106 protein-coding genes, 4 tRNA genes and 4 pseudogenes (2 of these 114 only partly in view) are annotated in these 110,131 nt (G+C 72.6%); 71 read left to right on the top strand and 43 right to left on the bottom strand.

What is annotated here, in order from left to right:
• A protein-coding gene (locus tag C7M71_RS18230; RefSeq protein WP_111490338.1) for a UTP--glucose-1-phosphate uridylyltransferase crosses the window boundary here: on the bottom strand, nt 1-841 show its 5' portion. The gene continues 71 nt to the left of window position 1, outside the view; only the first 841 of its 912 coding nucleotides appear in the window; the start codon lies at nt 839-841; the stop codon falls past the left edge of the window.
• 95 nt (nt 842-936) lie between these two features.
• Nucleotides 937-1,632, bottom strand: a complete 696-nt coding sequence (locus tag C7M71_RS18235) for a class I SAM-dependent methyltransferase (protein ID WP_111490310.1) — start codon at nt 1,630-1,632, stop codon at nt 937-939.
• Nucleotides 1,633-1,761: 129 nt separating this feature from the next.
• On the opposite strand from C7M71_RS18235, the gene C7M71_RS18240 reads away from it, so the two are divergent.
• Nucleotides 1,762-2,319 carry a transposase gene (locus C7M71_RS18240; protein ID WP_456107179.1) on the top strand — a complete coding sequence of 186 codons (558 nt, stop codon included), beginning with the start codon at nt 1,762-1,764 and terminating at the stop codon, nt 2,317-2,319.
• Here the strand turns inward: C7M71_RS18240 and C7M71_RS33245 are convergent.
• The 3 genes from C7M71_RS33245 to C7M71_RS18250 form a co-directional block, all read right to left on the bottom strand.
• The gene (locus C7M71_RS33245; RefSeq protein WP_407675914.1) at nt 2,228-2,656 is read right to left on the bottom strand and encodes a DUF6907 domain-containing protein; all 429 of its coding nucleotides are present in this window, start codon (nt 2,654-2,656) and stop codon (nt 2,228-2,230) included. The two genes, C7M71_RS18240 and C7M71_RS33245, sit on opposite strands and share 92 nt — an antisense overlap.
• Nucleotides 2,657-2,693: 37 nt before the next feature.
• Nucleotides 2,694-3,281 (bottom strand): hypothetical protein, encoded by a 588-nt coding sequence (locus C7M71_RS18245; protein ID WP_111490312.1) that lies wholly within the window; start codon nt 3,279-3,281, stop codon nt 2,694-2,696.
• A gap of 177 nt (nt 3,282-3,458) precedes the next feature.
• A complete protein-coding gene (locus C7M71_RS18250) occupies nt 3,459-3,971 on the bottom strand; it encodes an ATP-binding protein (protein ID WP_229758790.1) in 513 nt (170 codons plus the stop codon).
• Between the two features lie 368 nt (nt 3,972-4,339).
• Here C7M71_RS18250 and C7M71_RS18255 point away from each other — a divergent pair, with 368 nt between their 5' ends.
• On the top strand, nt 4,340-5,083 hold the full coding sequence (locus C7M71_RS18255; protein WP_229758791.1) for an SDR family NAD(P)-dependent oxidoreductase: 744 nt from the start codon (nt 4,340-4,342) through the stop codon (nt 5,081-5,083).
• 8 nt (nt 5,084-5,091) lie between these two features.
• On the opposite strand, the gene C7M71_RS18260 is transcribed toward C7M71_RS18255, so the two are convergent.
• Nucleotides 5,092-6,483 carry a hypothetical protein gene (locus C7M71_RS18260; protein ID WP_175607704.1) on the bottom strand — a complete coding sequence of 464 codons (1,392 nt, stop codon included), beginning with the start codon at nt 6,481-6,483 and terminating at the stop codon, nt 5,092-5,094.
• Nucleotides 6,484-6,602: 119 nt separating this feature from the next.
• Between C7M71_RS18260 and C7M71_RS18265 the strand changes: the two genes are divergently transcribed.
• The 9 genes from C7M71_RS18265 to C7M71_RS30745 all read left to right on the top strand — a co-directional run bounded on the left by C7M71_RS18265 (nt 6,603) and on the right by C7M71_RS30745 (nt 14,027).
• The gene (locus C7M71_RS18265) at nt 6,603-8,216 is read left to right on the top strand and encodes a radical SAM protein (RefSeq protein WP_229758792.1); all 1,614 of its coding nucleotides are present in this window, start codon (nt 6,603-6,605) and stop codon (nt 8,214-8,216) included.
• Nucleotides 8,200-8,910 carry a maleate cis-trans isomerase family protein gene (locus C7M71_RS18270; protein ID WP_111490316.1) on the top strand — a complete coding sequence of 237 codons (711 nt, stop codon included), beginning with the start codon at nt 8,200-8,202 and terminating at the stop codon, nt 8,908-8,910. Before C7M71_RS18265 ends, C7M71_RS18270 begins: the two co-directional genes overlap by 17 nt.
• Complete coding sequence (locus C7M71_RS18275; protein WP_111490317.1) at nt 8,907-9,752, top strand: HhH-GDP family DNA glycosylase; 846 nt, start codon at nt 8,907-8,909, stop codon at nt 9,750-9,752. Before C7M71_RS18270 ends, C7M71_RS18275 begins: the two co-directional genes overlap by 4 nt.
• Nucleotides 9,749-10,567 (top strand): PfkB family carbohydrate kinase, encoded by an 819-nt coding sequence (locus C7M71_RS18280; protein ID WP_111490318.1) that lies wholly within the window; start codon nt 9,749-9,751, stop codon nt 10,565-10,567. The genes C7M71_RS18275 and C7M71_RS18280 overlap by 4 nt, the downstream gene beginning before the upstream one ends.
• Nucleotides 10,568-10,591: 24 nt before the next feature.
• Nucleotides 10,592-11,539, top strand: coding sequence for a nucleoside 2-deoxyribosyltransferase (locus C7M71_RS18285; protein WP_111490319.1), 948 nt, complete (start codon nt 10,592-10,594; stop codon nt 11,537-11,539).
• A complete protein-coding gene (locus C7M71_RS18290; protein WP_111490320.1) occupies nt 11,524-12,036 on the top strand; it encodes a nucleoside/nucleotide kinase family protein in 513 nt (170 codons plus the stop codon). Before C7M71_RS18285 ends, C7M71_RS18290 begins: the two co-directional genes overlap by 16 nt.
• Nucleotides 12,037-12,116: 80 nt before the next feature.
• Entirely contained in the window at nt 12,117-12,422 is a 306-nt protein-coding gene (locus tag C7M71_RS18295) for a MazG-like family protein (protein ID WP_111490321.1), read from the top strand.
• A 442-nt stretch (nt 12,423-12,864) separates the two neighbouring features.
• Nucleotides 12,865-13,596: a hypothetical protein gene (locus tag C7M71_RS18300; protein ID WP_162824298.1), complete on the top strand. Its 732-nt coding sequence runs from the start codon at nt 12,865-12,867 to the stop codon at nt 13,594-13,596.
• A gap of 342 nt (nt 13,597-13,938) precedes the next feature.
• A tRNA-Arg gene (locus C7M71_RS30745) sits at nt 13,939-14,027 on the top strand.
• On the opposite strand, the pseudogene C7M71_RS18305 reads toward C7M71_RS30745, so the two are convergent.
• The 8 genes and pseudogenes from C7M71_RS18305 to C7M71_RS18340 all read right to left on the bottom strand — a co-directional run.
• Nucleotides 13,989-14,324, bottom strand: a pseudogene (locus C7M71_RS18305) (tyrosine-type recombinase/integrase); the annotation flags it as partial. The gene C7M71_RS30745 and the pseudogene C7M71_RS18305 overlap by 39 nt on opposite strands.
• A gap of 131 nt (nt 14,325-14,455) precedes the next feature.
• Nucleotides 14,456-15,037, bottom strand: a complete 582-nt coding sequence (locus tag C7M71_RS18310) for an alkaline shock response membrane anchor protein AmaP (RefSeq protein ID WP_111490323.1) — start codon at nt 15,035-15,037, stop codon at nt 14,456-14,458.
• A complete protein-coding gene (locus C7M71_RS18315) occupies nt 15,034-15,570 on the bottom strand; it encodes a DUF6286 domain-containing protein (protein WP_111490324.1) in 537 nt (178 codons plus the stop codon). Before C7M71_RS18315 ends, C7M71_RS18310 begins: the two co-directional genes overlap by 4 nt.
• Nucleotides 15,567-16,052 carry an Asp23/Gls24 family envelope stress response protein gene (locus tag C7M71_RS18320; protein WP_111490325.1) on the bottom strand — a complete coding sequence of 162 codons (486 nt, stop codon included), beginning with the start codon at nt 16,050-16,052 and terminating at the stop codon, nt 15,567-15,569. Before C7M71_RS18320 ends, C7M71_RS18315 begins: the two co-directional genes overlap by 4 nt.
• Entirely contained in the window at nt 16,049-16,252 is a 204-nt protein-coding gene (locus C7M71_RS18325) for a hypothetical protein (protein WP_111490326.1), read from the bottom strand. The genes C7M71_RS18320 and C7M71_RS18325 overlap by 4 nt, the downstream gene beginning before the upstream one ends.
• 22 nt (nt 16,253-16,274) lie before the next feature.
• Nucleotides 16,275-16,652, bottom strand: coding sequence for a hypothetical protein (locus C7M71_RS18330; protein ID WP_111490327.1), 378 nt, complete (start codon nt 16,650-16,652; stop codon nt 16,275-16,277).
• On the bottom strand, nt 16,642-17,154 hold the full coding sequence (locus C7M71_RS18335; protein WP_322975174.1) for an Asp23/Gls24 family envelope stress response protein: 513 nt from the start codon (nt 17,152-17,154) through the stop codon (nt 16,642-16,644). The genes C7M71_RS18330 and C7M71_RS18335 overlap by 11 nt, the downstream gene beginning before the upstream one ends.
• A gap of 350 nt (nt 17,155-17,504) precedes the next feature.
• On the bottom strand, nt 17,505-17,807 hold the full coding sequence (locus tag C7M71_RS18340) for a hypothetical protein (protein WP_111490328.1): 303 nt from the start codon (nt 17,805-17,807) through the stop codon (nt 17,505-17,507).
• A gap of 132 nt (nt 17,808-17,939) precedes the next feature.
• On the opposite strand from C7M71_RS18340, the gene rpmF reads away from it, so the two are divergent.
• Both rpmF and C7M71_RS18350 read left to right on the top strand, forming a co-directional pair.
• Nucleotides 17,940-18,110: a 50S ribosomal protein L32 gene (gene rpmF / locus C7M71_RS18345; RefSeq protein ID WP_111490329.1), complete on the top strand. Its 171-nt coding sequence runs from the start codon at nt 17,940-17,942 to the stop codon at nt 18,108-18,110.
• A 7-nt stretch (nt 18,111-18,117) separates the two neighbouring features.
• Entirely contained in the window at nt 18,118-19,311 is a 1,194-nt protein-coding gene (locus tag C7M71_RS18350; RefSeq protein WP_111490330.1) for a GTP-binding protein, read from the top strand.
• Between the two features lie 3 nt (nt 19,312-19,314).
• Here C7M71_RS18350 and C7M71_RS18355 read toward each other — a convergent pair whose 3' ends face one another.
• Nucleotides 19,315-20,745: a DHA2 family efflux MFS transporter permease subunit gene (locus C7M71_RS18355; RefSeq protein ID WP_111490331.1), complete on the bottom strand. Its 1,431-nt coding sequence runs from the start codon at nt 20,743-20,745 to the stop codon at nt 19,315-19,317.
• A 112-nt stretch (nt 20,746-20,857) separates the two neighbouring features.
• On the opposite strand from C7M71_RS18355, the gene C7M71_RS18360 reads away from it, so the two are divergent.
• Both C7M71_RS18360 and C7M71_RS18365 read left to right on the top strand, forming a co-directional pair.
• Nucleotides 20,858-21,334 (top strand): MarR family winged helix-turn-helix transcriptional regulator, encoded by a 477-nt coding sequence (locus C7M71_RS18360; protein ID WP_111490332.1) that lies wholly within the window; start codon nt 20,858-20,860, stop codon nt 21,332-21,334.
• Nucleotides 21,331-22,584, top strand: a complete 1,254-nt coding sequence (locus C7M71_RS18365; RefSeq protein WP_111490333.1) for an FAD-binding protein — start codon at nt 21,331-21,333, stop codon at nt 22,582-22,584. Before C7M71_RS18360 ends, C7M71_RS18365 begins: the two co-directional genes overlap by 4 nt.
• Before the next feature lie 12 nt (nt 22,585-22,596).
• Here the strand turns inward: C7M71_RS18365 and C7M71_RS18370 are convergent, their stop codons facing one another.
• Nucleotides 22,597-23,775 (bottom strand): damage-control phosphatase ARMT1 family protein, encoded by a 1,179-nt coding sequence (locus C7M71_RS18370; RefSeq protein WP_111490334.1) that lies wholly within the window; start codon nt 23,773-23,775, stop codon nt 22,597-22,599.
• A gap of 125 nt (nt 23,776-23,900) precedes the next feature.
• Between C7M71_RS18370 and lpdA the strand changes: the two genes are divergently transcribed.
• The 4 genes from lpdA (at nt 23,901) to C7M71_RS18390 (ending at nt 28,400) form a co-directional block, all read left to right on the top strand.
• Entirely contained in the window at nt 23,901-25,301 is a 1,401-nt protein-coding gene (lpdA, locus tag C7M71_RS18375; RefSeq protein ID WP_111490335.1) for a dihydrolipoyl dehydrogenase, read from the top strand.
• Nucleotides 25,302-25,515: 214 nt separating this feature from the next.
• Nucleotides 25,516-25,719 (top strand): cold-shock protein, encoded by a 204-nt coding sequence (locus C7M71_RS18380; RefSeq protein ID WP_111490336.1) that lies wholly within the window; start codon nt 25,516-25,518, stop codon nt 25,717-25,719.
• 250 nt (nt 25,720-25,969) lie between these two features.
• Nucleotides 25,970-27,475, top strand: a complete 1,506-nt coding sequence (locus C7M71_RS18385) for a DEAD/DEAH box helicase (protein WP_114914706.1) — start codon at nt 25,970-25,972, stop codon at nt 27,473-27,475.
• A 34-nt stretch (nt 27,476-27,509) separates the two neighbouring features.
• Entirely contained in the window at nt 27,510-28,400 is an 891-nt protein-coding gene (locus C7M71_RS18390; protein WP_111490468.1) for a GNAT family N-acetyltransferase, read from the top strand.
• 45 nt (nt 28,401-28,445) lie between these two features.
• On the opposite strand, the gene C7M71_RS18395 is transcribed toward C7M71_RS18390, so the two are convergent.
• On the bottom strand, nt 28,446-29,429 hold the full coding sequence (locus C7M71_RS18395) for a CapA family protein (RefSeq protein WP_111490467.1): 984 nt from the start codon (nt 29,427-29,429) through the stop codon (nt 28,446-28,448).
• 203 nt (nt 29,430-29,632) lie between these two features.
• On the opposite strand from C7M71_RS18395, the gene C7M71_RS18400 reads away from it, so the two are divergent.
• Nucleotides 29,633-29,908: an acylphosphatase gene (locus tag C7M71_RS18400; protein ID WP_111490466.1), complete on the top strand. Its 276-nt coding sequence runs from the start codon at nt 29,633-29,635 to the stop codon at nt 29,906-29,908.
• Nucleotides 29,909-29,957: 49 nt separating this feature from the next.
• On the opposite strand, the gene C7M71_RS18405 is transcribed toward C7M71_RS18400, so the two are convergent.
• Nucleotides 29,958-30,818, bottom strand: coding sequence for an Fpg/Nei family DNA glycosylase (locus tag C7M71_RS18405; RefSeq protein WP_111490465.1), 861 nt, complete (start codon nt 30,816-30,818; stop codon nt 29,958-29,960).
• 112 nt (nt 30,819-30,930) lie between these two features.
• On the opposite strand from C7M71_RS18405, the gene C7M71_RS18410 reads away from it, so the two are divergent.
• Nucleotides 30,931-31,236: a DUF1876 domain-containing protein gene (locus C7M71_RS18410; RefSeq protein ID WP_111490464.1), complete on the top strand. Its 306-nt coding sequence runs from the start codon at nt 30,931-30,933 to the stop codon at nt 31,234-31,236.
• Between the two features lie 26 nt (nt 31,237-31,262).
• Here C7M71_RS18410 and C7M71_RS18415 read toward each other — a convergent pair whose 3' ends face one another.
• Nucleotides 31,263-31,673 (bottom strand): organic hydroperoxide resistance protein, encoded by a 411-nt coding sequence (locus tag C7M71_RS18415; RefSeq protein ID WP_111490463.1) that lies wholly within the window; start codon nt 31,671-31,673, stop codon nt 31,263-31,265.
• A 108-nt stretch (nt 31,674-31,781) separates the two neighbouring features.
• On the opposite strand from C7M71_RS18415, the gene C7M71_RS18420 reads away from it, so the two are divergent.
• On the top strand, nt 31,782-32,279 hold the full coding sequence (locus C7M71_RS18420) for a MarR family winged helix-turn-helix transcriptional regulator (RefSeq protein WP_111490462.1): 498 nt from the start codon (nt 31,782-31,784) through the stop codon (nt 32,277-32,279).
• 31 nt (nt 32,280-32,310) lie between these two features.
• Here C7M71_RS18420 and C7M71_RS18425 read toward each other — a convergent pair whose 3' ends face one another.
• Entirely contained in the window at nt 32,311-33,516 is a 1,206-nt protein-coding gene (locus C7M71_RS18425) for a thiolase family protein (protein WP_111490461.1), read from the bottom strand.
• Between the two features lie 26 nt (nt 33,517-33,542).
• Nucleotides 33,543-34,700, bottom strand: coding sequence for an acyl-CoA dehydrogenase family protein (locus C7M71_RS18430; RefSeq protein WP_111490460.1), 1,158 nt, complete (start codon nt 34,698-34,700; stop codon nt 33,543-33,545).
• A 136-nt stretch (nt 34,701-34,836) separates the two neighbouring features.
• Here C7M71_RS18430 and C7M71_RS18435 point away from each other — a divergent pair, with 136 nt between their 5' ends.
• The 7 genes from C7M71_RS18435 to C7M71_RS18465 all read left to right on the top strand — a co-directional run bounded on the left by C7M71_RS18435 (nt 34,837) and on the right by C7M71_RS18465 (nt 40,761).
• The gene (locus C7M71_RS18435; protein WP_111490459.1) at nt 34,837-35,463 is read left to right on the top strand and encodes a TetR/AcrR family transcriptional regulator; all 627 of its coding nucleotides are present in this window, start codon (nt 34,837-34,839) and stop codon (nt 35,461-35,463) included.
• A 42-nt stretch (nt 35,464-35,505) separates the two neighbouring features.
• A complete protein-coding gene (locus C7M71_RS18440) occupies nt 35,506-35,973 on the top strand; it encodes a universal stress protein (protein WP_229758793.1) in 468 nt (155 codons plus the stop codon).
• A 141-nt stretch (nt 35,974-36,114) separates the two neighbouring features.
• On the top strand, nt 36,115-37,248 hold the full coding sequence (locus C7M71_RS18445; RefSeq protein ID WP_111490457.1) for a lipid II:glycine glycyltransferase FemX: 1,134 nt from the start codon (nt 36,115-36,117) through the stop codon (nt 37,246-37,248).
• Nucleotides 37,249-37,296: 48 nt separating this feature from the next.
• Nucleotides 37,297-38,328: an alanine racemase gene (locus C7M71_RS18450; RefSeq protein ID WP_111490456.1), complete on the top strand. Its 1,032-nt coding sequence runs from the start codon at nt 37,297-37,299 to the stop codon at nt 38,326-38,328.
• 126 nt (nt 38,329-38,454) lie between these two features.
• The gene (locus C7M71_RS18455; RefSeq protein WP_111490455.1) at nt 38,455-39,108 is read left to right on the top strand and encodes a class II aldolase/adducin family protein; all 654 of its coding nucleotides are present in this window, start codon (nt 38,455-38,457) and stop codon (nt 39,106-39,108) included.
• Nucleotides 39,109-39,405: 297 nt separating this feature from the next.
• On the top strand, nt 39,406-40,377 hold the full coding sequence (locus C7M71_RS18460) for a sigma-70 family RNA polymerase sigma factor (protein WP_111490454.1): 972 nt from the start codon (nt 39,406-39,408) through the stop codon (nt 40,375-40,377).
• 186 nt (nt 40,378-40,563) lie between these two features.
• The gene (locus C7M71_RS18465) at nt 40,564-40,761 is read left to right on the top strand and encodes a hypothetical protein (RefSeq protein ID WP_111490453.1); all 198 of its coding nucleotides are present in this window, start codon (nt 40,564-40,566) and stop codon (nt 40,759-40,761) included.
• Nucleotides 40,762-40,775: 14 nt separating this feature from the next.
• Here C7M71_RS18465 and C7M71_RS18470 read toward each other — a convergent pair whose 3' ends face one another.
• The 6 genes from C7M71_RS18470 to C7M71_RS18495 form a co-directional block, all read right to left on the bottom strand.
• Complete coding sequence (locus C7M71_RS18470) at nt 40,776-41,120, bottom strand: hypothetical protein (protein ID WP_111490452.1); 345 nt, start codon at nt 41,118-41,120, stop codon at nt 40,776-40,778.
• A 226-nt stretch (nt 41,121-41,346) separates the two neighbouring features.
• Nucleotides 41,347-42,216, bottom strand: a complete 870-nt coding sequence (locus tag C7M71_RS18475) for an S-methyl-5'-thioadenosine phosphorylase (protein WP_111490451.1) — start codon at nt 42,214-42,216, stop codon at nt 41,347-41,349.
• A gap of 81 nt (nt 42,217-42,297) precedes the next feature.
• Nucleotides 42,298-42,663, bottom strand: a complete 366-nt coding sequence (locus C7M71_RS18480; RefSeq protein ID WP_111490450.1) for an FmdB family zinc ribbon protein — start codon at nt 42,661-42,663, stop codon at nt 42,298-42,300.
• A 67-nt stretch (nt 42,664-42,730) separates the two neighbouring features.
• Nucleotides 42,731-44,020, bottom strand: a complete 1,290-nt coding sequence (locus tag C7M71_RS18485) for an MFS transporter (protein ID WP_229758794.1) — start codon at nt 44,018-44,020, stop codon at nt 42,731-42,733.
• A gap of 322 nt (nt 44,021-44,342) precedes the next feature.
• A complete protein-coding gene (locus C7M71_RS18490) occupies nt 44,343-45,641 on the bottom strand; it encodes an alanine racemase (RefSeq protein ID WP_111490449.1) in 1,299 nt (432 codons plus the stop codon).
• A 211-nt stretch (nt 45,642-45,852) separates the two neighbouring features.
• On the bottom strand, nt 45,853-47,340 hold the full coding sequence (locus tag C7M71_RS18495; RefSeq protein WP_111490448.1) for a potassium/proton antiporter: 1,488 nt from the start codon (nt 47,338-47,340) through the stop codon (nt 45,853-45,855).
• 231 nt (nt 47,341-47,571) lie between these two features.
• Here C7M71_RS18495 and C7M71_RS18500 point away from each other — a divergent pair, with 231 nt between their 5' ends.
• Nucleotides 47,572-50,355, top strand: a complete 2,784-nt coding sequence (locus tag C7M71_RS18500) for a penicillin acylase family protein (RefSeq protein WP_111490447.1) — start codon at nt 47,572-47,574, stop codon at nt 50,353-50,355.
• A gap of 43 nt (nt 50,356-50,398) precedes the next feature.
• Here C7M71_RS18500 and C7M71_RS18505 read toward each other — a convergent pair whose 3' ends face one another.
• Entirely contained in the window at nt 50,399-50,983 is a 585-nt protein-coding gene (locus C7M71_RS18505; protein ID WP_111490446.1) for a 5-formyltetrahydrofolate cyclo-ligase, read from the bottom strand.
• Between the two features lie 166 nt (nt 50,984-51,149).
• Between C7M71_RS18505 and C7M71_RS18510 the strand changes: the two genes are divergently transcribed.
• The 15 genes and pseudogenes from C7M71_RS18510 (at nt 51,150) to C7M71_RS18580 (ending at nt 65,784) form a co-directional block, all read left to right on the top strand.
• On the top strand, nt 51,150-51,932 hold the full coding sequence (locus C7M71_RS18510; RefSeq protein ID WP_111490445.1) for a GGDEF domain-containing protein: 783 nt from the start codon (nt 51,150-51,152) through the stop codon (nt 51,930-51,932).
• Between the two features lie 10 nt (nt 51,933-51,942).
• A complete protein-coding gene (locus tag C7M71_RS18515) occupies nt 51,943-52,872 on the top strand; it encodes a UTP--glucose-1-phosphate uridylyltransferase (RefSeq protein ID WP_111490444.1) in 930 nt (309 codons plus the stop codon).
• 93 nt (nt 52,873-52,965) lie between these two features.
• Nucleotides 52,966-54,396, top strand: coding sequence for a molybdotransferase-like divisome protein Glp (glp, locus tag C7M71_RS18520; RefSeq protein ID WP_111490443.1), 1,431 nt, complete (start codon nt 52,966-52,968; stop codon nt 54,394-54,396).
• 122 nt (nt 54,397-54,518) lie between these two features.
• Entirely contained in the window at nt 54,519-54,956 is a 438-nt protein-coding gene (gene moaC / locus C7M71_RS18525) for a cyclic pyranopterin monophosphate synthase MoaC (protein ID WP_111490469.1), read from the top strand.
• Complete coding sequence (locus C7M71_RS18530) at nt 54,953-55,531, top strand: MogA/MoaB family molybdenum cofactor biosynthesis protein (RefSeq protein ID WP_229758795.1); 579 nt, start codon at nt 54,953-54,955, stop codon at nt 55,529-55,531. Before moaC ends, C7M71_RS18530 begins: the two co-directional genes overlap by 4 nt.
• Nucleotides 55,528-56,151, top strand: a complete 624-nt coding sequence (locus tag C7M71_RS18535) for a GNAT family N-acetyltransferase (protein ID WP_111490441.1) — start codon at nt 55,528-55,530, stop codon at nt 56,149-56,151. Before C7M71_RS18530 ends, C7M71_RS18535 begins: the two co-directional genes overlap by 4 nt.
• Nucleotides 56,152-56,301: 150 nt before the next feature.
• Entirely contained in the window at nt 56,302-57,420 is a 1,119-nt protein-coding gene (gene sepX / locus C7M71_RS18540) for a divisome protein SepX/GlpR (protein ID WP_114914427.1), read from the top strand.
• Nucleotides 57,421-57,501: 81 nt separating this feature from the next.
• Nucleotides 57,502-57,575 (top strand) — tRNA-Ala (locus tag C7M71_RS18545).
• Nucleotides 57,576-57,806: 231 nt separating this feature from the next.
• Nucleotides 57,807-58,076, top strand: coding sequence for a hypothetical protein (locus tag C7M71_RS18550; protein ID WP_111495066.1), 270 nt, complete (start codon nt 57,807-57,809; stop codon nt 58,074-58,076).
• A gap of 124 nt (nt 58,077-58,200) precedes the next feature.
• Nucleotides 58,201-58,779, top strand: a complete 579-nt coding sequence (locus C7M71_RS18555; RefSeq protein WP_111495064.1) for a GNAT family N-acetyltransferase — start codon at nt 58,201-58,203, stop codon at nt 58,777-58,779.
• Nucleotides 58,780-58,841: 62 nt separating this feature from the next.
• Nucleotides 58,842-60,371, top strand: coding sequence for an ABC transporter substrate-binding protein (locus tag C7M71_RS18560; protein WP_111495062.1), 1,530 nt, complete (start codon nt 58,842-58,844; stop codon nt 60,369-60,371).
• 16 nt (nt 60,372-60,387) lie between these two features.
• Nucleotides 60,388-62,192 (top strand): annotated as a pseudogene (locus C7M71_RS18565) (ABC transporter permease subunit).
• Complete coding sequence (locus C7M71_RS18570; RefSeq protein WP_111495549.1) at nt 62,189-63,445, top strand: MFS transporter; 1,257 nt, start codon at nt 62,189-62,191, stop codon at nt 63,443-63,445. The pseudogene C7M71_RS18565 and the gene C7M71_RS18570 overlap by 4 nt, the downstream one beginning before the upstream one ends.
• 277 nt (nt 63,446-63,722) lie before the next feature.
• A complete protein-coding gene (locus tag C7M71_RS18575; protein WP_114914428.1) occupies nt 63,723-64,088 on the top strand; it encodes a hypothetical protein in 366 nt (121 codons plus the stop codon).
• Nucleotides 64,089-64,248: 160 nt separating this feature from the next.
• Entirely contained in the window at nt 64,249-65,784 is a 1,536-nt protein-coding gene (locus C7M71_RS18580) for a SulP family inorganic anion transporter (RefSeq protein WP_111494721.1), read from the top strand.
• A gap of 60 nt (nt 65,785-65,844) precedes the next feature.
• Here the strand turns inward: C7M71_RS18580 and C7M71_RS18585 are convergent, their stop codons facing one another.
• The 6 genes and pseudogenes from C7M71_RS18585 to C7M71_RS32940 form a co-directional block, all read right to left on the bottom strand.
• Nucleotides 65,845-66,699 (bottom strand): class II glutamine amidotransferase, encoded by an 855-nt coding sequence (locus C7M71_RS18585; RefSeq protein WP_111494719.1) that lies wholly within the window; start codon nt 66,697-66,699, stop codon nt 65,845-65,847.
• A 169-nt stretch (nt 66,700-66,868) separates the two neighbouring features.
• The gene (locus tag C7M71_RS18590) at nt 66,869-67,705 is read right to left on the bottom strand and encodes a peptidase (protein ID WP_111494717.1); all 837 of its coding nucleotides are present in this window, start codon (nt 67,703-67,705) and stop codon (nt 66,869-66,871) included.
• Nucleotides 67,706-67,707: 2 nt separating this feature from the next.
• Nucleotides 67,708-69,000: a VWA domain-containing protein gene (locus C7M71_RS18595; protein ID WP_111494715.1), complete on the bottom strand. Its 1,293-nt coding sequence runs from the start codon at nt 68,998-69,000 to the stop codon at nt 67,708-67,710.
• A 348-nt stretch (nt 69,001-69,348) separates the two neighbouring features.
• Nucleotides 69,349-69,552: pseudogene (locus C7M71_RS33360) on the bottom strand (DUF2786 domain-containing protein); the annotation flags it as partial.
• Nucleotides 69,459-69,827, bottom strand: coding sequence for a DUF2786 domain-containing protein (locus tag C7M71_RS32935; RefSeq protein ID WP_322975176.1), 369 nt, complete (start codon nt 69,825-69,827; stop codon nt 69,459-69,461). The gene C7M71_RS32935 and the pseudogene C7M71_RS33360, both read right to left, overlap by 94 nt.
• Nucleotides 69,755-70,357, bottom strand: coding sequence for a hypothetical protein (locus C7M71_RS32940; protein WP_322975177.1), 603 nt, complete (start codon nt 70,355-70,357; stop codon nt 69,755-69,757). Before C7M71_RS32940 ends, C7M71_RS32935 begins: the two co-directional genes overlap by 73 nt.
• Before the next feature lie 201 nt (nt 70,358-70,558).
• On the opposite strand from C7M71_RS32940, the gene C7M71_RS18610 reads away from it, so the two are divergent.
• From C7M71_RS18610 to C7M71_RS18620, 3 genes are read left to right on the top strand one after another with little or no spacing between them, the layout of a single operon-like run.
• The gene (locus tag C7M71_RS18610; RefSeq protein WP_111492278.1) at nt 70,559-71,062 is read left to right on the top strand and encodes a DUF1269 domain-containing protein; all 504 of its coding nucleotides are present in this window, start codon (nt 70,559-70,561) and stop codon (nt 71,060-71,062) included.
• Between the two features lie 37 nt (nt 71,063-71,099).
• On the top strand, nt 71,100-72,404 hold the full coding sequence (locus C7M71_RS18615; protein ID WP_111492279.1) for an FtsW/RodA/SpoVE family cell cycle protein: 1,305 nt from the start codon (nt 71,100-71,102) through the stop codon (nt 72,402-72,404).
• The gene (locus tag C7M71_RS18620) at nt 72,401-73,873 is read left to right on the top strand and encodes a penicillin-binding transpeptidase domain-containing protein (protein WP_229758796.1); all 1,473 of its coding nucleotides are present in this window, start codon (nt 72,401-72,403) and stop codon (nt 73,871-73,873) included. The genes C7M71_RS18615 and C7M71_RS18620 overlap by 4 nt, the downstream gene beginning before the upstream one ends.
• A gap of 1 nt (nt 73,874) precedes the next feature.
• Here C7M71_RS18620 and C7M71_RS18625 read toward each other — a convergent pair whose 3' ends face one another.
• Complete coding sequence (locus tag C7M71_RS18625) at nt 73,875-75,410, bottom strand: DUF2079 domain-containing protein (protein WP_111492280.1); 1,536 nt, start codon at nt 75,408-75,410, stop codon at nt 73,875-73,877.
• A gap of 97 nt (nt 75,411-75,507) precedes the next feature.
• On the opposite strand from C7M71_RS18625, the gene C7M71_RS18630 reads away from it, so the two are divergent.
• From C7M71_RS18630 to C7M71_RS18645, 4 genes are all read left to right on the top strand, one after another.
• On the top strand, nt 75,508-76,830 hold the full coding sequence (locus C7M71_RS18630; protein ID WP_111492281.1) for a sensor histidine kinase: 1,323 nt from the start codon (nt 75,508-75,510) through the stop codon (nt 76,828-76,830).
• 29 nt (nt 76,831-76,859) lie between these two features.
• Complete coding sequence (locus C7M71_RS18635; RefSeq protein WP_265737665.1) at nt 76,860-77,543, top strand: response regulator; 684 nt, start codon at nt 76,860-76,862, stop codon at nt 77,541-77,543.
• A 77-nt stretch (nt 77,544-77,620) separates the two neighbouring features.
• Nucleotides 77,621-78,970 carry a glycosyltransferase 87 family protein gene (locus C7M71_RS18640; protein ID WP_111492283.1) on the top strand — a complete coding sequence of 450 codons (1,350 nt, stop codon included), beginning with the start codon at nt 77,621-77,623 and terminating at the stop codon, nt 78,968-78,970.
• A gap of 153 nt (nt 78,971-79,123) precedes the next feature.
• The gene (locus C7M71_RS18645; RefSeq protein ID WP_111492287.1) at nt 79,124-80,719 is read left to right on the top strand and encodes a N,N-dimethylformamidase beta subunit family domain-containing protein; all 1,596 of its coding nucleotides are present in this window, start codon (nt 79,124-79,126) and stop codon (nt 80,717-80,719) included.
• A 17-nt stretch (nt 80,720-80,736) separates the two neighbouring features.
• Here the strand turns inward: C7M71_RS18645 and C7M71_RS18650 are convergent, their stop codons facing one another.
• Nucleotides 80,737-82,407, bottom strand: a complete 1,671-nt coding sequence (locus tag C7M71_RS18650) for a penicillin-binding transpeptidase domain-containing protein (protein ID WP_111492284.1) — start codon at nt 82,405-82,407, stop codon at nt 80,737-80,739.
• A 114-nt stretch (nt 82,408-82,521) separates the two neighbouring features.
• Nucleotides 82,522-84,357: a dolichyl-phosphate-mannose--protein mannosyltransferase gene (locus C7M71_RS18655; RefSeq protein ID WP_407675989.1), complete on the bottom strand. Its 1,836-nt coding sequence runs from the start codon at nt 84,355-84,357 to the stop codon at nt 82,522-82,524.
• Nucleotides 84,358-84,565: 208 nt separating this feature from the next.
• Between C7M71_RS18655 and rsmI the strand changes: the two genes are divergently transcribed.
• From rsmI to mycP, 10 genes are all read left to right on the top strand, one after another.
• Nucleotides 84,566-85,462 (top strand): 16S rRNA (cytidine(1402)-2'-O)-methyltransferase, encoded by an 897-nt coding sequence (rsmI, locus tag C7M71_RS18660; RefSeq protein WP_111492077.1) that lies wholly within the window; start codon nt 84,566-84,568, stop codon nt 85,460-85,462.
• Between the two features lie 334 nt (nt 85,463-85,796).
• Nucleotides 85,797-86,285, top strand: a complete 489-nt coding sequence (locus tag C7M71_RS18665; protein WP_111492076.1) for a hypothetical protein — start codon at nt 85,797-85,799, stop codon at nt 86,283-86,285.
• A gap of 122 nt (nt 86,286-86,407) precedes the next feature.
• Complete coding sequence (gene metG, locus C7M71_RS18670; RefSeq protein ID WP_111492075.1) at nt 86,408-88,015, top strand: methionine--tRNA ligase; 1,608 nt, start codon at nt 86,408-86,410, stop codon at nt 88,013-88,015.
• 59 nt (nt 88,016-88,074) lie between these two features.
• Nucleotides 88,075-88,941 (top strand): TatD family hydrolase, encoded by an 867-nt coding sequence (locus C7M71_RS18675; protein WP_111492074.1) that lies wholly within the window; start codon nt 88,075-88,077, stop codon nt 88,939-88,941.
• Nucleotides 88,942-89,102: 161 nt separating this feature from the next.
• Nucleotides 89,103-89,945, top strand: a complete 843-nt coding sequence (gene rsmA, locus C7M71_RS18680; protein WP_229759154.1) for a 16S rRNA (adenine(1518)-N(6)/adenine(1519)-N(6))-dimethyltransferase RsmA — start codon at nt 89,103-89,105, stop codon at nt 89,943-89,945.
• Between the two features lie 27 nt (nt 89,946-89,972).
• On the top strand, nt 89,973-90,917 hold the full coding sequence (locus tag C7M71_RS18685; protein WP_111492072.1) for a 4-(cytidine 5'-diphospho)-2-C-methyl-D-erythritol kinase: 945 nt from the start codon (nt 89,973-89,975) through the stop codon (nt 90,915-90,917).
• A gap of 166 nt (nt 90,918-91,083) precedes the next feature.
• Complete coding sequence (locus tag C7M71_RS18690) at nt 91,084-92,880, top strand: ABC-F family ATP-binding cassette domain-containing protein (RefSeq protein ID WP_111492071.1); 1,797 nt, start codon at nt 91,084-91,086, stop codon at nt 92,878-92,880.
• 202 nt (nt 92,881-93,082) lie between these two features.
• A complete protein-coding gene (locus C7M71_RS18695) occupies nt 93,083-93,553 on the top strand; it encodes a hypothetical protein (RefSeq protein WP_111492070.1) in 471 nt (156 codons plus the stop codon).
• A gap of 116 nt (nt 93,554-93,669) precedes the next feature.
• Nucleotides 93,670-95,298 (top strand): WXG100 family type VII secretion target, encoded by a 1,629-nt coding sequence (locus C7M71_RS31075; RefSeq protein ID WP_175607705.1) that lies wholly within the window; start codon nt 93,670-93,672, stop codon nt 95,296-95,298.
• Nucleotides 95,299-95,384: 86 nt separating this feature from the next.
• Complete coding sequence (gene mycP / locus C7M71_RS18705) at nt 95,385-96,830, top strand: type VII secretion-associated serine protease mycosin (protein WP_111492069.1); 1,446 nt, start codon at nt 95,385-95,387, stop codon at nt 96,828-96,830.
• A 7-nt stretch (nt 96,831-96,837) separates the two neighbouring features.
• Here mycP and C7M71_RS18710 read toward each other — a convergent pair whose 3' ends face one another.
• Nucleotides 96,838-97,857, bottom strand: a complete 1,020-nt coding sequence (locus tag C7M71_RS18710; protein WP_175607706.1) for an MASE1 domain-containing protein — start codon at nt 97,855-97,857, stop codon at nt 96,838-96,840.
• Nucleotides 97,858-98,014: 157 nt separating this feature from the next.
• On the bottom strand, nt 98,015-98,845 hold the full coding sequence (locus tag C7M71_RS18715) for a PP2C family protein-serine/threonine phosphatase (protein ID WP_111492068.1): 831 nt from the start codon (nt 98,843-98,845) through the stop codon (nt 98,015-98,017).
• 151 nt (nt 98,846-98,996) lie between these two features.
• Here C7M71_RS18715 and C7M71_RS18720 point away from each other — a divergent pair.
• Nucleotides 98,997-99,069 (top strand) — tRNA-Thr (locus C7M71_RS18720).
• A gap of 66 nt (nt 99,070-99,135) precedes the next feature.
• Here C7M71_RS18720 and C7M71_RS18725 read toward each other — a convergent pair.
• Nucleotides 99,136-99,879, bottom strand: a complete 744-nt coding sequence (locus C7M71_RS18725) for a nucleoside/nucleotide kinase family protein (RefSeq protein WP_265737666.1) — start codon at nt 99,877-99,879, stop codon at nt 99,136-99,138.
• Between the two features lie 112 nt (nt 99,880-99,991).
• On the opposite strand from C7M71_RS18725, the gene galT reads away from it, so the two are divergent.
• From galT to C7M71_RS18750, 5 genes and pseudogenes are all read left to right on the top strand, one after another.
• On the top strand, nt 99,992-101,167 hold the full coding sequence (gene galT, locus C7M71_RS18730) for a galactose-1-phosphate uridylyltransferase (RefSeq protein ID WP_111495138.1): 1,176 nt from the start codon (nt 99,992-99,994) through the stop codon (nt 101,165-101,167).
• On the top strand, nt 101,164-102,141 hold the full coding sequence (galE, locus tag C7M71_RS18735; protein WP_111495140.1) for a UDP-glucose 4-epimerase GalE: 978 nt from the start codon (nt 101,164-101,166) through the stop codon (nt 102,139-102,141). The genes galT and galE overlap by 4 nt, the downstream gene beginning before the upstream one ends.
• Before the next feature lie 5 nt (nt 102,142-102,146).
• Complete coding sequence (galK, locus tag C7M71_RS18740) at nt 102,147-103,322, top strand: galactokinase (protein WP_407675990.1); 1,176 nt, start codon at nt 102,147-102,149, stop codon at nt 103,320-103,322.
• 695 nt (nt 103,323-104,017) lie between these two features.
• Nucleotides 104,018-104,200: pseudogene (locus C7M71_RS18745) on the top strand (LuxR C-terminal-related transcriptional regulator); the annotation flags it as partial.
• 40 nt (nt 104,201-104,240) lie between these two features.
• Entirely contained in the window at nt 104,241-105,752 is a 1,512-nt protein-coding gene (locus C7M71_RS18750) for a polysaccharide biosynthesis protein (protein ID WP_111490437.1), read from the top strand.
• Nucleotides 105,753-105,754: 2 nt separating this feature from the next.
• On the opposite strand, the gene C7M71_RS18755 is transcribed toward C7M71_RS18750, so the two are convergent.
• Nucleotides 105,755-106,252: a MarR family winged helix-turn-helix transcriptional regulator gene (locus tag C7M71_RS18755; RefSeq protein ID WP_111490436.1), complete on the bottom strand. Its 498-nt coding sequence runs from the start codon at nt 106,250-106,252 to the stop codon at nt 105,755-105,757.
• 102 nt (nt 106,253-106,354) lie between these two features.
• On the opposite strand from C7M71_RS18755, the gene C7M71_RS18760 reads away from it, so the two are divergent.
• Nucleotides 106,355-107,155, top strand: a complete 801-nt coding sequence (locus C7M71_RS18760) for a trans-aconitate 2-methyltransferase (protein ID WP_111490435.1) — start codon at nt 106,355-106,357, stop codon at nt 107,153-107,155.
• On the opposite strand, the gene C7M71_RS18765 is transcribed toward C7M71_RS18760, so the two are convergent.
• A complete protein-coding gene (locus C7M71_RS18765; protein WP_229759156.1) occupies nt 107,152-107,754 on the bottom strand; it encodes a TetR/AcrR family transcriptional regulator in 603 nt (200 codons plus the stop codon). The genes C7M71_RS18760 and C7M71_RS18765 overlap by 4 nt on opposite strands.
• Before the next feature lie 131 nt (nt 107,755-107,885).
• Entirely contained in the window at nt 107,886-108,839 is a 954-nt protein-coding gene (locus C7M71_RS18770; RefSeq protein WP_407675915.1) for an acyl-CoA desaturase, read from the bottom strand.
• Between the two features lie 218 nt (nt 108,840-109,057).
• Between C7M71_RS18770 and C7M71_RS18775 the strand changes: the two genes are divergently transcribed.
• Together C7M71_RS18775 and glmU are read left to right on the top strand one after the other, a co-directional pair.
• Nucleotides 109,058-109,130 (top strand) — tRNA-Gln (locus tag C7M71_RS18775).
• Between the two features lie 130 nt (nt 109,131-109,260).
• Nucleotides 109,261-110,131: the 5' portion of a bifunctional UDP-N-acetylglucosamine diphosphorylase/glucosamine-1-phosphate N-acetyltransferase GlmU gene (gene glmU / locus C7M71_RS18780; RefSeq protein WP_111490432.1), read on the top strand. The gene runs 632 nt beyond the window's last position; the window shows 871 of its 1,503 coding nt (coding positions 1-871); its start codon is at nt 109,261-109,263; its stop codon lies off the right edge, out of view.

Genomic DNA, 110,131 nt, shown 5'->3' on the forward strand with positions numbered 1-110,131 from the left:
GGGTCAGTGCGTGGGCGAACTGGGCGACCAGGTAGTCCGCGGGGTTGCCGGTGTCGTACCAGCGGCCTTGGATGACCTGGCCATACACGGCGCGGCTGCCCGCGTAGGCGTTGATGGCGTCGGTGAGGTAGACTTCGCCGGTGCGGTGCTCGTACCAGCGGCGGGTCTGCTCGCGCAGCTCGTCGATGATGCCCGGCGTGATCACGTAGCCGCCGATCGCGGCGAACGCACTGGGCGCGTCCTCGGGCTTCGGCTTCTCGACCAGGCCGGTGATCCGCAGCAGGCCGTCGTCCAGGTCCTCCTTGACCACCGGCACCCCGTACCGGTGGGAGTCGGCCGGGTTCATCGGCAGCAGCGCGAGCACCGGGCAACTGGTCGCCTCGTACGCCTTGATGAGCTGCTGGGCGCGGGGGACCTCGGCGACGAACACATCGTCGGGCCACAGCACCAGCATCGGCTCGTCGCCGGCGTTGCGGGCAGCGTTCAGGACCGGGGTGCCGTTGCCGTACGGGCCATGCTGGTCGAGGTAGGTGATGTGCCCGTGCCGGGCCAGCTCGGCGACCTCGTCCACCGCGTCCGCGTACGCCTGCTTGCCGTCGGCGCGCAGGTGCTCCACCAGTGCCGGGTTCGGACGGAAATGGTCCTGGATCAGGCTCTTGCCGCCCGAGACGACGATGGTGATGTCCGTGATGCCGGAGGCGACCAGCTCGCGCACGGTGTGCTCGATGACCGGTTTGTCACCGACCGGCAGCATCTCCTTGGGGGTCGCCTTGGTCAGCGGCAGCAGCCGCGAGCCCAGTCCGGCAGCGGGGATCACTGCCCTGCGGATCGTCCTGGCCATCAGGTCCCTCTCGGTGCAGCGGCAGGCCGCACCGGCCGGCACGGCACGGCACGACGCTACCAACGCCTGCGGCGGTGCCCGCGCTGGTCCTCAGGTCAGCTGCACAGGAACGAGCCGGTGTACTTCGTCACCGCGAAGTACCCGGTCGCGTCGATCGCCTGCTGGACCTGGGCGCGGACGCGGTCCCGCAGCTCGCGGAAGAAGTCCTCGTCCAAGCGGTCGTCGGGCTCGGAGGAGGCGCAGCAGTGGTTGTGGCCGACCTCGTAGAACCGCATGAACGGGCCCGGGTCGGTGAACCGCAGCTGGTCCTGCCAGGCGGCGGTGCGCACCTGCGCGAAGTGCGTCTGGAGAGTGGGGGCGCCGTTGGCCAGCGACAGTCGGCCCTTCGGGGTGGCCCTGAACAGGTCCTTGGGGGCACCCATCTGCATCAGCGCGGCGAAGTGGACCTCGTACATCTCCAGCATGCTGTCGGTGCGGTCGGTGGTGAGCTGGAAGATCCCGCCGGGGCGGAGTACCCGGCGGACCTCGGCGAAGCACCGGTTCAGGTCCGGCACGTAGTGGATCATGTAGTTGGCCATGACGCGGTCGAATGCCGCGTCGCCGAGCATGGACAGGTCGTCCGCGCTGCCCTCAATCCACCGGCAGGGTGTGGCGGTGCCGTGCAGGCGCTGCTGGGCTGCGGACAGGACGGCCGGCGCGATGTCCAGGCCGGTGATGCTGCCGTCGGACAGGTGCGGGCGCAGGTGCTCCAAGACGAAGCCGTTGCCGTAGCCCAGGTCGGGGAGTGTCATGAATTAGGTGTGTTCCTCCCCCGAAGGAGTCACCTGATGAGTACGACGACGGATCACCTGATCGAGATGGTGGGCGGCGTGTCGCTTGCCCGGATCTATAAGGGCGTCGAGGGTGCCGACGTGAAGTCGATGCCGGTGTCGCCGAACGGCCTGTCGGCCGAGTTGCTCGAGGAGCTGTCCGCACTGGCGGCCGAGAAGGCCGCCGGTGGCGGGCTGCGGCTGATGGGCGAGGGCGGGATCCTGCCCGAGCTGGCCCAGCACCTGATGCAGGCCGCGTTGGAAGCCGAGATGGACCAGCACCTGGCCGCCGAGGCGGGCCGGGTGGGCGGGCGCGGGTCCCGGTCCGGCGGCAACATGCGCAACGGCTACCGGCCGAAGAAGGTGATGACCGAGGTCGGCACGGTGACGGTGCAGGTGCCCCGGGACCGGCTGGGCACCTTCAGCCCCAGGCTGCTGCCCAGGCACGCCCGCCGCACCGGTGCACTGGACGAGCTGGTGCTGTCCTTGACCGCGAAGGGCCTGACTTCGGGCGAGATCGTCGCGCACCTGGCCGAGGTGTACGGGATGACGACGACGAAGGAGACCGTCTCCACGATCACCGACAAGGTCCTGGAGGCCATGACGGAATGGCGCACCCGTCCCCTGGATCCGGGGCGGTTCCCATCGGTGGATGCGACACCCGAGTAGGAAGTTCACCCGGATGCCGAAGTACGCACCGAACCGCGGCGTAGGGGTGGCAGTCGATGCTGGCCCACAGGATCTCGGCGTCCTGGGCGGGGGCGGAGCCGAGGACGACCTTGGCGGGCTGGCCGGGGAAGGTGGTGCGGTGGCTGATGTCGGCGAGGCGGGTGCCGAGGAGTTCCAGCGGGATGCCGCTCTCGCTGGGGTCCTCGTCCGCCCAGGCCGGGAGGTGCCCGGTGAGGGTGTGGCCACCGGTGGTGGTCAGGGTCCAGGTCGGGTCCTCGCGGCCGGGGGCCGGGGGCACGCCGGGGCGGGTGACGGTCGCGGTGGCGGTGCTGGTCATAGTGGTGTCTCCTTGTCGTAGGCCGGTCCGGTCCGCGTTACGCGGCCGGGTCGTCGGGGTCGATGACGGTGAAGTCGGTCAGGGTCAGCAGGAGTTGGGTGGCGCGGACCCAGGGCAGGTGCGGGTCGCCGAGGCGGAACTGTCCGGCGTTCACGGTGACGGGCATGGGCCGGGCGGGGGCGTAGAGCGCGCCGGTGACGCCGTACGGGAGGAACGCCCGTACCCGCAGGGCGGTGAACGCCGGCCGCAGGTGGGGGCAGGCCGTGGTGGAGCGGATCGCGCACGGCCGGCACACCGGCGGGTGAGCGGTCCGCTCATCCCCCGGCCGCAGTTCACTGGGGTCTGCGTCGATGAGCCACAGAACCCCGCTGGGGCTACGGTCGGCGGGCCCGCCGCAGATCTGGCAGCGCAGTTCGGCCATGCACAGCCGCTGCCGCAGCGTGTGCACCTTCCCGAACTCAGGGGTCCCCTTCCCCGGCTGCGACGGCACCCGCGTCCACAACACTCCCTCCCCGTCCCGGTCGAACGACCGCTCGTCGGCGTATCCGATCCCCCGCCCGCCCTTCCGCACCACCATCGGCATCAGCGCATCCCGCTCCCCACTCCACCGCACGACGAACGGCACGAGGTCCCGTAGTTGAACGGTTGCCCGAGTACTGCTGCTGCGGGCCGCCGGGCGCTCCGCTGCGCGGTTTTGGGCATGCTGCTTCGTGCTCATGGCATCCCTTTCTCAAGGGAGTTGATCCGGAAATGGGGAGGTGATCCCGGCGTTGCTTCGTCCGTGCCGCGAAGGGCAACGCCCTCAGAGGTCCGGTCGGACCTGGGCGTCACGGGTAGGGCGAACTGCTCGCGCCGGCTGAAGAAGACGCGGGGAGTCCGAGCTGATGTCCGCGCGGCCGTGCGTGACGAGAACAAGCGGCACTTCCGCCCATACGACCTTGCCGGGCAGTCCGCAGACGGGGTAACTGCCCCACCGACGACTCATGGCGGCGACGATGAAGAGCCCCCGTCCGCCGGTAGCGTCGACGCCGACCTGTTTCAGGATCGGCGGCCGGGAATCCCGGTCCCAGACCGACGCCCTGATGGCACCGTTGGTGATCTCCAGCGCCAGTTCGAAGGTCTGCGTGGTGTTGTGCTCCGAGTACGGGGGGCTCTCCTCCTGCCCCATGTTCAGACATCGGACGGCGTTGGTCGTCAGCTCCGAGACGAGGAGCTTCACGGTCTCGATGCTGTCCGGGTGTACGCCCCAGCGGGACAGAACATCGGCAGTGTGGAGCCTGGCAAGCCCCACGGCGTTGCGGGTGCCGACCAGCATGAGTCTGTCGCGCGGGGGTGGTGCCTGGGACACGGTGGGCCTCCCGGGTGGGGTGCGGTCGCCGGCTCTCGCTCGATTCGTGTGGGGCCGCCGGAACCCCGGTCTCGACGATCGGGGGCAGACGGGGATCGGGGTTGGGCCGTCTCCGGTCCGAAGAGCTGACGCCGATTGAGCGTCGGCTGTACGGCTGTCCCCGAGGCCGGGTGAGTCCCAAGCGAACCGCCACGGCGGCGGGATGAGAAGGATGCACGGAGGATGGGTCCGAGCACGCGGGTTGGCACGGTTGGTTGGAGGTTGCGCGGATGGTGGACGCAGGGCGTGGGACGCAGTCGAGTCGGCATGCCGGGAGGTTCTCGGGGCGCCGCATCGTGGTCACGGGCGGCTCCAGAGGGCTGGGGAAAGAGGTCGTCCGCCTGCTGCTCGCGGAGGGAGCCCGTGTCGCGGCCTGCGCGCGTGGGGAGGAGTCGCTGGACGAGTTGCGGCGTTCGCTCGACGCGCATGACGAGGTGTTCACCCGGCCGCTGGATGTCGCCGAGCCGGAGCTGCTTGAGCAGTTCGTGGACTCGGCCGCTGAAGCGTTCGGCGGCCTTGACGGCGTCGTCGCCTGCGCGGGCGGCGCCCGGGGCCGTGGCATCACCGAAGCCACAGCTCAGGACTGGGCGGCGACTTGGGCGTTGAACGCAGGCCACTTCGCTCGGCTCACGGCCTCCGCCACCCCGTACCTGGAGGCCGCCGGTGGCGGTTCGGTCGTCGTGGTCTCGTCGATCTCAGGCTGGAAACCCGGCCCGCAGGCGCAGTACGGAGCAGCCAAGGCGGCACAGCTTCACATGGTGTCCTCGCTGGCCCGCGAACTGGGCCCCCGTGGGGTCCGCGTGAACGCGGTCAGCCCGGGGTCCATGCTGATCCCGGGAAAGCGGTGGGACCGGATGCGACAGGAAGACTTTGCCGCCTTCCAGAAGTTCACCGAGGAGTTTCCGGGGCGGGAGCTGGTGCTTCCGGAGGAGGTCGCCGACGTGATCGCCTTCCTGCTCTCCGAGCAGTCCCGCGCCGTGACAGGAGCGAACATCCCGGTGGACAGAGGCCAGAACGCCCCTACGCCAGACGGATACTGACGGACCTTTCAGGCGGCCGACGCACCGAGTACGGGACGGGCCTTCCGCTCGAAGTCACGCACGACCGCCTCGCTCCGGCGCGGGAGAAGGCGCGCGCGGAAGTCCCGCAGGGCCTGCACGCTTCGCTCGCTGTGCACTCCTCCGAGCAGTTCCAGGGCGCTGCCGGCCGTGCCGACCGCCTCGTCCAGGCGATTCTGCTGGAGAAGCGCGGTGGCCAGTACCGAGCGGCTGATCGCCTGGCGCCTGCGTCTGTCGCTGTTGGCCTCGACGGAAGCCGTCGCGAGGCGTTCGGCTTCGGCCGCCTCCTCAAGGTCACGATGGACCAGGGCGGCCTCGGCCTCCAGATAGTGGTGGTCGAGGAAGCGGACCCAGGGGGACTCCTCGGCAGGTCCCCGGCTCCGGTCCAGTGCGCCGCCGGCCGCGAGGAGCGAGGTCGTCGCCTGCCGAGAGGCGCCGAGCACGGCGTGTCCGCGTGCGGCCATGGTGTGCAGGCGCATGAGTCCCAGTGGACTGCCCGCCGACCTGGCGGTGGCGATACCGGCGCGGGCCAGGGCGACGCCTTCCGCAGGGTTGCCGAGGCTGGTCGCGAGGTGGGACATGCCCGCCAGGATCTGGCCGCCGAGCACCCGGTCCCCGCCTTCGGCACACAGCCGGAGCGCCTGGATCACGTACCGCTCCGCGAGGCCGTAGTCGGCCGAGTCGTACGAACACCAGCCTGCTGTGGCGGCCAGCTTGGCGGCGTAGATGTGGAGGGTCCGGCGCTGGTTCGAGGGGAGCGTCCGCTGCTGGAGCATGGGGGCGAGCTGGGTGCTCAGGTAGTGGACGATGCTCGCTCTGACTTCTCGGCCGCCGAAGCGGTTGTCCATCAGGTCGAACATGTCGATCACGGCCTTGACCTGATCAACGGGTCCGCCTTCTGTGACGGCGGCGAGATGGGGCGCCTGCTCGTCTTCAAGGAGCCACAGGAGCCATTGGCGCTGGGGGTCCACGAGAGCGCTCGCGACGAACGGGACTGTCCCGAGCAGACTGCGTCGGGAGATGTCCGTGGAGCCCAGCTCCGCAAGCGTATGCAGCGTTTCACCCACGTCTTCACGGTACGTCAGAGCGCGGGCGGCCACCGGCCCCCGGGCCTGCTGCGGGAAACCGAGGTCAACCGGTGAGACGGGGCGACCTAAGAATCCGCTGATGGCCTCGGCGACGAACTGCGGCGACTTCCCTTTGGGAGTCATGCCCTGAATCCAACGGGTGACCGATGCCTTGTCGTAGCGCGTCACCTCGCCTTGCAGGGAGCCGAGTTCGTTGACCTTGCGCGCCAGGGCCGCGTTCGAGCAACCGGCTTGCTCGATGAGGGCCGCCAGTGCGGCGTTGCCCTCTCCAGCCCCCGTCGCACCAACGCTCATGCGTAGATGATGCCTCGCCGATCACCCTGTGTTCCAGGATTTCCATACCCAGGAGTCAAAGAACAACCTCCGTACAACCGAACAACCCCTTCGCTCCCTCCTCCGTAGCCGAGTCGGCGATGAGACTGGAAGCGCTGCGGGTTGTCGACCGTTCAGCGCGGACGCTGCCGGAACGTCACCGATGCCCCGACTCCGACTCCGAAGGGAGAAACATGCAGCCTTTGGTCATCCTGGACTGCTTCACCGTCGAGCCCAGCGGTCTCGGCGTGCCGCCCTACCTGTCGACCTACGTGAGGAACGCCTGGTCGGCGTTGCGCCGGGCTCGGCCCGAGGCAGAGGTGCGGTACGTGACCATCGACGACGTGCGGTGGTGCCTGGCCGGGGGCACGTCCGCCGTCGAGCCTCCGCAGAGCGATCCGCTCACGTACTCGACAACGATCAACCGTAGCAACGCCGTTCAGCTCCTGCGGGACGCCGAGATCGTTGTCGTGGTCGCGGGCGACGCCGTACCGTCGGTCCATCTCCACGCGGTGAACGGGTCGTTGCCGGAGATCGCCCGCGCGCTCGCGTGTGCGCGAGGACGCCGGTTCCTGCTGGGGCCGCTGTCCACGTACGCCCTGGCAGCGCCGTCCGAGTACGCCGGGCTGTTCGACGCCGTCCACACCCATACCGTGACGTCCGGGGACATCCTGCTGGGCAGCCGCCGCCCGGCGGACTACGGGCGGATGCGGCGCGACCGGGACTCGTTCACCGGCCTGGTCGACCAGATGCCCTGGCGGCCGATCGCCGAGCTGGAGCTGTACCGCGGGTGCACGCGCCGGAAGTTCTGCGACTTCTGCAACGAACCCGCGAAGAGTCCGCTCGTCGCCTTCCGCGAGGTGGACGACGTCGTCGCCGAAGTCACCGAGCTCTACGCGGCCGGGGTCCGCAACTTCCGCCTCGGGCAGCAGACCTGTTTCTTCTCCTACCGCAACCGTGACGAGGAGGCGATCCGAGCCCTGCTGAGCGGCATCCGCGAGCGCTGCCCCGACCTCGAAGTGCTCCACATCGACAACGCGGACCCTCTGGCCGTCGCCTCGCCTGTGGGGCGACGCATCGCCAAGCTGGTCGCGGAACACTGCACCGAGGGCAACTGCGCGCCCATGGGGATCGAAAGCTTCGACCCGGCCGTCATCGAACGGAACACCCTCACCTGCACGCCCGAAATCCTCATGCGGGCGGTCGAGCACGTGAACGAGGCCGGTGCCGCCCGTGGCCCCGGCGGTCTGCCGACGCTCCTGCCGGGCCTGAACCTGGTCTACGGCCTTCCCGGAGAGACCCACCGTACCCACGCGGCCAACCTCCAGGGCCTGACCGCGATCCTGGACGCCGGCCTGCTGTGCCACCGCACCAACGTCCGCCTGGCGCGGGCGTTCCCCGGCACGCCGCTGGCCGCCCTCGGCGAGCTGGAGCCGCTGCCGTCCGCCGAGCACTTCGCCACCTGGAAGGCCGACATCGACCACATCTGGGACCAGCCGATGAAGGAACGGGTGTATCCCACCGGCCTACGGGTGCCGGGCCTGCACTCGTACTTCATCGGGCAGGGCGGCACCTGGTGGCGACGGCTCGGCTCGTACTCCATCCAGATCGTCGAACCCGAAGCGGCCGTGCCGCTCGGAACCACCGCCGACCTCGTGGTCACCGGACACGCTCCGCGAATGATCTACGGGGAGCGCCATGCAGCCGCTGCCTGACGGATCGCTCGCCACCCTGGCGGCTCTGGACGCGGCAGCCGACCGGGCCGTCAGGGTCGGGCTGCTGCTTCCCTGGGCGAACGTGGCGGTCGAGACCGAGCTGCCACGCCTCGGTCTGCGCAACACGGCCTTCCACCACGCCCGACTGGTTCCCGCGTCCCGGACGACAGCCGTCGACGAGTCGTTCTGGCACGGACTGCGGGCGGCGTCGGCGCAGGCGCTGGACTCGCTGTCCCACGTCGAGTTGGACGCGGTGGTCCTCGCGTGCACGTCGGCCGGGTTCACCGGCGGACCGTCCTTGCCCACCGGTGTGTCCACGGCGTTCGACGCGGTGATCGGCGGCCTGGCCGCAGGGGGTCTGGCCCGGGTGGTGCTCGCCACCCCGTATCCGGCGGCGGTCACCGAGGCGGAGGCCGGCGCGTTCGGTGAGGCGGGCATCGACGTCCTGGGGCACGCGAGCCTCGGACTGGACGACGGGTACCCGAAGGTCACATCCGACCGCATCATGGCGCTGGTGGACCGGCTCCCGAAGCAGGCCGTCGAGGCCGCCGAGGCGGTGGTGCTGTCCTGCACCGGGTGGCACACCCTCCAGGCAGTTGCCGAGTTGGAGGGCCGCCTCCGGGTGCCCGTCCTCTCGTCCAACCTCGCCATGGCGCTCCTGGCCGCCCGCCTCAGTGCTGGAGTCACGACATGACCGCCCACCGTACGGCTGCGAAGCCGCTGGAGATCCGCCGGGTGCACCGGCTCGTCGCCCGCGTGGCCGGCCTGCCGGACGTCCGGGCCGAGGTCGAGGCCAACCACGACGAGAACCGCTGGTGGCCGATGTCGATCGCCGACCCCGGCGTGCGCATGCTCGCCGCGGGCTGGTCCACCCGGGTCTCCTACCGGATGGTCGAGACCTACGCACGGGTGATCCGATCGGCGAACGCCCAGGGATTCGACACGCTGGTCGCCGCGACGGAGGCCGAACTCGCCGAGCTGGTACGCCCTCTCGGCCTGGCACGGACCCGGATCGACTACCTGCGCTCCCTCGCCGAACTGCTCCAGAGCTGGAACAAGGAGGGCATCGACCCTGCCTCGCCGTCCACCGACGGCGACGAGCTGATCGTCGAGTTCGCCGAGCGCGTGCGCGGAGCCTCGTACAAGGTCGCCCAGTGCGCGCTGCTCACCGCTCGCGGCTACCACTGCGGGATCATCCCGGTGGACTCCGGCATGGTCACCAAACTGGCTCCTGCCCTGGGCATCGACCTGCCCTCCGGAGCAGTGGCCCACGAGCGCATGCGCCACGTCCTGGAGGCCGCCGTCCACGCTCGCGCGGCCGACTTCCGCTCCCTGGCCGCCGAGCACGGGTACCAGGTGACCATTCCGGAGGAAGCGCAGCCCACCTGGTGGGTGCACCTCGTCCTGATCTACTTCAAGCGCCTGTACCTCAACGGGCCGTCCCCGCGGCTCTGCCGCAACCGGCCGCTGTGCACCAAAGTCGTCGGCTGCGCTCACCGCAGCCGCCCCGCGCGGCCGTCGGGTGGGAAGGCGTGACGCGTCTCGACGTGATCGGCAACGTCAGCAGGGACGTGACCCGCTACCCGGACCACCGCGGAGGTGCGCGTCTCGGCGGCGCCGCGCTGCTGGTGGCGCTGGCGGCAGCCAGGGCTGGACGCCCGGCCGCACCGGTCTGCGTGCTCGGCGGCGACCTGGCCCACCTGCCGCAGGCACCCGGGTTCGACAGGATCGACTGGTCGGCGCACGGTCCGGCCGAGGGCCCGTCCACCCGCTTCGACCTGGAGTACGACCTTCGGGGCGAACTGGTCGCCGTCCGTAGCGACTACGGCGTCGCCGACCGGCTCACGCAGCATGCCCTGGCCCACGTGAACCGACATCCGGGCAGCCAGTACCACGTCTGCTGCCGCCGCCCTCTGGATACGGGAGCGGTCCTCAACAGGCTCGTGCACCACGGGGCTGCCTTCAGCGTCGACTTCTTCCTGCCGAGCGCGGAGGACATGATCCGGGCCGCCACCCCTTGGCTCAGCCGAGCCGGCACGGTGTTCGTCAACGCGGCCGAGTACCGGCTGCTGCGGTCGATCACCGATACGGCGGCGCTGCCGCACATCGTGGTGACCGACGGCCCTCGCGCGGCGCGGGTGTGGGCCTTCGGCCAGCAGGTCGCCTCGGTGGTTCCTCCGCCACGTCCGCCACGCGAGGTGTCGGGGGCCGGTGACACCTTGGCCGGCACCTTCCTCGCCCACCGGTCGCAAGGTGCCCCACCCGCCCGCGCGCTCGCCGAAGCAGTAGCGGCAGCTGCTTGTTACGTGGCAGCACCGTCCCTTCCGATCCCGGCGCCGCGCCGCGCCTGACCACCTGCCTGGGGGCTCGTCCCGGTGTCCATCTACATAGCCCATCGACTCTTCGCCGCACACGACCGCGCCCTCGCCGCCGACCTCGCCGAGCGGCTGACCGGGAAGGTCGGCGCTGACCGCGTCTTCCTGCCCTTCTGCGACACCGACGAGGAGGACCTGGTCGCCGAGGTCAAAGGCCGCCGCCTCTTCGAGCTGGACCGTGACCGCCTCGGCCGTCTCGACGCGATGGTCGCGCTCCTGCACGGGCCGAGCCTGGACGACGGCGTGTGCATGGAGATCGGATACGCCACCGCCAACGGCATCCCGGTCGTCGTGCTCACCACCGACTTCCAGACCTACTCGCTGACCGGACGGGACATTCTGCTCGACTTCCCCGACCCCCTCATCCAGGCGGTGGCCACCCATGTCATCCGAGTACCCCGCCTCGGGCCGGCGCCTGCGGCACGTCACCGGGGTTTCTCCCGGTACGCGGCATTCCGGTCCCGGAACCTGGCCCAGGGCGACAGCGCACTCGACGCGGCAGTCGAGGTACTGCCGGACCTGTCGGCTTCCGGTTCACAGCCGACAACCCCCGCTGAGCCCGGGCCCGTCCACGTCGAGGGATCACCGTACGCGGCGTGGGGACACGACCATCTCGCCAAAGCCTGCGTGGATGCCGGATACAAAGTGACCCTGCCCCAGCGGTTCACGGCCGCCGACCCCATCGCCGGAGCCTTGGCGGACCTGACCGCGGCACGCACGGCGTCCCGGCTCCTGGCCGACGTGTCCGGTCCGGAGACCCCGCCCGGAACCGCCCTGCTGATCGGCGCCGCCCTCGCGTCCGGTGTGCGGATCGCCGCGTACCAACCACGCCCGACGTACACCCATGCCGTCGGCCGGGAGCCCAACTGGCGGAACCTCATGATCCAGTACGCCGCCGATGCCCACCTCGACGAACCGAAGGCGGTGCGGGCATGGCTGGCGGCGTGACTCTGGACGAGATGGCCGGCGCCCACGACACGCTCGTCCTCGAAGATCCCGACGGGGTCGGCAAGAGCACACTGGCCGAACGCCTCTCGGCCCGGCACGGCTTCCAGGTCGTCCACTCACAGCAGACGCCCGATCACCTCGACCTGGCCGACCGGTACCGGACCATCCTCGACGGCGCCGGCCGTATCCTCTTCGACCGATGCTTCGTCAGCGAGCTGGTCTACGGGCCCTTGTACCGCGGCAGATCACGCATCACCTGGAGCCAGGCGATCGACCTGGCAGAAAGCGTGATCGCCCGCACGGGCCTCATCGTCCACCTGACCGCTCCCCCGGCCGTCATCCGACAGCGCCTCATCGCCCGCGACGGCGAAGCGGTGCGACTGGAGGAGATCTCCGCGCTGGTGACCGGCTACCAGCGGGTCTTCTCCTCACTCGCGGACTACACGAAGGTGCTCACCATCGACACCACGACCCTCGAACTCCCGCCAGCAGGGTGACGGCGGCCGAAGCCGGCCCGCCGGGACCACTTCCGCCGCTAGGCTGCGGCAGCACCCGCTGAACCGCCGCCGGAGAAGTCATGGACATCACAACCGCCCAGAAGCTCGCCTGGGAGAACAAGAACCTCAAGGGGTTCAACACCACGGACACAGCCCTGGAGTTCGGGCTCCTGACCGCAGAGGTCGGCGAAGCCTTCACCGCCTGGCGAAAGGGCCTGCCCGACCTCGGCGAGGAACTGGCCGACGTGCTGCTCTACCTCGTGGCCCTGGCCGAGATGAACGGCGTCGACCTCGACTCCGAAGTCGCCCGGAAGATCGAGAAGAACACCCGGCGCACCTACGAACGCAACGAACACGGAACGCCCATCAGGACAAGCGCCGAGTAACCCCTGCCGTCGCGGCACTCCGTGAGAGCTGCAACCAGGAGGACCGGCTCACTCCCTGGGTTCAAGTGGTCCTCGCAACTGCCCAGTTCGGGGATGGCTCAGGACTGTGAGACCCGCAGGAGATCCAGCGCTACCAGCTCGCTCTTCCCACACGCAACATCTCCCGCAACGGGCTCGGACTCCAGGACTCAATCCGCCTGACCCTCCACGAGTTTCTCGCCCGTCCGGTCGATGACGACAAGTCTCTCTATGACGCCCTGCGGTGGCTGCTGTTCCGTCGCTGGACGAACGTCCCGGACGCCCGCCGCACGCTTCGCCACTGCCCGAACGAGAGTGTCAATAGGTGTACCCGGGAAGATATCGCGCTCACCCCCAGACACCCCCCTACCGTTCCGAGTGCCCGAACTGCGGCGGCCCCATCTACCTGGCCGACATCCTGCGCATGCACGAACTTGTTGACGACGAGCAAGGTGCCAGTCGAATCACCTCCTACCTACTCTCCGCGCTTGAGACCCTTGCCCTGGTCCACGTGATCCACGCGCTCTGGGAGATGAAGCCGATCCTGCTGCGGGAGTTCTTGTTCATCAAGGACGGCCCGCTCGCTCTCTTCGGTCAGGTCTTCACGCTGGCCGACCCCCTGCGCGACCTGGCGAACTTTCTTGCCTCGTACCGTGATCCATCCGACCCGAGCAAGGTCCTGCCGCTCCTCAACGTGGTGGGCCTCGAGAAGAGCGGCTCCTTCGTCGAGCACGCAGTGCACATCGAGAAGAGTCTCGACAAGGCGCTCGCGGAGGCCAAGACCGAGGGAGACTTCGCCGGTGTGGTTCTTCCCCTGTCAAACGAGTACATCTACGAGTACGTCGTTCCCGGCGATCCTGGGGGCACGATCACGTACGGACAGAACACGTACTGGGGCGGCAAGATGATCTTCAAGGCGAAGGACGGCAGCACCTACGTGGCAACCGTCCCGACCCTGGGCGGACATAAGTCCGACCCGAAGATCGACGACTACATCAACCTCACCGACGTACTGGCTGCCGTCTCGGGACTCCGCTGCTCCATGTACGACAACGCGCTGATCCCAGTAGCGCTGGCGAACCGGCTCGTGTCGCTCTCCGAGGTCCCGAGCAGTCGCATCCTGGAGTCCTTCGCTCGCGGCACAATCCGCAGATAGCTGGTACTGGTCATGAGCGAGCACCCGACCAGCCTTCATCATGCTTACTCCCCTCAAATTCCAACGAGGAATCCACCACTGCGTTGCCCCGCTGGGCACGGTCGATATGCGCGGGGACGATGAGGTACAGAAACACCGTCAAGGCGACTGGGCCACGTAGCCCAACAGCTGTTCAATATGGAAGCGCAGGCAGTCGCGGACTCCGGTGGAGCAGGAGCAGGTCGCTGCGGACGGGGTGGAATTCCGCCCGCAGGCGTGAGCATTGCGTGAGCGGACGGCGCCGGACAGGGCGCCCCGCGCCGGACCACGCGACCTGCTGCGTGGCGCTGGCCAGCACGGTCAGCACCACGCGGCAGGGTCAGGCACCCCTGATCATGATTCCCGTCGCTCTCCTAAAGCGGGTGTCGCAGGTTCGAATCCTGCCTGGGGCACAGGTAAAAGCACAGGTCAGAGGCCCTTCTGTCGAGACGGCGGGGGGGCCTCTGACGTTGCAGCACACATTCAGCACACATCAGGCCGCGGCGGCCACGCTGCGCGTCGAGGCGGTCGGGCACCTCGTCCAGTCGGTCGGGCCAGAGGTGACCGTACGTGTCCAGCGTGAGCGTGGCGGTCTTGTGGCCGAGCATGGTCTGGACGACCTTGACGGCCGCGCCGCTGGCAATCGCCAACGAGGCGGCCGTGTGCCGGAGTTTGTGAGGTGTGACTCCCAGATCGCCGAGTCCAGCCGCGACGACCGCTGCCTTGGAGGGTCAGTGATGAAGTGGCAGAACGCCCGCACCGCCTCGGAGTACGAGAGGCCCAAGTGTGCCGGGGCGTCGAAGCCTCTGCGGCGGCGCGGCGGCCCGGTGCGGGCCGGGTCTCAGCGGAGGTGGCGGGGGGTGCGGCGGCGGGTGCCCGCGTGGATCCGGATGCGCGCGGGCAGTTGGTCCTGTCCGAGCGCCTGCCGAAGGTGGGCCAGTGCCTCCCGCTCGATCCGGGCACGCACCTGGCCGAGGTGGGCGTCTGCCGTGACGCCGACGTGCAGGGTCAGCGCGGGGTAGCGAGTGCTCCGGGTGAGCCGGGCGTGCGCCCGTCGGACTCCCCGGTAGGACTCGACCTCGTCCTCCAGCGCATCGGTGACCGCAGTGGCGCTGACCCGTGTGGCGCCTCGGCGGTCGTCGGGTTCGACCGTAACCCTGCGGACCACTTCCGGGCGGAGCAGCGCCAGCAGCCAGCCCAGGCCGGCCAGCGCCACCAGGGCGGCGGCCACACCGGCCGCCAGCCAGAACCAACCCGAGGTGGCCACGTAGTCTTCTGTGCCGGGAGCGAGCAGTGCCGTGTCCGGGCCGCCCGCGCCGAACAGCCCGGTGCCCCGCAGCAGGGCGAGCACTCCTCCGGCGAGCAGTACCAGGCCGACCACGGCGAGCCCGACGCGGCTGACGCGGCCGAGTTGCCCGCTCATGACCGGCCCGTTCTGGCGCGCACCCGGGCGGTGACCTTGTACTCATGCTCGGTGCGGATCGCGGCGAGCCGTTCGGCGACCACCGTACGGACGACCTCGGGCAGGTCCTGGGGGTCGCGCAGTGGTGTGCTCGCGTGGACCTGGACTCGGCGGCCACGCAGCCGCACCCGGTTCCGGTCGATCCCGTCGATGCGCCCGACCTCGTCGGCCACGGCGCGGCGCAGGCTCTGCCGGGTGGTGGCGGCATCGACGTGCTCGTCACCGGTGCGCAGGGGGACCATCCCGCGCCTGCCCCGGTCGGCGGAGCTCCAGAGCAGGAGCAGACCGGCGAGGGCGAAAGCCGCGGCGACCGCCAGGATGGGGATGTCGCCCCAGCGGCTCGCGCGCAGGCGGCCGGCGATCGACTGCTGCGGCCAGACCAGCGGGGCGTGTCCCGCCGCCACGGCGACCACGTCGATCAGCACGGTCAGGCCGGCCGCAGCCAGCACGAGGGCCAGTAGGAGGCACAGGAGCCTGGTGCGGGTGCTCGTCACCGTACCCTCCGTCGGTAGGCGGCCGGCCCGGGCAGATCGGCGACCTCGATGTCCACCTGGGCGACGTGCAGGCCGGTCAGGTCTTCGACCCGGTTGATGATGTGGGCCCGCAACCGGCGTGCGATCTCACGGACCGGGGCAGGCCAGGGCAGCGACACGGTGACCGCGACGGCGGCGGTCTGCCCGTCGACCCAGGCGGCCACCTTCGCGGCCTGCCGGATCTCCTCCTGCCCCGGCGGCACCGGGGGCAGCCGATGGCCCATGGCGTCGGTGCGGGCTGCGTCCCGGACCGCCTTGGCGGTGATCTTCTCCACGACCCGGTCGGCGATGACGGTGCGCCCTCGGTCGTAGGCCGCCGGAGGCTGCTGGGGCTGCTTCGGCTCCTGAAACTCCTGAAACTCCTGAAACTCCTGGGGCTCCTGGACGGCCGTTGCGCCCGTGGCATCGGCAGCGGGGACGCCGGGGTGCTGGGCGTTGTTCATACCCGCGTCCGGGATCGGCGGGTGCTGGCACGGTAGGCATCGCGGTAGGCGTGCGGGTCGAATCCGCCTTCGATGACCCAGCCGACCAGCAGGCCGACCAGGCCGAGGACGAGGACGACGATGAAGGCGACGACGCCGCCGAACGCGCCGGCGAAGCCCAAGGCCACACCGAAGCCCAGGCCGAGAGCAGTGGGGGTCACAGCACACCTCACACGTCAGGAATCATTCGTGGGCAGGGTTCAAAGTCGGCCGGCGCGCGCCGAGCACCGCCGGATCGGTCTCCGTGGCAAGGTCCTCGACCACCACGTCCACCTCGGCTCCCGGGATGACGTCGGCCAGGGCGTCCCGTACCTCTGCGCCGATCTCCGCCATGGTGGGCCCGTAGCGGCCCACGACATGCACGCGCACGGCTTCTCCCGCGATCTCCACGCCGTCCACCCGCCGACCGGCCAGGCAGGCGGCAGAGGCTCCGAACGGCCCGGCCGTCAGCCGGTACACCGAGGGGCAGCCCCGGACGGCGGCGGCGATCAGGTCCGGGTCGCGGAAGAGCGCTGGTGCGCGGGGCGAACCGGGTACGGGTGGTTCCGGGTCACTGCACACGGGGGCCCGAGCTCTTCGTGCCCGTGTCCGTGTCGTCGTCGTCCAGGTGGATGTCGTCGACGGCGATGTTCACCTCGGCGACCTCCAGCCCGGTCATACGCTCGATCGCCTCGGTCACATTGCGTCGGACCGCAGCCGCGAGTTCGGCGATCGAGACGCCGTAGTCGCACACGATGTCGACGTCCACCGCCGCCTGCGTCTCGCCGACCTCGACCGAGACACCCTGCGCGACATTCGGCCCACGGGAGCTGGTGATGCGCTCGCGGACCGCTCCGATCGCCCGGGTGCCGCCGGTGCCCAGGTCGTACACCCCGGCCACCTCACGGGTGGCGATACCGGCGATCTTCTGGACCACGGCGTCCGCGATGGTGGTCCGGCCCCGGTCGGTGACCAGTTCTGCGCGTCCCGTCCCGGGCCTGGACGGAGCCCGGGCCGCAGATGCCGATGTGCCGACCCCAGCGTCAGAAGAAAACGTGCTCATCAGCATGAACCTTCCATACATATGGGATTCTTTATCCCTTCTGTACCTACCCCCCTCGTCGCAGGTAAACAGACAGCCCCGCGTGGGTACCGGTTCGCCTCCGCCTGCTCCCGGGGCCGGATGAGCGGCGTGCAGCACGGGTCCGTGGGTTGCGTTGACAACTCAGTTGTCAGAGGGAAACCGCCTCGTGGGCGGGTCTGCGTTCGTCGTCGCAGACCGGTCGTCGTTGCCTGGTGATCCAGGCGGTGGGGTCGGCCGCGCGGGCAGGGGCTCGCTACTGCTGCGTCTGGCCGAAGAGGATGTCATCGCTCCCCGGCGCGGCCGTGACCGTCCGGCAGGTTGGCCGGTCGGTGGCGATTCCCCGGGGTGGGTCAGTGGTCGTCCCAGTGGTCGTTGTGGGCGGCGTGGCGGTGGCCGTCGTGGAGGTAGTCGGTGTGGTCGTCGTGGGGGACGGCGACGTGGCCGCAGTTTGCGCCGTGGCGGTGGTCGTGGCTCTGGTGGGTGGAGTGGCCGGTGGCGCCGCATTCGTCGACGTGGTCGCCGTGGGCGCGGTGGACATGGCCGTCGTGCGCGTAGTCGGTGTGGTCGCCGTGCGGGAAGGCGACGTGGCCGCAGCCTTCGCCGTGGGTGTGTGGGTGGTCGGTGTGGGTGCGGTGGTCGGCGGAGACGGACATGGTGAGTCCTTTCTGTCGGCTTTGCGCTCCTTTATGAGTCTGGCACTGCCGGGTGGATGGCGCAGTGGAGGTTGTGAAATGGGATTCGTTTTCATGTAGCCTCGTCTCCCCGACCCATGGAGGAGCGAGCTCATGGCCGTGCCCAAGAGGAAGACGTCCCGCAGCAACACCCGGCACCGCCGGGCGCAGTGGAAGGCCACCCCGCCCGACCTGGTGCCGATCACCGTCGACGGCGCCGTGTACCTGGTGCCGCGCAGGCTGGTGAAGGCGTATCAGCGCGGCCTGCTGCGCCCGGAGGGCTGACCCCGCCATGGCGCAGCAACACCGCCTCCCCGTCACCGTGCTGTCCGGCTTTCTCGGCTCCGGCAAGACCACGCTCCTCAACCATCTGCTGAGCAACCGCGAGGGGCTGCGCGTCGCGGTCGTCGTCAATGACATGAGCGAGGTCAACATCGACGCGGCGCTGGTGCGGGGCGGCGGCGCCGCGCTGTCGCGTACCGAGGAGCGCCTGGTCGAGATGACCAACGGGTGCATCTGCTGCACGCTCCGCGACGACCTGCTGGAGGAGGTCGACCGGCTGGCCCGGGAGGGCCGGTTCGACTATCTGCTCATCGAGTCCAGCGGCATCTCGGAGCCGATGCCGGTCGCCGCCACCTTTGCCTTCGCCCGGGACGACGGCGCGACCCTGGGGGACGTGGCCCGGCTGGACACCATGGTCACCGTGGTCGACGCGGCCAACTTCCTGCCGGAGCTGGAGGGCGGGGACGGCCTTGCCGAACGGGGGCTGGACCAGTACGAGGACGATGAGCGCACCGTCAGCGACCTGCTGATGGACCAGGTCGAGTTCGCCGATGTGATCGTGCTCAACAAGCTCGACCTGGTCGGCGACGAGCACGCCGCCACCCTGCGGGCGGCGCTCACCCGCCTCAACCCGGCGGCGCGGATCGTTCCCGCCCGGTACGGCCGGGTGGACCCGGCGGATGTCCTGGGCACCGGGCGGTTCGACCTGGAACGGGCCCAGCAGGCCCCCGGCTGGGTCATGGAACTCAACGGCGACCATATGCCGGAGACCGAGGAGTACGGGATCTCCAGCACGGTCTTCCGCGCCGGCCGGCCGTTCCATCCGGGTCGGCTCTGGGCGTTTGTCACCGAGGGGCTGGACAGCGGGGGGTATGGGACCGTGCTGCGGTCCAAGGGCTTCTTCCGGCTCGCGGGGCGGCCGGTGCCGGGGCTCTGGTCGCAGGCGGGTGCCGTCGCCCGGTTCGAGCCGTCGGGTGCCTGGGAGGCGGAGCCCGCGCAGATGCAGACGCAGGCGTGGATGCAGGAGCTGGTCTTCATCGGCACCGGGTTGCGGCCTGGGCCTCTGCATGCGGCCCTTGCGGCTTGTCTGCTCGGCGACGGTGAGGCCGTGCCGGGTGAGGATCCGTTTCCGGTGTGGCAGGTGGCGGGGTCGGGGGAGGTGTGTGACCACGAGCAGGGGGCGGTGGCCGGGGCGGCCGGGTGAGGGTCAGTTGTAGGTGGAGGTGTTGCGGGCATCCGCGGAGGGGTGGGGCGCTGGCCCCGGGTCGGGGCGGTTCGGGCGGATGGTGAGGGCGAAGAGGGCGGAGGCCAGGGCGATTGCGGCGAGCACCAGGTAGATGGTGCGGTACGCGGAGAGCGGCGGGGCGGCGTCGGCGGTGGTGCTCAGGGTGACCAGCAGGGTGGCCACCAGAGCGGGGGCGGTCGCCATGGAGAGCTGGCGGACGACGCTGCTCAGGGTGGACGCCTGGCCCATGTCGGACGGGGGCACGGTGCTGAACGACGCCACCGTGGTGGGCATGAAGACCGCGCCCATGCCCAGGCCCAGCAGGAACATGTAGAGCCGGAAGGTCCAGAGGCTGGTGTGCAGGTCGCAGGTGGACATCAGGGCCAGTACGACGGCGACGCAGAAGAGCCCGGCGGCGATGATCGGCCGGGGGCCGACCTTCCCGTACAGCCGGGCCACCAGCTGCACGGTGAGCAGTACGCCGATCGCCTCGGTGAAGGTGCTGGTGCCCGACTCCAGGGCGGTCGCGCCCTGGGCCTCCTGGAGGAAGAGCGGGGCCAGGTACATGGCCCCCATGAACGGCACCAGGCCGACCAGGTTGACCACATTGGCGCCCCGGAACAGCGGGTCGCGGAAGAGGCGCAGCCGCAGGATCGGTTCGGCACGGCGGAGTTCGACCACGACGGTCGCGACCAGCAGCAGTGTGCCGCCGACCAGCGAGCCGGTGATCACCGGGCTTCCCCAGCCCTGCCGGGCGCCGTCGCAGACCCCGTACATCAGCAGTGACATGGCGCCGGCCGAGAGCAGCAGCCCGGTGAGGTCGAACCGGCCGGGGGACTCCTCGCGCGGGTTGTCGAGGAAGAGCAGGCCGAAGAGGACGGCCGCCGCCCCGAAGGGCAGGTTGACGTAGAAGACCCACCGCCAGGAGAAGCTGTCCACCAGGAAACCGCCCAGCATCGGGGCGACCGAGGGGGCGATCTGCTGCGGCAGGGTCATCACCCGGGAGGCGTTGACGCGCTCCTCCGGGGTGAAGGTGCGGAACAGCATGGCACCGATGACCGGGGTGAGCAGACCGCCGGCCAGGCCCTGGAGGCCGCGGAAGACGACGAGCTGGCCGAGGCTGCCGGCCAGTCCGCAGAGCGCCGAGGCGAGGGTGAAGAGGGCCATGGCGATCAGCAGCACCGGCTTGCCGCCGAAGCGGTCGCCGAGCCAGCCGGAGATCGGGATGGTCATGCCGACGCAGACCGGGTACACCACGACGACGCCGTCGATCCCGGCTGCGGTCATATGGAACTGATGGGCGATCGACGGCAGCGCCACGGTGGTGATGGCGCCGTCCATGACGACGAGGAAGAGGGTGGCGACAAACATGACCGGGACGGCCAGACGCTGGCTGAGCCGGTAGCGGGGCATGGTCTCTGCACTCCAGGGGTCAGTCGGGATATGCTGAGGATACTCACTATGAGTGGGCACACCACAAGCCCGGAGGGGCCGAAACCGGCCGCACGGGGAGCGAGGGAGCGGCATGCAGCCAAGGGGCGGACCGGGCAGCAGCGACATCCTGATCGATGAACTCTTCAAGACGACCACCCGGCTGCGCACCTTCGTCGACGGTCGGCTGAGCGCGCACGGGATGTCCGTCTCCCGGCTGCGGGCGCTGCGGACGCTGGCGACCTCCCCCGAGCCGATGCGGATGCGGGACCTCAGCGATGTGCTCCGGATCGCCGCCCGCACCGTGACCGGCATGGTCGACGCGCTGGAGCGGGAGGGCCTGGTGGAGCGGCTGCCGCACCCCACCGACCGCAGGGCCTACCTGCTCACCCTCACCGACCTCGGACGGGCCCGGCACGCCGAGGCCGAGGAGGTCGACCGGGAGGCGCTGGCCGCCGCGACCAGCGGCCTGAGCGAGCAGGACCGCGCCCGGCTGCGGGAGCTGCTGGCAGTGCTGCGGACCTCCATGCGCGCGGTGCCCGCCGGAGCGGAGTGCGAGGGGGACCGATGAGGAACTGGGCCGGAAATGTCACCTTCGGCGCGGAACGCGTCCACACCCCCTCCTCGCTGGACGAGCTGAGCGAACTGGTCGCCGCCGGATCGGCGGTGCGGGCGCTGGGCACCGGCCACTCCTTCAACACCATCGCGGACACCCGGGGCACGCTGGTCTCGGTGGCCGGGCTGCCCAGGGTCCTGGAGATCGACGGCGAGGCCGGTACGGTCACCGTGAGCGCGGGCCTCCGCTTCGGGGACTTCACCACCGCGCTGCACCGGGCGGGCCTCGCCCTGCACAACCTCGGCTCGCTGCCGCACATCTCCGTCGCCGGTGCCTGCGCCACCGGCACCCACGGCTCGGGGAACGGCAACGGCAACCTCGCCTCCGCCGTACGGGCCCTGGAGCTGGTCACGGCGGACGGCTCGGTGGTGCGGCTGCGGCGCGGCGACCCGGGGTTCGACGGCGCGGTGGTCTCGCTGGGCGCCCTGGGAGTGGTCACCCGGCTGACCCTGGACGCGGTGCCCGCCTATGACATCCAGCAGTCGGTGTACGAGGGGATGGCGCACGACCGGCTGCGCGACCGGTTCGACGAGGTGATGGCGGCGGCGTACAGCGTCAGCGTCTTCACCGACTGGCGGGCCGACCGGGTCACCCGGATATGGCTGAAACGGCGGGTCGGCGCCGACGGTCCGCAGACCGCGCCGCCGCAGTGGCTGGGGGCGACCCTGGCGGACGGGCCCCGGCACCCCGTGCCCGGTGTGCCGCCGGAGTACTGCACCGACCAGTCGGGCCGACCGGGGCCCTGGCACGCCCGGCTGCCGCACTTCCGGCTGGAGTTCACGCCCAGCAACGGCGACGAGTTGCAGAGCGAGTACTTCGTCGCACGCGGGGACGCCGTCGCCGCCTTCGACGCCCTGGACCGGGTCCGGGAGCGGATCGCGCCCGCCGTGCAGATCGGCGAGATCCGCACCGTCGCCGCCGACGGCCTCTGGCTGAGCCCCGCCCACGGGCGCGAGGCGGTGGCCTTCCACTTCACCTGGGTCCCCGACGAGGAAGCCGTGGCACCGGCACTCCGGGCCGTGGAGGAGGCGCTGGCACCGTTCGACGCCAGGCCGCACTGGGGGAAGGTCTTCCGCACCGACCCGGAGACCCTGCGCGGGCTGTACGGGCGGTATGCCGACTTCGAGCGGCTGGCGGGGGAGTACGACCCGGCGGGAAAGTTCCGCAACGACTGGATGCGGCGCTACTTCCGCACCGGGCGCTGAGGCCGTTCTCGGTCAGGCCCGGACCTGGATGACCGCGTGGCGCCCACTGGTGCGCCACCCCGGGCCGGTGGCGTCCAGCCGGGCGGCGGTGGCGGCGTCGAGCCCGGCGGCCACGTCGGACTTCAGGGTGCGCAGGGCCGCCACCGGCGCCGGGAAGTGGGCGGTGAGGTCGGCGAACGGGGTGGTGGCGGGCCAGTGGCGGTCGCCGACCAGGCGGCGGTAGTTGAGGTCGCCCTTGACCACCGCCATGGCCGCCGACGAGAGCTCGGCCCGCAGGTCGCCCGGCATGGCGTCGAAAGGCAGCGGCGCACAGAGGAAGGGATGGGTCCTGATCTCCAGCGCCCCGCTGGTCAGCGCCTCCCGGAGCCGTTGGCCGACCGCCCCGGCGGCGCCGGGGGCGTGCAGCAGCCGCTCGGCGGCGGCGACCGCGTCGGCGGTGGTGGCGTCGGAGACGTAGTACGGCTGCGGCTTGACATAGAGGTGGGCCGAGGAGGCACGGCCGGTGGACAGCAGCCGGTCGATCAGTACCAGGTCGGGCAGCAGCTCCCGCCCGGCGTTGTCGGCGATCAGGGCGAGCCTGCCCGGCGGGCCGCTCCGCAGGGCGGCCCAGAAGCGGGCGCCGTCGTCGCAGAGCAGCCCCGTACGGGGGTCGCCGCTCGCCGGGCCGCCGGTGAGGCGGAAGGAGAGGTCGGCGCGGTTGCCCCAGAGCGCGGAGCGCAGCAGGGCGTCGTCCTGCTGCGCGTCGGTGAGGGTACCGAGGCCGTCCAGCGCCGCCAGTTCCTCGTCCACCGCCGGGCTGCCCAGCTCGGCGGCCTTGACCGGGCCGAACGGGTCGACGCCCTGCCAGGGGCCGGGCCCGAACCAGCCGACGGCCGCCAGCAGCCGCCGGTAGAAGTAGCTCTCCGCCCAGAGGAACGGCGCGTCGGTCCAGCGCAGGCCGAGTTGGTCGCCCAGGCCCCAGGCATCCCAGGCCGCGGCGTCGCGGGCGCCGTCCTCCAGCGGCCCGATCACCCCGCCGGTGCTCTCCGCCAGCAGCCGCTCGACCGCCCGCCGCTGCTCCGGCCCGTACGGGAGGCCGTCCAGGACCTGCCGCAGCAGCACCGGATGCCGCTCATGGAAGACCCGCCAGGGGAACGAGCCCGGCTCGCCGCCCGTGATCACCGGCGCTGCCGGCTCCGACTGGGAAGGCATGGGGGGACTCCTCACCGCTGGACTGCACCCGGGCCGCTCGGTGCATCGTGCCCCATCCCCCCACCGCGCCGCAGCCTGCCGAATGCGCCGGGCGGGAGCGGGCCGTTGCTTCTAGGGTGGCGTGCATGAGCGGACACTTCGACGTCGTCGTCCTCGGTGCCGGTCCCGGCGGGTACACCGCCGCCGTCCGCTGCGCCCAACTGGGGCTCAGCGTGGCGGTGGTGGAGGAGCGCTACTGGGGCGGGGTCTGCCTCAACGTGGGCTGCATCCCGTCGAAGGCGCTGCTGCGCAACGCCGAGCTGGCCCACATCGTCACCCGGGAGGCCAAGACCTTCGGCATCCGGGTGGAGGGGCAGGTGACCTTCGACTACGGCGAGGCGTTCGCCCGCAGCCGCCGGGTGGCGGACGGCCGGGTCAGGGGCGTCCACTACCTGATGAAGAAGAACGGCATCACCGAGGTCCATGGCACCGGCCGTTTCACCGACGCCCACACCCTCCGGGTGACCGGCGCCGACGGCGCGGCGCAGACCGTCACCTTCGACCACTGCATCCTCGCCACCGGGGCGTCCACCAGGCTGCTGCCGGGCACCTCGCTCAGCGAGCGGGTGGTGACCTACGAGGAGCAGATCCTCAGCGACCGGCTGCCCGAGTCCATCGTGATCGCCGGGGCCGGGGCGATCGGCGTCGAGTTCGCCTATGTGCTGCACAACTACGGGGTGCGGGTGACCCTGGTGGAGTACCTGGACCGGGTGGTGCCGCTGGAGGACGAGGAGGTCTCGGCCGAGCTGGCCCGGCGCTACCGCAAGCTGGGCATCGATGTGCTGACCTCCACCCGGGTCGAGTCGATCGACGACTCCGGGGAGAAGGTGCGGGTCCATGTCTCCACCGGCGGGCAGCGGCAGACCCTGGAGGCGGACCGGGTGCTCCAGGCCATCGGCTTCCAGCCGAGGGTCACCGGCTACGGCCTGGAGGACGTCGGCGTACAGGTCGGCGAGCGCGGCGCCGTCGAGATCGACGCCCGCTGCCGCACCAGCGTGCCGCACATCTTCGCCATCGGCGATGTGACGGCGAAGCTGATGCTGGCGCACGCCGCCGAGGCGATGGGGATCGTGGCGGCGGAGACCATCGCCGGCGCCGAGACCATGGAGCTGGACTATGTGATGATCCCGCGCGCCACCTACTGCCAGCCGCAGGTCGCCAGCTTCGGCTGGACCGAGGCGCAGGCCCGCGAGCTGGGCTATGACGTCCGGGTGCAGAAGTTCCCCTTCACGGCCAACGGCAAGGCGCACGGCCTCGGCGACCCGGTGGGCTTTGTGAAGATCATCAGCGATGGCCGGTACGGGGAGCTGCTCGGCGCCCACCTGGTCGGCCCGGAGGTCACCGAGCTGCTGCCGGAGCTCACCCTGGCCCAGCAGTGGGACCTGACCGTGCACGAGGTCGCCCGCAACGTCCACGCCCATCCGACGCTCGGCGAGGCGGTCAAGGAAGCGGTCCACGGGCTGGCCGGACACATGATCAACATGTAGCCGGGTGCGTGGCGTCCACCCGTGGTCGGCCGCTCCGTGCTACTGTCGATACCAGTTGCAGTTGTGGTTCCCATGAACTTGTGTGTGCGCCTGCTGGTTGTGACCATCGGGCGCACTTTTGTTTTCCGGTGCTTCTTTCCGGTGGGTAAATCATCGCGGCGACGCAGGCCCCGTACCGTGCGGGCCCTGAGAATTGCCCCCTGAAGGAGAGAACATGGCTACTGGCACCGTGAAGTGGTTCAACGGCGAAAAGGGCTTCGGTTTCATCGAGCAGGACGGTGGCGGCGCTGACGTCTTCGCCCACTACTCGAACATCAACGCCCAGGGCTTCCGTGAGCTGCAGGAGGGCCAGAAGGTCCAGTTCGACGTCACCCAGGGCCAGAAGGGCCCGCAGGCGGAGAACATCACCATCATCTGAATCTGAGGCGCGCGGCACTGCCGCGCCCGCGCGGGCCCCGTACAAGCGTGCGGGGCCCGCGGCCGTCGCACCGCAGGGGCAGACCCGCCGGCGGTGCCGAAGCACCGTGCACGGACGACCCCGTGCGGCTTCTCCCCATCTCCGGCTCGCTCCAGTCGATCTCCGCAGGCCGTTTGCCGCGGAGCCTCCTCGAGACGCGCCGTATCGAGGAAGGTTCCCTGTGGACCGCAACGTCACTTCCCGCCCTGGCATGTCCCGCTCCGGTACCTCCGGCTCGGCCGCGTCCCGTACCGCCGCGTCCCGTACCGCCGCGTCCAGCACCGCCGCATCCAGCCCCGCCGCGTCCAGCCCTGCCGCGTCCCGCACCGGCAGCGCCGCTCCGGCCCTTCCGCCGGTGGCCTCCTTCGCCGACCTGGACATGCCCCGGGCGCTGCTCACCACCCTGACCCGGGAAGGCGTCACCGCGCCCTTCCCCATCCAGGCGGCGGCCCTGCCGAACGCGCTGGCCGGCCGTGACGTCCTCGGCCGGGGCCGCACCGGATCGGGCAAGACCCTCACCTTCGGCCTGGCCCTGCTGGCCCGCATCGCCGGGCAGCGCGCCGAGCCCGGCCGCCCGCTGGCCCTGGTCCTGGTCCCCACCCGGGAACTCGCCCAGCAGGTCACCGACGCCCTCGCCCCCTACACGCAGGCGGTACGGCTGCGGGCGGCGACCGTGGTCGGCGGACTCTCCATCTCCCGCCAGGCCCAGACGCTGCGCCGAGGCGCCGAACTGGTGGTGGCCACCCCCGGGCGGCTGAAGGACCTGATCGAGCGCGGCGACTGCCGGCTGGACCAGGTGGGCATCACCGTGCTGGACGAGGCCGACCAGATGGCCGACATGGGCTTCCTGCCGCAGGTCACCCAGCTGCTGGCGCAGGTGCGGCCGGACGGGCAGCGGATGCTCTTCTCCGCCACCCTGGACCGCGATGTGGACCGCCTGGTGCGCCGCTTCCTCACCGACCCGGTGACCCATTCGGTCGACCCGTCCGCTGCGGCGGTCTCCACGATGGAGCACCATGTGCTGCACATCGCGGACACCGACAAGCGGGCCGCCACCGCCCGGATCGCCGCCCGCGACGGTCGGGTGATCATGTTCCTGGACACCAAGCGCGGCGCGGACCGCCTGGTGCGCGACCTGCTCGCCTCCGGAGTCCGCGCGGCGGCGCTGCACGGCGGCAAGTCCCAGCCGCAGCGCAACCGCACTCTGGAGCAGTTCCGCGACGGGCATGTCACCGCGCTGATCGCCACCAATGTGGCCGCGCGCGGCATCCACATCGACGGCCTTGACCTGGTCGTCAACGTCGACCCCCCGGCCGACCACAAGGACTATCTGCACCGAGGCGGCCGCACCGCCCGGGCCGGCGAGTCCGGCACCGTGGTCACCCTGGTGCTGCCCAGCCAGCGCCGCGACATGAAGCGGCTGATGGCCACGGCCGGCATCACCCCGCACACCGCACGCGTCCACTCCGCCGACCCCGAGCTGGCCCGCCTCACCGGCGCCCGCACCCCCAGCGGGGTGCCCGTCACCATCGCGGCCCCGGCCCCCGAGGCGCCCCGGCGCCGTCCCTCCGGGGAGCGCGGCCGCAGGCCGGGCCGGGCCCGTGGCCCGTTCCGGGGCTCCTCCGCCGGTGCCCAGGGACGGCGCGGCGGTGCGGGCGCGGGCGAGTCCGGCGCGACCGACCGGGCCCCGGCCGTCCGCACCCGCCGCGCCCGCTGATCCGCGCCCGCCGCGCCCGCTGAGAGGCAGCCCCATGGCCCAGCCCGTTCCCGAGCCCGTTCCCGAGCACGCACCCCGGCCGACCGTACGGCCCTGCACCGCCGAGGACCACGGGGCGGTGCTGGCCCTGGTCGACGCCGACCGGCTCCCCGGCCAGCCGGTCTGCACGGCGGAGATGCTGCACGCCGCGCTCTCCCGCACCGCCGTGCTGGAGACCGGCTGGTGGTCCGAGATCGAGCCGCCCCGCACCGATGTGCTGCTCGGGGCCGAGGGGCAGGTCACCGGGGTGGTCTGCTGGAGCGTACGGCCCAGGGACGGCGCCGGGATCGTGCTCTGGCTGCACGGGCGGGAACACCCCGGCACGGTCCGCCACCTGGTGGACCACGCGCTGGCGTCGCTCGGCGAGCACCGGCCCGCCCATGCCTTCGCCTCCGCCTCGCCGCTGACCCTGGGGCTGCCCGCCCTGCCCGTCACCCACCGCCCGGCCACCGACCGGGCACTGCGCGACGCCGGGTTCGGGCCGGCGGCCTCCTGGCGCTATATGCGCCACACCCGCAGCGGCAGCGCACCCGCCGAGGCGTACCCGCTCGCCGAGGTGATCAGCCAGGGCGAGGCCGGCTGGCGGCTGAAGGTCCGCTCGCACGACGGCCCGCCGGCCGCCGAGGCGACGGTTGACGCCCCGGTGGACGGGATCGGCGCCGTCCGGTGGATCGGCGTGGAGGCGGCCCACCGCGACAACGGCCTCGGGAGCACCCTGCTCCAGCAGGCCCTGCGCACCCTGTACGGGAACGGCGCCCGGGAGGTCATCCTGTACGTGGACGACCAGCCCGTCGGCGGCGTGGACGACCGCACCGCCGCCAACCGCCTCTACGACGCGGCGGGCTTCACCGAGATCGACCGGCTGCTCTCCTACGTGCGGCCCTGAACCGGCGGCGCCCGGGCCCGGCTTGTGTCCGGGCCCGGGTGCTGGTCAGCTCCAGTCCACCACCAGCCGGTCCCCCCGCGTCGCCGTGCTGGTCCCGAACTCCGAGCAGGCGCAGGCGAACCGCTCGCAGACCCACTCCCAGGCCTCCCCGTGCGCGGCGGAGGTGCGGCCGGGCTCCAGCAGCAGCGGCAGCGCCTCCAGCCGGACCGGGCGGCAGCGGCCCCCGGGCGGGGCGTCCAGGGTGGCCAGGAAGAGCAGCCCCAGGTCGTTGCGGAGGGCGGGGTGCACGGCGTAGTCGTCGATGAAGTCGCCCATGTCGTGCAGGATGCTGTGGGCCACCCCGTGGAAGACATGCGCCGAGTGGCCGGAGACCAGGGTGGCGCCCGCGTCCAGCAGCGCGCAGGCGGCGCGCCGCACATGCGGGGGCGGGCGGGCGGTCATATTGGGCCCCCAGTGCGGGGTGACCAGTACCGCGTCGGCCGCTGCGGACGCCCGTACCACCAGTTCCTCCAGCCAGCCGGGAGCGCCCCCGTGGAGGTCGGCCCAGGCCGTGCCGGGGCGGTCCGGGGTGGCCGCGAAGTCCTCCGGGTGGTCGGCGACCCCCAGCACCGCCAGCCGTGTCCCGGCCGCCTCCAGCACCTGGAACGCGCGGGCCGCTCCCACCTCGGGCCCGGCGCCGACCGCGCGGACCCCGACCTCGCCGAGCCGGGCCAGGGTGTCGGCGAGGGCGTCGAAGCCGTAGTCCAGCGCATGGTTGTTCGCCAGCGTCACGCAGTCCACGCCCAGCTCGGCCAGCACCTCGGCCGCACACGGCGGGGCCCGGAAGAAGAACCGCTTCCCCGGCTGCGGCCAGCGTTCGCCGCGCTCCGAGATGCAGCACTCCAGGTTGAGTACGAAGAGGTCGGCATCGGCCAGGGCGGCGCGCACCTCCTCGGCGAACAGCTCCCGGCCGCGCCCCCCGGCGGCCAGCCGGGCCGCGACGCCGCGCCCGAGCATGGTGTCGCCCGCCAGCGCCACGGTGACGGTCATCGCCGGTCACCCCGTCCTGCTCGTCGTGCTCGTCATGCTTGTTGTCCCTGCGTCCCCTTTCGAGGATGTGACCTGCGAGGGCCGTCGCCAAGCCGCGCCGCTCCGGCCGTGGGCGGGGCGGCGTGGGATCTTGGGGGTCGGGATACGTTGTCGGTTCCGGGGCCCGGTCGGGCGCCGGTCGCGCAGCCGAGGTGACGCAGCGAATGATCCGCAGGCATGTCAGGGTGTCCGGGAGTGTGCAGGGGGTCTGCTACCGCGACGGCTGCCGCAGGACGGCCACCGAGCAGGGTGTCGCCGGATGGGTGCGCAACCTCCCCGACGGCAGTGTGGAGGCCGTCTTCGAAGGGCGGCCCGACGCGGTGGAGCGCCTGGTCGGCTGGGCGCACCACGGCCCGCCCGCCGCCCGGGTGGAGCGGGTCGAGGTGTCCCCCGAGGAGCCGGAGGGCCTGATCGGCTTCGCGGTACTGCCCATGCCCTGACGGGCGGGCTGCTTGGGCGGGCTGCTCGGGCGGTCGGCTGGAGCGGCGGTTACTTGAGCAGCCGCGAGAGCCGGCGGTCGGCCAGCACCCGGCCCCGGGTCTGGCAGGTGGGGCAGTACTGCAACGACGACTCGGCGAAGACCACCTGGCGGACGGTGTCGCCGCAGACCGGACAGGGCTCGCCCGCCCGGCCGTGCACCCGCAGGCCCGCCTTCTTCTCCGCCTTGAGCTCCCCGGCGGCCAGCCCCCGGGCCCGCTCCAGGGCGTCCCGCAGCACCGAGCGCAGCGCCTCGTACAGCCGGTCCAGCTGCTCGTCGTCGAGCTTCGCGGCGATGGCGTACGGGGACAGCCGGGCCGTGTGCAGCACCTCGTCGGAGTAGGCGTTGCCCACGCCGGCGAGCAGCGACTGGTCGGTGAGCAGCCCCTTGAGGCGGACGCCGCGCCCGGCCGCGACCGCCGCCAGGTCGTCCCGGGAGAAGCCGTCGGCCAGCGGGTCGGGACCGAGCCGGGCGATGCCGGGGACCTCGGCCGGGTCGCGTACGACATAGGCGGCCAGCCGCTTGGTGGTGCCCTGCTCGGTCACCTGCCAGCCCGAGCCGTCGTCCAGCAGCAGCCGCAGGGCGAGCGGCCCCCGACCCGGCTTCGGCGGCGTGGCCGGCATGGACTCCTGCCGGCGGATCCACCCCGCCCGCGCCAGGTGGAGGACCAGGTGGAGGCCGTCCGCGTCGAGGTCCAGGAACTTGCCGTGCCGGGTGACATCGGTGACGGTGCGGCCGTGCAGCGCCGTCGGCGGCGGGTCGAAGGTCTTGAGCGCCTGGAAGGCGGCGACCTCCACCCGGGCCACGGCGCGGCCCGCCGACCGCTCGCGGAGGTGGTCGGCGAGCGCCTGGACTTCGGGCGACTCCGGCATGCCTCCCATGATGCATCGGCCATGATGCCCCGGCCACGACGCTCCGGCCAGGGTGGTGCGTAGGCCGGGTGCGGCGCACCCTGGAAGGGGGCAGTGCGCGGAGGTGATTGCGATGCGGACGGAGACGCGGACCCGGTCGAGGAGCGAGACTCAGCCGGTCGTCGGTTGGCATGTGGAGATGGAGTTCAGCGAACACGCTGACCGGACCAAGGCGGCGGCCCTGCTGAGACTCCAGGACGGAAGCGAGATCAGGGCGCATGGGCATGCGACCCGCCACCCCGACGACCCGGTGCAGCAGCGGGTCGGCGAGGAGGTGGCCGCGGCGCGGGCGCTGAACGACCTGGCCCGGCAACTGCTGGCCAAGGCGGGCGGGGAGATCGAGGAGGTCACCCACCTGCGGGCCTACCTGGCCATGTGAGCCAGGCAGGGCGCCCGGGCCGGTCGTCACTCCACCACGAGCTCGACCGGGATGTTGCCGCGGGTGGCGTTGGAGTAGGGGCAGACCTCGTGGGCCCGCTTCACCAGCAGCTCGCCGGTCTCGCCGTGCAGTGCGTCCGGCAGCTCCACCCGCAGCACGACGGCGAGCCCGAAGCCCTCGCCGACCTTGCCGATGGAGACCTCGGCGGTCACCGAGGCGTCCTTGGTGTCGACCTTGGCCTGCCGGCCGACCAGGGCCAGCGCGCTGGCGAAGCAGGCCGCGTAGCCGGCGGCGAAGAGCTGCTCGGGGTTGGTGCCCTGCCCGTTGCCGCCGAGCCCCTCGGGCATGGCCAGCGGCAGGTCCAGCTGCCCGTCGGAGCTCACGGCCCTTCCCTCGCGGCCGTTGGCGGTGGCGACAGCGGTGTAGAGCGCGTCCATGGGGACCATCCCTTTCGTCGGGCGGGGTGTGCGTGCAGGGACAACTGAAGCACACAACTCAGTTGTGCACAACTGAAAAGTGCCCAATCGATGGTTATCCTGGACGGCATGAGGACCACCCCAGAGGAAGCCCTGCGGCTGGAGAACCAGGTCTGCTTCGCCCTGCACGCGGCCAACCGCGCCTTCGGCAGCGTCTACCGGGTGCTCCTCAGGGACACCGGGCTGACCTACCCGCAGTACCTGGTGATGCTGGTGCTCTGGGAGCACGGCGAGACCACCGTCAAGGGGCTCGGCGAGGCCCTGCGGCTGGACTCCGGGACCCTCTCGCCGCTGCTCAAGCGGCTGGAGGCAGCCGGTTTGGTGGAGCGCCGCCGCAGCCCGCAGGACGAGCGCTCCGTCTCCGTCAACCTCACCCCTGCCGGGGCGGAGCTGCGGCACCGGGCCTGCGAGGTGCCGCTGCGGATCGCCGCCTCCACCGGCCTGACCCTGGAGGGGATGGCCGAGCTCCGCACCCGCCTCAACGCCCTCACCCACGCACTGGACGCGGCGGTCGAGACCGCAGCCGCCGATGATGCCGCCGCCGACGAGGAGCCCGGGGCCGTCTGAGCACTGCCTCGGGCTCGGCGCGGGCCCCCGGTCAGAGCAGTTCGAGCACGGTGGCGTTGGCCATGCCGCCGCCCTCGCACATGGTCTGGAGGCCGTAGCGGATGCCGTTGTCCCGCATGTGGTGCACCAGGGTGGTCATCAGCCGGGCGCCGGAACCGCCCAGCGGGTGGCCCAGCGCGATGGCGCCGCCGTTCGGGTTGAGCAGCGCAGGGTCGGCCCCGGTCTCCTTCAGCCACGCCAGGGTGACCGAGGCGAACGCCTCGTTGACCTCGAAGGCGCCGAAGTCGCCCAGCGACAGCCCGGACCGCTTGAGCACCTTGGCGGTGGCCGGGATCGGGCCCTTGAGCATGGTGACCGGGTCGGCGCCGACCACGGTCGCGGTGTGCACCCGGGCGATCGGGGTCCAGCCGTGGCGGGCGGCGATCTCGCCGGTGGTGACCAGCAGCGCCGCCGAGCCGTCCGAGATCTGCGAGGCATTGCCTGCGGAGACCACCCCGTCCGCCCGGAACGGCGTCTTCAGCGCCGCCAACTGCTCGGCGGTGGAGCCGCGCCGCACGCCCTCGTCGGTGGTGAAGAGCCGCTCGCCGTCTGCGCCCCCCACGCCCTCCGCGCCGTCCCCGCCGTCCTTACCGTCCGCGCCGGTCACCGGGACCGGCGTGATCTGCCCCTGGAAGCGCCCCTCGTCGATCGCCCGAGCCGCCTTGGCGTGCGAGTCCAGCGCATAGCGGTCCAGCTCGCCCCGGGTCAGCCCGTACTCGGCGGCGATCATCTCCGCGCCGACGCCCTGGTTGAACTCGATGCCGCCGTAGCGGGCGCGGGCCAGCGGCCCGTACGGCTCGCCCAGACCGCCGCCCCAGGAGGAGCCCATCGGCACCCGGGTCATCGACTCCACGCCGCCGGCCACCGCGATGTCGTACTGGCCGGAGACCACCCCGGCGGCGGCCTGGTGCACCGCCTGCTGGGAGGAGCCGCACTGCCGGTCGACGGTGACCGCGGGCACCTCCTCCGGCCAGCCGGCCGCCAGCACCGCATAGCGGCCGATGCAGGCGGTCTGCTCGCCGACCTGGGAGACGCAGCCCCAGACCACGTCGTCCACCAGCGCCGGGTCCAGGCCGGTGCGCTCGGCCAGGGCGCGCAGGACATGGGCGGAGAGGTCGGCCGGGTGGATCCCGGCCAGGGCTCCGCCTCGGCGGCCGACGGGGGAGCGTACGGCGTCGACGATGACTGCGTCACGCATGGGGTGGCCTCTTCCTCTCCGAAGCCCTACAGGCCGAGGGACTTGGCGATGACGGTCTTCATGACCTCGCTGGTGCCGCCGTAGATGCGGGTGACCCGGGCGTCCGTGTAGAGCCGTGCGATGGGGTATTCCAGGATGTACCCGTACCCGCCGTGCAGCTGGAGGCACTTGTCGATCACCCGGGCGGAGACCTCGGTGCAGAACAGTTTCAGCTTGGCGGCGTCGGCCGGGGTCAGCTCGCCGGTCTCGTGCAGCTCCAGGCCGCGGTCCACCATCGCCTGGGCGGCCTCGACCTCGGCGGCGCACTCGGCGAGCACGAACTTGGTGTTCTGGAACTCGGCCACACTGCGGCCGAAGACCTTGCGGTCCTTGACGTACTGCACGGCGAAGCCGATCGCGGCGGAGGCGGAGGCATAGCCGCCGACCGCGATGGCCAGGCGCTCCTGGACCAGGTTGCGGGTGAGGTAGGAGAAGGCCCTGCCCTCCTCGCCCAGCAGGTTCTCCACCGGCACCGCGACGTCGGTGAAGGACAGCTCGGCGGTGTCGGAGGAGCGCAGGCCGATCTTCTCCAGCTTGCGGCCCACCGTGTAGCCGGGTGAGCGGGTGTCCACGCAGAGGATCGACAGTCCGGCCCGGCGGTCCTCCGGGGTGGCCGGGGAGGTGCGGCAGACCACCAGCATCAGGTCGGCCTGGACACCGCCGGTGATGAAGGTCTTGGCGCCGTTGAGGACATAGTGGGTGCCGTCCTCGGACAGCCTGGCGGTGGTGGTGATCCCGGCCAGGTCGGAGCCGGTGCCGGGCTCGGTCATGGCGATGGCGGTCATGATCTCGCCGGAGACGAAGCCGGGCAGCCACCGCTTCTTCTGCTCCTCGCCGGCGTACTCCAGGAGGTACGGCAGGACCAGGCCGGTGTGCACGCCCGCGCTGCCGAAGCTCACCCCGGCGCGCATGGTCTCCTCGGTGACCACGGCCTGGTACTTGAAGCCGCCCATGCCGGCGCCGCCGTACTCCTCGGGCACCTCGATGCCGAAGACGCCCAGCTCGCCCAGCTTGAGGTAGAAGTCGCGAGGCGCGTGCCCGGCCTTCTCCCACTCCGGGTAGACGGGGACGACCTCCTTGGCGATGAAGTCGCGGACGGTCGCCCGGAATGCCTCGTGGTCCTCGGTGAAAACGGTGCGGCGCACGACGGGGATCCCTTCTGCTGGTCGAACGCTTGTTAAGTTAACGGCCGGTAGAAGCACTGTCCATAGGCCCTGATCCGCCCCACCGCCCTAGAATGCCGAATGACCGATCAGCCAAACTCGACTCCGGGACATACGCATGGACGCGGACGTGGACGTGGACACCCGGCGGCCCCCGGGCCACCAGGCCCTGCTGGAGGCCGCCCGCCAGGAGTTCGCCGAGCGCGGCTACGGCTCCACCTCGATCCGCGACATCGCCCAGCGGGCCGGTGTCAGCCTCTCCGCGCTGTACCACTACTACGGCGGCAAGCAGGAGCTGCTGTTCGCCCTGCTCGACGAGGGCATGGACCGCTATCGGCAGGCCTGCGACGCCGCGCTCGCCGACGCCGGCGACGACCCCGCCGAGCGGCTGGAGGCCCTGGTCGAGGCCACCGTCCGGTTCCGGGCCGGACAGCGTGACCGCAGCTCCATCGAACTCACCGAGGACCGCAGCCTCAACGACGAGCAGCGCGCTCACTTCCGCCGCCGCCAGGCTGCCGCCACCCGGATGTTCCAACAGGTCATCGAGGACGGCCGGGCCTGCTCCCTCTTTCTCACCCCCTATCCCGACGACGCCCGCCGCGCGGTGCTCGCGATGTGCAACGCCGTCGCCCAGTGGTACCGCCCCGAGGGCGCGCTCGCCGTCGACGACCTGGTCGAGCGCTATGTCTCGCTGGCCCTCACCCTGGTCGAGTACCACCCCCGCCGGGCCCGCCGCACGCCCTGAGCCGGGTGACCGGCAGCGCTGCGGCGTGGGTAGGCTCGGATCGTGGCGGACGAAGTGGGCAGACAGGGTTTCGAGTACGGCGTCGACGGTCCCAAGACGATCGTGACCGGCGTGGACGGCTCGGACTCCTCCTGGCGTGCCGTCGCCTATGCCGCGGGTCTCGCCCGCCGGCAGGGAGCGCTGCTGGTCCTGGTCTATGTGCAGCCCGTGGTCACGGCGTCGGCCGCAGGCGTGGGCGGCACCCTGCTGGAGGTGGGCCAGCAGGTCGCCGAGGATCTGTTGCAGCACATCCGGCAGGCGGTGAAGCGCTTCGGCGACCACCGGAGCATCCGCTGGGAGTTCCACACCTTCCCCGGCGACCCCTACACCGGGCTGCTGACCACCGCCGACGAGCTGCGGGCGGACGCCGTGGTGGTCGGCGCCTCCGAGCAGGCCGGGCACCGCATCGTCGGCTCGGTGGCGGTGCGTCTGGTCAAGGCCGGGCGCTGGCCGGTCACCGTGGTGCCCTGAGGTCCGCCTCGGGGCGAACCGATGTGCTACCCAGGGCCGATCGGGCGGTACGCCGGTGTCCCCCTCCGGGCCTACGGAGCGCGCCGCGACGGACGGTAGGCTCATTCCGATCACCATTGCCGCACGAGGAGCTCGCCATCCATGAGCCTGCGTCTGAGCACCATCAGCCGTGAGGAGCACCTGGCCTACATCCAGAGCCTGCCCTCCGCCAGCCATATGCAGGTACCGGCGTGGGGCGGTGTGAAGGCGGAGTGGCGCCCGGAGTCCATCGGCTGGTTCGACGAGCAGAACCGGCTGGTCGGCGTGGGGCTGGTGCTCTACCGCCAGCTGCCGAAGCTCAAGCGCTTCCTGGCCTACCTGCCCGAGGGGCCGGTGATCAACTGGTTCGACCCCGACCTGGAGCGCTGGCTTCAGCCGATGCTGGCGCACCTGAAGTCGCAGGGCGCCTTCTCGGTGAAGATGGGCCCGCCGGTCATCATCCGGCGCTGGAACGCGGACGTCATCAAGCAGGCCATCGCGGGCAAGACCGCCAAGCGGCTGCGCGATGTGGAGGCGAGCGCCTATGAGCCGCGCGCCTTCGAGGTGGTGGACCGGCTGCGGCGGATGGGCTGGCAGCAGAACGACGACGAGGACGGCGGCGGCTTCTCCGCCGGCCAGCCCCGCTATGTCTTCCAGGTCCCGATGGAGGGGCGCACCACGGACGACGTGCTCAAGGGCATGAACCAGCAGTGGCGCCGCAACATCAAGAAGAGCGAGAAGGCCGGCGTCCAGGTCTCCCTCGGCCGCTTCGAGGACCTGCCGATCTTCCATGAGCTCTACAAGGAGACCGGCGAGCGCGACCACTTCATCCCGCGCCCGCTCTCCTACTTCCAGGGCATGTGGAAGGCGCTCAACGCCGAGACGCCGGACACCATGCGGCTCTACCTGGCGGCCCATGAGGGCGAGGTGCTGGCCGCCACCACCATGCTCCGTACCGGCAACCACATCTGGTACTCCTATGGCGCCTCCACCGTCCGCAAGCGGGAGGTCCAGCCGAGCAATGCGATCCAGTGGCAGATGATGCGGGACGCCCATGCCATGGGTGCGCGCGTGTACGACCTGCGGGGCATCAGCGACACGCTTGACGAGGAGAACCACCTCTTCGGTCTCATCCGCTTCAAGGTGGGCACCGGAGGTCAGGCGGCCGAGTACCTGGGTGAGTGGGACTTCCCGCTGAGCAAGGTGTTGCAGAAGGCTTTCGACATGTATATGACGAGCCGAGCAGTGGCCCGCTGACGGCGGGCAGCCCCTCGTCCCCGCTCCACCGCAGGAAGGCACACCCGGATGGCGCTCTCGCTCTACGTGGAAACCGCCCGCTGGCGCGCTCACCAGCAGTCCGTGCTGGAGGCGTTCCCCGACCTCGTGCCGGTGGCCAAGGGCAACGGCTACGGCTTCGGCAACCGCCGGCTGGCCGAGGAGGCCACCAGGTTCGGCGCGTCCATGCTGGCCGTCGGCACCGCCTATGAGGCGGCGGAGGCGGTGGAGTTCTTCGGCGGCGACGTGCTGGTGCTCACGCCGTACCGGATCGGCGAGGACCCCGTGCCGCTGCCCGGCCGGGTGGTGCGCACGGTCGGCAGCGTCAGCGGCGTCCGGGCGCTGGTCGGGTCGCGGGTCGTGGTGGAGTGCATGACCAGCATGCGCCGCCACGGCATCAATGAGCAGGACGTGCCCAAGCTGGTCACCGCCCTGGAGGACGTGCGGCTGGAGGGCTTCGCCCTGCACCTGCCGCTCGACCGGCCCGAGGGCCACGATCCGGTACGGGAGTGCTCGGAGTGGGTCGCCCGGCTCTCCGCCGCCGGGCTGCCGATCCCGGCCGTCTACGTCAGCCATCTGTCCGCCGACGAGATCGGCCGGCTGCGCGCGCTCCACCCGGGCCTGGTCTTCCGCGCCCGCATCGGCACCCGGCTCTGGCTGGGCGACCACGGTGCGATGGACTGCCGGGGCACCGTGCTGGACGTGACCCCGGTGGCCAAGGGCGACCGGTACGGCTACCGGCAGCTGAAGGCCCCGACGGACGGGCACCTGGTGGTGGTGGCCGGCGGCACCGCCCACGGGGTCGGCCTGGAGTCGCCCAAGCACATGACCGGTGTCACCCCGCGCGCCAAGAACCTGGCCCGGGCCGGGCTGGCCACCGTCAACCGCACCCCCTCCCCGTTCATCTGGGGCGGGCGCAAGGCGGCCTTCGCCGAGCCGCCGCACATGCAGGTGAGCATTCTCTTCGTGCCCGGCGAGACCGCCCCGCCGACCGTGGGCGAGGAACTGCGGGCCATCCTGCGGCACACCACCACCCACTTCGACCGCACGGTGGACCGCTGACCCCCGGTGGACCGCTGACCCACGGTGGTCCACTCCGGCGGTGGGGAACCGGGAGGCGCTCGCCGGAGTTGCGCATAGACCGGCCCGCGCGCCCCGCCGACGGGCCCAGACCCCGCAGGGGGAGCCGTGCTGCTTGCCGAGGCTCGCGCCGAGATCGTCCGTCATGCCCGGCGGCTGCGCCCGGACGGGCTGGTCGTGGGCACTGCGGGCAACCTCTCGGTCCGGGTCGGTGAGCTGCTGGCGGTCACCCCCAGCGGTGTGGACTACGACGAACTGACGCCGGAGCTGATCGGCGTGCACCGGATGGACGGCACCGCCGTCGAGGCCGAACTGCCGCCCAGCAGCGAGCTGCCCTTCCATCTGGCCGCCTACCGGGCCGAGGGCGCCGCCGCGGTGGTGCACACCCACTCGGTGGCCGCCACCGCCGTCGCCTGCCTGGACGGGCTGTCGCAACTGCCGCCGGTCCACTACTACACGGCGATGTTCGGTGGCCCGCTGCGGATCGCGCCGTACGAGACCTACGGCAGTGCGGAACTGGCAGCCGGAGTCGAGGCGGCGCTGGCCGGTGGCCGCCGGGGCTGCCTGCTGGCCAACCACGGCGCGGTGACGGTGGCCGGCAGCCTCGCGGCGGCCTATGGGCTGGCGCAGCAGCTGGAGTGGATGTGCGATGTCTATCTGCGCACCCGGGCGGCCGGCCTGCCCAGGGCGCTGGACGCGGTCCAGTTGGAGCAGGCGACCGCCAAGCTGGCCGGGTACGGCCGTTCCCAGCCGGGGAGTTGAAGGCCCGGGAGCTGAAGACCCGGGAGTTGACGCGTGCCCGGAACGTGACGTGTGCAAGCAGGGGCGCGGGTAGGCGAACCATGCGGGGCAGAACGGGCGTACACCCTGTGCATGTCCGAACACGGCCTGTTCACCTGCGAAGTGAAATCGAGCAGGATACTGCATCTCCCCAAGAAAGTGATCGCCTTGGGAATGATGTCCGGATTCTGCCCGTTGAATCGTTACGTGAGTGCGGGACCGGGTCGGGCTCGCACCGGAACGTGAAGGCAAGCAGGCACCAGAAGCAAGGGAGCACGCATGGCCACCCGTGCCGTCGTTCGCGACAAGGCCGACCGGGCGCGCAACGCCCGCCCGGCCAACAGTGAGGCCGACCGCGACCTCGTCGGCATGTACCTCGACGAGATCGCCCGAACGCCGCTGCTCGATGCCGCCCAGGAGGTCGAGCTGTCCCTGCGCATCGAGGCGGGCGTGTACGCCGAGCACCTGCTCGACGAGGGAGCCCTGCCCGAGGGGACCACGGAGGAGGAGGTGCGGGCGATAGCCGAGGACGGCAACCGCGCCAAGGACGTCTTCATCCGCTCCAACCTGCGACTGGTCGTCGCGGTGGCCCGGCGCTACCCGCGCAGCGGCCTGCCGCTGCTGGACCTCATCCAGGAAGGCAACGCCGGCCTGGTCAGGGCGGTCGAGAAGTTCGACTACGCCAAGGGCTACAAGTTCTCCACCTACGCGACCTGGTGGATCCGCCAGGCCATCACCCGTTCCATCGCCGACCAGTCCCGCACCATCCGGCTGCCCGTCCACCTGGTGGAGGAGCTGGGCCGGATCCGGCGGGTCCAGCGGGAGAAGTCCAAGGAGCTGGGCCGTGAGGCCGAGCCCGCCGAGGTGGCGGCCGAGCTGGGCTCCACCGAGGAGCGCGTCAAGGACGTGCTGGACTGGGCCCGCGACCCGGTCTCCCTCAATATGTCGGTCGACGACGAGGGCGAGACCCAGTTCGGCGACCTGGTCGAGGACACCGCGGCCGTTTCCCCGGAGGACGCCGTCATGGTGATGCTGCGCCGTGAGGAGCTGGACGACCTCATCGGCCGCCTCGACGACCGCACCGCATCCATCATCCGCTCCCGCTACGGCATGGAGGACGGCCGTGAACGCACTCTCACCGAGGTGGGCAAGCAGCATGGGCTCACCCGCGAGCGCATTCGGCAGATCGAGAAGCACGCCCTCGCGGAGCTCAAGCGGATGGCCCACCACTCGGGATTCGAGGCAGCCTGACCGTCCCTCTGTGAGCCCCGGTGCGCGCCCCGTGCATCGGGGCTCCGCGCTGCCCGGGGAGCGGGAGAGCCTACGCTGGAGGCCGGGGGTCACCCGGGGCGCGGGCACGGCAGGCCCAGCAGGCCGAGCAGACCACGTAGGCCGACCGGGACGGGCATGACGAGCAGGACGGACAGGGCGAGGACGATGAGCGGCGACCAGGGCGAGGAGCAGAGGCGGCAGCAGGCGCGGCGGACGCCCCCGGCAGGGCTGGTCTTCGACGACCCGCTGGACCGCCAGACCAGCGACGACACCGACACCGGCTGGGGCGAGGCCCCGGCGGGCTCCTCCGGCGGACGCGACCTGGACTGGTACCTCAGCCAGAAGCCCCCGCACCACGGCTGACCGCAGCCCCCGGCTCACCGGACCACCACCCGGCCGTCGTGCCCCACGCCACCGTCCCCGGAGGGCGCGCAGTGCGGCACCGCCCCGGCCGGTGGCACCCGGCCCGGCGGCGCGGCAGGTGGTTCGCGCAGCGGCCCGAAGGCCAGCGCGGTGGCAGCGGCCAGCACCCCGGCGGCCAGCGGCCCCGGCCCGCACCGCACGGCCTGCCGCAGCCGGTGGCGGTTGCCACAGCCTGCTCTGACCGGCGGGAAGGGCGGCACGGACCGCCGGGGCGGCACCTCGGACGGAGGGCCGGGCACGCCGCTGCGGTTGCCCGCGTGGCGCGGGCGGACGGGGAAGGGATCGAAGACCGTGGACACGGCTGGCACACCACCTGGGTCGGATTCCGGAAGCGGTCCCGACCAGAGTGGGCGCGACGCCGCGCCCCCGGTAGGCCCGCCCCGAATCCTGTGGACAACCCGGGGCTGTGGATAACTTCCTTCACCCGCAGGGGTGGCTTTTCCGCCTTCAGCTTGACACCGCAGCGGCCGAGGTCAGCGGCCGAGGTCAGCGGCCGAGGTCAGCGCCTGAGGTCAGCGCCTGAGGTCAGAGGTCGAGCCCGGTCTCCAGACCGTCCAGCGCATGCGAGCAGATGCAGTCCCGAGCGGCCGGCAGGCCCTTCACCACGTCGAAGAGCACCGTGCGCAGCCGGCCCACATTCTGCGCGAAGACCGCCAGCACCTCCTCATGGGTGACGCCCTCGCCGGTCTCCACGCCCGCGTCCAGGTCGGTGACCAGGTTGATCGAGGTGTAGCAGAGGCCCAGTTCGCGGGCGAGCACCGCCTCCGGGTGCCCGGTCATACCGACCACCGACCAGCCCTGCGCCGAGTACCAGCGGGACTCGGCGCGGGTGGAGAAGCGCGGCCCCTCGATCACGACCAGGGTGCCGCCGTCCACCGGCTCCCAGCCCGAGGCGCGGGCCCCGGCCAGCGCCGCCTGCCGCCCGACGGGGCAGTACGGGTCGGCGAAGGAGACATGCACCACCTCGGGGATGCGCCCGTCCTCCCGGGGCACGCCGTCGTAGAAGGTCTGCACCCGGCCCGAGGTGCGGTCCACCAGCTGGTCCGGGACCACCAGGGTGCCCGGGCCGTACTCCGGGCGCAGGCCGCCCACCGCGCACGGCCCCAGGATCTGCTGCGCGCCGAGCGAGCGGAGCGCCCACAGGTTGGCCCGGTAGTTGATGCGGTGCGGCGGCAGGTGGTGGCCGCGCCCGTGGCGGGGCAGGAAGGCCACCCGCCGCCCGTCCAGGTCGCCGATGAAGAGCGAGTCGCTGGGCGCCCCGTAGGGGGTGTCGACGGTCACCTCGGTGACGTCGTCCAGGAAGGCGTAGAAGCCGGAGCCGCCGAGAATGCCGATCTCGACCGGGGCGGTCTCGACGGGGGTGAGGTCCGCTGGGTTGCTGCTGGTGTCCGCCATGGGAGGCAGCCTATCCGGGCGCGCTGAAGGCCCCGTACAGCCCTGCTGGGGCGTGGTACGGGGCCTCTGCGGGTGCGCAGGTCAGGCGGCGGAGCTGCCGCCCGAGGAGGAGGACGAGCCCGACGAGGTGCCGCCGGACGAGCTGCCGCTGGAAGCGGGCTTCGACGCCGAGTCGCCGCCCGAGGACGAGCCCGAGCCAGCCGAGCCCGAGCCGGACGAACCCGAAGACGACGAGGCCCCGGCCGGCGCGCTCACGGAACTGCTCGAAGACGACCGGCTGTCGGTGCGGTAGAAGCCGGAGCCCTTGAAGACCACACCCACGGCCGAGAAGACCTTGCGAAGGCGGCCCTTGCACTCGGGGCAGTCGGTCAGCGCGTCGTCGGTGAACTTCTGCACCGCCTCCAGGCCGCTGCCGCACTCGGTGCACTGGTACTGGTACGTCGGCACTTGCTTCCTCCTGGCACTCTTACCTGGTGAGTGCTAACGACCCTCAATGATGCGGCATTCCCGGCGATCAGTCCAGCGCGGCGGATGTGAGGTGCGTCGTGCCGCTGCCCGGAGCCTCCGCGCCACGGGCCACCGTACGGCCTCCGTCCCCGGTCGGCACCAGCAGTCCGCGCAGCCCCAGCAGCACCGCGAGCGCCGTGCCGGTACCCGCCACCGGGACCAGGAACCCGGCCCAGGCGCCGGTGGAGTCGGCGAGTTCCCCCGCTGCCGTGGAGCCGATGGCCAGGCCCAGCCCGATGGCGCCGGTCAGCCAGGTGAACGCCTCTGTCTTGGCGCCCGCCGGGACCAGCGACTCCACCAGCGTGTAGCCGGTGATCAGGGTCGGCGCGATGGCCAGTCCGCAGACCAGGCCGCCGATCGACAGCGCGGCCAGGTTGGGCAGCGCCCACAGGGTGCAGCAGCCCAGCATCAGCAGCAGGTAGCAGACCAGCATCCGCTGCTGCGGCGAGCGCTTCCAGGACACCATCCCGTACAGCGCCCCGGCCAGCATGCTGCCGCCCGCGAAGATCCCGTACACGGTGCCGCTCATCCCGGGCCGCCCGGCCTGTTCGGCGAAGGCGGTCACCGAGACCTGCACGGCGCCGAAGACCGAGCCGAGGCCGAGGAAGGCGAAGGCCAGCAGCCGCACGCCAGGCACCGCCAGCGCCGAGGCGCGGCGTTCGCCCGCCGCCGGGCGCGGATGCCGGGCCGGGGCGGTGCGGCGCTGCGCGGCGAAGGCCAGGCCGCCGGAGACGGTGAGCACCGCTTCGGCGATCAGCCCGGCGGGCGGGGCGACGGTGGTGCAGAGCGCGGTGGCGATCACCGGACCGATGACGAAGGTGAATTCATCCGTCACCGACTCAAAGGCGAAGGCGGTGGTCAGCAGCGGGCTGCCGTCCAGTTTGGCCACCCACCGGGCCCGCACCATGGCCCCGATCTGCGGCACCGAGGCCCCCGCCGGGGCGGCGGCGGCGAAGAGCGCCCAGACCGGCGCATGCCCCAGCGCCAGCGCGATCAGCGCGGCGACGGAGGCGGCGTGCAGCAGCACGCCGGGCACCAGCACCGGGGCCTGCCCATACCGGTCGGCCAGCCGGCCCGTCTGCGGCCCCACCAGGGCCTGGGCGACGGCGGCCACCGCGGCGACGGTGCCCGCCGTGCCGTAGGAGCCGTGGGTGTGGCGTACCAGCAGCACGATGCCCAGGCTGAGCATCGCGTACGGGAGTCGGGCGGCGAATCCGGGGACGAGGAACGTCCAGGTGCCGGGGGTGCGCAGCAGCGGGCGGTAGCCCGAGCCTTCGACCGTTCGGCGGACCGTCACGGTCGATCCTTCCTGCTGCCTGGTAGCACGCCTGGGCGCAGCAGAATGCCCCGGGCGCACCGAGAGCCGTCCTCAGGTGCGTCGACCGGGGTAGATACCAGGTCCGTCCACCGGCCGGAAGGGAGGGAGCCGGGGCTCGGACCACGGCCGCCGAGCGGTCGCGCCGGCTCTGCATCAGGCAGATGTTGCAGAGTCCAGTCGTGGTCGTACGTGTGGACATTGTAACGAAGGCGGCAGACACCCGGGCCGACACCCGGGCAGACCCCCGGGCCGACACCCGGCCGCCCGCTGCCGCCCGCTTCCGGAGGGCCGGACCCGCCGTTCAGAAGAACGTCCTCACCAGGTCGACCACCCGGGGCCGCTCCGCGTCCGCCGAGTCCAGCACCGGGATCAGCGACCACTTGTCGAAGGCCGTGCACGGGTGGGAGAGCCCCAGCCGCACCAGGTCGCCCACCTCGACCGCCGCGTCCCGCAGAAAGGCGTGCTGGTCGTTGAGCGCGGTGATCCGGCCGCCGCTCAGCGGCCCCCGGCCGTGGACCAGCTGGGGCACCGGCAGCCCCTTGTCGTACGGGAAGTCGCGCTTGCCGCCGTCCAGCAGGGCCAGCCCCGGTTCCGGCCGGGAGACCACCCGCGCCCAGCCGTGCATCGCCGAGCGGAACGGCCGGTCGCCCGCGCCCCGGGAGAGCGGGGAGAGTCCCCGGTAGAAGCCGTCGTCGTGGACCAGGTAGGCGCCCGACCGGAGCACCACCCGGGTCCGTCCGTCCTCCCGCGCAAGGGGGCCCAGCACCTCGGCGACGGTGTCGAAGTACCCGCTGCCGCCGGCGGTGACCAGCACCTCCTCGGCTCCGTCCAGCAGGCCCTCGGCGGTCAGGCGCCGGTGCAGTTCGGCGAGGTCGCGCAGATAGCGCTCCACCGCCGCCAGCGAGTCCGCCGCCGCGTCGTCCGCAAGGGCGCCCTCGTAGCCGCTCGTCCCGGTCAGCCGCAGGGTCGGCGCCCGGTGCACGGCGCGGGCGACCGCCAGCGCCTCGCCCAGGTCGCGGCAGCCGGTGCGGCCGCCCGGGGCGCCCAGTTCCACGCAGACGTCGACCGGGCGCTGCGCTCCGGCCGTACGCAGGGCCGCGTCCATCAGGGCGACGGACCGTTCGCCGTCCACCCAGCAGGCAAAGGAGAAGCCGGGGTCGCCGTCCAGCTCGGCCGCCAGCCAGGCCAGCCCCGCCGGGTCCAGCAGGGCGCCCGCGAGGTGGATGCTGCGCAGTCCGAAGGCCCGGCCGACGCGCAGCTGGGGCAGGGTGGCGAGGGTGACGCCCCGGCAGCCGGCGGCCAGTTGGAGCTGCCAGAGCGCGGGCGCCATGGTGGTCTTGCCGTGCGGGGCGAGGTCGACTCCGGCGGCGGTGCACCAGGCGGCCATGGTGGTGAGGTTGCGGTGCAGTCCGGCGGCGTCGAGTGTCAGCAGCGGGGTGCCGAGGCCGTCCAGGGTCGGACGGCTCGCCAGATACTCGGCGACGGTGCTGCCGTGCGCCGCCGCCGGTACGGCCTTGAACCGCCAGTCCAGCCGCTCCTCGGCGAGTGCGGCGACCCGGGAGTCGATGGTCGGCCGCACTGTGATCGCCTCTGTCACCATGCGCTCTCCTCCCGGGCCTGGGCTGCTGGGTTGCGCCATGTGCAGCCGGACGATGCCTGCGGGGATCCAATCCCGGCCCTGGGCAGGGGTCAACGGGCCACGCCCATGGACGCGGGGGGAGGACCACCGGTGGCGGAACGGAAGCGGGCAGCCGCCCGGCCGCAGATGCCGAAGGTGCCGCCGCCGACCGCCCGCCCGGGTTGGCCGGCCCTCAGGCCCGGGTGCCCAGCCAGTCGGCGAGCTTGCCGCCCTGGTCCACGGCGCGCAGCCGCCGCTCGGCCGCGTCGCGGACCTGGTCGGTGGTGACGACCAGCAGTTCGTCGCCCGGGGCCAGCACGGTGGCGCGGTCGGGGACGAAGCTGGTCCCCTCCCGGACGATCAGGGTGACGGCGGAGCCTCGGGGCAGCCGCAGTTCGCCGATCTCCACGCCGACCATCCGGGACCCCTCCGGGAGGGCCACCGAGAGCAGATGGCCGTGCAGCTTCTCCAGCGGCGCCGACTCGAGGCCCAGGTCCTCGCCGAGGCTGCTGTCGGAGAGCTTCAGGTGCTTGGCGACCCAGGGCAGCGTCGGCCCCTGGAGCAGGGTGAAGACGACCACCAGCAGGAAGACCACATTGAACACATTGCGGGCGCCCGGCACATCGGCCACCAGCGGGATGGTGGCCAGCACGATCGGCACCGCGCCGCGCAGTCCCGCCCAGCTGAGCAGCGCCTGCTCACGGAATGGGATGCGGAAGGGGATGGCGGTCAGCAGCACCGACAGCGGACGGGCGACAAAGACCAGCACCAGCCCCACCACGATGGCGGGCAGCAGCGCGTCCCGCATGGTGTGCGGGGTGACGAGCAGTCCGAGCAGTACGAACATGCCGATCTGGGCGACCCAGGCCAGCCCGTCGGCGAAGCCGCGTACCGCCGGCCCGTGCGGCAGCCGGGCATTGCCGAGGATCACCGCGGCCACATAGACGGCGAGGAAGCCGGAGCCGTGCAGCAGCGCGCCGCCCGCGTAGGCCAGCACCACCAGGGCCAGGACCGCGATGGGGTAGAGGCCGGAGGCGGGCAGGGCGACATGCCGCAGCCCGAGCGCGCCGAGCCTGCCCACGGCCAGTCCGACCACCAGGCCGATCGCCAGCTCGACCACTATGGTGCCGAGCATGACGTACCAGGGCTCCAGGGGCTCGGTGGTGGCGAAGGCGACCACCAGGATGACCACCGGCGCGTCGTTGAAGCCGGACTCCGCCTCCAGCAGGCCCGTCACCCGCCTGGGCAGCGGCACCCGGCGCAGCACCGAGAAGACCGCCGCCGCGTCCGTGGACGAGACCACCGCGCCGATCAGCAGCGAGAGCCGCCAGTCCAGGCCCACCAGCCAGTGCGCGCCCAGGGCCGTCACCAGGACGCTGACCCCGACGCCGACCGTGGCGAGCATGCTCGCGGCCGGCAGGCTCGGCCGTATGTCCTGCCACTTGGTGCCCAGACCGCCCTCCGCGAGGATCACCACCAGCGCCGCATAGCCCAGTACCTGGGTGAGTGCGGCGTTGTCGAAGCGGACGCCGAGCCCGTCCTGACCCATGGCGATGCCTATGCCGAGATAGAGCAGCAGGCTGGGAAGGCCGGTGCGGGTGGAGAGCCGGACGGCCGCCATGGCGACGATCATGATGGCGGCGAAGACGAGAAGCAGCAGGTTGAGGCGGTCGACGGTCACGCAGTGGCACCTCGCTGGTGTGGTGGGCGTGAGAAGAAGGCACGACTGGGAAGAGGATCGTTATACAGCCTAACAGTTTACGTTCTCTTGGAACATGGAAGGAGGATTCATCCGGGCCCGGTAATCTCCCTCTGACCCCGCGTGCGTGCCGGTTCCACCGAGCGACCTAGGGTGGGGCCAGGCCGGCGCACCCGGCCGGTACGCCGAAGAGGACCTCTGCCAAGGACACAGATGCCCCGCTCGAAGAAGTTCCGGCGCGCTCGCCTGGTCGTGATCGTGCTGGCCCTGCTGCTCGTCGCCGGTGTGGCCGTCGGCGGCTGGTTCGGCGTCCGGACCGTCCGCGCCTCGTATCCGCAGGTGGCCGGCAGTGTGCCGGTCGCCGGCCTGTCCGGCGCGGTCGATGTGCAGCGCGACTCCAACGGCATTCCGCAGCTGTACGCGGACACCCCGGAGGACCTCTTCCGCGCCCAGGGCTACGTCCATGCCCAGGACCGCTTCTGGGAGATGGACGTCCGACGCCACATCACCTCCGGCCGGCTCTCCGAGATGTTCGGCAAGAGCCAGGTGGAGACCGATGCCTTCCTGCGCACCATGGGCTGGGCCAGGGTCGCCAAGCAGGAGTACGACGAGCAGCTCTCCGCGACCACCAAGACGTACCTCCAGGCCTATGCGGACGGGGTGAACGCCTGGCTCAAGCAGCACCCCGGCGGTTCCTCCGCCTCCCTGGAGTACACCCTTCTCGGCGCCGTCAACCGCCAGTACACGCCGGAGAAGTGGACGCCGGTGGACTCCGTGGCCTGGCTGAAGGCGATGGCCTGGGACCTCAGCGGCAATATGCAGGACGAGATCGACCGCTCCCTGCTCAGCGAGAGCTTCACCGCCGACCAGATCAAGCAGCTCTACCCGGACTACCCGTACGACCGCAACGGCACCATCCTCAAGACCGGCACCGTCGTCGGTGACGAGCACTATGTGCCCGCCGGGACCACCGCCGCCACCAGGACCGCCGACAGCGCAGACGGTGCAGACGGCGCAGACGGTGCAGACGGTGCAGACGGCGCCACCGGCAGCACCCAGGCCCGCGCCCAGGTCGCCGGGCTGCTCCAGAGCCTCTCCGGCAAGCTGGACTCGGTGCCGCAGCTGCTCGGCCCGGCAGGCCAGGGCATCGGCTCCAACTCCTGGGTCGTCTCCGGCTCCCTGACCACCACCGGCAAGCCGCTGATGGCCAACGACCCGCACCTCGGCCCCGGGATGCCGTCCATCTGGTACCAGATGGGCCTGCACTGCCGCACCGTCGACAAGGAGTGCCCCTTCGACACCGCCGGCTACACCTTCTCCGGTATGCCCGGCGTCGTCATCGGCCACAACCAGAAGATCTCCTGGGGCTTCACCAACCTCGGACCCGACGTCACCGACCTGTACCTGGAGAAGATCACCGGTACCGGCACCTACCTCTACGACGGCAGGGACGAGCCCTTCACCATCCGCAAGGAGACCATCAAGGTCGCCGGCGGCAAGAGCGTCGAGATCACCGTCCGGGAGACCAACAACGGCCCGCTGATCTCCGATCAGAGCGAGACCGACCAGAAGGTCGGCAAGTACGCCCCGGTCGGCGACGCGGCCCCGGACCGAGGCGTCACCGGCTACGGCGTCGCCCTCAAGTGGACCGCCCTCACCCCCAACCGGACCATGGACGCGGTCTTCGCGCTGGACAAGGCGCAGAACTTCGCCCAGTTCCGCGAGGCCGCCAAGTTCTTCGCGGTCCCGGCGCAGAACCTCATCTACGCCGACACCGACGGCACCATCGGCTACCAGGCCCCGGGCCTGATCCCGATCCGCAACAAGGACGACGACGGCACCTACCCGGCCCCCGGCTGGGACCCGGCCTACAGCTGGAAGCGCTACATCCCCTTCGAGGCCCTGCCCTGGGCCAAGAACCCGCCCGAGGGCTACATCGTCACCGCCAACCAGGCCGTCGTCGACGACTCCTACCCCTATCTGCTCACCATGGACTGGGAGTACGGCACCCGCGCCAAGCAGATCGGCGACCTGATCCGGAGCAAGCTGAAGAACGGCAGCAAGATCTCCCCGGATGACATGCAGGACATGCAGTTGGACAACTCCAGCGTCATGGCCAAGACGCTCGTCCCCTATCTGCTGAAGATCAACATCCGGGACGGCTACGTCCGCGACGCGCAGGACCTGCTCAAGGACTGGAACTACCGCCAGGACTCCGGCTCCGCCGCCGCCGCCTACTACAACGGCGTCTGGCGCAACCTGCTGCTGCGCGCCTTCGGCGACAAGTTCCCCGCCGACCTGCGGGCCGAGGGCGACTGCCAGCTGGTCGAGCAGAAGACCAACGACACCCTCCCCGACGACGCGGTGGGCGGCAAGCCCAAGCTGGTCCGGGAGTGCGGCAACCGCGAGCCCTCGAAGGCGCAGCCGGACGGCGGCGACCGCTGGATGGAGGTCGTCCGGCAGCAGCTCCAGGACCCCGAGAGCAACTGGTGGGACTACACCGACGCCTACGGCCGGGTCCACCACGGCCGGGACTCGCTGCTGCTCCAGGCCATGACCGACGCCCGGCAGGAGCTGACCTCCAAGCTCAGCAAGGACATCTCCACCTGGAGCTGGGGCCGGCTGCACACGCTGACCCTCAAGGAGCAGACCATGGGCAGCGATGACTCCTCGCTCGCCTCCGGGGTGGTCCAGAAGCTGCTCAACCGGGGCCCGTACCAGCTCTCCGGCGGCTCGGCGGCGGTGGACGCCACCGGCTGGAACGCCGCCGCCGGCTACCAGGTGGACTGGATCCCCTCCATGCGGATGGTGGTCGACCTCAGCGACTTCGACGCCTCCCGCTGGATCAATGTGGGCGGCGCCTCCGGCCACGCCTACCACCCCAACTACAACGACCAGACCGAGCTGTGGAAGGACGGCGAACTGCTCCCCTGGGCCTTCTCCGCCGACGCGGTGAAGAAGGCCGCCAAGGACCACCTGGTCCTCACCAAGGGCTGACCCGCCGTCAGAGTCCCTGCCACGGGGGTGCACCGGCACCGGCTCACCGAGCCGTCCGGTGCACCCCCGTCGGCGTGACCACCGCGTCCACCGCCCGGTCGTGCGGCTCGGCCGGCACCGCGTCCAGCAGCTCGTCGTCGTACAGCAGCGTGACCAGCCGGGCGCGCGACCCGGTCGCCGCCAACCGGGCCAGCACCCGGTCGTAGCTGCCCCCGCCGCGCCCGAGCCGCAACCCCCGCCGGTCCACCGCCAGCCCCGGCAGCAGCACCAGCGCCGCCTCGCAGACCGCCCCCGGACCCAGCCGTGGACCGCCCGGCTCCAGCAGCCCCCGCCCGGCCGGGAGCAGCGCCTCCGGGCCCTGGTAGACCGCCCAGTCCAGGTCGTTGTCGGGCAGCAGCACCGGCAGCAGCACCCGCACCCCCCGGGAGCGCAGCGCCTCCAGCAGCGCCCGGGTGCCGGGCTCCGCGCCCACCGAGACATAGGCCGCCACCGTCACCGCGCCCTGCGCCGGGAGGAGCGCCAGGGCCTGCTCGGCGAGCGACCGGGCCGCCGCCGCGCGCCGCTCCGGGGAGAGGGCCCGCCGCCGCGCCAGCAGCCGTGACCTCAGCGCGCTCTTGTCGTTCTCCATGGATGGTCCGGGTTCCTTCCCGACGGCAGATGGCGTGGTGCCGGTGACGGCGTACGCGGCCCAGTCTGCCGCGCCGGTCCGGCCCGGCCCCCGGGCGGATCGGATCGGACCGGACCGCCGGGACGGGCGGTACGACCGGCGGACACCCCCATGGAGAGGCGGCGGTATGAGCACGGCGGTGCTGGTCAGGACCCTGGCGGTGCTCAGCCTGCCCGCCTGCGCCGCCACCGTGGCGCTGGCCCTGCTCACCCAGCGGCTGCGCCGCCGGCACCGGGCCGCCACCGCCCGCGCCGCCGAGCTGGACCAGCGGGTGCGGCGGCTGGAGTCGGACCGCGCAGCCCTGGAGCGCACCGCCGTCACCGACCCGCTCACCGGGGTGTGGAACTACCGCCACCTCCAGCTCACCCTGGACCGCGAGGTGGCCCGCCACACCCGTGGCAACCGCCCGCTGGCCCTGCTGCTGATCGGGGTCGGCGGCTTCCAGGCCATCAACGAGGCCCATGGGCACCCGCGCGGCCACGCCGCGCTGCGCGACCTCGCCCAGCGTCTCGCCCTGGAGATCCGCCGCTCCGACACCCTGGGCCGCTACGGCGGCGAGGAGTTCCTGGTGCTGCTGCCGGACACCGGCGTGGAGGGCGCCGTCCAGGTCGCGGAGCGGCTCTGCTGGACCGTACGGCGCCACCGGCTGCCGCTCCCCGAGGACGCCGCCCGCCCCGGCCCGACCACCAGCGGCCTCACCGCCGCCATCGGCATCGCGGTGCTGCCCGGCGACGGCGAGCACGCCACCACCCTGCTGCGCGCCGCCGGCCGGGCGCTCGGCGACGCCCGGCGGGCCGGTGGGGACTGCTGGCGCGGCCTGCCCGCCGACCGGGAGGCGGCCGCCGCAGACGGGCAGACTCACCTCATCGATTCAGCCCATGTTCACATGGGCGTTTCGGCGGCTCAGTAAAGTCGTTGCCATGACCAACGTCCGCCCTCACCCCACCAAGGCCGTCGTGCCCGCCGCCGGCCTCGGTACCCGCTTTCTCCCCGCGACCAAGGCCACTCCGAAGGAGATGCTCCCCGTCGTCGACAAGCCGGCGATCCAGTACGTGGTGGAGGAGGCCGCCGCCGCCGGGCTCTCCGATGTGCTCATGGTGACCGGACGCAACAAGCGCGCCCTGGAGGACCACTTCGACCGCAACTACGAACTGGAGGAGCAGCTCACCCGCAAGGGCGACGAGACCAAGCTGGAGCGGGTCCGGGAGTCCAGCACCCTCGCCACCATGCACTATGTGCGCCAGGGCGACCCCAAGGGCCTCGGTCACGCCGTGCTCTGCGCCGAGCAGCATGTGGCGGGCCAGGCGTTCGCGGTCCTGCTCGGCGACGACCTCATCGACCCGCGCGACCCGCTGCTCTCCCGCATGATCGAGGTGCAGCGCGCGCTCGGCGGCTCGGTGGTCGCCCTGATCGAGGTCGACCCGTCGCAGATCCACCTCTACGGCTGCGCCGCCGTGAAGCCCAGCGAGTGGCAGGGGTCCGGCAAGGACGGCGAGGTCGTGCAGGTCACCGACTTGGTCGAGAAGCCGGACAGCGCCGAGGCCCCCTCCAACTACGCGGTCATCGGCCGCTATGTGCTGGACCCGGCCGTCTTCGAGGTGCTGCACGGCACCGCGCCCGGCCGTGGCGGCGAGATCCAGCTCACCGACGCCCTGCGCACCCTGGCGGGCCGTGGCGCCCACGAGGGCGGGCCGGTCCACGGCGTGCTCTTCAAGGGCCGCCGCTACGACACGGGCGACCGGGCCGACTACCTCCGCGCCATCGTCCGGCTGGCATGCGAGCGTGAGGACCTGGGCCCCGGCTTCCGTGCCTGGCTCCGGGACTTCGTCGGCACTGAGCTGAAGGCATAGCGGGGCTGAAGGCACAGCGGAGCTGAAGGCACAGCGGGCGGTGCGGCAGGCGGTGCGGCGGACAGTGCGGCGGACAGTGGGAGCGGCGAGGCGATGACAGGGTCCAGGGCGGGTACGGCAGGTCCGGCGCACGACGGCCCCCGGGGCGGGCGGCCGGCGGAGCGGGACCGCACCGCCGCACCCGGCCCCACCCTGTGGTCCGTGGAGGAGCACCTGGCCGATGTGCTGGCGGCGGTCCGGCTGTTGCCGCCGGTTGACCTGCCGCTGCTGGACGCCCAGGGGTGCCGACTGGCCGAGGACGTGGTCGCGGCGGGCGACCTGCCGCCCTTCGACAACAGCTCCATGGACGGCTACGCGGTGCGCAGCGCCGACACCGACCGCGCCACCGAGCGCTATCCGTCCGTACTGGCCGTGGTCGGCGACATCGCGGCCGGGTCGGGGCGGCTGCCCGGCATCTCCCCCGGCCAGGCCGCCCGGATCATGACCGGCGCCCCGCTGCCGCCCGGCGCCGAAGGCGTCGCCCCGGTGGAGTGGACCGACGGCGGCAGCGGCACCGCCGTGCCCGCCGACCGGATGGCGGTCGGCGCCTCGGCCGAGGTCCAGGTCTTCCGCCCGGTCGCGGCGGGCGCCCACATCCGCCGTCGTGGCAGCGACATCGCCGCCGGGGAGCGGGTGCTCACCGCAGGCGCGATGCTCGGCCCCACCCGGATCGGCCTGCTGGCCGCCATCGGCCGGGGCACGGTACGGGTGCATCCGCGCCCCCGGGTCGCGGTGCTCTCCACCGGCAGCGAACTGGTGGAGCCCGGCGAACCGGTCGGACCCGGCCAGATCTCCGAGTCCAACAGCTACACCCTCACCGCCGCCGCCCGGGACGCCGGAGCGGTCGCCCACCGCATCGGCGGGGTGCCGGACGACCCGGAGCGGCTGCGCGCGGTGCTGAGGGAGCAACTGGGCCGCGTCGATCTGATCGTCACCAGCGGCGGGGTCAGCGTGGGTGCGTACGACGTGGTCAAGCAGGCCCTCTCGCCGAGCGGCGCGGACGGGGCGGGCCAGGGGTTCGGCCGGGTCGACTTCCGGCAGTTGCGGATGCAGCCCGGCAAGCCGCAGGGGTTCGGCCGGATCGGCCCGGGGGAGGGGGTGCCGCTGCTGGCGCTGCCCGGCAACCCGGTGAGCGCCTATATCTCCTTCGAGCTCTTCGTCCGCCCGCTGATCCGCACCATGATGGGTGCCGAGCAGGTGCACCGGCCGGTGGTGCGGGCGGTCTGCACCGGCCCGCTGCGCTCGCCCGCCGGACGCCGGCAGTTTCTGCGCGGCAGCTATGCGCCGCCGGTGCCGGGCCGGGGCGAGCCGGGCACCGTCGTCCCGGTCGGCGGCGCCGGATCGCATCTGGTGGGGCCGCTGGCGAGGGCCAACTGCCTGATCGTGCTGGACGAGGAGACCACCTCGGCCGACCCCGGCGCACTGCTGGACGTGGTCCTGCTGGAGGAGTCCCCGAATCCCGGGGCCGCAGGGCGGGTACGGTAGCGCCCGCACCCCGTACCTTCGACCAGCACACCGGGCCTCTGGAGAACCACGTGACCGCGAACCCACCGGGCGGCCGGCCGGCCGACCGCCTCACCCATGTCGACGAGGCGGGGGCGGCCCGCATGGTGGACGTCTCGGAGAAGGCCACCACCGTGCGGACCGCCAGTGCGTCCGGCCGGGTACTGGTCTCCGCCCGGGTGGTGGAACTGCTGCGCGGTGAGGGGGTGCCCAAGGGCGACGCCCTCTCGGTGGCCCGGATCGCCGGGATCATGGGCGCCAAGCGCACCCCCGAGCTGATCCCGCTCTGCCACCCCATCGCCGTCTCCGGCGTGGAGGTGGAGCTGACCGTCGCCGACGACGCGGTGGAGATCACCGCCACCGTACGGACCGCCGACCGCACCGGTGTGGAGATGGAGGCCCTGACCGCGGTCTCGGTGGCCGCGCTCACCGTGGTCGACATGGTGAAGGCCGTCGACCGGGAAGCCGTGATCGACGCGGTCCGGGTGGAGGCGAAGAGCGGCGGGCGGAGCGGCGACTGGCAGCGGGACGGCGCCCGGTGAGCACCGCTCCTGCCGGGCCCGTCGGGCGGGCCCTCGCCCTCACCGTCTCCAACCGCGCCGCAGCGGGCGTCTACCCCGACCGGGGCGGTCCGCTGCTGGTCGAGGGGCTGGCCGCGATGGGCTTCGCGGTCGACGGCCCGCAGGTCGTCCCGGACGGCGAACCCGTGGAGGCGGCGCTGCGCGGCGCCGTCGCGGCCGGCTACGACGTGGTGCTGACCACCGGCGGCACCGGTATCTCGCCCACCGACCGCACACCCGAGATGACCGCCCGGGTGATCGACCGGCCGGTCCCGGGGATCGCGGAGGCGGTCCGCGCCCATGGACGGGGGAAGGTGCCCGCCGCCGTGCTGTCGCGCGGGCTCTCCGGGCTCGCCGGACAGACCCTGATCGTCAATCTGCCCGGTTCCACCGGCGGGGTGCGGGACGGCCTGGCCGTGCTGGCGCCGCTGCTGGCGCATGCCGTGGACCAGGTGCGCGGCGGCGACCATGTCCACCCCGACGCGCCCCCACCCCGGCCTGAGCACGAGCAGCAGCACCAGCACCAGCAGCACCAGCAGCACGGGAGCACCCGCTGAACGCCGTCTGGCCTGTCACCCTCACCGAGGGCGACCTCGGCCTGCGGCCGATCAGGGTCCGCGACCAGAAGGCATGGCGGGAGGTCAGCAGCCGCAACCGGGACTGGCTGCGGCGCTGGGAGGCGACCGTTCCGCCGCCCCCGCCGGGGCGTCTGGCCGGACCCCGGCCCACCTTCCGTCAGATGGTCCGCTATCTGCGGGCGGAGGCATCGGCGGGCCGGATGCTGCCCTTCGCGGTCACCTACCGAGGCCGCCTGGTCGGCCAGTTGACCGTCGGCGGCATCACCTGGGGTTCGATGTGCTCGGCCAACATCGGGTACTGGATCGACGAGGCGGTGGCCGGTCAGGGCATCATGCCGACCGCCGTCGCCCTCGCCGCCGACCACTGCTTCCGGGCGCTCGGGCTGCACCGCATCGAGGTCTGCATCCGCCCCGAGAACACGCCCAGCCGCCGGGTGGTGGAGAAACTCGGATTCCGCCAGGAGGGCCTGCGTACCCGCTATCTGCACATCGACGGCGACTGGCGCGACCACCTGGTCTATGTGCTGACTGCGGAGGAGGTGCCGGAGGGCCTGCTCAACCGTTGGCGGGCGGCCGTATCCGATCGGCGCCATAATTGAATAAGTGTTCGAAAATGATCTCAATAGCGTATCGACGTGTCGCCATTCCGCCATACAGGCGCACAAAATAGTCGGAGAATCAGCTTGATCATGCGACACACCGGCAGTAATTGGCGACAGGTGCCACCCGCCACCCCTACGGTGTGAGACGTGAGCAGTAGCGGCCTCATCTACGCGGTGATCGTAGGGGCCTGGGCTGCCTATCTGGTGCCGATGTGGCTCCGCAGGCAGGACGAGCTCAATGAAGCGCGCCCGACGGAACGCTTCAGCACCGCCATTCGCCTGCTGTCGGGGCGGGCGGCGATGGAGCGTCGCATCACCCGGTCCCTGGACGATCGGAACGACGAAACCCCCGCCGGGGAGGCGGGGGATCCCTCCGGTGTGCCCCCCGAGGCCCCGGTCCCGGCGCCGGAACCCGAGCTGGTGTCCGCAGCGGCACCGGAACCCGCGCCCGCGCCCCCCGTCCCGGCACCCCGCCCGACCCGCGCCGAGCGCGAGGCCCGGGCCGGAGCGCAGCGGCGTGCCAAGCTGCTCGCCCGCCGCCGCCGGATGGTCACGGTGCTCTTCATCGCCTTCAGCCTGGGCGCGATCGTCGCCGGCGTCGGCGGCCTGGCCTTCCTCTGGGCCCCGGCGGTCCCCGCCGTACTGCTCTCCCTCTACATCGGACGGCTGCGCCGCCAGGAGCGCCTGCGGTACGAGGTGAAGCTGGACCGCCGCCGCGCCGCCGAGGCGGCCCAGCGGCTGCGCGAACGCGAGCGGCAGCGCCGCCGGTCGGAGCAGTCCGCCGCACCGCAGCCCCAGCCGCCGCAGCGCCCCCAGCCGCACCAGAGCCGCCAGTCGCACCAGAGCCGTCAGCCGCACCAGGGCCGCCGCCCGGCCCGCCCGGCCCGCGCGGCCCGTCAGCCCCGCCCGGCCGAGGCTCCCCAGGAGCCCCCGGCGGACGCCCCCGCCCCCGCTGCGGAGTGCCAGGCCCTGGTCGAGGCCACCGACCACGAGGAGTGGGTGGACGGCCTGCGCGAGCGGTCCGCCGACCCCGACTCCTGGGATCCGGTCCCGGTTCCGCTGCCCACCTATGTCACCGCCCCGGTCGCCCCCCGCAGCACCGGCGCGCTGGACCTCAACGCCCCCGACGCCTGGAGCGCCGGCCGGGTCGCCACCCCGCCGCCGACCGCCGCCCCGCAGCGCGACCGCACCCCCCTCTTCGACCAGTACGCCGACCCCGAATCGGCCGTCGCCGACCACCCCCGCCCCCGCGCCGCCAACGAGTAACCCGCCCGGTCACGGCGCCCGCCACCCCCACCCAGGGTGTGCGCGGGCAACTGCCGGGGGATGCTAGAGTTCTTTCTCGTTGGGGCTGTGGCGCAGTCCGGTAGCGCACCTCGTTCGCATCGAGGGGGTCAGGGGTTCGAATCCCCTCAGCTCCACCCAACACAGAGGCCCGGTCGGATCACCGACCGGGCCTCTTGGTGTCCGTAGGGGGGTCGCCCTGCTGGTGCTGACGGCGTGGCAGTCGGCGTCGGACGGGGGGTCATGCGCCGGTGGGGGCCTTGCCCGGTTCCGGGGTCGGGGGGAGACTGGAGAGCAGTGATCTTGGACGGACTCGGGGGCGTGCGGTGCACCCGCGCCGCGCGGCGCAACCGGCAGGAGTCCCGGCGATGACATGGTTCAACGTTCTGTACTACCTGGTGATGACCCTGGCCTTTCTGGGCTGCCTGGGCATGGCGGCCAGGTCCCGGCATAGGCCGATGGTGGCGCTGGTCTGGCTGGTGGCCGCCCCGATCGTCGCATTCGCTGCCCCGGCGGGCATCCTCTTCGCTGCCATCACGGTCGCGCTCTGGCTGATCCTCGACGGGCTCAGGAGGGTGGGCAAGGCACACCCCGGGGCCGGGCGGGCTGCACGGCACACCGTGGTCCGGCCTGTGTAGCCGGCGAGGGGCGGCTGCGCGGCCGAGGGGCGGGCTGGGTGCGACCCCGTACTTTCTGCAAATTGGTCGCAGATAGGATCGACTGGCATCAGAGCCGATCCGGGAGTACGGGAGCAGCATCCGCATGTCGACGTCAGTCCGCGTACACGCTGAGGAAGCCGGGGCCGCGCACCCCGGATATGTGGTGCGGCCGGCGACCCGGTCGGACGTGGACGGCGCGCGCAGCGTGATGCTCGACACCGTGTACGGGGACCTGCGCTCGGGCTATGTGCCGCGCTGGCACGCGGACATCATCGACCCCGAGGGCGTCTACCTCGCCCCGCCCCGGCACACCCTGCTGGTGGCGGAGTACGAGGGCGAGGTAGTGGCCACCGCCGGGGTGCGGTCGCACGGCCCGGCGCACCCGCCGAACCCCCGGTGGCTGGCCGAGCGCTACCCCTCCGGCGGCACCGCGCAGCTCTGCCGGGTCTATGTCCGCGCCGAGCACCGCAGGCGCGGGCTGGCCCGGCGGCTGGTGGCCGACCTGCTGGACTTCGCCGCCGCCGACGGCGGCTATCGGGCCGCCTATCTGCACACCGACCCGTCGGTGCCCGGCGCCGAGCCGTTCTGGCGCTCCCTGGGGCGGGTGGTCTGCGATGAGCGGGAGCTGCCGGGCGGCGGGCAGGGCATTGTGCACTTCGAGTTGCCGATGCCCGCCGTCTGAGCCCGCCGTCTGAGCCTGCTGCCTGAGCCTGCCCGATCCCGTCCCGATCCCGTCCGAACAGAATGAGACCGAGGAACCCCGCCGTGCCGCGCCGCCTCGCCGCCAGCCTTCTGCTGCTGCCCCTGCTCACCGGCTGCTTCGCCGCCGGTTCCGGCAGCGCCGACCCCGCCGCCGGAGACGGAGGCAGCGGCAGCGGCGCCCGGCTGCGCGTGGCCATGGCGTTCCCGCCCGCCGAGCGGATGTCCCCGTACGGCGACGACGGCGTGCTGCTGAGTCGGCTGGCCGTCACCGAGGGGCTCACCTCGCTCGACACCGACGGCGCCGCCGCCCCCGCGCTCGCCGCCTCCTGGAAGCGCGACGGCGACCGGGACTGGACCTTCACCCTGCGCCAGGCGGCCTTCCAGGACGGCACCGAGGTCACCGCCGAGAACGCCGCCGCCGCGCTGCGCCGCGCCACCGAGGCCGACCCCGCGCCGCGCGCCCTCAGCGGGGTCGACCTGCAGGTCGAGGCGGCCGGTCCCCGCACCCTGCGGATCACCACCGCCGCCCCCGACCCGATACTGCCGCAGCGGCTCGCCAACCCCTCGCTGGCGGTCCTCTCCCCGAAGGCGTACGGCGCGGACGGCCGGGTGGACCCCGCCGGGCACGCCACCGGCCCGTTCACCCTCACCCGGCTCGACGGCACCCGCTCCGCCACCCTCCAGCGCTTCGACCGCTACTGGGGGTCCGGGGCCGAGGCCGCCGGGATCGATGTGCAGTTCGTCGCCGACGGCACCGCCCGCGCCAATGCGCTGCGCAGCGGCGCCGTGGACGTGGCCGAGGCGGTGCCCGTCGCCCAGGTGCCGCTGCTGGCCGACGGCACCGCCCGCGAGGTGCCCACCGTGCGCACCAGCGGCCTCTACCTCAACACCCGCAAGGGCGCCTTCAAGGACCCGGCGCTGCGCGCCGCCGCCCGCGCCGCCATCCGCCCCGCCGAACTCGCCCGGGGCGTCTACGAGGGGCACGCCGACCCCGGTCAGGGCCTCTTCGGCCCGGCCGTGGCCTGGGCGGAGGGCAAGCGCGTCCAGCCGACCGGACGCGCCCGCCCGGCCGAAGCCGACACCGTGCACGGCCGCAGCATCGTGCTCGCCACCTACAGCAACCGCCCCGAACTGCCCGAGACCGCCGCCGTGCTCCAGCAACAGTTGCGGAAGGCGGGGTTCACCGTGCGGCTGGAGGTCCGGGAGTACTCCCGCATCGAGTCGGACGCCCTGGCCGGGGCCTTTGACGCCTTCATCCTGCCGCGCGCCGCCCTGCTGGACACCGGAGACCCGGTCTCCTTCCTGGCCAGCGACTTCACCTGCGGCTCCAGCTTCAACCTCGCCCAGCTCTGCGACAAGACGGTGGATGCCGCCGTGGCGAGTGCGGCGGCCATCGGCTCCACCGGGGCCCGGCAGGACGCGGTGATGCGGGCCGAGGCCGCCGTCCTGGCCACCGACGCCATGGTGCCGCTGGTGCACCAGCGGGTGGTGCAGGGCGTCGCCGCCGGGGTGCGGGGCGTGCTGCTGGACCCGTATGAGCGGACGCTGGTGGGCACCGGCACCCACCGCTGATGCGCACCCGCCACCGATGAGCGGCCGAGTCCCGGGCACCACCGCCGGCGCCGCCGCGCTCGCCCACGCCGGGCGGGCCGTGGCCGGTGCCGCGCTGCTGCTCGCCATCGCCCTGCTGCCCTGGCTCTCCAGTACCGACCCGGCGCTCACCGTGCTGCACGCCCGCTCCGCCGAACGCGAACCCACCCCCGAGGTGCTGGCCGCCGTACGGGAGCAGCTGGGCCTGGACGCCGGTCCGCTGCGGCTGTTCGGCCGCTGGCTCGGCGGCCTGCTGCACGGCGACGCAGGCACCTCATGGATCTCCGGGGCGCCGGTGCTGCCCGCCGTCCGCGACGGGCTGGGCGTCTCGGCCACCCTCGTCCTGGCCGCCGCCCCCGTCGCCGTCCTCACCGCCGCCCCGCTCACCGCGCCCGCCCTGCACCGGGGCGGGCTGCGCCGCACGGCCCGGCGGACCGCCGGTCTGGCGGCGGCCCTCCCGGCGGCCCTACCGGAGTTCCTGCTGGCCGCCGTGTTGGCGGCGGTGCTCGCGGTGCGGCTCGGCTGGTTCCCGGCGGTCGGCTGGGAGGGGCCGAGCTGGACGGTGCTGCCCGCGCTCTCGCTGGGCGTGCCCACCGGGGCGTTCCTGGCCCGGCTGCTGGACGACGCGCTGCCCGCCGCCTTCGCCGAACCCTGGGCCCGCGCCGCGACCGCCGCCGGAATGCCCGCCCGCCGGATCGCCGCCCACGCCATGCGCCGCTGCCTGCCCGCCCTGCTGCCCAACGCCGCACTGACCGCCGTCGGCCTGCTCGGCGGGGCCGTCGCCGTGGAGAACGTCTTCGCCATACCCGGGCTCGGCCGACTCACCCTCCAGGCCGCCCTCGCCAGGACCTCCCCGTCCTCCAGACCGGAGCCCTGGCCCTGCTGCTGCTCGGCGCCGCCGCCGGTCTGCTCGCCCGCACCGCCGGCCGCCTGCTGCTGGGCAGCGCCCCGGCCGCCCGCGCCCTGCCCGCCCTGCACCGGCCGCCGCTGCCCGCCGGGCGGGTCCGCGCGGTGGCGGCGCTGCTCGCGGCACTCCTGCTGGCCACCACCGTCGCGGGCCTGCTGCGCGACCCATACGCCATCGACACCGCCGCCCGGCTGGCCGGTCCCTCCGCCGCCCACCCGCTCGGCGCCGACGCCCTGGGCCGCGACCTGCTGGCCCGCCTCGGCCATGGGGCGCTGCACACCACCGGCCTCGCGGCGGCGGTGACCGCCGCCACCCTGCCGCTCGGGCTGCTCCTCGGCCTGCTGCCCCGGCTCTCGGCCGGGCTGGCCGAGACCGCCAACGCCGTACCGCCCGTGCTCTGCGGGCTGCTGGCCGCCGGTGCGCTCGGCTCAGGACCGTACGGGGCCGCGCTGGCGGTGGCCGCCGTGGGCTGGGCGCCGCTGGCCGTGCACACCGCCGCCCTGGTCGAGCAGCAGCGGGCGGCCACCCACCTGGAGGCCGGCCGGGCGCTGGGCGCGGGCCGGTGGCACCTGCTCCGCCGCCATCTGCTGCCCGCCGTACTGCCGCCGGTCGCCCGGCACGCCGTGCTGCGCCTCCCCGGGACCGCGCTGGCCCTGGCCTCCCTGGGCTTCCTGGGCCTGGGTTCCGCGCCGCCGGCGCCCGACTGGGGACTGCTGCTCTCGGAGAACCTGCCGTACGCCGAGCGCGCCCCCTGGGCCGTGCTGGCACCCGGGGCGGCGCTCTGCCTGCTGGGCGCGCTGGCGGTGGCGCTGGCCGCAGCGGCGGGCTCCGGAGCGGCGGGCTCCGGGCGGAGGGCGAGGGTCGGGGCCGGGGCGGGGCGGGCTGGTGAGCGGTGAGTGGTGAGACGGCGGTCGGGGCGCGGCGGCGGCCGTTGGGCGATCTGCGGGCGCTGCCGCCGCTTGCCAGGCTGCTGATCAGCACGCAGCTTGCCTTCAACCTCGGCTTCTATGCGGTGCTGCCCTACCTCGCCGGGCATCTGGGCGGCGGGCTCGGTATGACGGGCTGGCTGGTCGGGCTGGTGCTGGGGCTGCGCACCTTCAGCCAGCAGGGGATGTTCGCGGTGGGCGGCGCGCTCACCGACCGGTTCGGGCCGCGCCCGGTGGTGCTGGCCGGATGCGGGCTGCGGATCGCCGGGTTCCTCTGGCTCGGGACGGCGCGGGCCACCTGGGCGGTGGTGGCGGCGGTGCTGCTGGTGGGCTTTGCGGCGGCGCTCTTCTCGCCCGCCGTGGAGTCGGAGCTGGCCCGCCAGGCCGTGCGGTACGAGAAGGCCGGGCATGCCCCGCGCACCCGGGTGCTGGGACTCTTCTCCGCCGCCGGGCAGCTGGGCGCCTTCGCCGGGCCGCTGCTGGGCTCGCTGCTGCTGCCGCTGGGCTTTCGGGCGGCCTGCCTGGCGGGTGCGGGGGTCTTTGTCCTCGTCCTGGCTGGGCACTGGCGGCTGATGCCGGGCGGGCACCCCGGGCGGGCAGTCGGCGACGCAGCGCGCGGGCGGGCCGGGGGCTCCCTGGGCGGGCTGCTGCGCAATCGGCGCTTCATGGCGCTGGCTCTGGCCTACAGCAGCTATCTGCTGGCGTACAACGAGCTCTATCTGGCCCTGCCGCAGGAGGTGGCCCGGGCGACCGGCTCGCAGGCGCCGCTGGCCTGGCTCTTTGCGCTCTCCTCGCTGCTGGTGGTGGCGGCGCAGCTGCCGGTCTCCCGGTGGGCTGCGGCCCGGCTGAGCCCCCGGGGGTCGGTGGCGGGCGGGCTGCTGCTGGTGGCGGCCGGGTTCGCGGTGGTGGCGGTGGCGCTGCCCGCCGGGTGGCGGGGCGTACCGGGGCTGGGACCGGCGGCGGGCCTGGTGGTGCTGCTCACCGTCGGGCAGATGCTGGTGGTGCCGTCCGTACGGGCCTGGGTGCCGGAACTCTGCGACGACCGGCGGCTGGGGCTGTACACCGGGGCGCTCTCCTCGGTCTCCGGGCTGGTCGTGCTTGTCGGCAGCGCCCTCACCGGCCGACTGCTGGACCTCTGGGGCAGTGGCCCGCTGCCGTGGCTGGTGCTGGCCGCGCTGCCGATGGCGGGCGCCGCCCTGGTGCCGCGCCGTACCGGATCGTGAGGCATTCGGGCGGCGGGCGGTGGTGGCCGGCCGAACCGGCGCACCACCGGGTGGCGGTCTTCGACGGGCTGGGTATCGGTGCAGGTCGGAGGGGTGGCGGGGAGCGGCGTCGGCGGGGTGGGCGGGCGGTTCGGGCGGTGCCGCGGTGGCGTTGTGGCGGGCTTGGAGTGGCCTTGGGGCGGCCTGGGGGTGGTCCGAGTGGCCGACTGTTCGTCATATGGGCATGCTGTACTTACTTTGGGTGACGCCATGGTCCAGAGGGGGTGAAGCCGTGCCGATGAGATCGATCCGCATCCTGGTGGCGGCGGTCGCCGCCCTGGTGGCGATCGGACTGCTGGCGACCACCGCGTTCGGAAGTGCCGCCACCCGGGGCTCCGGGGCGAGGGGCGCCGTCGTCGCCGCCCCGGCGAGCGCCTGCGCGGAGGAGGAGCCGCCCCAGCAGTCCCCGGCGCGACCCGGACCCCGGCTCGACCGCCGTACCGCCCCGCGACCCGCCCCGGGCAGCGCGGTGGACCACGGGTGCGGCGAGGTCCGGGACGCAGGCGGGGGCACGGGCGCGGTGGCGGGCCCGCGTGCCGGTGCTTCGTATAGGAACTGCTCCGACCGGCCCGACCTCGCGCGGCTGCACGTTCTGCGCTGCTGACGGACGCTTGGTACGCCCGTTTGTCCCCGACGCGCCGCGCCGCCTCTGCGAGCGCGAGCGGTCCGGTGATCTCCGCCTGCGCCGATGACGGCGTGTGTGCGGCCCCCTCCTTGCGAACCGCTTCGGACACCCGTCCGTGATCACCCTGAGTGAGGATTTGATGACTCCTCGTTCCTCTCTGCGTTCCGCCTTCCGCCGTCCTCCCTTTCTGCGGCAGGATCTCGCCGCTTCGCTGGTGGTCTTCCTGGTCGCCGTGCCGCTCTGCGTCGGCATCGCCGTCGCCAGCGGCGCCCCCGCCGAACTCGGCCTGGTCACCGGCATCGTCGGCGGTCTGGTCACCGGGCTGCTGCCGGGCAGCAGCCTCCAGGTCTCCGGGCCCGCCGCCGGGCTCACCGTGCTGGTGCACCAGGCCGTCACCACCTATGGCCTCCCCGCGCTGGGCGCCGTCGTGCTGGCCGCCGGAGTACTCCAGGTGGCCATGGGCGTGCTGCGGCTCGGCCGCTGGTTCCGCGCCATCTCGGTCTCGGTGGTGCAGGGCATGCTGGCCGGGATCGGCCTGGTACTGATCGCCGGACAGCTGTACCCCATGCTGGGCGCGCAGGCGCGCAGCAGCGCCATGGCCGACCTCGCCGGACTGCCCGCCCTGCTGGCGCACACCGCCGGGTCGCCCCGGGCGCTGACGGCCGCCGCGATCGGCGGCGGAGCCCTGCTGGTACTGCTGGGGTGGCGGTGGCTGCCGGCCCGGGTGCGCGCTGTGCCGGGCCCGCTGGCGGCGGTGGTGCTGGCCACCGCCGTGACCGCCGCCGCCGGGCTGGACGTGGCCACGGTCGAGGTGCACGGACTGCTGGCGTCCGTCCAGCCGCCGGGCCTCTCCGACCTGGAGCGGCTGGCCGGGACGGGGCTGCTCGGCACCGCCGTCGCCTTTGCGCTGATCGCCTCGGCGGAGTCGCTGTTCAGCGCGGCAGCCGTGGACCGCCTGCACAACGGTCCGCGCACCCACTACGACCGGGAACTGGTCGCGCAGGGCGTGGGCAACACCGTCTGCGGGCTGCTGGGCGCGCTGCCGATGACGGCGGTGATCGTACGGAGCGCCACCAATGTCCACGCCGGGGCGCGGACCAGGCTCTCCCGGGTACTGCACGGCTGCTGGCTGCTGCTCTTCGCCGCGCTGCTGCCCGCCGCCCTGGGGATGATCCCGCTGGCGGCGCTGGCGGCCGTGCTGGTGCACGCGGGGGCGAAGCTGGTCCCGGTCGCCGCGCTGCGGCCGCTCTGGCAGGCGCACCGGGGCGAGGCGGTGGTGCTGGTGGTGACGGCGGTGGCGGTCACCGCGACCAACCTGCTGGAGGGGGTGCTGCTGGGGCTGCTGCTGGCGGTGGTCAAGAGCGCCTGGGAGACCTCGCACCTCAAGGTGGAGGTGGTGGAGGCGGCCGAGGCGGTGGAAGGGCCCGCTGCGCCGATCCTGGTCCGGCTCTCCGGCAACGCCACCTTTCTGCGGCTGCCGGGCATGCTGGGCGCCCTGGAGACGCTGCCCCAAGGGCGTCCGGTCACGCTGGACCTCGCCGACCTGCTCCATGTGGACCACGCCTGCCGTACCGCGCTGCATGACTGGGCCGCGCGGCGCGAGGGGGAGGCGGAGGGCGAGGCAGAGGGCGGGGCGGAGGGTGAGGCGGAGTCGGTGCGGGTGCCGACGCCGTAGCGGGCATCCGGGCGCCGGGGGCTGCCACGGCTGCCATGGCTGTCACGGCTGTCACGGCTGTCACGGCTGGGCGGCGACGGCGACTGCTGCGGGGGACGGTTCGAAGGGGAGGATCTCGTACCGGCCGTGCTGGACCAGGACATAGCTCGACTCGGGCACCTCGTTCCATGCCTCGGGCACGTCGCCCAGCGGCTCGGAGACGATCATCCGGGCCTCGTCGGACGCCTTGCCCACCAGCGGATTGCCCGGGTAGAGGGCGCGCAGGCCCTCGATGTCGGTGCTGTGGAAGAGCGACCGCGAGCGGTGTTCGGTGGAGTAGCGGAAGGCCCAGAGCCGCTCGCCGTTGCAGGCCGCGACCGTCATCTGCACCGGGTACTCGATGCCGTTGCGGCGGCCCACCTCCTCGACCAGCCCGACCATGCGGGCGACCGCGCCCGGCGGGTCGTCCTGGAGGCCGAGGGTGAGCGCCAGGAAGAACATCACCTCGGAGTCGGTGGTCCCCTCGATGGAGGAGTAGAGGTCGGGGGAGACGGCGAGGGCGAGTTCCCGCCTGATCGTGGAGAACCCGGCGATCATGCCGTTGTGCATCCAGAGCCACCGCCCGGAGCGGAACGGGTGGCAGTTGGTCTGCTGGGTGGCCGAGCCGGTCGAGGCCCGGATATGGGCGAAGAACATCCTGGACCGGATGTGGCTGGTGAGCTCCCGCAGATTGCGGTTGCTCCAGGCCGGGCCGACGTCGCGGAAGATCGCCGGGGTGGGGCGGTGCCCGTACCAGCCGATGCCGAACCCGTCGCCGTTGGTGGTCTCCACACCGAGCTTGGAGTGCAGGCTCTGGTCGATGAGTGAGTGGGCGGGTTTGTAGACGATGTCCTCAAGCATGATCGGCGAGCCCGAGTAGGCGAGCCATCGGCACATGCGCGCGACTCCTCTCGTGACGGCTGAGGAGAGCTGGACAGCTGGAGAGGCGGTTACGGCCAGTATGTCGGGGAACGGACGGGTGCGCCCTCCCGACCGGGCGTGGTGGGCTCGGTCGGGAGGGCGCGGGTGGTGCCGGGGGCCTCAGGGGCGGGGACAGGGTTGGGGGTCAGGGGCGGGCGGAGAACCAGCCGTGGCGGTGGCGGGTGAGGCTGTACCCGGCCACGCCCAGGAGGGCGGCCAGCACACCGCCGCCCGCGGTCCAGAACCACCGGGAGGTGAGCCCGGAGAACCAGCCGCCCTTGCCGTCGTCGTCGGAGCCGGCTCCGGCAGCGGAGACCGAGGAGGAGGGACCGGGGGAGGGTACGGCGTCGCCCGGGGCCAGGGTGGCTCCGGCGTTGACGGCGGGTACCAGCGGGGCCTTGAGGTCGCCGCCCTCGGGATCGGCGTCCCCGCCCTTCGAGGCGATCCGCATCTCCGCCTGGATCGGCAGGCCCAGGTCCGTTTCGGGCAGGTCGGTGACCGACAGCCGTACGTAGTAGGTGCCTGGCAGCGGGTCCCCGGACCACGGCTCGGCCCAGGAGCGCACCTGGCGCAGCGTGCAGTCGAGGGAGACGGACTCCGCTTCGGCCTCGGCGGTCGCCGTCTGCGCCCCCGCCGTGCACGCCTGGCGGCGGCGCAGGCCGTCGAAGACATCGACGGTCCAGGTGGCGGCGCCGTGGCGGTTGGCGGTCGGCGGCAGGGTGACCGTGACGGCCACGCTGTCGGTCTGCCCGGCGGCGGAGGCGAAGGACCAGTAGAGGTAGTCGCCGGTCGAGGCGGACAGCTGGACCTGCTGACCTGGTTGCACGGTGGTGGCGGTGAGGAAGGAGGTCCCGGCCCGGGTGACCGTCTCGGCGCTGCCGGAGGGGCTGGGCGAGGCGGTGTCGGCCGCAGCCGGGGCGGCGGACGCCGCCAGCAGCAGTGCGGTGGTCGCGGTGGCATAGAGGAGATGTGCCGTACGCATCGTCAGTTCGCCCTCCAGATGGCGATCCGCCAGCGGGCCAGCCAGCCCGTGATCAGACCGGTGAGCAGGCCCGCCAGGGCCAGCACGGCCAGCAGCACCCAGCCACGGCCGAGGTCGGGGCCGCTCGGGGCGGGGGAGGACGCGACCACGTCGACGGTCAGCTCCACTGGCATGCCGGGGTCCCGCTTGACGGAGGCCGGTGCGGAGAAGGAGTTGCTGACGACCAGGCAGACGGTGTCCTGGGTGGTGGTGTCGGCGGCGGCGGTGGTGTCGGTGGGCGATTCGGTGGGGGTGGCGCCGCCGTCCGGGGACCAGCGCAGGCCGGTGGAGAGCACATCGGTGCGGCCGCTGCCCGCGTCGGTGCCGCGTACCAGCTCCTGGCCCTCCGGCGAGAGGGCGCGCAGCAGCACGCCGTAGTCCTTGCTCAGGGTGCGGTCGAGGGCCACGCTGACGGAGGCGCGCAGCTCCTGGCCGGGGCGGATCGGCACCCGGTAGAAGCGGTGCTCCTCGAACTGCTCGCGGTCCGCGTAGACGCCCGGCGTGAGGACCGGGGCGGTGGCGCACTCGTCGGCGCCCGCGATCTGCTGCGGCGTCTGGTCGTAGGTCTCCTGGGCGCGGTCGACCAACTGCTTGATGCGGTGGGTCAGTTCGTCACCGTTCTGGACGGCGGTGTAGGTGCCGCCGGTGGCCGCGGCGATGCAGGTGAGCTGCCGGCGGACCTTGTCGTCCAGGGTGAGCCCGAGGGTGTCGACCACCAGGTGGGTGCCCTGCGCGGCCAGCTCGCGGGCCACCTCGCAGGGGTCGGGCGGGGCGCAGGTGTCCTCGCCGTCGGTGATCAGGACGATCCGGCGGGTCGTCTCACCGGTGCCCAGGTCCTTGGCGGCCTCCCGGAGGGCGAGTCCGACCGGGGTGAAGCCGGTGGGGCGCAGGGTGGCGATGGCGGTCTTGGCCTCGGTCCGGTCGGGGTGGCCGACCGGCACGATCTGCTGGGTGTCCTTGCAGCCCAGGGTCTTGTCGTCGCCTGGGTAGGTGGCGCCGAGCACGCGTATACCGAGCTCGGTCTCCTCGGGAAGGGAGTCCACCACCTCGTTGAAGGACTGCTGCGCCACCGAGATGCGGCTTCGGCCGCCGAGGTCGGTGGCGCGCATCGAGCCGCTGACGTCGAGTACCAGCTCGACCTTGGGCGGTTCCTTGGCGGCGGTGGTCTCGTCGGCGGACGCGGGGGGTGCGCCGAGCATCGTTAGGGCGGCCAGCACGCTGAACAGGGCTGCCGCCGACCGTCGTCTGGTGATCACCCGCCGATCGTAGTGATCGTCAGCTTGTCTTAGGGGAGGGGGGTTGGGGGTGGGGTGTGGGGTGGGGTGTGGGGGCGGGGTTGGGCGTGCGGGGTTGGGCGTGCGGGTGAGGTGGCGGTCGGGGTGGGGGAGGCGGGCGCGGTCGGCGGCGGCGGTGCCGTGCTCCCAGCCGGAGGGGTCGCTGCCGCGCAGGCGGTGGCTGGTGGTGGTGGGGAACATCCGGTCGGTGGCGTCGGCGACCGCGAGCTCGCGGGCGGCGAGTACGGGGAGGAGGCGGCGGGCGGTGTCGGCGGTGTCGGCGGCGTCAGCGGTGTCGGCGGCGGACTCGCGGGCGGCCTGGTCGGCGGCGGAGGCGAGACGGGTGCGGATGCGGCTGGCGAAGGCGACCAGGAAGGTCTGCCGGAAGTCCCGGGTTCGGCGGGACTTGCCGCTTCGGTGGTGCTGGTCGGCGGCGCGGTTCATGGCGGCGGTGGCCTGGGCGAGCAGGGAGGCGTGGAGGAGTTCGACGGCGGTGAGGTCGGGTTCGTAGCCGATGACCGTGCTGAAGCCCAGGTCGCTGGACCAGATGGTGCGGCAGCGGTTGGCGGCGGCGACGGCGTCGAGCAGGACGGCCTTGGCGGCGGCGTAGGGGTCGTCGATGCCGATGCGGCAGGCGGTGGGGGTTTGGGTGGGGCGGTGGTGGTGGAGGTGGAGGTGGTGGTGAGGAGGGCTTCGTCGATGCTGTGGCGGGTGGCCAGGTGCTGGGCCTTGGCGGTCAGGGCCTCGGCCTCCTCGGGGAAGGGGGTGGCCTCGGCTTTGGCGAGCAGGGCGCGGATGCGGGTGAGCATGCGGGTGGTGGGGGCGGTGGGGGCGGCGGTGGAAGGGGTGGAGTGGGTGGGGGTGGTGAGGGGGGTGATGCGGGGGAGGCGGGTGGTGAGGCGGAGCAGTTCCAGGGCGGTGCCGATTGCGGTGAAGCGGTCGAGGCGGTGGTGGGCGGCGAACGCTGCGAGGTGGGTGTCGTCGCCGGACCAGTGGACGGTGGCGTCCAGGTCGCGCAGTTGGGCGGTCCAGCGGGGGAGGGGTGGGTGGTGTGGGGGTGGTGGCGGGCCTCGGCGGCGATGGCGTCCACGGCGAGGGCGAGGTGGCGGGGTTCCAGGTCGCGGCGGACCAGGCGGGCCAGGTCGGCGGGTTGCCAGCCGTTCTCCCAGGCGCGGCGGACGGACCCTTCGGCGGCGGCGAGCAGGGCGGTGGAGACGGCGGGTGGGTCGGCGGCGGCGAGGGCGGACGCGGCTGCGTCGATGGCTTCGTCGTCGGCTTGGACGAGGGTGCGGAGTAGCTGGTCCAGCAGCGCGGAGACGGAGGGGGGCTCTTGGGTCACGGGCGTTCACGGTAGCTGGGCTTGGTCGGGGTGCTGCGTGGGTGGTTGGGGTTGTTGGGCTGGTGCGGGTGTCGGCCGGTGGGGGGAAGGTCTGTGGGTGCGCGGCTGGGGTGGGTGGGCGTTGAATCGGACAAATAGGGTGTATGTGTCTAGAGTTGCCCCTGTGGCGGGGTCGCCCGCCCGTGGGAAGGAGCACCTCCTGTGAGCAACCTGTTTGCCATCGCCTATCCCGACGTCGAGACCGCGGAACAGGTACGTGCGGAGTTGGGGAACCTTCAGAAGCAGAAACTCATCGAGGTCGAGGACGCCGTCGTGGTGGAGCGTCGGCCGGATGGGAAGGTCAAGCTCCATCAGGGGATGAGCACGACCGGGGTGGGGGCCGCTACGGGGGCGCTCTGGGGTGGTGTGATCGGGCTGTTGTTCTTTATGCCGTTCCTGGGGGCGGCCATCGGTGGTGCCACCGGGGCTGCGGTGGGTGCCACCAGCGATGTGGGCGTGGACGACGACTTCATGCGCAAGGTCGGGGAGAAGTTGCAGCCGGGCGGGGCGGCGCTCTTTGTGCTGGTCCGGCAGTCCACCCCGGACAAGGTGCTGCCGAGGGTGGCCCCGTTCGGCGGCGAGATCATCCAGACGTCGCTGTCGGCCGCGGCCGAGGAGCAGCTGCGGGAGACGGTCCAGGCGATGCGGGTGGGCCACCTGGCGTAGTCGTCCGTTCCGCTGTCCATCCGAGGGGACGGGGTGCATGGCCGCACCGCCCGCTGCCGTGCCGACGCGGCGCAACACCGAGCTGGTGCTGCTGGTCGGCGCGGTCGGGGTGTCCGTGCTCGGGTATATCGAGGTGGGTGCCGTCCTCGATGGGGCGGTGCCGGCCGGGGCCGGCGGTTATGGGGCGGCGCTGGGGGTGCTGGCGCTGCTGGCGCATGCGACGGTGCGCTGGCGGGCGCCGTACGCCGATCCGCTGCTGCTGCCGATCGCGGTGCTGCTCAATGGCGTGGGGCTGGTGCTGATCTACCGGCTGGACCGGGAGACGGCGGGCGGGGCGGCCCCCACGCAGTTGCTCTGGTCGGCGATCGGGGTGGCGCTCTTCATCGGGGTGCTGCTGGTGGTGCGGGATCACAAGGTGCTTCGGCGGTATGCGTGGATCAGTGCGCTGGCCGCGCTGGTGCTGCTGGTATTGCCGGTCTTTTTTCCGGCGGTCTACGGGGCGCATATCTGGATCACGGTGGGCTCGTTCTCGATTCAGCCGGGCGAGTTCGCCAAGGTGCTGCTGGCGGTCTTCTTCGCGGCCTATCTGGCGGTGCACCGGGATGCGCTGGCGCTCACCGGGCGGCAGATCTGGCGGTGGCAGCTGCCCCGGGGGCGGGTGCTGGGGCCGGTGCTGGTGGTGTGGGCCGCCTTTGTCGGGGTGCTGGTGCTGGAAACCGACCTGGGGACGTCACTGCTGTTTTTCGGACTGTTGGTGATCCTTCTTTATGTGGCCACGGCGCGGAGTGGCTGGATTGCGATCGGGCTGGTGCTGTCGGCGGCGGCTGCGGGGGCGGTGGGGTGGCTGGAGCCGCATGTGCATGGGCGGGTCGAGGACTGGCTGCATCCGATGGCGTCCATCGAGGCCGGGCGGGGGCCGGGGCAGTTGGCGCAGTCGCTCTTCGCCTTTGCGGCGGGCGGGCTGCTGGGGACGGGGTTGGGGGCGGGGCATTCGATCCTGATCGGCTTCGCGGCCAAGTCGGACTTCATCCTGGCCACGGTGGGGGAGGAGCTGGGGCTGGTCGGTCTGACGGCGCTGCTGCTGCTGTATGCGGTGCTGGTGGGGCGGGGGTTCCGGACCGGGATCGCGCTGCGGGACCCATTCGGCCGGCTGCTGGCGATCGGCCTGGCGGGGATCATCGCGTTGCAGGTCTTCGTGGTGGCGGGCGGGGTGCTGGACCTGATTCCGCTGACCGGGATGACCATGCCGTTTCTGGCGCAGGGCGGGTCGTCGGTGGTGACCAACTGGGTGATGGTGGCGCTGCTGGTGCGGATGAGCGACGGTGCGCGGGTGCCCAGGTGAGCCGGCCGGGGATCTCCACCACGGGGCGGCGGGCGGGGACGTTCTGCCTGCTGCTGATCGTGGCGCTGCTGGTGCAGGCGACCCGGGTGCAGGTGGTGCGGGCGCCGGAGTACGACAGCAGTCCGGCCAACCGGCGGCAGATGATCATTCGGTATGCGCAGCCCCGGGGGAGCATTCTGGTGGATGGCCACCGGATCACCGGGTCGGAGGCGAGTCACGGCATGCTGAGGTACCGGCGCACCTACCCGGAGGGGCCGCTGTATGCGGCGGTGACGGGCTACTCGTCGCAGATCTACGGCAACTCGCTGCTGGAGGGCGTCGAGGACGGGGTGCTGTCCGGCACCGATCCCCGGCTGGCGGGCTTCCCGCTCTGGAGTGCGGTGACCAGGAAGCCGCAGCCGGGCGGCGATGTGGTGACGACCATCGACGCGGCGGCGCAGCGGGCGGCGTTCCAGGCGATGGACGGCAAGCGCGGGGCGGTGGCGGCGGTCGAGCCGGCGACGGGGCGGATTCTGGCGCTGGTCAGCACGCCCTCGTACGACCCGGGGAGCTTCGCCGGGTCGTCGGGGGCGGACCGGCGGGCGTGGCAGGCGTTGCAGACCGATCCGCTCCAGCCGATGCTGGACCGGGCGCTGCGGCAGACCTATCCGCCGGGGTCGACCTTCAAGGTGGTCACAGCGGCGGCCGGGCTGAGCGCGGGGGTCTATCCCGATCCGGACGTCAGGACGGACAGCCCCGAGCCGCTGCCGCTGCCGAACTCCGACCGGGTCCTCACCAATGAGGCCCCCGGCTGTCTGGACGCCACCCTGCGGCTTGCGCTGGCCCGGTCCTGCAACACCGTCTACGCCAAGCTGGGCGTGGATGTGGGGTTGCCGGGGATGGTGCGGGCGGCGGAGGGGTTCGGGTTCAACGACGGCGGGCTGAGGGTGCCGGTGGGCGTGGCGAAGAGCGTCTTCGACACCCGGATGGACCGGGCGCAGCTGGCCCTGTCGTCGATCGGCCAGTACGACACCCGGGCCACCCCGTTGCAGATGGCGATGGTGGCGGCCGGGGTCGCCAACGGGGGCAAGGTGATGCGGCCCCGCCTGGTGGACCGGCTGACCAGGGCCGACGGCACGGCCGTCGCGCTGATGTCGGAGCAGGTGTACCGGCAGGCGGTGGCGCCCGGGGTCGCGGCGGAGCTGCGGTCGATGATGGAGGACGTGGTCACCGAGGGCACCGGGGCCAATGCGCGGATCCCCGGCGCGGTGGTGGGCGGCAAGACGGGCACCGCGCAGAACGGCGTGGGCAACAGCGGCACGCCGTACGCCTGGTTCATCGGCTATGCGGGCCCGGACGGGGCGGCGCCGAAGGTCGCGGTGGCGGTGGTGATCGAGGACAGCGCCGCCCGGCGGGCCGACATCAGCGGCGGCGGGCTGGCCGCCCCGGTGGCCCGGGCGGTGATGGCGGCGGTGCTGGGGATGGTGTGAGTCAGCCCCGGAAGAGGTTCCGTCCGATGTCGGGCGGCGCCAGGTCCTTGGCCGGTGCGCCGCCGGGTGCGGCGGTCATACCGGGAATGGGCTGCCTGTCCGTCCGGTGGAGCAGGACGGCGCCGCCGCTCCGCCGGACGGTGGTGTACCCGTGGGCGAGCAGCAGGCGGATGCGCGCCTGCTGCTGGGTGACGTCGGTGAAGGGGAAGACCCGGGTCCGCTCCTGGATCAGTACATAGTCGCGGCCGTGCGGCACCTCGTCCACGATGACGACGTCGGTGCGTGCGGTGAGGTGCGGGGCGGCGTTGTTGTCGGCCTCCACCGAGGCGCCGTCGGGGATCAGCGCCGCCGCCTGGAGCAGCGCTTTCCGCTCCGGGGACGGCGACCAGAGCCTGGGGTTCGCCAGTCCGTAAAGACCGAGGCAGGACGCGGCGATGACGGTGGCGGTGAGTGCGCCAAGGCCGAGCAGTCTCCGGTGGCGCAGCCGACCCAGGGTCTCCACCGAGGCGACCAGCAGGACCGGCCAGAGGAAGGCGTCGTAATGGTGCGTCACCGGCCAGTGGTTGGGATTGTCCGAGAGCACCCGTTCGGCCAGCAGCGGTAAGGCGAGCAGGGCGGTCGGCGAGCCCAGCGGCAGGAAGAGGAGGGAACCGAGCAGCCAGAGCACCAGCGCCGGTTTGACCAGCGGGTGGGTGGCTGCGGACACCAGGACCAGCGGATCGGAGAGGACCCGGGAGAGTGCCCGGCCCGCGTCGGGGCCGAGGCTGCCGTAGTTCCAGTAGTAGCCGGGTGCGCCGCCCATCAGCGGGATCAGCCAGCCGATCGCCGCCAGCGAGGAGAGCGGACCGGCGATGAGCAGGGCCAGCCCGGTTGCGACGCCCGGTCGGTCCTTCGCCCGGCGGGACCGGGCGGCCAGCACCGCGCCGTATGCGCCGACCATCAGGCCCAGGTCCTCCTTGGTGCAGGCCAGCAGCACCGCGCAGACCACGACGGCGGCATAGCGCCTGGCCAGGCCGCGCTCCAGCATCAGCAGGGTCAGCGGGACGGCGAAGGCCACCTCGTGGAACCCGGTGGCGGCGCTGGTGAGCAGCGGCCAGCCCACGGCGTAGGCCAGCCCGGCCGCGTCGACGGCGGCGCGGGCGGCGGGCTCGGGCGCCGCAGCGAAGCTGCGGGCGGTGATCCGCCGGATGAGCGGGACCCCGGCGGCGAACAGCGCCGACTGGGAGAGCACCAGGACCCGGGGGTCGTTCCAGATCCAGTACAGCGGGGCCAGCAGGGCGAGGACCGGGGAGAAGTGGTCGCCCAGCAGGGAGAACCCGGGAGGGAAGTGGTGGTGGTAGTTCTTGATGGCGGAGTACGGCAGCCGGACCTGGGCGTAGGAGCGGACTCCCTGGTCGAAGATGCCCAGGTCGAAACCGCCCACCCGCCCCGATATCCAGGACTGGAGGCCGATGGCGCAGGTCAGGGCGAAGCACAGGGCGGCGGTCGCGGCGGACCGCCGGGAGAGGCGGCAGAGTGCCCTGTCGAGCAGGGTCATGGCACCCCTCGCTGGGGACGGTCGGACGGTTCCAGCGCGATGCTAGTGGCAGATACGGGCCCGCCCGCCAGAGCCCGGCGCCTACGCTGGCCCCACCATGGACAGCGCCACCCCCCTGCCCGCCCGAGCGCTGCGGCGCGGGCAGCGTGCCCTCGACCTGATCTGGCAGGCCGCCTGGGCCGCACCGGACCGGCCGATGCGATTGGCCCGGCCGGAGTTCCCGTTCTGGCGCAAGGCCCTGTCGGTACCGGCCGCCCTCGGCGTCGGCCTGCTGGCCGCCGCCGCCATCGCCCAGCTCTCCACCCTGGTGCCGATCGGCCTCGCCTGGGCGCTCGGCGTCCTCCAAGTGCTGCCGCTGCTGGTCGCCCCCGTCCGGCCGCTCACCGCCTGGCGGGTCGCCACCGCCGGGATGCTGCTCACCGCGCTCGCCGAGTCGCCCCGCTTCCCCGAGCCCTTCTGGCCATGGCCGGCCGCCGGCTGCGCCGCCTATCTGCTGCTGGTCTTCGGCTGCGCCCTCTCCTACGGCCGCCGGGTCTCGATCGGCGCCGACGCCGTGGTGACCCTGGTGGTGCTGGTGCCCGCCGTACTGCTCACCGGGCTGTCCTGGCTGGTCCTGGCCGTCGCCGTCTTCGTGGTCACCCTGGTGCTGCTGCTCGGCGAGGCCATCCACTCCCGCCGGGAGGCCGAGCGGAGCCTCGTCCAGGCCGAGGAGCAGCGCCGCCGCGACCTGGCCCGGCAGGCCGTACTGGAGGAGCGGTCCCGGATCGCCCGGGAACTGCACGACGTGGTGGCGCACCATATGTCGATGGTCGCCATCCAGGCCGAGGCCGCCCCCTACAAGACGCCCGGCCTCCCGCCGCAGGCGCTGCGTAGCTTCACCGCCATCCGCGAGGCGTCCACCACGGCGCTCACCGAGATGCGCCGGGTGATCGGGCTGCTGCGGGAGGAGGACGAGGCGGTCGAACTCGCCCCGCAGCCCGGCATCGGGCAGATCCCCGACATGGTGAACACCGCGCGCGGCGCTGGTATGCAGGTGGACCTCTCGCTCACCCTGGCCTCCGGCACCCCGCCCGCCGGGGTCGACGTCTCCGCGTACCGGATCGTGCAGGAGGCGCTGAGCAACGCCGGTCGGCACGCCCCCGGCGCCCAGGTGGCGGTGGAGGTGGTGCAGCGCGGCGACCGCGTGCTGGTGCGGGTCAGCGACGACGGACGCGGCCACGGCCGCCGGCCGGCCCCGCGCGCCGCTTCCGGCGGACATGGGCTGGTCGGCATGCGGGAACGGGTCGCCATGCTCGGCGGCACGCTGCGCGCCGGGCCGCGCGACCCGGCCGCAGGCGGCGGCTTCGAGGTGTGGGCCGAACTGCCCGTCGACCTCAGGGGCGCGGGCGGCGGTCGGGAACTGCTGCCGGGGGGAGACTGATGGCGGCGACGGCAGCAAGGAGGCGGACGGTGGGGGAGACGATCAGGGTGGTGCTCGTCGACGACCAGGAGATGGTGCGCGACGGGCTCGGGGCCCTGCTCTCCTCGGCGCCCGACATCGAACTCGTCGGCGAGGCCGGCGACGGCCTGCACGCCGTGGAACTCGCCGCCCGGCTCCGACCGGACGTGGTGGTGATGGACATCCGCATGCCCGGCATGGACGGCCTCACCGCCACCGGCCGCATCATCCGCGACGAACCCGACGGCACCACCCCCGGCATCCTCATCCTCACCACCTTCGACCTGGACGAGTACGTCTATGAGGCGCTGGCGCTCGGCGCCAGCGGCTTTCTGCTCAAGGACGCCCCCGCCCGCGACCTCATCGACGCGGTCCGCGTGGTCGCCCGGGGGGAGGCGCTGCTCGCCCCGTCCGTCACCCGCCGCCTGATCGCCGACTTCGCCCGCCGCCGGCGGTCCGGCTCGCTGCGCCCCGAGGCTGCGGCGGCCCTCACCCAGCGGGAGCTGGATGTGCTCCAGGAGGTCTCCCGGGGGCTCTCCAACGCCGAGATCGCCGAACGCCTGGTGCTCTCCGAGCAGACGGTGAAGACCCACGTCGGACGCATCCTGGCCAAGCTCGGCCTGCGCGACCGCACCCAGGCCGTGGTCTTCGCCTACGAGAACGGGCTCACCCCGCCGCCGGGCGGCGACGGCTGAGTCAACCCGCAGGGGGACCCCCGGTACCCCCTCCAGCGTGACGACGCGGAGGGGCGCCACTGCCTAGCGTGACTGCCATGGTGACCAGCCGACTGCCCGGCCGCCCGCTGCCCGCCGTTCCCGCACAGCGTGCCTTCGGCGGTCGCAGACCCGGGCAGGGGCTGTTGGCAGCGGTGGTCCGGTCGGCCGGTCGGCGTCGGGTGCAGGTCGCCGGGTGCCTGGTCGCCGCCGGCTGGGCGGGTGTCTTTCCGCTGGCCTCGGCGCTGCCCAACCAGCGGTTATGGGGCACGGTCGCGGCCGGCGCCTATCTGCTCGCCGCCCTGCTGGCGGCGGTGCTGCCCCGCCCGCACGCCGGGCGGGCCGCCGCCCTGGTGGCGGTGGTGGGCGCGGCGCTGGTGCCGCTCGTCTTATTGGCGCTGCACGGCTACCGGCAGTCCGAGGTCGGGGTGGTCGAACGGTCGGCGCGGCTGCTGCTGCACACCGGCAGCCCCTATCTGCCGCACCCGGTCCGGGTCACCGACTACGACCCGTATCTGCCCGCGATGAGCCTCTTCGGGCTGCCCCGGGCCCTGCTGGGTGGGGGCGGCGGCAGCGTGGACAGCGGCGCCGGCGGGCTGCTCGGGCTGGCCGGTGACGCCCGGATCTGGTTCGCCGCCGTGTTTCTGCTCTGCCTGGCGGCGGCCTGGCGGCTGCTGCGGCCGTACGGCGCCTCGGCTGCCGTACCGCTGACCGTCCTCACCGCCTCCCCGCTGGTCGCCCTGCCGCTCGCGGTCGGCGGCGTGGACCTGCCGCTGATCGGCCTCTGCTGCCTCGGCTTGGCCCTGGCCGGTCGGGGCCGCCCGGTCTCCGCCGGGCTGGTGCTGGCTCTCGCCTGCGCCCTCAAGTGGACCGCCTGGCCGGCCGTGCCGGTCGCGGCGGTGCTGCTCTGGGCGGTGCACGGCCGGGCCGCCGCCGCCCGCTGTGTGATGGTCGCGGTGACCGGCGCGGTGGCGGCCGTGGTGCCGTTTGTACTGGCGGCCCCGGAGGCCGTGCTGGAGCAGGTGGTGCGCTTTCCGCTGGGGCTCTCCGCCGTCCGTACCCCCGCCACCAGCCCGCTGCCGGGACACCTCATCGCCTGCCTCGGCCCCGGCGGCCGGTGGGCCTGCCTGGTGCTGCTCGGCCTGGGCGGCGCGGCCGTGGCCGCCCGGCTGCTGTACCGGCCGCCGCTCACCGCCGTCCAGGCCGCCGACCGGCTGGCGGTGGGCCTGGCGGGGGCGTTTCTGCTGGCCCCGGCGGGCCGCTTCGGCTATCTGGCACTCCCGCTGATCCTCGCCCTCTGGCTCCGGCTGGCCACCCGGACGGGTCAGGTCGCCGCCGGAACGCCACGGGTGCCGAGCGCCCGCCCCCGCCCATCCGAGAGCCTGAGCGCCACGGTCCCATCCCGGTGAGCCCCGGCGGTGCGCCGTCTCGGGGACAACGCGTGCGGCACGGCGGCGTGGGTACGCTACGGACCGTTATCGATCACGTACGATCGGTCGGGGCCTTCGCCATGCGGAAGCCGTCCGCAGCCTCTAGGGTCGCACCCGGAGGCACTGGTGAGCATGGGCGAACAGCGCGGCAGTGACGGCGAGGACGCCGAGGGCGGCGCTCCGGCGAGCCGGCGGCGCTTCCTCGGGATGGCCGCCGCGGCCGGTGCAGGGCTGGCCGCGGCCGGCTGCTCCGGGGGCGACGGCGGAGCGGCGCATCCGACCGCGGCCCCCACGCGGGGCCCGTCCGCCGTCCGGGGCGAGAACGACCGGCCCGGCGACTCCGGCTGGCGGCTCTCCCGGCGCGGCGCCCCGTCCGCGATCGAGGGGTACACCGATCGGGTGAGCGTGCTGCCGGGCGAGGAGTTCGGGCTCCATGTCTCCACGACGGCGCCAGGCTTCACGGTCCGCGCCTACCGGATGGGCTGGTACGGCGGCGCCCGGGCCCGGCTGGTCTGGCAGTCCGAGCGCGTCCAGGGCAGGCGGCAGCGCGCGCCGCGCTTCGAGCAGCGGACCCGTACCGTGCACGCCGACTGGGAACCCAGCCTCACCGTGGCCACCCGGGGCTGGCCGGAGGGCTGCTATCTGCTGCGGCTGGACGCCGACCGGCGGTCCGCCCAGCGGTATGTGCCGATCACGGTCCGCTCCGCCACCGCCGTCGGGCGGACCGTCCTGGTCAATGCCTCGGCGACCTGGCAGGCCTACAACGAGTGGGGCGGCCACAGCCTCTACAACGGCCCGGACGGCGCCTACCGCAGCCGCGCGCTGGCGGTCTCCTTCGACCGGCCGTACCACAAGGACGGCGCCGGGAAGTTCCTCATCTATGAGCAGCCCGCCGTCTGCCTCGCCGAGCGGCTCGGCATCCCGCTCGCCTACACCACCGGCGTGGACGTGGCCACCCGCCCCGGCCAGCTGACCGGCGCCACGGCGGTGGTGCTGCTCGGCCACGACGAGTACTGGACCCCGGAGCAGCGCGCCCGGGTCGCCCAGGCGCGCGACGCCGGGGCCAATCTGGCGGTGCTCGGCGCCAACACCTGCTTCCGCCGCATCCGGCTGGAGTCCGCCGCGAACGGGCCCGACCGGCTGGCGGTCTGCTACAAGTCCGACTACCGGGAGGACCCCTGCTACGCCCGGGGGGACTACGCCCTGGTCACCAATGACTTCCGCCGCGACCCGGCGCCGAGCCCGGAGAGTGCGCTCACCGGGGTCCTCTACGAGGGCTACCCGACGGAGGCCCCGTATGTGGTGACCCGCCCGGACCACTGGGTCTTCGCCGGTACCGGGGTGCGGGCCGGGGACTCCTTCAAGGCGCTGGTCGGTGTGGAGTACGACCGGGTGACCCCGGAGGCGCCCACCCCCCGCCCGCTGGAGGTGCTCTCCCACTCGCCGCTGGTCTGCAACGGGCAGCACAGCCACAGCGACTCCGCCTATGGCACCCGGCCGAGCGGCGCTGGCCTCTTCGCCAGCGGCACCATGCGCTGGGTGGAGTCGCTGGACGCCACCGGGCCGGGCGTGCACGGCGTCCGGCACGGCATGGACGGCCGCACCGGCGCCTTCACCCGCCGGGTCACCGAGAATGTGCTGCGGGTCTTCGCCGCCGGTCCGGCCGGGCACACCCACCCGGCCACCGACAATCTGCACGAGGTGTACGGGGCGGCAGCCAAGGTCTAGGCGGTGGCAGACACCGCCTAGCGGCCGGCGGCCAGCACGGCCCGGACGGCGGGGCCCGCCGCGTCGGAGCCATGGCCGCCGCCCTGCACCATGGCCGCCGCCGCGACATCGCCCTGGTAGGCGGTGAACCAGCTGTCGGTGGTGGAGCCCACCTCGGCGGTGCCGGTCTTGGCGCCCGTCGGGTAGCCGCCGAGGCCGCTCATCACCCCGGCGGCGGTGCCGCTCACGGCAGTGGTGTGCATCAGGCCGCGCAGCTGCTCGGCCACCCCGGAGGAGAGCGGCCGGGCGGCGGGCTGCTGGGCGAGGCCGGGCAGCAGGATCGGCTGGCGGAAGACGCCGGACCGCACGGTGGCCGCGACCGAGGCCATGGCCAGCGGGTTCATCTGCACCCGGCCCTGGCCGATCATGGCGGCGGCCTTCTCCACCTCGTCGCCGCTGGGCACCGGCACGCTGCCGTCCATATTGGCCAGCCCGGTGTGCCAGGACATGCCGATCCCGAAGACGTCCCGGGCCTCGGCGGTGAGGTCGCCGTCGCCCAGCTTGTCGCGCAGGTTGATGAAGCCGGTGTTGCAGGAGGCGGCGAAGTCGTCCCGCAGGGTGGCTCCGGGGTTGGAGCTGCCCTCGACGTTGTGGAACTCCTTGCCGTAGACATACAGCTGGGGCGCGCAGGGGGCGGGCGTGCCGGGGGCGACGCCGCGCTCCAGCAGCGCCGCCGCTGTGATGATCTTCATGGTGGAGCCCGGGGCCGTCATTCCCTTGAAGGCCGCGTTGAAGCCCGGCTGGGAGTTGGCCAGCGCCAGTACACGGCCGGTGCTGGGCTCCACCGCCACCAGGGAGGCCAGTCGCCCGCCGCCCTGGCCCTGGGCGGCCACCGCCTGCTCGGCGGCCTTCTGGAGCCGCCCGTCGATGGTGAGCTTCAGCGGTTCGCCGGGTTTGGCCTTGACGAAGGTGTGCAGGGTCCGCAGGGCGTTGCCGCTCTCCGCGCCCGCGATCACCACGCCCTTGCCGGGGGTGCCGCCCGGCTGGTCGTCCAGCGCCTTCCGGAACTCGGGGGCCAGCGCCTTCAGCGAGGGGTAGGCGTCGATGGACCTGCCCGCGCTGTCGGTGACCTTCGGCCGGGCGGGCGGCACCTCCCGCGCACTGAGCACGGTCTCCTCGGTCAGCCGGGGGTGCAGCACCGACGGCGACCAGTGCACCACGGTCCTGCCGTCGGTGGTCCGCACCACCCGCACCGTGCCGTCGTACGCCCAGGTGCCGAGCCCGGTCAGCCGGGCCCCGGCGTGGAAGCCGACCGGCACCGCGCCGGGCGGCGGGGTGTCATGCGGGGTGGGCGCCGGGGTGTCGGTCGGCTCCAGTGTCAGCGAGGCCAGCCGCAGGTCGTCGCGGTAGTCGGAGAGGCCCTGCTCGGCGGCGGCCGGGTCGTCGGTCTGCCCGGCCGCCGCTGCGGTGTCGCCCTTGGCCCAGGCGTCCAGGAACGCCTGTGCGGCCTGCCGGGCCTGGTCGGCCGACGGCTTCTGGTCGGAGGCGGTCAGCGGCTGGGCACTCTCCGTGCCGCCGGTGCCCGTGGTGGCGGTGCTGCCCTGGTGGCCGTTGGAGAGCGCTCCCACGATGTTGTAGACGCCGTACCCCGCCACCGAGAACATCGCGGCGCAGACACCCCCGATGACGGCCTTCGCGGCTCTTCCCATGTGTGCTCCCCCCACGAACCAATTCCGACCGGGAGATCGTAAGCATGTTCCGCTGCCGAGGCGCCCGGATTGTGGAAAACCGATGGGGATGAGGGGGGAGCGGGGGATGTCCGGTCAGATCCAGGCTCTGAACCACATCCGGGCGTTCCACTCGTCCATCGGGATCGCCTGCCCGGTGAAGATCGGGAAGAAGTACAGGAAGTTCCAGACGATCGACAGCACCAGCAGCCCGGCCGCCACCCCGCCGATCATCCGCCGCTCCCGGCTCGCCCGGGCCTGGCCGATCATGGCGCCGATCATCATGGTGACCGCCAGCACCAGGAACGGGACGAAGACCACCGCGTAGAAGAAGAAGATGGTCCGCTCCTGGTACTCGAACCAGGGCAGATAGCCGGCGGCCAGCCCGCAGAGGATCGCCCCGGCCCGCCAGTCGCGGCGCAGCGCCCACCGGTAGAGGCAGTAGGCCAGCGCGACGATGCCCGCCCACCACAGCAGCGGGGTGCCGATGCCCAGCACCTCGCGGGCGCACTCGGAGACCTGGCAGCCCGCCTGGCCCTGCTTGGGCGACTCATAGAAGAAGGAGACCGGGCGGCCCAGGACCGGCCAGCTCCAGGGGTTGGACTGGTAGACGTGCGGCGAGTGCAGATTGCGGTGGAAGTTGTAGACCTCGGAGTGGTAGTGCCACAGGCTGCGGAACTTGTCCGGCACCCAGGTCAGGTCCACCTGGAACGGCATCTTCTGCCGCCCGAACACCGGCAGCGTGATGTACTCCGAGGAGAGTCCCGACCGGTGCGCGGCCCAGTCCCGGAAGTAGCCGCCCTTGCCCGGCTGGGCGCTGCTGGCGAACCAGCCGGCCCACGAGGAGACGTACACCACCAGCGAGACCACGACCATCGAGCCGAAGGCGGGCAGGCCGTCGCGGCGCAGCGTGGCCAGATGGGGGTGGCGGGCTCCGGCCAGCCGGCGGGAGCCGGCGTCCCAGAGCACCACCATCACGCCGAACGCCGCCACCACATAGAGCCCGCTCCACTTGGTGGCGCAGGCCAGGCCCAGGCTCACCCCGGCGAGCAGCCGGTACGGGCGCCAGCCCAGGTTCAGCCGGGCGGCCAGCACGGCGTCCGGGGAGGCGTCGGGGTGGTCGGCGGTGGCGCCCAGTGCGTCGGCGATCCGGGCCCGGGTCCGGTCGCGGTCGATCAGCAGGAAGCCGAAGGCCGCCAGCACCCAGAACATCACCACCAGGTCCAGCAGCGCGGTACGGCTCATCACGAAGTGCAGCCCGTCCACCGCCAGCAGCAGCCCGGCGGTGCAGCCCAGCAGCGTGGAGCGGAAGAGCCGCCGGGCGATCCGGGCGATCATCAGCACCGAGAGGGTGCCGAGCAGCGCCACCGCGAACCGCCAGCCGAAGGGGTGCAGGCCGAAGACCCACTCACCCAGCCCGATGATCCACTTCCCGACCGGGGGGTGCACGATGTACGCGGCCTGGGAGGAGAGCGGGATGGACTGCGGCGTGCCGATGATGTCCTTGTTGGCGTCGTCCGGCCAGCTCGCCTCGTATCCCAGGTGCAGCAGCGACCAGGCGTCCTTGGCGTAGTACGTCTCGTCGAAGATCACCGCATCGGGGCTGCCCAGGTGGACGAAGCGCAGCACGCCAGCGAAGACCGCCACCGCGACCGGCCCCAGCCAGCCCGACCAGCGGTACAGCCACGCCCAGAGCGCGGCCGGCAGCCCGACGCCGAGCCGGGCGAGCAGCGGGGACGGGCCGTCCGGCGGTGGCGCACCGGGCCCGTCGGGCATCGGGGGCACCAGCCGGTGCCGCAGCGGACTGCGGTCCGGCCCGAAGTACCCGTACCGGCCCAGCCCCCGCTGCCACGCCGAGGCCGGGCGGTGGTCCGCCGGGGCGGGCTGCTCGCCGTCCCCCGACGGCGGGTCCGCCCGCTCGCTGGTGAGCACCGCACCGCCGCCGGGCACACCGTCGGGCGCGGTCGGTCCGCCCGCCGGGGGTGCGCCCGGCGCGTCCGCGCCGCCGCTGCCGGTGGGGTCCCCGCCCGCTGGGGCTCCTGTCGCCTTGTCACCGCTCACCCGGACATCGTAGGGGTGGGGCATGAGAGCCGGGCCGGTCCGGTGCGGACCGATCCGCCCGGGCTGCGAGGATGGGGCGGTGACCGGAGTACTCGTACTGGCAGGAACCCCCATCGGCGACGTCGAGGACGCGCCGCCCCGACTCGCGCGTGAGCTGGCGGCGGCCGATGTGGTCGCGGCGGAGGACACCCGCCGGCTGCGCCGCCTCACCCAGGCGCTCGGTGTGACCACCACCGGGCGGGTCGTCTCCTATTTCGAGGGCAATGAGGTGGCCCGCACCGGCGAGCTGGTGGAGGCGCTGACCGGCGGCGCCCGGGTGCTGCTGGTCACCGACGCGGGCATGCCGTCGGTCTCCGACCCCGGCTACCGGCTGGTGGCCGCCGCGGTCGAGGCGGGGGTGCGGGTCACCGCCGTACCCGGGCCGTCCGCCGTGCTGACCGCGCTGGCGATGTCGGGGCTGCCGGTGGACCGGTTCTGCTTCGAGGGCTTTCTGCCGCGCAAGGCCGGAGAGCGGGCCGGGCGGCTGCGGGAGGTCGCCGCCGAGCCGCGCACCCTGGTCTTCTTCGAGGCGCCGCACCGGCTGGCCGAGACGCTGGCGGCGATGGCCGAGGCATTCGGCGCGGACCGGCCGGGCGCGGTCTGCCGGGAGCTGACCAAGACCTATGAGGAGGTCAAGCGGGGACCGCTGGGCGAACTCGCCGCCTGGGCGGCGGACGGGGTACGCGGCGAGATCACCGTGGTGGTGGCGGGTGCGCCGCCCACCGAGCCGGAGCAGCTTGACCCGGCCGAGCTGGCCCGCCGGGTCGCGGCCCGGGAGGCCGCCGGGGAACGCCGCAAGGAGGCCATCGCGGCGGTGGCGGCCGACGCCGGGCTGCCCAAGCGGGAGGTGTTCGACGCCGTGGTGGCCGCCAAGCACGCCGCCCCGGGGAAGACACCGGATCCGAAGGACACCGGATCTGAGGGACACCGGATCTGAGGGACACCGGATCTGAGGCTCCCGGGCGTGTCCGCCGCGCCACGGCGCGGCGTACCGTGGTCAGAAGGGCGTCCGCGTGCGCGGGCGGCAACGGCGCTCAGCTCCAGCGTGCGGCGCGAACCGGACCGGAGCGGGGTGCCCCGGTGGCGTGCGCAAGGTAAAGCGCAGACCAGCCAGGCCAAGGATGGACGCGGGCCGGAGAGCGGTCCGTACAGGAATCCCCAACAGCGGGCCAAGACTCGGCAACCCGGGAATCCGGAGGCCCGCCCCGGGAATTCCCTGAAGAGGAAAGACCCGTACCGGGCGAACGTCCGGAGGGCACCGGGAGACCGTCATGAGCGAGACCATCGGTAACCCTGTGAGCAGGCCGGGTGCGGACCCGGCGTCGGCAGCCACCACCGTCACCGCCGCCACCGGGGGCCCGGTCGAGACCGCCCACGAGGCCTACTCCTTCGCCTGCCTCAGCTGCGGATACGGCTGGGAGCAGGAGTACGAGATCGAGCACCACACCGACCGGGAGGGGCACATCACCTGCCGCTACCGGGCCAACGGGGTGCGGGTGCCGTCTCCGCTGCTCCAGCCCAACTGCCCCGGCTGCGGCGGCCACACCATACGCATCATGCGGGCCGGACGGGTGGCGGCCGTGGGCCGCTCCTGGAGCAGGAGCCCCAGTGCCGCAGGGCCGCACCCGGGCGAGCCCGAGCACCACGGCGACGGGGCCCACCTGGACGGCGGCGCGGAGCGACGGCGCCCCCGCCGACGGCTGCACCTCCCCTTCCACCTGCACCTGCGCCGCCGCCACGGCTCCAGGCCGGCGGCCTGACGGACCCGGCCCGCACGGGCCCGGCGCCCTCTCCACCGCCCCCGGTGGGGAGGGCGCCGTACGGCGCGGGCCGCCCGCCCGAGGGTGCGAGGGGTGCACCCGGCGACGGATAGGATTCCGCTATGGCGGCCACTGGAACCAACAGCAACGGGGCGTCGGCGTACTACGTCACCACGCCGATCTACTACGTCAACGATCGCCCCCACCTGGGCCACGCCTACACGACCGTCGCAGGCGACGTGCTCACCCGCTGGCACCGCCAGCGCGGCGAGAAGGTGTGGTACCTCACCGGCACGGACGAGCACGGTCAGAAGATCATGCGCACCGCAGAGGCCAACGGCGTCACCCCGCAGGAGTGGTGCGACCGGCTCGTCGAGGAGGCGTGGAAGCCCCTCTGGGACCACCTGGGCATCGCCAACGACGACTTCATCCGCACCACCCAGCAGCGGCACACCCAGCGGGTGCAGGAGTTCGTCCAGGACCTGTACGACAAGGGCGAGATCTACCAGGGCGGCTACGAGGGCCCTTACTGCGTCGGCTGCGAGGAGTACAAGACCCCCGGCGAGCTGCTGGACGGCGAGGACGGCGCCAAGCTGTGCCCCATCCACAAGCGCCCGGTGGAGATGCTGAAGGAGGAGAACTACTTCTTCAAGCTCGGCGCGTACGGCCCCAAGCTGCTGGAGTTCTACGAGGCCAACCCCGGCTTCATCCAGCCCGAGTCGGCCCGCAACGAGGTGCTCCAGTTCGTCCGGCAGGGCCTCCAGGACCTCTCCATCTCCCGCTCCACCTTCGACTGGGGCATCCCGATCCCCTGGGACCCCAAGCACGTCATCTACGTCTGGGTGGACGCGCTGCTCAACTACGCCACCGCCGTCGGCTACGGCGCGGACCCGGCGAAGTTCGACGCCACCTTCCCCGCCGATGTGCACCTGGTCGGCAAGGACATCCTCCGCTTCCACGCGGTGATCTGGCCCGCCATGCTGATGGCGCAGGGCCTGCCGCTGCCCAAGCGGGTCGTCGCCAACGGCTGGCTGATGGTCGGCGGCGAGAAGATGAGCAAGTCCAACCTCACCGGCATCGCCCCGCAGGACCTCACCTCGCACTTCGGCGTAGACGCCTACCGCTGGTACTTCCTGCGCGCCATCCAGTTCGGCCAGGACGGCTCCTTCTCCTGGGAGGACTTCACCGCCCGCTACACCTCCGAGCTGGCCAATGACTTCGGCAACCTGGCCTCCCGGGTCGCCGCCATGATCGGCAAGTACTTCGACGGCAAGCTGCCCGCCGCTCCCGCGGCCGGCGCCGCCGAGCAGGCCGTCGCCGCCGGGCTCGCCAAGGCCGTCGCCGAGGCCGACGACCGGATCGGCGAGCAGATCGACTTCGCCGGCGGCATCGCCGCGGTCTTCGAGTTCGTCCGGCAGGTCAACGGCTACCTCACCGAGCAGCAGCCGTGGAAGGTCGCCAAGGACACCACGGACGAGGGCCAGGCCCGGCTCGCCACCATCCTCTACACCGCCGCCGAGTCGCTGCGCGCCGTCGCCGTGCTGCTCAACCCGGTGATGCCCACCACCGCGGCCAAGCTCTGGGACTCCCTCGGCGCCGAAGCCGCCCTGGGCGCCCTCGCCGACCAGCGCATCGGCGAGACCGCCGACTGGGGCCGGCTGCCCGCCGGCGTCACCGTCACCAAGGGCGACATCCTCTTCCCCCGCCTGGAAGAGAAGAAGGACGCCTGACGGCGCGGCGGGGGCGGCCCGACCCGCCCCCGCCGCGCCCCTCCCGGAGGACCCCACCCATGAGCAGCAAGTCCGCGCCGCCCCCGCTGCCCGAGCCGCTGGCCGTCGCCGTCGCCGACTCCCACACCCACCTGGACATGCAGCAGGGCACCCCGGAGGAGGGCCTGGCCAAGGCCGCCGCCGTCGGCGTCACCACCGTGGTCCAGGTCGGCTGCGACATTCCCGGCTCCCGCTGGGCCGCCGAACTCGCCGCCGCCCATGAGTCGGTCTGGGCCGCCGTCGCCCTGCACCCCAACGAGGCACCCCGGATCGTCCTCGGCGACCCCGACGACTGGAGCGGGCAGCGCCGCGCCCCCGGCGGCGCCAACGCCCTGGACGAGGCGCTGGCCGAGATCGACGCGCTGGCCGGGCAGGAGCGGGTACGGGCCGTCGGCGAGACCGGCCTCGACTACTTCCGTACCGGGCCGGAGGGCGTGGAGATCCAGCAGGAGTCCTTCCGCCGCCATATCGCCATCGCCAAGCGGCACTCCAAGGCCCTGGTCATCCATGACCGCGAGGCCCATGAGGACGTGCTGCGCATCCTGGAGGAGGAGGGCGCCCCCGAGCGGACCGTCTTCCACTGCTACTCCGGCGACGCCGAGATGGCCAAGACCTGCGCCGAGCGCGGCTACTACCTGTCCTTCGCCGGCAATGTCACCTTCAAGTCCGCCCAGCCGCTGCGGGACGCCCTCGCCGCCGCCCCGCTGGAGCTGCTGCTGGTCGAGACCGACGCCCCGTTCCTCACCCCCGCCCCGTACCGGGGCCGACCCAACGCCCCCTATCTGATCCCGGTCACCCTGCGTGCCATGGCCGGGGTCAAGGGCGTCACCGAGGACGAGCTCGCCGCGGCCGTCGCCGCCAACACCGCCCGGGCCTTCGACTACTGAGCGGGGCGTACGGCGCGGGCGGGGCGTACGGTGCGGGCGGGGCGCAGCCCGGAGGTCCGTACCCTAGGGGAGTGAGCACCAGTCCCAGCCAGACCCCCGGCAGCAGCCAGACCCCCGACGGCCCCGACGGCCCCGACGCCCCGGACAGTTCCGACAGCCATCTGCTCGGCCCCTCCGACGTCCGGGAGCTGGCCAAGGCCCTCGGCGTCCGGCCGACCAAGCAGCGCGGGCAGAACTTCGTCATCGACGCCAACACGGTCCGCCGCATCGTGCGCGCCGCCGAGGTCCGGCCGGAGGACGTGGTGCTGGAGGTCGGCCCCGGGCTGGGCTCCCTCACCCTGGCCCTGCTGGAGGCCGCCGACCGGGTCACCGCCGTGGAGATCGACCCGGTGCTGGCCGAGCACCTGCCCACCACCGTCGCCGCCCGGATGCCCGACCGGGCCGACCGGTTCACCCTGGTGCACGCCGACGCCATGGACGTCACCGAACTCCCCGGCCCGCCGCCCACCGCCCTGGTCGCCAACCTCCCCTACAACGTCGCCGTACCGGTCCTGCTGCACATGCTGGCGGCCTTCCCCAGCATCGACCGCAGCCTGGTCATGGTGCAGTCCGAGGTCGCCGACCGGCTCGCCGCCCGCCCCGGCAACAAGGTCTACGGCGTGCCCTCGGTCAAGGCCAACTGGTACGCCGAGGTGAAGCGGTCCGGCGCCATCGGCCGCAATGTCTTCTGGCCCGCCCCCAATGTCGACTCCGGCCTGGTCTCCCTGGTGCGGCGGGAGCCGCCGAAGACCACCGCCACCCGCGCGCAGGTCTTCGCCGTGGTCGACGCCGCCTTCGCCCAGCGCCGCAAGACGCTGCGCGCCGCCCTGGCCGGCTGGGCCGGCTCCCCCGCCGCCGCCGAGCAGGCGCTCGCCGCCGCCGGGGTGGACCACCGGCTGCGCGGCGAAGCCCTCACCGTCGAGCAGTTCGCCGCCATCGCCGAGCACCGGCCGACCCCGGCCTGACCCGCGCCCACAGCGCCCACAGGAGCCATGACCGTGCCCACCCCCCCGCAGTCCGTCACCGTGCGCGTGCCCGCCAAGGTCAATGTCCAGCTCGGGGTCGGCGGCCGACGCGCCGACGGCTTCCACGACCTGGCCAATGTCTTCTTCGCGGTCGCCCTCGGCGACGAGGTCACCGCCACCCCGGCCGACACCCTGCGGATCACCGTCTCCGGCCCCGACGCCGACCAGGTCCCGCTGGACGGCAGCAACCTGGCCGCCCGCGCCGCCCGGCTGCTCGCCCGCCGCCACGGCCGCCGACCCGACGTCCACCTGCACATCGCCAAGGAGATCCCGGTGGCCGGCGGCATGGCCGGCGGCAGCGCCGACGGCGCCGCCGCCCTGGTCGCCTGCGATGCGCTCTGGGGCACCGCCACCCCGTTCGGCACCCTGCTGGAACTGGCCGCCGAACTCGGCTCCGATGTGCCCTTCGCCCTGCTCGGCGGCGTCGCCCTGGGCCGGGGCCGGGGCGAGATCCTGGAACCCCTGCCGGCCGGCGGCACCTTCCACTGGGTCTTCGCCGTCGCCGACGGCGGCCTCTCCACCCCCGCCGTCTTCCGCGAGTGCGACCGGCTGCGCGACGAGGCCGGTACCGGCTCCGACACCGCCGCCGTCCCCGACCCCCAGCCCGACCCCGCCCTGCTGGACGCCCTCGCCGCCGGCGACCCGGTCGCCCTCGCAGCCGCCCTCGGCAACGACCTCCAGCCCGCCGCCCTCTCGCTGCGCCCCGCCCTCGCCGACACCCTCCGGGCCGGTGCCGACGGCGGCGCCCTCGGCACCCTGGTCTCCGGGTCCGGACCCACCTGCGCCTTCCTCACCAAGGACGCCGAGTCCGCCGCCACCGTCGCCGCCGCCCTCACCGCCTCCGGGACCTGCCGTTCCGTCCGGGTCACCCATGGCCCCGTCCCCGGCGCGACCGTCACCGGGCGGCGGTGAGCCGGGCGGCCGTGAGCCGGTAGGCACCGGAGGGCGCCCGAGGTGGCCCGGCCGTCCCGGCGACCCCACTACCCTGGTGCATCGGAAGAGCCCCAGCCAGCCCGAGTAGTCCCAGCAGTCCCGGCAGTCCCAGCAGTCCCCAGCCCACCCCAGGAGCGCAGCGCACGTGGCCGTCAACCTCGCCACTCTCGAAACCGTCGGCAAGGTCTACGGCACCCGTGCCCTCCTCGACGGCATCACCCTCGGCGTCAGCGAGGGCGACCGGATCGGCGTCGTCGGCCGCAACGGCGACGGCAAGACCACCCTGATCCGCATCCTCGCCAAGCTGGAGGACCCCGACGCGGGCCGCGTCGTCCACTCCGGCGGGCTGCGCCTCGGCGTCCTCACCCAGCACGACTCCCTCGACCCCGCCGCCACCGTCCGGCACGAGGTCGTCGGCGACCGCGCCGACCACGAGTGGGCCGGTGACGCCCGCATCCGCGACATCCTCACCGGCCTCTTCGGCGGCCTCGACCTGCCCGGCTTCCCCCAGGGCCTGGACACCGTCATCGGCCCGCTCTCCGGCGGCGAGCGGCGGCGCATCGCGCTCGCCAAGCTCCTGCTGGACGAGCAGGACCTGATCGTCCTGGACGAGCCCACCAACCACCTCGACGTCGAAGGCATCGCCTGGCTGGCCGACCACCTGCGGGCCCGCCGCTCCGCCCTGGTCTGCGTCACCCACGACCGCTGGTTCCTGGACCAGGTCTGCACCCGTATGTGGGACGTGCAGGGCGGTGCCGTCCACGAGTACGAGGGCGGCTACTCCGACTATGTCTTCGCCCGCGCCGAGCGGTCCCGGATCGCCGCCACCGAGGAGGTCAAGCGGCAGAACCTGGTCCGCAAGGAGCTGGCCTGGCTGCGCCGGGGCGCCCCAGCCCGCACCTCCAAGCCCCGGTTCCGCGTCGAGGCCGCCAATGAGCTGATCGCCGACGTGCCGCCGCCGCGCGACCGCAGCGAGCTGATGAAGTTCGCCAACTCCCGGCTCGGCAAGACCGTCTTCGAGCTGAAGGACGTCACCGTCCAGGCCGGTACCAAGACCCTCCTCGCCCACCTCACCTGGCAGCTCGGCCCCGGCGACCGGGTCGGCCTGCTGGGCGTCAACGGCTCCGGCAAGACCTCCCTGATGCGGGCGCTGGCCGAGGCCGCCGCCACCCAGGGCGAGAAGCAGCCCACCGGCGGCACCGTGAAGGTCGGCCGGACCGTCAAGCTCGCCTACCTCTCCCAGGAGGTCGCCGAACTCGACCCGGCCTGGCGCGTCCTGGAGGCCGTCGAGCGGGTCCGCCAGCGCGTCGACCTCGGCAAGGGCCGCGAACTCTCCGCCGGCCAGCTCTGCGAGCAGTTCGGCTTCGGCAAGGACAAGCAGTGGACGCCGGTCGGCGACCTCTCCGGTGGCGAGCGCCGCCGCCTCCAACTGCTGCGCCTGCTGATGGACGAGCCCAATGTGCTCTTCCTCGACGAGCCCACCAACGACCTGGACATCGAGACCCTCACCCAGCTGGAGGACCTCCTCGACGGCTGGCCCGGCTCCATGATCGTGGTCAGCCACGACCGCTACTTCATCGAGCGGACCACCGACACCCAGTACGCCCTGCTCGGCGACCGCACCCTGCGGATGCTCCCCGGCGGCGTCGACGAGTACCTTCAGCGCCGCGCCCGCATCGCCGAAGCAGCCTCCGCCGCCGCTGCCTCCGCCGCCCCGGCGGCCAAGCCCGTGGGCGACACCCGCGCGGCCAAGAAGGAGCTCCAGAAGATCGAGCGCCAACTCGCCAAGCTGGAGGAGCAGGAGGCCAAGCTGCACGCCCAGATGGCCGAGCACGCCACCGACTTCACCCGTATCGCCGAACTCGACACCCGCCTCCGCGCGGTCAAGGACGAGCGCGACGAGCTGGAGATGCGCTGGCTGGACCTGGCCGAGGACGTCTGACGGGGTAGCCCCAGTCGACGTATCCGTACCGGAACGACCCTTGCGCAGCCGGGGGCCTGACGGGAGGTCGGTCAGGCTGAGTAGGCTTGACCCAGGCGGACGCCGTCCCATGACGCCGACCGCCACAGGACGACCCATACCGAGACGACGGGCGATACGCACGGTGCTGTAGGGGTGTCGTGCACGGGGGAGGTGGACTGCGATGCAGATGATGATGGCCGACGGCGGTGGCTACCGTGCGCTGGCCGCATCCGTGGGCAGCAAGGCGTTCTCCACCGAGGTGGAGCATCTGCAGACCTTCAAGGACCGGGTGGACCAGATGCTGGCCGATCTCGACGACTCGGCCGCGAGTCCGAAGCGGATCGCCGACCAGCAGCTGACGGCGGGCCACCTGGGCTCCGACTTCGGCGAGGCGAGCGACCTCATGACGGCGTACACCACGGTGCACACCAACCTTGAGCAGCTGTCGAAGACGCTCGCGGACCAGATCGAGGCGATGAGCATCACCGTCGACGCCTCGCGCCGGGGTTACCAGAACGTGGACGAGGACCAGCTGCGCATGCTGTGGAAGATCCGCGACCGGACGGACGCCTCGTACAAGGCGAAGGGCCTCCCGGACACGCCTTCCACGGCGCCGTCGCCCGCGGCGACCACGACGGAGAACGGCTTCTGAGGGACGGGCTCGGCTGACCAGCGGGCAGCCGGCCCGGCAGCAACGGGGAAGGTGGGAACGAGGTGTTGGACGGCGGGGGAACGAACCCCTACAGCGCCAGGTCGAACTTCGAGGGGATGGACCACACCAGGCTCCACGGCATGGTGCAGAGCGCCGATCCGGTGACCGTGCTCGCGGTCTCGGACAAGCTCAAGGCCGCGAGCTCCACCATGAAGGAGATCGCGGATCAGCTCACCCATCACATGAACAACCTCGCCTGGGACGGCGACGCGGCCGACGCGTTCAAGGACTGGGGCCGGAAGGTCGCCAGCGCGACCGACGACCTGTCCCAGTACACCAAGACGGCCGGCGAGTTCATGCACAGTGCGGGCAGCACGCTGACCGAGGTGCGGTCGTCCATGCCGCCGGTGCCGGAGGACGACATCGCGCTGGTCCGGAAGTACCAGGCGCAGCCCAAGATCCTGCCCGGTGCCCTCTCCACCCCCGGCATCGTGGTCGGTGCCGAGGTGAGCCGGGTGCCCGGAGTGACCAACCCCAACTGGGTCACCGCCTCCGAGGCCCAGGCGGCGCAGACCCGGATCGACGACGCCCACCAGCAGGCCATCCGGCAGATGGAGAAGCTGGGCCAGTCGTACGAGATGTCCACGGACATCATGAGCACCGCCTCCACCCCGACCTTCCCGCCGACCCCGACCACGGTCATGCCGCCTCGGCCGGAGCCGTATGACGCGTCCGTCAATGTGCCGGTGGGCCCCTCGGGGAGCGGTGGCTCCACGGGCTCCGGCAGCGGCGGTGGAGGTCGCGTCCAGGGGACGACCCCCACCGTCCGCAGCGGCTCGACCGGCGGTGGCGGTGGCGGCCAGGTGGGCGGCACCGTCTCGGCTCCCCACTCGCCCGTGGTGGGAGGCGGCTCGGCCGCTCCCCTCGCGAGTACCGGAATCGACGGCGTCACCCTCGCGCCCAGGTCGCCCGACGTCACCAGCGGACCGCCTCCCGGCACGGGTGGCCAGGGGGGCGGTACGGTCACCGCCCCGCCGACCGGGCTCCCCGGTACGGGCGGGGCCCTCCCCGGAGGCGGCAGCACCCGTCCCGGGACGGGTTCGCTCAGGAACCCCGGTGGCGGTCGTGCGGTCGTGCCGGGCAGCACAGGAGGCTCCGGCAGAGGTGGAGGCGTCGGGGGCGGCGGCGGGGGCCGGGGAGGCTTCGGCGGCTCGGTCATCGGTGAGCGAGAGGGCGGCATCGCCGGTGGCACTGCCGGACGCCGTGGCGGCTACGGCGGCTCGGCGATCGGCGCCGGGGCGGCGGAGACACCCGGCGGGACGGCGGGTCGGGGCAGCGGCCTCGGCGGCAGCCGTGGTGGTTTCCCGGGCGGCGGTCGCGAGGTGGAGGGCGGCGCCATGGGTGGCGGAGCCGGCGCGGGCGGTGGCCTCGGGGGCGGTGCGGGCCGGGCGTCCGGGGCATCCTCGGGCCGCAGGCTCGCCATGGAAGAGGGCGGGATGGTCGGCGGACGCCGTGGCCCCGGCAACGGCGGCGAGTTCACCCCGGGTGGTTCCGGACTTCGTGCCCGGGCCGGGGGCGAAGCAGCGGCCGGCGACCGTGCCGGCCAGGGCATGCAGCCCGGTGGCGGTGCCGGCGCGGCAAGGAATTCCAAGGGCCGTCGCGGGCAGCGCCCCGACTACCTGCTGGAGGACGAGGAAACGTGGACCTCAGGAACGCCGGACAGTAATCCGACTGTGATTGAGTAAGGACCCGTGTCGGCTGCCCGATCCTGCGGGACCGGGCAGCCATGTCCGTCCGGGCCAGCATTCGGGCAAGACGCCGAGGAGAGTTGATGCTGCTATCGAGCAGGGGATCACGCAGGTGGGTCGCCGAGGTCTTGACTGTCGGCTCGCTGCTGCTCGGTAGCGGCTTGGCCGTTGTGCCTGCGAGCGCGGCCGATTCCATCCGGTCGAATCAGTGGTACCTCGACGCCATGCAGGCTCCGAACATGTGGAAGTCGTCCACGGGTAAAGGCGTGACCGTCGCAGTGATCGACACCGGCGTGAACGCGAACCACCCCGACCTGGTAGGGCAAGTGGAGGACGGAAAGAACTTCTCCGACCTCTCCGGTGGTTCCACCGTCGACGCGAAAGGCCATGGCACTGGCATCGCTGCGATGATCGCCGGGACCGGCAAGGGGCTCGGCGGAAAGGGCGGATATGGCCTCGCGCCCGAGGCCAAGATCCTTTCGGTGCGCGTCGGAGCCGTATCCGATAACGAGGCGGAACATGCGCCAGAATTCCTTGGACAGTTGAGCAAGGCGATTCGGTACGCTGCCGACAGTGACGCCAGGATTCTCAATATGTCGGTGGGATCCGGCGAGTCCGACGCAGAGCTTCAAAAAGCGGTCGACTATGCGATGTCAAAGGGAAAGCTCCTTGTCGCGGCGGTGGGCAACAATGGCGACAGCGGCAACCCGGTGATCTACCCCGCAGCCCTGCCGGGGGTCGTCGGCGTCTCGGCCGTCGATCAGAAAACGCAGGTCACAGGGGAATCCGAGCACGGCCCTCAGGTCGCGCTGGCGGCGCCGGGCACCGATATGTTCCATGCCTGCACAGGCCCCTCGGGCTACTGCAAGTCCCATGGCACCAGCGATGCGACCGCGCTGGTCTCCGCTTCGGCGGCGCTGGTGTGGGCCAAGCATCCCGAGTGGACGGCGAACCAGGTCCTCCGGGTGCTGATCAATACGGCCAGCAAGCCCGCTGACGGTGCGGAGCGGTCGGACTATCTCGGGTATGGCGTGGTGCGGCCTCGGGTGGCGTTGAGTGAGCCGGGTGACCCTGGGCCGGCGGATGTGAACCCGCTGCTGGCTGCGGGTGGTTCGGCGGCGCCGAGTGCGTCGGCGGGCGGGGGGCCGTCGGGGGCGGTGTCGCAGGCGCCCGGGTCCGGGGCCGGGTCCGAGGGTGGCGGGGGTTCTGCTGCGCCGGTGCCGGTGCCCGCCGCGAAGGCCGATGACGGTGGCGGGAGCGGGAGCGGGGTCGGGCTCTGGATCGGTGTGGGTGCCGGCGTGCTCGTGGTGGTGGCGGTCGTGGTGATCGTGCTGGTCCGCCGTGGCCGTGGCGGTGGCAACCAGCCGCCGAGCGGTGGCGGCCCGTACGGGGGCGGCAACCCCTATGCGCAGCCGTACCCGCCGCAGCAGTACCCGCCCCAGCAGTACCAGGTCCCGCCCAGCGGGTCCTTCGGTCCTCCGCCCGGCGGCCCGTACGGGGGCAGTGGGGGCACGCCGCCGCGGCAGTAGCGGCGGTTCAGACGGCCCGGTCCTCGTCGGCCTGCTCGCAGTCCTCCTGGGGCGGCGGCCAGCGAGGGGTGGGCTCGCGCGGTTCCAGGGTGGCCACCACCTCGGAGAGCTGGGCGCAGACCCGCTTGATCTCCTCGTGGGTCCGGTTCCGTTCGGAGATGACCGCTGCGAGCAGCAGCGCGGTCAGTGATGCGCAGACGTTGAACGCCTGGAGGGTGACCATGTTGGTGAAGAGGTCATGGCCGGCGAACGGGCCCGAGTTCCGTGCGGACGCCAGGGTCACCAGGGCCGACATGATCAGGGCGCAGGGTGCCGCCCCGGCCCGTTGGAAGCGGAACGCGGCCCAGATCAGCAGCGGGAAGAAGAGGAAGAGCCGGGTGGCGGCGCCGGTCGCCACATCGGCGACGAGGAGCGTCCCCGCCAGCAGTGCCGCCGCCTCGGCCCAGCGGGACAGCGGGACGCCTCTCGGCCAGTGGGCTCGGCGCAGGACGAGCAGGACCGGGGCGACCACGAGTACGCCCATCGCGTCGCCCGCCCAGTACGCCGACCAGGACTGCCAGAAGCCGCCGGACGGCAGCCCACCGGCGAGTTCCAGTGCGCCGGTGCCCAGGGTCGCGCTGACCAGCATCCCCACCAGGGCGCCGAGGAAGACCAGCGCGAGCGCGTCCTGGAACCGGTCCAGCTCATCGCGGAACCCCACGCGGCGGAGCAGCAGATAGGCGCAGAGCGGGGCGAGGGTGTTCCCTGCGGTGATCACCAGGACTGCGGGAGACGAGGCAATCGGCTCGATCGAGATCTCGATCAGGTAGGCGCCGAGAGTGATGCCGGGCCAGGTCCGCAGGCCGAGGACCAGCAGGGCGGCCAGCGCGATACCGGTGGGCGGCCACAGCGGTGTGATCTGGCCCTTCACCACGTCCAGGAGAAGCCCCAGCTTGCCGGCACCGTAGTAGGCGGCGGCGACGGCGAGGATCTGGAGGCCCGCCACGCCGTAGCGCCGGAGCCGCTCGTTGTGCACCACAGCAGTCATCAGGGGGCCTCTCGTGTCCCGCAAGCCTCAACATGCCGGGAGCATCGTCACGGAAGGTAAGTAAGCGACATATAGGTCTTATCCGTTCGTTCGCGGCATGGCAGCGTCCCGGGCGGCGATTCGCGGGATTCGGCTGCCACGGGGCGTCGAGCCCGGGTCACGCCGGGTAGGGAACCCCGTCGTAGCGGGCGACCAGGACGGCGGCGTCGTCGCTGTGGCCGGTCAGGTCGGCCACCCTCATCACCGCTGCCGCCAGGTCGTCGGGGTCGGCGTCGAAGCCGGTCCGGACCAGTTGGGCCACCCGGGCCAGGCCCTCCTCGATCGGGAAGGACGGCCCTTCCACCACCCCGTCGGTGACCAGGACGAAGGCCCCAGCCTCGGTCAGCCGTCGCCGGATGGTCGGATAGCGCTCGCCGGGCATGATGCCGAGCGGCAGGCCGCCGGAGTCGAGGGCGATGCCGCAGCGGCCCGCGGCGGTGGCCCAGACCACCGGGACATGGCCGGCCCGGGAGGCGGCCAGAGCGCCGGTGAGCGGGTCGAAGCAGAGGAAGCAGCAGGTCGCGAAGAGGCCGCAGTCCATCGAGATGAGCAGGTCATTGGCGCAGCTCAGGACCTCCCCCGGGTCGTTGGTGGCATTGGCGACCGCCCGCAGGCTGGTGCGGACCTGCCCCATGAAGGCCACCGCCTCCACGTCATGGCCCTGCACGTCGCCGATGGCGAGCCCGACCGATCGGTCCGGCATGGGGAACGCGTCGTACCAGTCGCCGCCGATGTCCAGCCCGTCCCGCGAGGGTGTGTACCGGGCCGCGATCCGCAGGCCGGAGACGGTCGGCAGCTCGCGCGGGAGCATATGGCGCTGGAGCGCCACGGCCAGCTCCGCCCGGACCTGTTGAAGCTTGATCCGGTCGCGGGCCTGGTCGACGAGGTGCTCAAGGGTGGCCAGGAGTTCCCCGGTGCTGTCGGACGTGGTGGCGCGGTGTCGGCTCATGGCCGCTCCGAGGCGTTCCGGAATATCTCTTATGGCAGTTTAGTCCTGTTGGCCGCCATCCGGAGGTGTCCGCAGGTTCTGGACGGGCGGCTGGGGTCTCTCGCGTCGATTTCGTGTTCGCGCCGATGACCATGTAATGTCTTCCTCGCTCGCCCCAATAGCTCAGTCGGCAGAGCGTCTCCATGGTAAGGAGAAGGTCTACGGTTCGATTCCGTATTGGGGCTCCGCAGGGTCGAAGGCCCCCGCCATCACGGCGGGGGCCTTCGTCGTGTTCGGGTGTGTTCGGTCGTTCAGCCGAGTGGTGGGGCCAGGACGACGCGGTCGCAGTGGGGGCGGGAGGCTTTGACGGCCTCGCCGTTGGGGCGGTCGTTGCCGGTGATGCGGGCGGTGGTCTGCTCGGGGGAGGAGCCGTTGCCGAGGTGGCGGCTGTGGAGGCGGCGTTCGCGCAGGTCGTCCGGGGCGTGGACGTACCAGAGGGCGTGCAGCCGGGCGCGGGCTTCGCGCCAGCCGGGGGCGTCCAGGGCGAGGTAGTTGCCCTCGGTGACCACCAGACGGCAGTGGGGGTGGACGGTGTGCCGGGCGGCGACGGGTTCGTGCAGGGTGCGGTCGTAGTCGGGGACGTAAATGTCGTGCGGCGGGGCGGCGGCGATCCGGGCGAGCAGGGCGGCGTAGCCGTGGGCGTCGAAGCTCGGGGGTGAGCCCTTGCGGTCGGTGAGGGCGAGCCGGCGCAACTGGGCGTTGGAGAGGTGGAAGCCGTCCAGCGGGACATAGGCGGCGGTGCCGGGGCCGAGGCGGTCGTCGGCGGCCTGGACCAGGGCGCGGGCGAGGACGGACTTGCCGGCTCCGGGCGGCCCGGCGAGGCCCAGGAGGGTGCGGGGGGTGCCGGAGGTGCGGGGGCCGGGGAGGCGGAGGGCGGTGGTGAGCAGGTCTTCGAGGGTGTCGGGGGTGGTGGGGATGTCGGGGGTGTCAGGGGTGTCAGGGGTGGCGGGGGCGTCAGGGGTGGTGGGGTTGGTGGGGTGGGGCTGTTGCTGCATGGGGACAGCATGGCCCGACCCGGGGCGCAGTGCTGGGTGGCCGGATGTTGACTGCTGGTGTGTTGTGTTCGAAAATGTTGGAGGTGGTACCGGTCCGGGAGAGGTGGAGGCTGTGAGGAAGACGACGACCAAGCTGGCCGACGGGCGCGAGTTGATCTACTACGACGCCGATGACACCGCGGTACGGGACGCGGTGGACCCCCGGCCGCTGGAGCCGACCGCCAGCCTCTCGGAGATCCGCTACGACCCGGTGCTGGACGAGTGGGTCGCCATCGCCGCCCACCGGCAGGGCCGCATCTACCACCCGCCGGCCGACGAGTGCCCGCTCTGTCCCTCCCGGGACGGCCGGCAGAGCGAGATCCCGGCCGCCGACTACCAGGTGGTCGTCTTCGAGAACCGCTTTCCGTCGCTGGCCTTCGACGCGGCGGCGCACTATCCCGGCTATGGGGGGACGGGGGACGGCGCGCGGGCGGGGGTCGGGCGGGCGGGGGTCGGGCGGTGTGAGGTGGTGTGCTTTACGCAGGAGCACGACCACTCCTTCGCCGACCTCAGCCCGGAGCAGGCCCGGCTGGTGCTGGACACCTGGACCGACCGCACGGCGGAGCTGTCCGCGATGGCGGGCGTGGAGCAGGTCTTCTGCTTCGAGAACCGGGGCGCCGAGATCGGGGTGACGCTCGGTCATCCGCACGGCCAGATCTACGGGTACCCGTTCACCACGCCGCGCACCGAGCGGATGCTCGCCTCCGCGGCGGCGCACCGGAGGCGCACCGGCCGCAACCTCTTCGAGGACCTGCTGGCGAGGGAGTCGGCCCTGCATGAGGAGGCGGTGCGGAGCGGCGACCGCAGCAGGGACCGCGTGGTGATCGCGGCGGAGCACTGGACGGCCTTTGTGCCCTACGCGGCGCACTGGCCCTACGAGGTGCACCTGTACCCCCGTAGGAGGGTCTCCGACCTCACCGCGTTGACCGAGGCAGAGCGGGCCGAGTTCCCGGGCGTCTACCTGGAGTTGCTGCGGCGCTTCGACCGGCTCTTCGTCGAGGACGGGCAGACGGTGCAGGCCACGCCCACGCCGTACATCGCGGCCTGGCACCAGGCGCCGGTCCGGCAGGGCGCGGCCGGGGGTTCCCCGGCGGCGACCGAGCTGGCGCTGCACCTGGAGCTGTTCACGGTCCGGCGTACGGTGGGCAGGCTCAAGTTCCTGGCGGGCAGCGAGTCCGGCATGGACGTGTTCATCAACGATGTGTCGCCGGAACGGGCGGCGCAGCGCCTGCGGGAGGTCGCACCATGAGCCAGCCGACGCGGAAGTATCTGGTCACCGGCGGGGCTGGCTATGTCGGCAGCGTCGTCGCGGCCCATCTGCTGGAGGCCGGGCACGGGGTGACGGTGCTGGACGACCTGTCGACCGGGTTCACGGAGGGCGTGCCGGCCGGGGCCGAGTTCGTACGCGGGCGGGTGCAGGACGCCGGGGACGTACTGGACGGCTCCTATGACGCGGTGCTGCACTTCGCCGCCTTCTCGCAGGTGGGCGAGTCGGTCGCCGACCCGGAGAAGTACTGGCGCAACAACGTCGCCGGGTCGCTGGAGCTGATCGCCGCGATGCGCAAGGCCGGGGTGCGCAGGCTGGTCTTCTCCAGCACCGCCGCCACCTACGGCGAGCCGGAGCGGGTGCCGATCGAGGAGACGGCGCCCACCGCCCCCACCAACCCGTACGGCGCGACCAAGCTCGCCGTGGACCACATGATCGCCGGGGAGTGCGCGGCGCACGGCCTGGCCGCCGTCTCGCTGCGGTACTTCAATGTGGCGGGCGCCTACGGGCCCTACGGCGAGCGGCACCAACCGGAGTCGCATCTGATCCCGCTGGTCCTCCAGGTGGCCCTGGGCAGGCGGCCGCACATCTCGGTGTACGGCGACGACTACCCGACGCCGGACGGTACCTGCGTCCGCGACTACATCCATGTGGCCGACCTGGCCGAGGCCCATCTGCTGGCGCTGGACGCCGCCAGGCCTGGCGAGCACCTGGTGTGCAACCTGGGGAACGGCAGCGGGTTCTCGGTACGGGAGGTCGTGGCGGCGGTCCGCCGGGTCACCGGCCGGGACATCCCCGCCGTGGCGGCGGAACGCCGGCCCGGCGACCCGGCGGTGCTGGTCGCCTCCGCCGAGCGGGCCAGGGCGGTGTTGGGCTGGCGGCCCCGCCGCACCGAGTTGGACGGGATCGTCGCGGATGCCTGGAGGTTCGCATGCGCTCAGGAGGGGACGCTCTAGTGGATCTGGTGGATGCTGTGCGGGGCAAGCTGGAGGCCGAGGGATTCGCGGCCGTGTACGGCGCCGAACCGGAGGGCGTGTGGGCCGCGCCGGGCCGGGTCAACCTGATCGGCGAGCACACCGACTACAACGACGGCTTTGTGCTGCCTGTTGCTCTGCCGCAGGCGGCGCGGGCGGCGGTGCGGCGGCGGACGGACGGGGTGCTGCGGTTGCACAGCGCCCAGGGCGATGGACCTGTCGCGGTCGTCGAACTCGCCGTGGAGGCGTTGGCGCCCGGCGGCGTCGAGGGGTGGGCGAAGTATCCGGCGGGGGTGGTGTGGGCGCTGCGGGACGCCGGGCATGTGGTGGGCGGCGCCGATGTGCACATCGACAGCGACGTACCCACGGGGGCGGGGCTCTCCTCGTCGGCGGCGCTGGAGTGCGTGGTGGCGGCGGCCTACAACGACCTGTACGGGCTGGGGCTCTCGGCGGTGCAGCTGGCCCTGATCGCGCAGCGGGCCGAGAACGCCTTTGTGGGAGTGCCCTGCGGGATCATGGACCAGATGGCGTCCACCTGCTGTCTGGCGGGCGGTGCGCTCTTCCTGGACACCCGGGACCTGTCGCAGCGCCAGGTTCCGCTGGATCTGGGGGCGGCCGGGCTGCGGCTGCTGGTGCTGGACACCCGGGTCAAGCACGATCTGGCGGACGGGGCCTATGCGGAGCGGCGGGCGGGCTGCGAGCGGGCTGCGGGGCTGCTGGGGGTGCGGGCGCTGCGGGATGTGGCGTACGAGGGGCTGGGGGCGGCGCTGGAGCGGCTGCCTGAGGGGGAGTTGGAGTTGCGGGCTCTGGTGCGGCATGTGGTCACCGAGGACGCTCGGGTGGAGCAGGTGATCGGGCTGCTGGACGCCGGGGATCTGCGGGGGGTGGGGCCGGTGCTCACGGCTGGGCATGCCTCGCTGCGGGACGACTTCCGGGTGTCCTGTGCGGAGACCGATCTGGCGGTGGAGGCTGCGGTGGCGGCGGGTGCGCTGGGGGCTCGGATGACGGGGGGCGGCTTCGGGGGGTCCGTGGTGGCGCTGGTGGCTGAGGGGGACGTCGAGCGGGTTGCGGGGGTGGTGGCGGCGGCGTTCGGGGCTGCGGGGTACGGGGCGCCCAGGGCGTTCACGGCGGTGCCGTCGGAGGGGGCGCGGCGGGTGGGGTGAAGGGGCTTCGCTGGGGCGTGGTTCTTTGCGGGTCGTGGTGCTGCGTGGGTGGTTGGGGTTGTTGGGCTGGTGCGGGTGTCGGCCGGTCCGGGGTGGGGGGTCCCGGACGTCCGGTGCTCGCCGGTGTCCCCCTGCGCTCGTTCCTCGCTCCGGGGGAACCGTCGGCATCCTCCTGAGTGTCCGGGACCCCCCACCCCTACCCGTCCGCCACCCTCCGCCCGGTGGGGGGAAGGTCTGTCCGTGCGTGGCTGGGGTGGTGTTCCCCGTCTAGCTGTCTGCCCCTGCTCCTGGGCGGAGGGTCTGTGCGTGGGTGGGGTGTTCCCCGTCTCTGTGTCTGCCCTCTGCGGCCGGGGGGAGGGTTTGTCCGTGGGGGGCTGGGGTGATTCCCCCCGCTCTCTCTGTCTGTCCTCTGCGGCCGGAGGGGAGGTCTGTCCTTGGGGGGCTGGTGTGGGTGGGTTGGTGCCGGGATGTTTACAGAATCCCCACCGATGTCGGGGTCGTGCCCGTACGCTGATTCCCGGTGCCGGTGGGGGCCGGCGCTGGGGGGCGAGTCGGCTTTGTAGGGGATCTTCCGTCTGCCGAGCCCCCGGGGTAGGGGGTTTACCGTGGGGCGGATTCGTGTCCTGGTGGTCGATGGCCACCGCATCTTTGCCGAGGCGCCGGCTGCCGGGCCCGATGTGGATGTCGAGGGCGAGCAGGTGCTGCGCTGCTTGGTGGCGGGGCTGGGGAGGGACCGGTTGTACCTCTCGCCGCACACGGTGCGTACCCATATGCAGAACGTCCTGGGCAGACTCGGCGTGCACTCCACGCTGGCCGCGGTGGCGTCGGCGCGGCGGGCCGGTGTCGGGCCCGCCGAGGCCGTCCCGGTCGGCGGTTGACCGGGAACCCCTCCGTCAGGTCACGGAATCGGAGAGACATATGTCGCCATCCACCAGTCGGAAGAGCGTGGCCGGGGTCCTGCGGACCCTGGTGGTCGGGGCGGGCTCGGCGGGGTCCGCGCTGGTCCGGGATCTGGTCCGTACTCCCGAGTTCGGGCTTGACCCGGTCGGGGTGCTGGACGACGACCCGGGCAAGATCGGGACTGTGCTGCCGGCGGGTGAGCGTACGGTGCCGGTGCTGGGGGCGCTGGAGCGGCTCACCGACCTGGCTCTGGAGCACGGGGTGCAGGTGGTGGTGCTGGCCATCCCGGGGCTGCCGCACCAGACGGTGCGGGGGCTGGCGACCGCCGCTGCGGCGGCGGGGGCTTCGGTGCGGTATCTGCCGTCGTTCCTCGCGGCGCTGCGGCGGGAGGTGGTCGGCTCGGATATGCGCACCCTGGATGTGAACAAGCTGATCGGCCGTCATGAGGTGCATGTGGCCTCGTCCGATGCGCGGTCGGTGATCGCCGGGCGGCGGGTGCTGGTGACCGGGGCGGGTGGGTCGATCGGCAGCGAGCTCTGCCGGCAGGTGCATGCGTTCGGGCCGAGTGAGCTGTACATGCTGGACCATGACGAGTCCAATCTGCACCGGTTGCAGCTGGACATCTGGGGCGAGGCGCTGCTGACGGACGAGTCGCTGGTGATCGCGGACATCCGGGATCGCCCGCGTATCCAGCAGATCTTCCGGGATCTGCGGCCGGAGGTGGTGTTCCATGCGGCGGCGCACAAGCATCTGCCGCTGCTGGAGCGCCATCCGTCGGAGGCGGTGAAGTCCAATGTGCTGGGGACGGACCATCTGGTGGAGGCGGCGCTGGCGACGGGGGTCGAGCGGTTTGTGCTGATCTCCACGGACAAGGCGGCGGATCCCACGTCGGTGCTGGGGGCGAGCAAGCGGCTGGCGGAGCTGATCGTGCAGGCCAATGCGCGGGATGCCAGGAATCTGGGGACGGGGGTCTTCTCGGCGGTGCGGTTCGGCAATGTGCTGGGGTCGCGGGGGTCGCTGCTGTCGGTGCTGGCGGAGCAGATGCGCAGCGGGGGGCCGGTGACCATCACGCATCCGGATGTGACGCGGTTCTTCATGACCATCGAGGAGGCCGTGGGGCTGGTGCTGGAGGCGGGGCGGATGGCGCGGGGTGGTGAGGTGTTCGTGCTGGACATGGGGGAGCCGGTGCGGATCGTGGATCTGGTGCACAACTTCGCGCGGCAGGTCAGCCTGGATGTGGACGATGTGGAGATCCGCTTCACCGGGTTGCGGGCCGGCGAGAAGCTCAATGAGGCGCTCTTCTCGGAGGGGGAGGAGCGGCTGCCGACGGCCCATCCGCGCATCTATGCCACGCTCGTGGGGGAGGGTGCGGGTCCGGAGGATCTGGCGGGCGGGTTGACGGGGCTGTACAAGGCGGCGGACGTCAATGCGGACGAGGAGGTGCGGCGCAGGATGGCGGTGCTGCTGCCGGGCTACCGGACGCCGGAGCCGGCGCCGGCGCTGGCCGCGCCGTATCCGGACGGTTTCTGACGTCAGCCGGGGATGTTGTCGAAGGGGGCGACCAGCCGGCGCAGCAGCCCGGCGAGTTCATGGCGCTGGGTGTCGGTCAGCTCGGCCAGCAGGGCGCGTTCGTGGTCCAGCAGGCCCGCCAGCGCCTCGTCCGCGCGGTTGCGCCCGGCGTCGGTGAGCCGGACCAGCACGCCGCGCCGGTCGCCGGGGTCGGGGAGCCGCTGGACCAGGCCCTTGCCGGCCAGTCGGTCGATGCGGTTGGTCATGGTGCCCGAGGTGACCAGGGTCTGGGTGAGCAGTTGGCCCGGGGAGAGCTGGTAGGGCATGCCGGCGCGGCGGAGCGCGGTCAGGACGTCGAACTCCCAGGGCTCCAGTCCGTGCTCGGCAAAGGCGGTGCGGCGGGCCCGGTCGAGGTGGCGGGCCAGCCTGCTGACGCGGCTGAGCACCTCAAGTGGTTCCACGTCGAGGTCCGGGCGCTCTCGGCGCCATGCAGCAACCAGTCGGTCGACCTCGTCCTCCATGGCGATCAGTGTAGTGGTCGTGTCGACGTGAAGTCTCTTGACATCGAGAAAGGCCGAGGGGAGGCTGGAAGTATCTTGACGTCGAGATAGTTTGGGGCGGTCATGGCACCGTGGGATCCCGACCAGTACCTCCGCTACGAGGACGAGCGCACCCGGCCGCTCCGCGACCTCCTCGCCCGGGTCCCGGCGGAGCTGAACCCGCAGCGCATCCTGGACATCGGCTGCGGCCCGGGGAACTCCACCGCCCCGCTGGCCCTGCGCTGGCCCGACGCCAGGATCACCGGCCTGGACAACTCCCCGCAGATGCTGGAGCGGGCCCGGGCCACCCATGCCGGGCCCCATCGGGGCGGCTCCGGCAGCACCGACTACGCCGAGGCCGACGCCGGCGAATACGACCCTTCGGGTGAATCTCCGGACCTGGTGGTTTCCAATGCGCTGCTCCAGTGGGTGCCGGACCACGAGGGGGTGCTCGATCGCTGGGTCCGGGCGCTGCGGCCCGGGGGCGTGCTGGCCTTCCAGGTGCCCGGCAACTTCGGGGCGCCCAGCCATGCGCTGCTGGCCGAGCTGCGCGGCAGTGCGCGGTGGGCGCCGCTGGTGGGCGAGGGTGCCCGCCGGGACGCCTCGGTGGGGGAGCCGGGGGAGTACCTGGAGCTGCTGGCCGGGCACGGGTGCGCGGTCGATGTCTGGGAGACCGCGTACCACCTGCTGCTGCCGGGCGAGGATCCGGTCCTGGAGTGGGTCAAGGGCACCGCGCTGCGGCCGGTCCTCGGCGCCTTGCGGGGCGGTGACCGGGAGGCCTTCCTGGACGAGTACCGCGGCCTGCTGCGGACCGCCTATCCGGCCGGGCCGCATGGCACCGTCTTCCCGTTCCGCCGCATTTTCGTGGTTGCCAGGACTGCTTAGTTCTTGCGGTCGCCCATCAGCCGGGGGCGGCGCTCCATGCCCTCCAGGCCGTGCCAGGCCAGGTTGACCAGGTGCGCCGCGACCTCGGCCTTCTTGGGTTTGCGCACCTCCAGCCACCACTGGCCGGTCAGCGCCACCATGCCGACCAGCATCTGCGAGTACATCGGCGCCAGCTTCGGGTCGAAGCCCCGCGACTTGAACTCCAGGCCCAGAATGTCCTCGACCTGGGTGGCGATGTCGCTGATCAGGGAGGCGAAGGTGCCGGTGGACTGCGCCACCGGGGAGTCGCGGACCAGGATCCGGAAGCCGTCGGTGGAGGTCTCGATGTAGTCCAGCAGCGCGAACGCCGCCTCCTCCAGCAGCACCCGGGGGTGGCCGCCGGTCAGCGCCCCGGTGACCATGTCCAGCAGCAGCTGCATCTCCCGGTCCACCACGACCGCGTACAGCCCCTCCTTGCCGCCGAAGTGCTCGTACACCACCGGCTTGGACACGCCGGCCTTGGCCGCGATCTCCTCCACCGAGGTGCCGTCGTAGCCCCGCTCGGCGAACAGCGTGCGGCCGATGTCCAGCAGCTGCTCCCGGCGCTGCTTGCCCGTCATCCGCACCCGGCTGCCCCGCCGGGCCGGCCGCCGCTCGCGTCCCGCCGGAGGGCCGGCCGTACCGTCTGCGCTGCCGCCGCTGCTCCCGTTCACGTCCCCATTCTTATGCAACCGGCCAGGCGGGCGGGCGGTCATTCCGCGCGGCGAGACTCCACCCGCTCCCGGTTCGGCCAGCGCACGTCGCGGGCCCAGCCCGCGAGCTCGAACCAGCGGATGATCCGGGCGGAGGAGTCCAGCTGCCCCTTGAGCACCCCGTGCCGGGCGGAGGTCGGGTCGGCGTGGTGCAGGTTGTGCCATGACTCGCCGCAGGAGAGCACCGCCAGCCACCAGACGTTGCCGGACCGGTCGCGGGAGCGGAACGGGCGCCTGCCGACGGCGTGGCAGATGGAGTTGATCGACCAGGTGACGTGGTGCAGCAGTGCCATGCGGACCAGGGAGCCCCAGAAGAAGGCGGTCAGCGCGCCCTGCCAGGACCACGAGAGCACTCCGCCGACCAGCGGCGGGATCAGCAGCGAGACCAGGGTCCAGAGCGCGAACTGCCGGGAGATCCGGCGGATGTCGTCGTCCTTGATCAGGTCGGGGGCGTACTTGCGCTGGTCGGTCTGCTCCTCGTCGAACATCCATCCGAGGTGGGCCCAGAAGAGGCCCTTCAGCAGGGCAGGCACCGTCTCGCCGTAGCGCCACGGCGAGTGCGGGTCGCCCTCCTTGTCGGAGAACCGGTGGTGCTTGCGGTGGTCGGCCACCCAGCGGACCAGCGGGCCCTCGATGGCCAGGCTGCCCGCGATGGCCAGGGCGATCTTGAGCGGCCGGTTGGGCTTGAAGGAGCCATGGGTGAAGCACCGGTGGAAGCCGACGGTGATGCCATGGCAGGTCAGGAAGTACATCACCGTCATGATCACCAGGTCGCGCACTCCCACCCCCCAGCCCCAGACCACGGGGACGGCGGCGACCAGCGCCAGGAACGGCGCCACGATGAAGAGGGTGAGCGTCACTCGTTCGAGCGTGCCCTGCCGGTCGCCCCCCAGTGTGGCGAGCGGCAGCGGTTCGGCCTCGTCGGGGCGGGTATCGGCGGGCTGGATGGTCATGGGCATCCCTTGTCGGGTCGCGGGCGGGCGAGGGCACGCCTACGGTCGCGTAACCTACGGCATCGTAAGTACGGCGGAGGCCCCAGGGGAAGGGCGCCTACGCCGGACGGGTCACATCCGATCGACCGGTGGCGTCGCCTCCGCAGGTGCTGTTACGGCATAGTGGTCTCCCGGCAGGTGGCTGCCGGCGCGCTCCGCGCCGGTGCGCCCTGGCATGATCCGCTGTGGTGTAACCAGGCAGCACACGGGGTTTTGGTCCCCTTGGTCCAGGTTCAAATCCTGGCAGCGGAGCTTCCTTCATCCGCGCCGGCCGCCGGTATTGTCGGTCCAGCCCGGCAGGGGCCGTGGAACCGATGTTCGGTGGACCGGGTCCGCCGCCGGGACTGTCCACACCCTCCAGTGATGCCGAGGAGCCTCCCGCGTGAGCGCCAATTCTCCCGCCGCCGTCATCGTCCTTGCCGCGGGTGAGGGCACCCGCATGAAGTCACCGTCGCTGCCCAAGGTGCTGCACGCCATGGGCGGGCGCAGCCTGGTCGGGCATGCCGTGGCGGCGGGGCGGGAGCTGCGGCCGGGACAGCTGGTGGTGGTGGTCGGGCACCTGAAGGAGAAGGTCGCGGCGCATCTGGCCGAGGTGGACCCCGGGGTGCGCACCGCCGTCCAGGAGGAGCAGAAGGGCACCGGGCACGCGGTGCGGGTGGCGCTGGCCGCGCTGGCCGCCGACGGGGTGGCGGCGGACGGCACGGTGGTGGTGACCACCGGCGACGCGCCGCTGCTGACCGGGGAGACCCTGCGGGCGCTGGCGGACGAGCACGCGGCGCAGGGCAACGGGGTGACCGTGCTCACCGCCGTGGTGCCGGACGCCGCCGGGTACGGCCGCATCCTGCGCGACGGCGACGGCGCGGTGGCGGCGATCGTGGAGCACAAGGACGCCACCGAGGAGCAGCGGGCGGTCTCCGAGATCAACTCGGGGGTCTTCGCCTTCGACGGCAAGCTGCTGGCGGAGGCGCTGGGGCAGCTGCGTACGGACAACAGCCAGGGTGAGGAGTATCTGACCGACACCCTGGAGATCCTGCGGGCGGCGGGGCACCGGGTGGGCGCGGTGGTCGCCGGGGACTACCGGGACATCCTGGGGATCAACGACCGGGTGCAGCTGGCGCAGGCCCGCCGGATCCTCAACGACCGGCTGCTGGAGCAGGCGATGCGGGCCGGGGTGACGGTGGTGGACCCGGCGACGACCTGGTTCGACGTCCAGGTGACCTATGAGCCGGACGCGGTGGTGCACCCGAACACCC

The sequence above is a fragment of the Peterkaempfera bronchialis genome, assembly GCF_003258605.2.
GTDB classification, from domain to species: domain Bacteria; phylum Actinomycetota; class Actinomycetes; order Streptomycetales; family Streptomycetaceae; genus Peterkaempfera; species Peterkaempfera bronchialis.

What these genes read in the sequence shown, in the direction of transcription:
- C7M71_RS18235 (WP_111490310.1), bottom strand. Translation starts at nt 1,632, where the DNA reads ATGACACTCCCCGACCTGGGCTACGGCAACGGCTTCGTCTTGGAGCAC.
- C7M71_RS18240 (WP_456107179.1), top strand. Translation starts at nt 1,762, where the DNA reads ATGCCGGTGTCGCCGAACGGCCTGTCGGCCGAGTTGCTCGAGGAGCTG.
- C7M71_RS33245 (WP_407675914.1), bottom strand. Translation starts at nt 2,656, where the DNA reads ATGACCAGCACCGCCACCGCGACCGTCACCCGCCCCGGCGTGCCCCCG.
- C7M71_RS18250 (WP_229758790.1), bottom strand. Translation starts at nt 3,971, where the DNA reads ATGCTGGTCGGCACCCGCAACGCCGTGGGGCTTGCCAGGCTCCACACT.
- C7M71_RS18260 (WP_175607704.1), bottom strand. Translation starts at nt 6,483, where the DNA reads ATGAGCGTTGGTGCGACGGGGGCTGGAGAGGGCAACGCCGCACTGGCG.
- C7M71_RS18265 (WP_229758792.1), top strand. Translation starts at nt 6,603, where the DNA reads ATGAGACTGGAAGCGCTGCGGGTTGTCGACCGTTCAGCGCGGACGCTG.
- C7M71_RS18270 (WP_111490316.1), top strand. Translation starts at nt 8,200, where the DNA reads ATGCAGCCGCTGCCTGACGGATCGCTCGCCACCCTGGCGGCTCTGGAC.
- C7M71_RS18275 (WP_111490317.1), top strand. Translation starts at nt 8,907, where the DNA reads ATGACCGCCCACCGTACGGCTGCGAAGCCGCTGGAGATCCGCCGGGTG.
- C7M71_RS18290 (WP_111490320.1), top strand. Translation starts at nt 11,524, where the DNA reads ATGGCTGGCGGCGTGACTCTGGACGAGATGGCCGGCGCCCACGACACG.
- C7M71_RS18295 (WP_111490321.1), top strand. Translation starts at nt 12,117, where the DNA reads ATGGACATCACAACCGCCCAGAAGCTCGCCTGGGAGAACAAGAACCTC.
- C7M71_RS18300 (WP_162824298.1), top strand. Translation starts at nt 12,865, where the DNA reads ATGCACGAACTTGTTGACGACGAGCAAGGTGCCAGTCGAATCACCTCC.
- C7M71_RS18310 (WP_111490323.1), bottom strand. Translation starts at nt 15,037, where the DNA reads ATGAGCGGGCAACTCGGCCGCGTCAGCCGCGTCGGGCTCGCCGTGGTC.
- C7M71_RS18320 (WP_111490325.1), bottom strand. Translation starts at nt 16,052, where the DNA reads ATGAACAACGCCCAGCACCCCGGCGTCCCCGCTGCCGATGCCACGGGC.
- C7M71_RS18335 (WP_322975174.1), bottom strand. Translation starts at nt 17,154, where the DNA reads ATGTATGGAAGGTTCATGCTGATGAGCACGTTTTCTTCTGACGCTGGG.
- C7M71_RS18340 (WP_111490328.1), bottom strand. Translation starts at nt 17,807, where the DNA reads ATGTCCGTCTCCGCCGACCACCGCACCCACACCGACCACCCACACACC.
- rpmF (WP_111490329.1), top strand. Translation starts at nt 17,940, where the DNA reads ATGGCCGTGCCCAAGAGGAAGACGTCCCGCAGCAACACCCGGCACCGC.
- C7M71_RS18350 (WP_111490330.1), top strand. Translation starts at nt 18,118, where the DNA reads ATGGCGCAGCAACACCGCCTCCCCGTCACCGTGCTGTCCGGCTTTCTC.
- C7M71_RS18355 (WP_111490331.1), bottom strand. Translation starts at nt 20,745, where the DNA reads ATGCCCCGCTACCGGCTCAGCCAGCGTCTGGCCGTCCCGGTCATGTTT.
- C7M71_RS18360 (WP_111490332.1), top strand. Translation starts at nt 20,858, where the DNA reads ATGCAGCCAAGGGGCGGACCGGGCAGCAGCGACATCCTGATCGATGAA.
- C7M71_RS18365 (WP_111490333.1), top strand. Translation starts at nt 21,331, where the DNA reads ATGAGGAACTGGGCCGGAAATGTCACCTTCGGCGCGGAACGCGTCCAC.
- C7M71_RS18370 (WP_111490334.1), bottom strand. Translation starts at nt 23,775, where the DNA reads ATGCCTTCCCAGTCGGAGCCGGCAGCGCCGGTGATCACGGGCGGCGAG.
- lpdA (WP_111490335.1), top strand. Translation starts at nt 23,901, where the DNA reads ATGAGCGGACACTTCGACGTCGTCGTCCTCGGTGCCGGTCCCGGCGGG.
- C7M71_RS18380 (WP_111490336.1), top strand. Translation starts at nt 25,516, where the DNA reads ATGGCTACTGGCACCGTGAAGTGGTTCAACGGCGAAAAGGGCTTCGGT.
- C7M71_RS18385 (WP_114914706.1), top strand. Translation starts at nt 25,970, where the DNA reads ATGTCCCGCTCCGGTACCTCCGGCTCGGCCGCGTCCCGTACCGCCGCG.
- C7M71_RS18390 (WP_111490468.1), top strand. Translation starts at nt 27,510, where the DNA reads ATGGCCCAGCCCGTTCCCGAGCCCGTTCCCGAGCACGCACCCCGGCCG.
- C7M71_RS18395 (WP_111490467.1), bottom strand. Translation starts at nt 29,429, where the DNA reads ATGACCGTCACCGTGGCGCTGGCGGGCGACACCATGCTCGGGCGCGGC.
- C7M71_RS18400 (WP_111490466.1), top strand. Translation starts at nt 29,633, where the DNA reads ATGATCCGCAGGCATGTCAGGGTGTCCGGGAGTGTGCAGGGGGTCTGC.
- C7M71_RS18405 (WP_111490465.1), bottom strand. Translation starts at nt 30,818, where the DNA reads ATGCCGGAGTCGCCCGAAGTCCAGGCGCTCGCCGACCACCTCCGCGAG.
- C7M71_RS18410 (WP_111490464.1), top strand. Translation starts at nt 30,931, where the DNA reads ATGCGGACGGAGACGCGGACCCGGTCGAGGAGCGAGACTCAGCCGGTC.
- C7M71_RS18415 (WP_111490463.1), bottom strand. Translation starts at nt 31,673, where the DNA reads ATGGACGCGCTCTACACCGCTGTCGCCACCGCCAACGGCCGCGAGGGA.
- C7M71_RS18420 (WP_111490462.1), top strand. Translation starts at nt 31,782, where the DNA reads ATGAGGACCACCCCAGAGGAAGCCCTGCGGCTGGAGAACCAGGTCTGC.
- C7M71_RS18425 (WP_111490461.1), bottom strand. Translation starts at nt 33,516, where the DNA reads ATGCGTGACGCAGTCATCGTCGACGCCGTACGCTCCCCCGTCGGCCGC.
- C7M71_RS18435 (WP_111490459.1), top strand. Translation starts at nt 34,837, where the DNA reads ATGGACGCGGACGTGGACGTGGACACCCGGCGGCCCCCGGGCCACCAG.
- C7M71_RS18445 (WP_111490457.1), top strand. Translation starts at nt 36,115, where the DNA reads ATGAGCCTGCGTCTGAGCACCATCAGCCGTGAGGAGCACCTGGCCTAC.
- C7M71_RS18450 (WP_111490456.1), top strand. Translation starts at nt 37,297, where the DNA reads ATGGCGCTCTCGCTCTACGTGGAAACCGCCCGCTGGCGCGCTCACCAG.
- C7M71_RS18460 (WP_111490454.1), top strand. Translation starts at nt 39,406, where the DNA reads ATGGCCACCCGTGCCGTCGTTCGCGACAAGGCCGACCGGGCGCGCAAC.
- C7M71_RS18465 (WP_111490453.1), top strand. Translation starts at nt 40,564, where the DNA reads ATGAGCGGCGACCAGGGCGAGGAGCAGAGGCGGCAGCAGGCGCGGCGG.
- C7M71_RS18475 (WP_111490451.1), bottom strand. Translation starts at nt 42,216, where the DNA reads ATGGCGGACACCAGCAGCAACCCAGCGGACCTCACCCCCGTCGAGACC.
- C7M71_RS18490 (WP_111490449.1), bottom strand. Translation starts at nt 45,641, where the DNA reads ATGGTGACAGAGGCGATCACAGTGCGGCCGACCATCGACTCCCGGGTC.
- C7M71_RS18500 (WP_111490447.1), top strand. Translation starts at nt 47,572, where the DNA reads ATGCCCCGCTCGAAGAAGTTCCGGCGCGCTCGCCTGGTCGTGATCGTG.
- C7M71_RS18505 (WP_111490446.1), bottom strand. Translation starts at nt 50,983, where the DNA reads ATGGAGAACGACAAGAGCGCGCTGAGGTCACGGCTGCTGGCGCGGCGG.
- C7M71_RS18510 (WP_111490445.1), top strand. Translation starts at nt 51,150, where the DNA reads ATGAGCACGGCGGTGCTGGTCAGGACCCTGGCGGTGCTCAGCCTGCCC.
- C7M71_RS18515 (WP_111490444.1), top strand. Translation starts at nt 51,943, where the DNA reads ATGACCAACGTCCGCCCTCACCCCACCAAGGCCGTCGTGCCCGCCGCC.
- glp (WP_111490443.1), top strand. Translation starts at nt 52,966, where the DNA reads ATGACAGGGTCCAGGGCGGGTACGGCAGGTCCGGCGCACGACGGCCCC.
- moaC (WP_111490469.1), top strand. Translation starts at nt 54,519, where the DNA reads ATGGTGGACGTCTCGGAGAAGGCCACCACCGTGCGGACCGCCAGTGCG.
- C7M71_RS18550 (WP_111495066.1), top strand. Translation starts at nt 57,807, where the DNA reads ATGACATGGTTCAACGTTCTGTACTACCTGGTGATGACCCTGGCCTTT.
- C7M71_RS18555 (WP_111495064.1), top strand. Translation starts at nt 58,201, where the DNA reads ATGTCGACGTCAGTCCGCGTACACGCTGAGGAAGCCGGGGCCGCGCAC.
- C7M71_RS18560 (WP_111495062.1), top strand. Translation starts at nt 58,842, where the DNA reads ATGAGACCGAGGAACCCCGCCGTGCCGCGCCGCCTCGCCGCCAGCCTT.
- C7M71_RS18575 (WP_114914428.1), top strand. Translation starts at nt 63,723, where the DNA reads ATGAGATCGATCCGCATCCTGGTGGCGGCGGTCGCCGCCCTGGTGGCG.
- C7M71_RS18580 (WP_111494721.1), top strand. Translation starts at nt 64,249, where the DNA reads ATGACTCCTCGTTCCTCTCTGCGTTCCGCCTTCCGCCGTCCTCCCTTT.
- C7M71_RS18585 (WP_111494719.1), bottom strand. Translation starts at nt 66,699, where the DNA reads ATGTGCCGATGGCTCGCCTACTCGGGCTCGCCGATCATGCTTGAGGAC.
- C7M71_RS18590 (WP_111494717.1), bottom strand. Translation starts at nt 67,705, where the DNA reads ATGCGTACGGCACATCTCCTCTATGCCACCGCGACCACCGCACTGCTG.
- C7M71_RS32935 (WP_322975176.1), bottom strand. Translation starts at nt 69,827, where the DNA reads ATGCTCACCCGCATCCGCGCCCTGCTCGCCAAAGCCGAGGCCACCCCC.
- C7M71_RS18615 (WP_111492279.1), top strand. Translation starts at nt 71,100, where the DNA reads ATGGCCGCACCGCCCGCTGCCGTGCCGACGCGGCGCAACACCGAGCTG.
- C7M71_RS18625 (WP_111492280.1), bottom strand. Translation starts at nt 75,410, where the DNA reads ATGACCCTGCTCGACAGGGCACTCTGCCGCCTCTCCCGGCGGTCCGCC.
- C7M71_RS18630 (WP_111492281.1), top strand. Translation starts at nt 75,508, where the DNA reads ATGGACAGCGCCACCCCCCTGCCCGCCCGAGCGCTGCGGCGCGGGCAG.
- C7M71_RS18640 (WP_111492283.1), top strand. Translation starts at nt 77,621, where the DNA reads ATGGTGACCAGCCGACTGCCCGGCCGCCCGCTGCCCGCCGTTCCCGCA.
- C7M71_RS18645 (WP_111492287.1), top strand. Translation starts at nt 79,124, where the DNA reads ATGGGCGAACAGCGCGGCAGTGACGGCGAGGACGCCGAGGGCGGCGCT.
- C7M71_RS18650 (WP_111492284.1), bottom strand. Translation starts at nt 82,407, where the DNA reads ATGGGAAGAGCCGCGAAGGCCGTCATCGGGGGTGTCTGCGCCGCGATG.
- C7M71_RS18665 (WP_111492076.1), top strand. Translation starts at nt 85,797, where the DNA reads ATGAGCGAGACCATCGGTAACCCTGTGAGCAGGCCGGGTGCGGACCCG.
- metG (WP_111492075.1), top strand. Translation starts at nt 86,408, where the DNA reads ATGGCGGCCACTGGAACCAACAGCAACGGGGCGTCGGCGTACTACGTC.
- C7M71_RS18675 (WP_111492074.1), top strand. Translation starts at nt 88,075, where the DNA reads ATGAGCAGCAAGTCCGCGCCGCCCCCGCTGCCCGAGCCGCTGGCCGTC.
- C7M71_RS18685 (WP_111492072.1), top strand. Translation starts at nt 89,973, where the DNA reads ATGACCGTGCCCACCCCCCCGCAGTCCGTCACCGTGCGCGTGCCCGCC.
- C7M71_RS18695 (WP_111492070.1), top strand. Translation starts at nt 93,083, where the DNA reads ATGCAGATGATGATGGCCGACGGCGGTGGCTACCGTGCGCTGGCCGCA.
- C7M71_RS31075 (WP_175607705.1), top strand. Translation starts at nt 93,670, where the DNA reads ATGGACCACACCAGGCTCCACGGCATGGTGCAGAGCGCCGATCCGGTG.
- mycP (WP_111492069.1), top strand. Translation starts at nt 95,385, where the DNA reads ATGCTGCTATCGAGCAGGGGATCACGCAGGTGGGTCGCCGAGGTCTTG.
- C7M71_RS18710 (WP_175607706.1), bottom strand. Translation starts at nt 97,857, where the DNA reads ATGACTGCTGTGGTGCACAACGAGCGGCTCCGGCGCTACGGCGTGGCG.
- C7M71_RS18715 (WP_111492068.1), bottom strand. Translation starts at nt 98,845, where the DNA reads ATGAGCCGACACCGCGCCACCACGTCCGACAGCACCGGGGAACTCCTG.
- C7M71_RS18725 (WP_265737666.1), bottom strand. Translation starts at nt 99,879, where the DNA reads ATGCAGCAACAGCCCCACCCCACCAACCCCACCACCCCTGACGCCCCC.
- galE (WP_111495140.1), top strand. Translation starts at nt 101,164, where the DNA reads ATGAGCCAGCCGACGCGGAAGTATCTGGTCACCGGCGGGGCTGGCTAT.
- C7M71_RS18750 (WP_111490437.1), top strand. Translation starts at nt 104,241, where the DNA reads ATGTCGCCATCCACCAGTCGGAAGAGCGTGGCCGGGGTCCTGCGGACC.
- C7M71_RS18755 (WP_111490436.1), bottom strand. Translation starts at nt 106,252, where the DNA reads ATGGAGGACGAGGTCGACCGACTGGTTGCTGCATGGCGCCGAGAGCGC.
- C7M71_RS18760 (WP_111490435.1), top strand. Translation starts at nt 106,355, where the DNA reads ATGGCACCGTGGGATCCCGACCAGTACCTCCGCTACGAGGACGAGCGC.
- C7M71_RS18765 (WP_229759156.1), bottom strand. Translation starts at nt 107,754, where the DNA reads ATGACGGGCAAGCAGCGCCGGGAGCAGCTGCTGGACATCGGCCGCACG.
- C7M71_RS18770 (WP_407675915.1), bottom strand. Translation starts at nt 108,839, where the DNA reads ATGACCATCCAGCCCGCCGATACCCGCCCCGACGAGGCCGAACCGCTG.